The organism is Sporosarcina sp. NCCP-2331 (assembly GCF_023707945.1).
In the GTDB taxonomy this organism is placed as follows: domain Bacteria; phylum Bacillota; class Bacilli; order Bacillales_A; family Planococcaceae; genus Sporosarcina; species Sporosarcina cascadiensis.
The window spans coordinates 115,343-230,685 of the sequence record NZ_BRCD01000002.1 but is presented as its reverse complement, the minus strand read 5'-3'; the positions used below and the strand labels follow the sequence as shown (position 1 = coordinate 230,685).

The 115,343-nt window shown below is 45.7% G+C and carries 111 protein-coding genes and 1 other annotated feature (2 of these 112 running past the window's edge); of the genes, 101 read left to right on the top strand and 10 right to left on the bottom strand.

All coding sequences use genetic code 11. From position 1 onward, the window contains the following. Positions 1 to 2,056, top strand: the 3' portion of a protein-coding gene (pyc, locus tag NCCP2331_RS02305; RefSeq protein WP_251668175.1) for a pyruvate carboxylase. The gene continues 1,388 nt to the left of window position 1, outside the view; only the last 2,056 of its 3,444 coding nucleotides appear in the window; the start codon falls outside the window, past its left edge; its stop codon occupies positions 2,054 to 2,056. Between the two features lie 110 nt (positions 2,057 to 2,166). On the opposite strand, the gene NCCP2331_RS02300 is transcribed toward pyc, so the two are convergent. After that, the gene (locus NCCP2331_RS02300; RefSeq protein ID WP_153720545.1) at positions 2,167 to 3,075 is read right to left on the bottom strand and encodes a COX15/CtaA family protein; all 909 of its coding nucleotides are present in this window, start codon (positions 3,073 to 3,075) and stop codon (positions 2,167 to 2,169) included. Positions 3,076 to 3,477: 402 nt separating this feature from the next. On the opposite strand from NCCP2331_RS02300, the gene cyoE reads away from it, so the two are divergent. The 7 genes from cyoE (at position 3,478) to NCCP2331_RS02265 (ending at position 10,086) form a co-directional block, all read left to right on the top strand. After that, positions 3,478 to 4,395: a heme o synthase gene (cyoE, locus tag NCCP2331_RS02295; RefSeq protein WP_251668174.1), complete on the top strand. Its 918-nt coding sequence runs from the start codon at positions 3,478 to 3,480 to the stop codon at positions 4,393 to 4,395. Between the two features lie 102 nt (positions 4,396 to 4,497). Further along, a complete protein-coding gene (gene coxB, locus NCCP2331_RS02290) occupies positions 4,498 to 5,565 on the top strand; it encodes a cytochrome c oxidase subunit II (protein WP_153720543.1) in 1,068 nt (355 codons plus the stop codon). Positions 5,566 to 5,598: 33 nt separating this feature from the next. Next, positions 5,599 to 7,473 (top strand): cytochrome c oxidase subunit I, encoded by a 1,875-nt coding sequence (locus NCCP2331_RS02285; protein WP_153720542.1) that lies wholly within the window; start codon positions 5,599 to 5,601, stop codon positions 7,471 to 7,473. Continuing rightward, positions 7,473 to 8,099 (top strand): cytochrome c oxidase subunit 3, encoded by a 627-nt coding sequence (locus tag NCCP2331_RS02280; protein ID WP_251668173.1) that lies wholly within the window; start codon positions 7,473 to 7,475, stop codon positions 8,097 to 8,099. Before NCCP2331_RS02285 ends, NCCP2331_RS02280 begins: the two co-directional genes overlap by 1 nt. Before the next feature lies 1 nt (position 8,100). Then, positions 8,101 to 8,448 carry a cytochrome C oxidase subunit IV family protein gene (locus tag NCCP2331_RS02275; RefSeq protein WP_251668171.1) on the top strand — a complete coding sequence of 116 codons (348 nt, stop codon included), beginning with the start codon at positions 8,101 to 8,103 and terminating at the stop codon, positions 8,446 to 8,448. 228 nt (positions 8,449 to 8,676) lie between these two features. Then, positions 8,677 to 9,600: a cytochrome c oxidase assembly factor CtaG gene (gene ctaG / locus NCCP2331_RS02270; RefSeq protein WP_251668169.1), complete on the top strand. Its 924-nt coding sequence runs from the start codon at positions 8,677 to 8,679 to the stop codon at positions 9,598 to 9,600. A 24-nt stretch (positions 9,601 to 9,624) separates the two neighbouring features. Next, on the top strand, positions 9,625 to 10,086 hold the full coding sequence (locus NCCP2331_RS02265; protein ID WP_251668167.1) for a DUF420 domain-containing protein: 462 nt from the start codon (positions 9,625 to 9,627) through the stop codon (positions 10,084 to 10,086). Positions 10,087 to 10,131: 45 nt separating this feature from the next. Here the strand turns inward: NCCP2331_RS02265 and ytvI are convergent, their stop codons facing one another. Continuing rightward, on the bottom strand, positions 10,132 to 11,187 hold the full coding sequence (gene ytvI, locus NCCP2331_RS02260; RefSeq protein WP_251668165.1) for a sporulation integral membrane protein YtvI: 1,056 nt from the start codon (positions 11,185 to 11,187) through the stop codon (positions 10,132 to 10,134). Between the two features lie 106 nt (positions 11,188 to 11,293). Continuing rightward, entirely contained in the window at positions 11,294 to 11,653 is a 360-nt protein-coding gene (locus tag NCCP2331_RS02255) for a YugN family protein (RefSeq protein WP_153720535.1), read from the bottom strand. Between the two features lie 300 nt (positions 11,654 to 11,953). Between NCCP2331_RS02255 and NCCP2331_RS02250 the strand changes: the two genes are divergently transcribed. After that, positions 11,954 to 12,964: a CAP domain-containing protein gene (locus tag NCCP2331_RS02250; RefSeq protein ID WP_251668163.1), complete on the top strand. Its 1,011-nt coding sequence runs from the start codon at positions 11,954 to 11,956 to the stop codon at positions 12,962 to 12,964. Here NCCP2331_RS02250 and NCCP2331_RS02245 read toward each other — a convergent pair. Next, positions 12,961 to 13,692: an amino acid kinase family protein gene (locus tag NCCP2331_RS02245; protein WP_251668161.1), complete on the bottom strand. Its 732-nt coding sequence runs from the start codon at positions 13,690 to 13,692 to the stop codon at positions 12,961 to 12,963. The two genes, NCCP2331_RS02250 and NCCP2331_RS02245, sit on opposite strands and share 4 nt — an antisense overlap. Positions 13,693 to 13,809: 117 nt before the next feature. Here NCCP2331_RS02245 and NCCP2331_RS02240 point away from each other — a divergent pair, with 117 nt between their 5' ends. Together NCCP2331_RS02240 and NCCP2331_RS02235 are read left to right on the top strand one after the other, a co-directional pair. After that, positions 13,810 to 15,237 (top strand): UDP-N-acetylmuramoyl-L-alanyl-D-glutamate--2,6-diaminopimelate ligase, encoded by a 1,428-nt coding sequence (locus tag NCCP2331_RS02240; RefSeq protein ID WP_251668159.1) that lies wholly within the window; start codon positions 13,810 to 13,812, stop codon positions 15,235 to 15,237. Between the two features lie 59 nt (positions 15,238 to 15,296). Further along, positions 15,297 to 15,740 (top strand): YlbF/YmcA family competence regulator, encoded by a 444-nt coding sequence (locus tag NCCP2331_RS02235; RefSeq protein ID WP_153720531.1) that lies wholly within the window; start codon positions 15,297 to 15,299, stop codon positions 15,738 to 15,740. 980 nt (positions 15,741 to 16,720) lie between these two features. Here NCCP2331_RS02235 and NCCP2331_RS02230 read toward each other — a convergent pair. Further along, the gene (locus NCCP2331_RS02230; protein WP_153720530.1) at positions 16,721 to 17,593 is read right to left on the bottom strand and encodes a PI-PLC domain-containing protein; all 873 of its coding nucleotides are present in this window, start codon (positions 17,591 to 17,593) and stop codon (positions 16,721 to 16,723) included. Between the two features lie 208 nt (positions 17,594 to 17,801). Here NCCP2331_RS02230 and NCCP2331_RS02225 point away from each other — a divergent pair, with 208 nt between their 5' ends. Further along, positions 17,802 to 18,074, top strand: a complete 273-nt coding sequence (locus NCCP2331_RS02225) for a YlbG family protein (RefSeq protein WP_153720529.1) — start codon at positions 17,802 to 17,804, stop codon at positions 18,072 to 18,074. Between the two features lie 12 nt (positions 18,075 to 18,086). Here NCCP2331_RS02225 and NCCP2331_RS02220 read toward each other — a convergent pair whose 3' ends face one another. Beyond that, positions 18,087 to 18,482 carry a DUF7147 family protein gene (locus NCCP2331_RS02220; protein WP_309296352.1) on the bottom strand — a complete coding sequence of 132 codons (396 nt, stop codon included), beginning with the start codon at positions 18,480 to 18,482 and terminating at the stop codon, positions 18,087 to 18,089. 102 nt (positions 18,483 to 18,584) lie between these two features. Here NCCP2331_RS02220 and NCCP2331_RS02215 point away from each other — a divergent pair, with 102 nt between their 5' ends. The 3 genes from NCCP2331_RS02215 to coaD are packed head-to-tail and all read left to right on the top strand — an operon-like array spanning position 18,585 to position 21,065. Beyond that, entirely contained in the window at positions 18,585 to 20,027 is a 1,443-nt protein-coding gene (locus tag NCCP2331_RS02215; protein WP_251668157.1) for a hypothetical protein, read from the top strand. Then, the gene (gene rsmD / locus NCCP2331_RS02210; RefSeq protein ID WP_153720527.1) at positions 20,024 to 20,578 is read left to right on the top strand and encodes a 16S rRNA (guanine(966)-N(2))-methyltransferase RsmD; all 555 of its coding nucleotides are present in this window, start codon (positions 20,024 to 20,026) and stop codon (positions 20,576 to 20,578) included. Before NCCP2331_RS02215 ends, rsmD begins: the two co-directional genes overlap by 4 nt. Before the next feature lie 4 nt (positions 20,579 to 20,582). Then, positions 20,583 to 21,065 (top strand): pantetheine-phosphate adenylyltransferase, encoded by a 483-nt coding sequence (coaD, locus tag NCCP2331_RS02205; RefSeq protein ID WP_153720526.1) that lies wholly within the window; start codon positions 20,583 to 20,585, stop codon positions 21,063 to 21,065. Between the two features lie 45 nt (positions 21,066 to 21,110). Here the strand turns inward: coaD and NCCP2331_RS02200 are convergent, their stop codons facing one another. Continuing rightward, positions 21,111 to 21,998 carry a hypothetical protein gene (locus tag NCCP2331_RS02200; protein WP_251668154.1) on the bottom strand — a complete coding sequence of 296 codons (888 nt, stop codon included), beginning with the start codon at positions 21,996 to 21,998 and terminating at the stop codon, positions 21,111 to 21,113. A gap of 128 nt (positions 21,999 to 22,126) precedes the next feature. Between NCCP2331_RS02200 and NCCP2331_RS02195 the strand changes: the two genes are divergently transcribed. After that, positions 22,127 to 23,173, top strand: coding sequence for a SepM family pheromone-processing serine protease (locus tag NCCP2331_RS02195; protein WP_251668152.1), 1,047 nt, complete (start codon positions 22,127 to 22,129; stop codon positions 23,171 to 23,173). 8 nt (positions 23,174 to 23,181) lie between these two features. On the opposite strand, the gene NCCP2331_RS02190 is transcribed toward NCCP2331_RS02195, so the two are convergent. Further along, positions 23,182 to 24,381, bottom strand: a complete 1,200-nt coding sequence (locus NCCP2331_RS02190; RefSeq protein ID WP_153720523.1) for a nucleotidyltransferase — start codon at positions 24,379 to 24,381, stop codon at positions 23,182 to 23,184. A 126-nt stretch (positions 24,382 to 24,507) separates the two neighbouring features. On the opposite strand from NCCP2331_RS02190, the gene NCCP2331_RS02185 reads away from it, so the two are divergent. The 45 genes from NCCP2331_RS02185 to NCCP2331_RS01965 all read left to right on the top strand — a co-directional run bounded on the left by NCCP2331_RS02185 (position 24,508) and on the right by NCCP2331_RS01965 (position 72,209). Next, entirely contained in the window at positions 24,508 to 25,041 is a 534-nt protein-coding gene (locus NCCP2331_RS02185) for a YceD family protein (protein ID WP_153720522.1), read from the top strand. Between the two features lie 24 nt (positions 25,042 to 25,065). After that, positions 25,066 to 25,239 (top strand): 50S ribosomal protein L32, encoded by a 174-nt coding sequence (gene rpmF, locus NCCP2331_RS02180; RefSeq protein ID WP_153720521.1) that lies wholly within the window; start codon positions 25,066 to 25,068, stop codon positions 25,237 to 25,239. 1,101 nt (positions 25,240 to 26,340) lie between these two features. Further along, positions 26,341 to 27,102 (top strand): enoyl-CoA hydratase/isomerase family protein, encoded by a 762-nt coding sequence (locus NCCP2331_RS02175; RefSeq protein ID WP_153720520.1) that lies wholly within the window; start codon positions 26,341 to 26,343, stop codon positions 27,100 to 27,102. Positions 27,103 to 27,228: 126 nt separating this feature from the next. Beyond that, positions 27,229 to 27,444, top strand: coding sequence for an acetyl-CoA carboxylase biotin carboxyl carrier protein subunit (locus NCCP2331_RS02170; protein ID WP_153720519.1), 216 nt, complete (start codon positions 27,229 to 27,231; stop codon positions 27,442 to 27,444). A gap of 18 nt (positions 27,445 to 27,462) precedes the next feature. Beyond that, positions 27,463 to 29,013, top strand: a complete 1,551-nt coding sequence (locus tag NCCP2331_RS02165; RefSeq protein ID WP_153720518.1) for an acyl-CoA carboxylase subunit beta — start codon at positions 27,463 to 27,465, stop codon at positions 29,011 to 29,013. Positions 29,014 to 29,072: 59 nt separating this feature from the next. Next, positions 29,073 to 29,972: a ketopantoate reductase family protein gene (locus tag NCCP2331_RS02160; protein WP_153720517.1), complete on the top strand. Its 900-nt coding sequence runs from the start codon at positions 29,073 to 29,075 to the stop codon at positions 29,970 to 29,972. Next, on the top strand, positions 29,972 to 30,352 hold the full coding sequence (locus NCCP2331_RS02155) for a DUF3397 domain-containing protein (protein ID WP_153720516.1): 381 nt from the start codon (positions 29,972 to 29,974) through the stop codon (positions 30,350 to 30,352). Before NCCP2331_RS02160 ends, NCCP2331_RS02155 begins: the two co-directional genes overlap by 1 nt. Before the next feature lie 86 nt (positions 30,353 to 30,438). Continuing rightward, complete coding sequence (gene bshC, locus NCCP2331_RS02150; protein ID WP_194841012.1) at positions 30,439 to 32,055, top strand: bacillithiol biosynthesis cysteine-adding enzyme BshC; 1,617 nt, start codon at positions 30,439 to 30,441, stop codon at positions 32,053 to 32,055. Between the two features lie 1,000 nt (positions 32,056 to 33,055). Continuing rightward, on the top strand, positions 33,056 to 33,487 hold the full coding sequence (gene mraZ / locus NCCP2331_RS02145) for a division/cell wall cluster transcriptional repressor MraZ (RefSeq protein WP_153720671.1): 432 nt from the start codon (positions 33,056 to 33,058) through the stop codon (positions 33,485 to 33,487). Positions 33,488 to 33,504: 17 nt separating this feature from the next. Continuing rightward, entirely contained in the window at positions 33,505 to 34,437 is a 933-nt protein-coding gene (gene rsmH, locus NCCP2331_RS02140; RefSeq protein ID WP_153720514.1) for a 16S rRNA (cytosine(1402)-N(4))-methyltransferase RsmH, read from the top strand. A 17-nt stretch (positions 34,438 to 34,454) separates the two neighbouring features. Then, positions 34,455 to 34,826 (top strand): cell division protein FtsL, encoded by a 372-nt coding sequence (ftsL, locus tag NCCP2331_RS02135; RefSeq protein ID WP_153720513.1) that lies wholly within the window; start codon positions 34,455 to 34,457, stop codon positions 34,824 to 34,826. 32 nt (positions 34,827 to 34,858) lie between these two features. Beyond that, entirely contained in the window at positions 34,859 to 37,051 is a 2,193-nt protein-coding gene (locus NCCP2331_RS02130; RefSeq protein WP_228550967.1) for a penicillin-binding protein, read from the top strand. Between the two features lie 74 nt (positions 37,052 to 37,125). After that, on the top strand, positions 37,126 to 39,021 hold the full coding sequence (locus tag NCCP2331_RS02125) for a penicillin-binding transpeptidase domain-containing protein (RefSeq protein WP_153720670.1): 1,896 nt from the start codon (positions 37,126 to 37,128) through the stop codon (positions 39,019 to 39,021). 55 nt (positions 39,022 to 39,076) lie between these two features. Further along, positions 39,077 to 40,048 carry a phospho-N-acetylmuramoyl-pentapeptide-transferase gene (gene mraY / locus NCCP2331_RS02120; protein WP_251668150.1) on the top strand — a complete coding sequence of 324 codons (972 nt, stop codon included), beginning with the start codon at positions 39,077 to 39,079 and terminating at the stop codon, positions 40,046 to 40,048. Beyond that, entirely contained in the window at positions 40,049 to 41,398 is a 1,350-nt protein-coding gene (gene murD / locus NCCP2331_RS02115) for a UDP-N-acetylmuramoyl-L-alanine--D-glutamate ligase (RefSeq protein WP_251668148.1), read from the top strand. 57 nt (positions 41,399 to 41,455) lie between these two features. Further along, the gene (gene ftsW / locus NCCP2331_RS02110) at positions 41,456 to 42,544 is read left to right on the top strand and encodes a putative lipid II flippase FtsW (RefSeq protein WP_251668146.1); all 1,089 of its coding nucleotides are present in this window, start codon (positions 41,456 to 41,458) and stop codon (positions 42,542 to 42,544) included. Positions 42,545 to 42,559: 15 nt separating this feature from the next. Then, entirely contained in the window at positions 42,560 to 43,345 is a 786-nt protein-coding gene (locus NCCP2331_RS02105; protein WP_251668144.1) for a cell division protein FtsQ/DivIB, read from the top strand. After that, positions 43,317 to 44,042, top strand: a complete 726-nt coding sequence (locus NCCP2331_RS02100; protein ID WP_251668142.1) for a DUF881 domain-containing protein — start codon at positions 43,317 to 43,319, stop codon at positions 44,040 to 44,042. Before NCCP2331_RS02105 ends, NCCP2331_RS02100 begins: the two co-directional genes overlap by 29 nt. 19 nt (positions 44,043 to 44,061) lie before the next feature. Next, the gene (locus NCCP2331_RS02095) at positions 44,062 to 44,781 is read left to right on the top strand and encodes a DUF881 domain-containing protein (RefSeq protein WP_153720506.1); all 720 of its coding nucleotides are present in this window, start codon (positions 44,062 to 44,064) and stop codon (positions 44,779 to 44,781) included. A gap of 4 nt (positions 44,782 to 44,785) precedes the next feature. Beyond that, complete coding sequence (locus tag NCCP2331_RS02090; RefSeq protein WP_251668140.1) at positions 44,786 to 45,151, top strand: small basic family protein; 366 nt, start codon at positions 44,786 to 44,788, stop codon at positions 45,149 to 45,151. 100 nt (positions 45,152 to 45,251) lie between these two features. After that, the gene (gene ftsA / locus NCCP2331_RS02085) at positions 45,252 to 46,538 is read left to right on the top strand and encodes a cell division protein FtsA (protein ID WP_153720504.1); all 1,287 of its coding nucleotides are present in this window, start codon (positions 45,252 to 45,254) and stop codon (positions 46,536 to 46,538) included. 46 nt (positions 46,539 to 46,584) lie between these two features. After that, positions 46,585 to 47,757, top strand: a complete 1,173-nt coding sequence (gene ftsZ, locus NCCP2331_RS02080) for a cell division protein FtsZ (RefSeq protein WP_251668138.1) — start codon at positions 46,585 to 46,587, stop codon at positions 47,755 to 47,757. Positions 47,758 to 49,036: 1,279 nt separating this feature from the next. Continuing rightward, positions 49,037 to 49,885, top strand: a complete 849-nt coding sequence (locus tag NCCP2331_RS02075) for a sigma-E processing peptidase SpoIIGA (RefSeq protein WP_251668136.1) — start codon at positions 49,037 to 49,039, stop codon at positions 49,883 to 49,885. Further along, entirely contained in the window at positions 49,879 to 50,589 is a 711-nt protein-coding gene (gene sigE, locus NCCP2331_RS02070) for an RNA polymerase sporulation sigma factor SigE (protein ID WP_153720501.1), read from the top strand. Before NCCP2331_RS02075 ends, sigE begins: the two co-directional genes overlap by 7 nt. 104 nt (positions 50,590 to 50,693) lie before the next feature. Continuing rightward, positions 50,694 to 51,482 carry an RNA polymerase sporulation sigma factor SigG gene (gene sigG / locus NCCP2331_RS02065; RefSeq protein WP_153720500.1) on the top strand — a complete coding sequence of 263 codons (789 nt, stop codon included), beginning with the start codon at positions 50,694 to 50,696 and terminating at the stop codon, positions 51,480 to 51,482. 95 nt (positions 51,483 to 51,577) lie between these two features. Next, entirely contained in the window at positions 51,578 to 51,823 is a 246-nt protein-coding gene (locus NCCP2331_RS02060) for a PRC-barrel domain-containing protein (protein WP_153720499.1), read from the top strand. A gap of 66 nt (positions 51,824 to 51,889) precedes the next feature. After that, positions 51,890 to 52,579, top strand: coding sequence for a YggS family pyridoxal phosphate-dependent enzyme (locus NCCP2331_RS02055; RefSeq protein WP_376776791.1), 690 nt, complete (start codon positions 51,890 to 51,892; stop codon positions 52,577 to 52,579). Continuing rightward, positions 52,576 to 53,025, top strand: coding sequence for a cell division protein SepF (locus tag NCCP2331_RS02050; RefSeq protein ID WP_153720497.1), 450 nt, complete (start codon positions 52,576 to 52,578; stop codon positions 53,023 to 53,025). The genes NCCP2331_RS02055 and NCCP2331_RS02050 overlap by 4 nt, the downstream gene beginning before the upstream one ends. 83 nt (positions 53,026 to 53,108) lie before the next feature. Further along, positions 53,109 to 53,396 (top strand): YggT family protein, encoded by a 288-nt coding sequence (locus NCCP2331_RS02045; protein WP_153720496.1) that lies wholly within the window; start codon positions 53,109 to 53,111, stop codon positions 53,394 to 53,396. A gap of 63 nt (positions 53,397 to 53,459) precedes the next feature. Further along, positions 53,460 to 54,236 (top strand): YlmH family RNA-binding protein, encoded by a 777-nt coding sequence (locus NCCP2331_RS02040; RefSeq protein ID WP_153720495.1) that lies wholly within the window; start codon positions 53,460 to 53,462, stop codon positions 54,234 to 54,236. Positions 54,237 to 54,335: 99 nt separating this feature from the next. Beyond that, positions 54,336 to 54,845, top strand: coding sequence for a DivIVA domain-containing protein (locus tag NCCP2331_RS02035; RefSeq protein ID WP_153720494.1), 510 nt, complete (start codon positions 54,336 to 54,338; stop codon positions 54,843 to 54,845). Between the two features lie 50 nt (positions 54,846 to 54,895). Further along, positions 54,896 to 55,108, top strand: a binding site (T-box leader). 69 nt (positions 55,109 to 55,177) lie between these two features. After that, a complete protein-coding gene (ileS, locus tag NCCP2331_RS02030) occupies positions 55,178 to 57,937 on the top strand; it encodes an isoleucine--tRNA ligase (RefSeq protein WP_153720493.1) in 2,760 nt (919 codons plus the stop codon). A 143-nt stretch (positions 57,938 to 58,080) separates the two neighbouring features. Beyond that, entirely contained in the window at positions 58,081 to 58,560 is a 480-nt protein-coding gene (gene lspA, locus NCCP2331_RS02025) for a signal peptidase II (protein ID WP_153720492.1), read from the top strand. Beyond that, positions 58,560 to 59,465, top strand: coding sequence for an RluA family pseudouridine synthase (locus NCCP2331_RS02020; RefSeq protein ID WP_153720491.1), 906 nt, complete (start codon positions 58,560 to 58,562; stop codon positions 59,463 to 59,465). Before lspA ends, NCCP2331_RS02020 begins: the two co-directional genes overlap by 1 nt. Positions 59,466 to 59,694: 229 nt before the next feature. Then, positions 59,695 to 60,243 carry a bifunctional pyr operon transcriptional regulator/uracil phosphoribosyltransferase PyrR gene (pyrR, locus tag NCCP2331_RS02015; RefSeq protein WP_153720669.1) on the top strand — a complete coding sequence of 183 codons (549 nt, stop codon included), beginning with the start codon at positions 59,695 to 59,697 and terminating at the stop codon, positions 60,241 to 60,243. A 21-nt stretch (positions 60,244 to 60,264) separates the two neighbouring features. Continuing rightward, complete coding sequence (locus NCCP2331_RS02010; protein WP_153720490.1) at positions 60,265 to 61,548, top strand: uracil-xanthine permease family protein; 1,284 nt, start codon at positions 60,265 to 60,267, stop codon at positions 61,546 to 61,548. Positions 61,549 to 61,604: 56 nt separating this feature from the next. Continuing rightward, positions 61,605 to 62,483 (top strand): aspartate carbamoyltransferase catalytic subunit, encoded by an 879-nt coding sequence (locus tag NCCP2331_RS02005; RefSeq protein ID WP_153720489.1) that lies wholly within the window; start codon positions 61,605 to 61,607, stop codon positions 62,481 to 62,483. 1 nt (position 62,484) lies between these two features. Beyond that, positions 62,485 to 63,762 carry a dihydroorotase gene (locus NCCP2331_RS02000; RefSeq protein WP_153720488.1) on the top strand — a complete coding sequence of 426 codons (1,278 nt, stop codon included), beginning with the start codon at positions 62,485 to 62,487 and terminating at the stop codon, positions 63,760 to 63,762. Further along, the gene (locus NCCP2331_RS01995; RefSeq protein WP_153720668.1) at positions 63,762 to 64,862 is read left to right on the top strand and encodes a carbamoyl phosphate synthase small subunit; all 1,101 of its coding nucleotides are present in this window, start codon (positions 63,762 to 63,764) and stop codon (positions 64,860 to 64,862) included. The genes NCCP2331_RS02000 and NCCP2331_RS01995 overlap by 1 nt, the downstream gene beginning before the upstream one ends. Beyond that, positions 64,855 to 68,052 carry a carbamoyl-phosphate synthase large subunit gene (gene carB / locus NCCP2331_RS01990; RefSeq protein WP_153720487.1) on the top strand — a complete coding sequence of 1,066 codons (3,198 nt, stop codon included), beginning with the start codon at positions 64,855 to 64,857 and terminating at the stop codon, positions 68,050 to 68,052. Before NCCP2331_RS01995 ends, carB begins: the two co-directional genes overlap by 8 nt. Further along, entirely contained in the window at positions 68,049 to 68,828 is a 780-nt protein-coding gene (locus NCCP2331_RS01985) for a dihydroorotate dehydrogenase electron transfer subunit (protein ID WP_251668134.1), read from the top strand. Before carB ends, NCCP2331_RS01985 begins: the two co-directional genes overlap by 4 nt. Then, the gene (locus NCCP2331_RS01980; RefSeq protein ID WP_251668132.1) at positions 68,825 to 69,739 is read left to right on the top strand and encodes a dihydroorotate dehydrogenase; all 915 of its coding nucleotides are present in this window, start codon (positions 68,825 to 68,827) and stop codon (positions 69,737 to 69,739) included. Before NCCP2331_RS01985 ends, NCCP2331_RS01980 begins: the two co-directional genes overlap by 4 nt. Further along, on the top strand, positions 69,736 to 70,449 hold the full coding sequence (pyrF, locus tag NCCP2331_RS01975; RefSeq protein ID WP_251668131.1) for an orotidine-5'-phosphate decarboxylase: 714 nt from the start codon (positions 69,736 to 69,738) through the stop codon (positions 70,447 to 70,449). Before NCCP2331_RS01980 ends, pyrF begins: the two co-directional genes overlap by 4 nt. After that, positions 70,446 to 71,075, top strand: a complete 630-nt coding sequence (gene pyrE, locus NCCP2331_RS01970; protein ID WP_251668130.1) for an orotate phosphoribosyltransferase — start codon at positions 70,446 to 70,448, stop codon at positions 71,073 to 71,075. Before pyrF ends, pyrE begins: the two co-directional genes overlap by 4 nt. 495 nt (positions 71,076 to 71,570) lie before the next feature. Continuing rightward, positions 71,571 to 72,209, top strand: a complete 639-nt coding sequence (locus NCCP2331_RS01965; protein WP_153720482.1) for a FusB/FusC family EF-G-binding protein — start codon at positions 71,571 to 71,573, stop codon at positions 72,207 to 72,209. Between the two features lie 179 nt (positions 72,210 to 72,388). Here the strand turns inward: NCCP2331_RS01965 and NCCP2331_RS01960 are convergent, their stop codons facing one another. Further along, positions 72,389 to 74,077 carry an Rqc2 family fibronectin-binding protein gene (locus NCCP2331_RS01960; protein WP_153720481.1) on the bottom strand — a complete coding sequence of 563 codons (1,689 nt, stop codon included), beginning with the start codon at positions 74,075 to 74,077 and terminating at the stop codon, positions 72,389 to 72,391. Between the two features lie 121 nt (positions 74,078 to 74,198). On the opposite strand from NCCP2331_RS01960, the gene gmk reads away from it, so the two are divergent. The 13 genes from gmk (at position 74,199) to spoVM (ending at position 86,948) form a co-directional block, all read left to right on the top strand. Next, positions 74,199 to 74,816 (top strand): guanylate kinase, encoded by a 618-nt coding sequence (gene gmk / locus NCCP2331_RS01955; protein WP_251668129.1) that lies wholly within the window; start codon positions 74,199 to 74,201, stop codon positions 74,814 to 74,816. A gap of 3 nt (positions 74,817 to 74,819) precedes the next feature. Then, positions 74,820 to 75,044: a DNA-directed RNA polymerase subunit omega gene (rpoZ, locus tag NCCP2331_RS01950; RefSeq protein WP_153720479.1), complete on the top strand. Its 225-nt coding sequence runs from the start codon at positions 74,820 to 74,822 to the stop codon at positions 75,042 to 75,044. Positions 75,045 to 75,149: 105 nt separating this feature from the next. Beyond that, the gene (coaBC, locus tag NCCP2331_RS01945) at positions 75,150 to 76,367 is read left to right on the top strand and encodes a bifunctional phosphopantothenoylcysteine decarboxylase/phosphopantothenate--cysteine ligase CoaBC (protein ID WP_153720478.1); all 1,218 of its coding nucleotides are present in this window, start codon (positions 75,150 to 75,152) and stop codon (positions 76,365 to 76,367) included. Further along, positions 76,357 to 78,765, top strand: a complete 2,409-nt coding sequence (gene priA / locus NCCP2331_RS01940) for a primosomal protein N' (RefSeq protein ID WP_153720477.1) — start codon at positions 76,357 to 76,359, stop codon at positions 78,763 to 78,765. The genes coaBC and priA overlap by 11 nt, the downstream gene beginning before the upstream one ends. Before the next feature lie 274 nt (positions 78,766 to 79,039). After that, the gene (gene def / locus NCCP2331_RS01935; protein ID WP_153720476.1) at positions 79,040 to 79,525 is read left to right on the top strand and encodes a peptide deformylase; all 486 of its coding nucleotides are present in this window, start codon (positions 79,040 to 79,042) and stop codon (positions 79,523 to 79,525) included. Next, positions 79,522 to 80,460, top strand: a complete 939-nt coding sequence (fmt, locus tag NCCP2331_RS01930) for a methionyl-tRNA formyltransferase (protein WP_153720475.1) — start codon at positions 79,522 to 79,524, stop codon at positions 80,458 to 80,460. Before def ends, fmt begins: the two co-directional genes overlap by 4 nt. Next, positions 80,457 to 81,803: a 16S rRNA (cytosine(967)-C(5))-methyltransferase RsmB gene (rsmB, locus tag NCCP2331_RS01925; RefSeq protein ID WP_153720474.1), complete on the top strand. Its 1,347-nt coding sequence runs from the start codon at positions 80,457 to 80,459 to the stop codon at positions 81,801 to 81,803. Before fmt ends, rsmB begins: the two co-directional genes overlap by 4 nt. A 23-nt stretch (positions 81,804 to 81,826) precedes the next feature. After that, positions 81,827 to 82,585: a Stp1/IreP family PP2C-type Ser/Thr phosphatase gene (locus NCCP2331_RS01920; RefSeq protein WP_194841011.1), complete on the top strand. Its 759-nt coding sequence runs from the start codon at positions 81,827 to 81,829 to the stop codon at positions 82,583 to 82,585. Continuing rightward, positions 82,582 to 84,558 (top strand): Stk1 family PASTA domain-containing Ser/Thr kinase, encoded by a 1,977-nt coding sequence (gene pknB / locus NCCP2331_RS01915; RefSeq protein WP_251668128.1) that lies wholly within the window; start codon positions 82,582 to 82,584, stop codon positions 84,556 to 84,558. The genes NCCP2331_RS01920 and pknB overlap by 4 nt, the downstream gene beginning before the upstream one ends. 12 nt (positions 84,559 to 84,570) lie before the next feature. After that, the gene (rsgA, locus tag NCCP2331_RS01910) at positions 84,571 to 85,452 is read left to right on the top strand and encodes a ribosome small subunit-dependent GTPase A (protein ID WP_153720471.1); all 882 of its coding nucleotides are present in this window, start codon (positions 84,571 to 84,573) and stop codon (positions 85,450 to 85,452) included. A 2-nt stretch (positions 85,453 to 85,454) separates the two neighbouring features. Further along, positions 85,455 to 86,123, top strand: a complete 669-nt coding sequence (gene rpe, locus NCCP2331_RS01905; RefSeq protein ID WP_251668127.1) for a ribulose-phosphate 3-epimerase — start codon at positions 85,455 to 85,457, stop codon at positions 86,121 to 86,123. Beyond that, positions 86,120 to 86,773, top strand: coding sequence for a thiamine diphosphokinase (locus tag NCCP2331_RS01900; RefSeq protein ID WP_251668125.1), 654 nt, complete (start codon positions 86,120 to 86,122; stop codon positions 86,771 to 86,773). The genes rpe and NCCP2331_RS01900 overlap by 4 nt, the downstream gene beginning before the upstream one ends. Positions 86,774 to 86,786: 13 nt before the next feature. Continuing rightward, on the top strand, positions 86,787 to 86,948 hold the full coding sequence (spoVM, locus tag NCCP2331_RS01895) for a stage V sporulation protein SpoVM (protein WP_153720468.1): 162 nt from the start codon (positions 86,787 to 86,789) through the stop codon (positions 86,946 to 86,948). A 36-nt stretch (positions 86,949 to 86,984) separates the two neighbouring features. Here spoVM and rpmB read toward each other — a convergent pair whose 3' ends face one another. Continuing rightward, the gene (rpmB, locus tag NCCP2331_RS01890) at positions 86,985 to 87,173 is read right to left on the bottom strand and encodes a 50S ribosomal protein L28 (RefSeq protein ID WP_009765550.1); all 189 of its coding nucleotides are present in this window, start codon (positions 87,171 to 87,173) and stop codon (positions 86,985 to 86,987) included. 214 nt (positions 87,174 to 87,387) lie between these two features. Here rpmB and NCCP2331_RS01885 point away from each other — a divergent pair, with 214 nt between their 5' ends. From NCCP2331_RS01885 to topA, 27 genes are all read left to right on the top strand, one after another. Next, the gene (locus NCCP2331_RS01885) at positions 87,388 to 87,750 is read left to right on the top strand and encodes an Asp23/Gls24 family envelope stress response protein (RefSeq protein WP_153720467.1); all 363 of its coding nucleotides are present in this window, start codon (positions 87,388 to 87,390) and stop codon (positions 87,748 to 87,750) included. An 18-nt stretch (positions 87,751 to 87,768) separates the two neighbouring features. After that, positions 87,769 to 89,424, top strand: coding sequence for a DAK2 domain-containing protein (locus NCCP2331_RS01880; protein ID WP_251668123.1), 1,656 nt, complete (start codon positions 87,769 to 87,771; stop codon positions 89,422 to 89,424). Positions 89,425 to 89,538: 114 nt separating this feature from the next. Further along, the gene (recG, locus tag NCCP2331_RS01875) at positions 89,539 to 91,578 is read left to right on the top strand and encodes an ATP-dependent DNA helicase RecG (protein WP_251668121.1); all 2,040 of its coding nucleotides are present in this window, start codon (positions 89,539 to 89,541) and stop codon (positions 91,576 to 91,578) included. 109 nt (positions 91,579 to 91,687) lie between these two features. Further along, positions 91,688 to 92,260: a transcription factor FapR gene (gene fapR, locus NCCP2331_RS01870; protein WP_251668119.1), complete on the top strand. Its 573-nt coding sequence runs from the start codon at positions 91,688 to 91,690 to the stop codon at positions 92,258 to 92,260. Positions 92,261 to 92,266: 6 nt separating this feature from the next. Further along, complete coding sequence (gene plsX, locus NCCP2331_RS01865) at positions 92,267 to 93,259, top strand: phosphate acyltransferase PlsX (protein ID WP_251668117.1); 993 nt, start codon at positions 92,267 to 92,269, stop codon at positions 93,257 to 93,259. After that, positions 93,256 to 94,200: an ACP S-malonyltransferase gene (gene fabD, locus NCCP2331_RS01860; protein ID WP_251668115.1), complete on the top strand. Its 945-nt coding sequence runs from the start codon at positions 93,256 to 93,258 to the stop codon at positions 94,198 to 94,200. The genes plsX and fabD overlap by 4 nt, the downstream gene beginning before the upstream one ends. Continuing rightward, a complete protein-coding gene (fabG, locus tag NCCP2331_RS01855) occupies positions 94,200 to 94,946 on the top strand; it encodes a 3-oxoacyl-[acyl-carrier-protein] reductase (RefSeq protein WP_153720461.1) in 747 nt (248 codons plus the stop codon). The genes fabD and fabG overlap by 1 nt, the downstream gene beginning before the upstream one ends. 112 nt (positions 94,947 to 95,058) lie before the next feature. Then, the gene (locus NCCP2331_RS01850) at positions 95,059 to 95,298 is read left to right on the top strand and encodes an acyl carrier protein (protein WP_029052326.1); all 240 of its coding nucleotides are present in this window, start codon (positions 95,059 to 95,061) and stop codon (positions 95,296 to 95,298) included. Between the two features lie 113 nt (positions 95,299 to 95,411). Next, positions 95,412 to 96,179, top strand: a complete 768-nt coding sequence (rnc, locus tag NCCP2331_RS01845; RefSeq protein ID WP_251668112.1) for a ribonuclease III — start codon at positions 95,412 to 95,414, stop codon at positions 96,177 to 96,179. Between the two features lie 2 nt (positions 96,180 to 96,181). Further along, positions 96,182 to 99,742 (top strand): chromosome segregation protein SMC, encoded by a 3,561-nt coding sequence (gene smc / locus NCCP2331_RS01840; protein WP_251668110.1) that lies wholly within the window; start codon positions 96,182 to 96,184, stop codon positions 99,740 to 99,742. Between the two features lie 245 nt (positions 99,743 to 99,987). Next, positions 99,988 to 101,013 carry a signal recognition particle-docking protein FtsY gene (gene ftsY, locus NCCP2331_RS01835; protein WP_251668109.1) on the top strand — a complete coding sequence of 342 codons (1,026 nt, stop codon included), beginning with the start codon at positions 99,988 to 99,990 and terminating at the stop codon, positions 101,011 to 101,013. A 63-nt stretch (positions 101,014 to 101,076) separates the two neighbouring features. Beyond that, on the top strand, positions 101,077 to 101,409 hold the full coding sequence (locus NCCP2331_RS01830) for a putative DNA-binding protein (RefSeq protein WP_376776790.1): 333 nt from the start codon (positions 101,077 to 101,079) through the stop codon (positions 101,407 to 101,409). 12 nt (positions 101,410 to 101,421) lie between these two features. After that, the gene (gene ffh / locus NCCP2331_RS01825) at positions 101,422 to 102,777 is read left to right on the top strand and encodes a signal recognition particle protein (protein WP_153720457.1); all 1,356 of its coding nucleotides are present in this window, start codon (positions 101,422 to 101,424) and stop codon (positions 102,775 to 102,777) included. 92 nt (positions 102,778 to 102,869) lie between these two features. After that, positions 102,870 to 103,142, top strand: a complete 273-nt coding sequence (gene rpsP, locus NCCP2331_RS01820) for a 30S ribosomal protein S16 (RefSeq protein WP_153720456.1) — start codon at positions 102,870 to 102,872, stop codon at positions 103,140 to 103,142. 15 nt (positions 103,143 to 103,157) lie between these two features. Further along, positions 103,158 to 103,391, top strand: coding sequence for a KH domain-containing protein (locus NCCP2331_RS01815; RefSeq protein ID WP_251668107.1), 234 nt, complete (start codon positions 103,158 to 103,160; stop codon positions 103,389 to 103,391). A gap of 640 nt (positions 103,392 to 104,031) precedes the next feature. Beyond that, complete coding sequence (gene rimM, locus NCCP2331_RS01810) at positions 104,032 to 104,547, top strand: ribosome maturation factor RimM (RefSeq protein WP_285835506.1); 516 nt, start codon at positions 104,032 to 104,034, stop codon at positions 104,545 to 104,547. Then, on the top strand, positions 104,547 to 105,284 hold the full coding sequence (gene trmD, locus NCCP2331_RS01805; protein ID WP_251668189.1) for a tRNA (guanosine(37)-N1)-methyltransferase TrmD: 738 nt from the start codon (positions 104,547 to 104,549) through the stop codon (positions 105,282 to 105,284). The genes rimM and trmD overlap by 1 nt, the downstream gene beginning before the upstream one ends. A 126-nt stretch (positions 105,285 to 105,410) precedes the next feature. Continuing rightward, positions 105,411 to 105,755: a 50S ribosomal protein L19 gene (gene rplS / locus NCCP2331_RS01800; protein WP_153720454.1), complete on the top strand. Its 345-nt coding sequence runs from the start codon at positions 105,411 to 105,413 to the stop codon at positions 105,753 to 105,755. A 107-nt stretch (positions 105,756 to 105,862) separates the two neighbouring features. Beyond that, on the top strand, positions 105,863 to 106,426 hold the full coding sequence (gene lepB, locus NCCP2331_RS01795) for a signal peptidase I (RefSeq protein WP_251668105.1): 564 nt from the start codon (positions 105,863 to 105,865) through the stop codon (positions 106,424 to 106,426). A gap of 18 nt (positions 106,427 to 106,444) precedes the next feature. Further along, complete coding sequence (gene ylqF, locus NCCP2331_RS01790; protein WP_153720452.1) at positions 106,445 to 107,302, top strand: ribosome biogenesis GTPase YlqF; 858 nt, start codon at positions 106,445 to 106,447, stop codon at positions 107,300 to 107,302. A 114-nt stretch (positions 107,303 to 107,416) separates the two neighbouring features. Then, positions 107,417 to 108,190, top strand: coding sequence for a ribonuclease HII (locus NCCP2331_RS01785; protein WP_251668103.1), 774 nt, complete (start codon positions 107,417 to 107,419; stop codon positions 108,188 to 108,190). Next, entirely contained in the window at positions 108,187 to 110,262 is a 2,076-nt protein-coding gene (locus tag NCCP2331_RS01780; RefSeq protein ID WP_251668101.1) for a hypothetical protein, read from the top strand. Before NCCP2331_RS01785 ends, NCCP2331_RS01780 begins: the two co-directional genes overlap by 4 nt. Next, complete coding sequence (locus tag NCCP2331_RS01775; RefSeq protein WP_153720450.1) at positions 110,259 to 110,546, top strand: EscU/YscU/HrcU family type III secretion system export apparatus switch protein; 288 nt, start codon at positions 110,259 to 110,261, stop codon at positions 110,544 to 110,546. Before NCCP2331_RS01780 ends, NCCP2331_RS01775 begins: the two co-directional genes overlap by 4 nt. 114 nt (positions 110,547 to 110,660) lie before the next feature. Then, positions 110,661 to 111,821 carry an ADP-forming succinate--CoA ligase subunit beta gene (gene sucC / locus NCCP2331_RS01770; protein WP_153720449.1) on the top strand — a complete coding sequence of 387 codons (1,161 nt, stop codon included), beginning with the start codon at positions 110,661 to 110,663 and terminating at the stop codon, positions 111,819 to 111,821. Positions 111,822 to 111,839: 18 nt separating this feature from the next. Beyond that, positions 111,840 to 112,742 carry a succinate--CoA ligase subunit alpha gene (gene sucD, locus NCCP2331_RS01765; protein ID WP_251668099.1) on the top strand — a complete coding sequence of 301 codons (903 nt, stop codon included), beginning with the start codon at positions 111,840 to 111,842 and terminating at the stop codon, positions 112,740 to 112,742. A 70-nt stretch (positions 112,743 to 112,812) separates the two neighbouring features. Then, the gene (dprA, locus tag NCCP2331_RS01760; protein ID WP_251668097.1) at positions 112,813 to 113,703 is read left to right on the top strand and encodes a DNA-processing protein DprA; all 891 of its coding nucleotides are present in this window, start codon (positions 112,813 to 112,815) and stop codon (positions 113,701 to 113,703) included. Positions 113,704 to 113,817: 114 nt separating this feature from the next. Continuing rightward, positions 113,818 to 115,343: the 5' portion of a type I DNA topoisomerase gene (gene topA / locus NCCP2331_RS01755; RefSeq protein ID WP_251668095.1), read on the top strand. 550 nt of this gene lie beyond the right edge of the window; the window shows 1,526 of its 2,076 coding nt (coding positions 1-1,526); its start codon is at positions 113,818 to 113,820; its stop codon lies beyond the right edge, outside the window.

The window sequence follows — 115,343 nt, the reverse complement described above, 5'->3', positions numbered from 1 at the left end:
AAGACAAGACCGCGGAACGAAGATGCTCTCTTATCTCGGAAACGTTACGATCAATGGATTCCCGGGAATCGATGATCCGACAAGACCTGTTTTACATCCAGTCCGTATTCCAGCAGTCGATCCGAAGACAGCGCTTCCAAAAGGAACAAAGCAAATTTTGGATGAACAGGGCGCGGATGGTCTCGTGGAATGGGTACGCAGGCAGGAAGATGTATTATTGACCGATACGACATTCCGCGATGCGCACCAGTCTTTATTGGCCACGCGAATGAGAACAAAAGAGCTGACGCAGATCGCAACGGAAAGCGCACACCTGCTTCCAGATCTATTTTCATTTGAAATGTGGGGAGGCGCCACATTTGACGTCGCTTATCGTTTCTTGAAAGAAAGTCCATGGGATCGACTGGAGAGATTGCGCGAGCAAATTCCGAATGTTTTGTTCCAGATGCTTTTCAGAGGGGCGAATGCAGTCGGCTATACGAACTATCCCGACAACGTCATCCGTGAGTTTATTAAAGAGTCTGCAGCTTCGGGAATCGATGTATTCCGAATCTTTGATAGTCTGAACTGGATTAAAGGCATGGAAGTGGCAATTGACGAAACCCGCGCATCAGGTAAGATCGCAGAAGCAGCCATCTGTTACACAGGCGATATTCTCGATGACAGCCGCGCGAAATATACAGTCAATTACTATAAAGAAATGGCGAAAGAATTAGAAGCGGTAGGCGCACATATTCTGGCTATTAAAGATATGGCGGGTCTCTTGAAACCAGAAGCGGCATATCGTTTAATTTCAGAATTAAAAGATTCCACTGAACTGCCGATTCACTTACATTCTCATGATACGAGCGGTAACGGAATTTTCATGTATGCAAGAGCGATCGAGGCGGGTGTGGATATTGTCGATACTGCCATCGGTTCAATGGCAGGCATGACCTCTCAGCCTTCTGCCAATTCACTTGCTTATGCAATGCAGGACAGCAAGCGGCAGGTTCGGGCAGAAACCGAATCTCTGGAGAAACTTTCACATTACTGGGAAGATGTCCGCAAGTACTATAAGCCTTTTGAAAGCGGCATGAACAGTCCGCATTCGGAAATTTATGTACATGAAATGCCGGGCGGCCAGTACTCCAATCTGCAGCAGCAGGCGAAAGCGGTCGGTCTGGGCGAGCGCTGGGAAGAAGTGAAGGAAATGTACACCCGTGTCAACTTCTTATTCGGAGATATCGTCAAAGTGACACCTTCTTCAAAAGTAGTAGGGGACATGGCTCTCTTCATGGTTCAAAACGAGTTGAATGAACACTCAGTCATTTCTCGCGGCCATTCAATCGACTTCCCGGAATCGGTTATCGAATTTTTCGAAGGATCGATTGGACAGCCGTACGGAGGATTCCCGAAAGAATTGCAAGAGGTTATTCTAAAGGGCCGTAAAGCCATTACCGTGCGTCCCGGAGAGTTGCTTGAGCCGGTTAATTTTGAAAAAGTGATGGAAGAATTAACAGCGAAGATGGAAAAACCGGCAACTATGCATGATGCCCTTGCACATGTTCTCTATCCGAAAGTTTTTGAAGAATATATTGAAACGAAGAAACAATTCGGTGATGTATCTGTCATCAGTACGCCTCAATTTTTATACGGTCTGCGTTTAGGCGAAGAAATTGAAGTTGAAATTGAAGTGGGTAAGACACTGATCGTGAAACTTGTATCCATTGGAGAACCTCAGCCAAACGGTACACGGGTGCTGTATTTTGAATTGAACGGCCAGTCGCGTGAAGTCGTCATTCAAGACATGCACATCGAGACGAAAGATGTGAAGAAGCAAAAGGCGGATCCGTCAAATGAATCCCACATCGCGGCGACCATGCCGGGAACTGTATTGCAGGTGGCGGTTTCATTGGGAGCTAAAGTAAAACGCGGAGAGCACTTGCTTATAACAGAAGCGATGAAAATGGAAACTACGATTCAGGCTCCGTTTGACGGGGTAGTAAAAGAGATTTACGTAGGGCCCGGGGATTCTATCTCGACCGGTGACCTGCTCATTGAAGTAGAACATTGATAAACAGCTCCTGCAGATCGTTTAACGCTGCAGGAGTTTTTGTGAGGCTGGTAATGAAATAAAAAAAGCTCAGCCTGTAAACAGCAGCTGAGCTCTTTTAACGAAGTCGGTTATTTTGAATGGCTGCGGGAAACGAGCAGCACTAAGTAGGTAAGTAAACCGAAAAGCAATGTAATGAACAATGAATGAAGCAGGGCAACATAGAGATTTAATCTAGTAAGTACGACAATCATGCCGGTTGTTGCCTGTGCCAGAACCAATAAAAAGGCACTGATCCAGCCCCAGTAGATCACACGCTGATCACTGTAGTGTCTGATTGCTTTGATCGCTATGAAGCCGATCCAAACCAGGATAAGAGCAGCAGCGAGGCGATGGCCCATCTGCACCCACTCGTACATGCTCTGCGGTAATTTGAATTCTCCATTGCGGCACATCGGCCAGTCGGAACAGGCAAGTCCTGAACTGGTATGACGCACGAGAGCTCCTGTATAGATTACGAAATATGAATAAATGGTTACTCCGATTGTATGAAACTTGAGAGAAGAACCTATCCTGATCTTATCTGCATCAAATTTCTGATCTACTTCAAAAATCAGCAGTGTCAGTAAAAAGACAGCCGAGAATGAAATGAGCGAAATGCCGAAGTGCAGAGCCAGGATGAAATCGCCTTGTCCCCACAATACTTGAGCTGCTCCAATCAGTGCCTGAAGAATTAAAAAGAACACAGCCATGAAAGCAAGAAACTTTGTTTCGCGTATATGGCCAAGGGCTTTCCAGGACCACACTGCCAGAACAACAATCAATATGCCTACGCTGCCTGTTACAAGACGGTGGGAGAATTCGATGAGAACCTCAGCGGTAATTTCATCAGGAATCAATTGGCCATTACAGCCGGGCCAGTGTCTTCCGCAGCCCATTCCGCTGTCTGTCTTTGTGACGAGCGCTCCTCCGAGCAAGATAGCGAGCATGCCGATGGTGGAAGCAACACCAAACCATTTTAAAAACCGATTATATCGCAAGTATGAGACACCTTCTTCTATGAATTGACCTAGTGGCCGGTCTATTGTTGTGTTGCCCAATTGCATAGAAAAAAACAGCATGCAGCTAAAGCCGCTGTCTGTATTTGCCATGCAGTTGAATTATTCGTTTCATGTTTTATAATATAGAAAATCACATTGAAACACAATGCCATGAGCTGATAAAGCTTCAGTGCGTAAGGCTTTTCACAAATTGTTCATAAAAAAGCCTCTTTAACTTCACAATTCTCTTGTAGAAATGCTTTACTATATAGTAGGTGAAGGACAAAGACGCTCAGGTTGCACGAAACTGCTATAAATTGCGAAATGGTGTAGAAATTACCGACGAATTTCGATATAGTAAGTGTTAGGGTCTTTGCTGAAAACTTTGAAAGGAGGGTTATTATGTCAAACGGTCGAACGCTTTCGACAGTTGCAGATCCCAAAGTGGAGTCGATTACCTTATGGAAAGACTTTTTGGCGCTTATCAAAATAGGTATCGTCAATTCGAATTTGATCACTACGTTCACCGGTCTTTTTTTGGCATTTCAATTCACTGGGAAAAGTTTTCTCCATAATTTCGATTTGTTGGTATTTGCAATCTTGGGTACCGGGTTGATCATTGCAGCTTCTGGAGCACTGAATAATTTGATTGACCGGGATATCGACCCGATTATGTCGAGAACAAAGTCGAGACCGACAGTAACAGGCAGATTTAAAACGCCTGCTGTGCTGACGCTGGCCATTACATTTCTGCTTGCCGGAGAGGTTTTGTTATTCTCTGCTTCCGCAATGGCCGGCTGGCTGGGGATCATTGGAGTACTGGCTTATGTTGTTCTATATTCCATGTGGTCAAAGCGCCGTCATGTCAGCAATACAGTAGTAGGAAGCTTGTCAGGTGCCGTTCCTCCTCTTATCGGATGGGCTGCGGTTGATCCGGCACTGCCGATGGGCGCATGGGCACTGTTCCTGATCATGTTCATATGGCAGCCTCCGCATTTTTATGCGCTGGCTATGCGCAGAACAGAGGAATATCGTTCAGCAAACATCCCGATGCTGCCGGTAGTAAAAGGTTTCGAACGCACGAAGAAGTCTATGCTCATATGGGTATTGTTGCTATTCCCGCTGCCTTTCCTGCTGCAAGAACTTGGTACAGGATTTGTAGTATTTGCAACTTTGTTGAATGTCGGGTGGCTTTATCTTGCACTTAAAGGATTTAAAGCTAAAGAAGATCTGAAATGGGCTACTTCAATGTTTATCTACTCGTTGAATTACATGACAATCTTATTTGTCTCCATGATTATTTTCTCTATATTCATCTAACGTTTCGGAATTCTTTCTTTAAAACAGGAATTCATCATAGAGAGGCTTCTAGTCCTCCATAGTAGAAAAACATTTTTTTAGAAAGAGAGGTATTAGTTAGCGATGATTAAAGGACTCAAAAAGTGGCGTCTCTTTTCATTATTGGCGGTTTTCGCAGTTTTCTTAGCAGGCTGTGGACAAGAGCAGCTTTCAACATTCCATCCGGCAGGGCAAGTCGCTAAAGATCAGTTTAACTTGCTGCTGTTATCATCAGGAATCATGTTACTAGTCATCATCGTAGTAGTAGCAATTTATTTAGTTGCACTAGTACGCTTCAGACGTTCCAAATTGGGTGAAGATTTTGTGCCTGAACAAGTGGAAGGAAGTCATACACTTGAGATGGTCTGGACATTCATTCCAATCGTTTTGATTCTGATCCTTGCTGTTCCTACGGTTTACTACACATATAAATTGGGTGATGTAAAAGCGATGGAAGCAGTTGACGAAGACGGAAACGCTGAAAACCTTGTAATTGATGTAACAGCAAAATTGTATTGGTGGGAATTCGAGTATCCTGATCTAGGAATTGTTACGGCTCAGGAACTGGTAGTACCTACAGATGAAAAAGTGTACTTCAACTTGATTGCTGCAGACGTTAAACACTCATTCTGGATTCCGGCAGTAGGCGGTAAGCTGGATACGAACGTGGAGAACGTCAATAAATTCTACTTAAGTTTCGAAAAAGAATCAGAAGGCTTGAAAGACGGTGTTTTCTACGGAAAATGTGCGGAGCTTTGCGGACCTTCCCATGCTTTGATGGACTTCAAAGTAAAAACTTTACCGAGAGATCAGTTTGATGACTGGGTGGCTGGAATGCAGAAAACGGCTGATGAACCAGTCGTTGCAAATGCTGACGGCGAAGCAGTATTCTCTCAAAGCTGTATCGGATGTCACGCAGTTTCAGGCGTAGGTGAGTCTGGAGCACAGGGACCCAACTTGGCTACATTCGGAGATCGCAACCGTGTTGCAGGTTTCTTGAAGCACGATGAAAAGGAACTGAAAGACTGGATTCGCGATACACAGAAACATAAACCGGGCAATCAAATGCCTTCATTCGGTAAAGACCAGATTTCTGACGAAGATTTAGATGCTTTATCAGAATACTTACTAGGCTTGAAAGTCGAAAAATAATTTTCAAACGGAAATTGAATAGGAGGTAACACAGTGAGTTCAGTTGCTCAAAAAACAGGCTTTGGCGCAACGCTCTGGGATTGGCTGACGACAGTCGACCATAAGAAGATTGGGATACTGTATCTCCTTGGGGGATTATTCTTCTTCGTTCTTGGCGGTATTGAAGCGATGATCATTCGTCTTCAATTGATGACGCCAAACAATGATCTCGTAAGCGCAGGGCTTTTTAACGACTTAATTACAATGCACGGAACAACCATGATATTCTTGGCAGCGATGCCGATTCTATTTGGTTTTATGAACGCCATCATGCCGCTTCAAATCGGAGCACGTGACGTAGCATTCCCATTCATTAACTCATTAGGTTTTTGGATGTTCGTCTTTGGTGGTTTATTCCTTAACATTTCATGGCTTTTTGGTGAAGTTCCAGATGCTGGATGGACATCTTACGCATCTCTGTCACTTCATTCACCGGGTCATGGTATTGACTTCTATGCAATTGGTTTGCAAATCGCCGGTGGTGGTACGTTAATGGCAGGGATTAACTTCCTCGTTACGATCATCAACATGCGTGCACCAGGGATGACTTACATGCGTATGCCATTGTTTACATGGACTACGTTCGTAGCGTCAGCGATGATTCTTTTCGCTTTCCCTCCATTGACTGTTGGATTGTTTTTCTTAACATTTGACCGTATGTTCAGCGGTAACTTCTTCGATCATACGATGGGCGGAAACACGATTATCTGGGAGCATATTTTCTGGATCTTCGGACACCCTGAAGTATATATCCTGATTTTGCCTGCTTTCGGTATTTTCTCAGAGATTTTCTCCGTATTCTCACGGAAGCGTCTCTTCGGTTACACAGCGATGGTATTCGCTACCGTATTAATCGGATTCTTAGGATTCATGGTATGGGCTCACCATATGTTCACAGTTGGTCTTGGACCGACTGCTAACGCGATTTTCGCGGTAGCAACAATGGCGATTGCAGTTCCTACCGGTGTTAAAATCTTTAACTGGCTCCTTACGATCTGGGGCGGAAGTATTAAAGTTACCACACCGATGCTTTATGCACTCGGTTTCATTCCATCATTCGTAATGGGTGGAGTTACCGGTGTTATGCAGGGTGCAGCACCACTTGACTATCAGCTTCACGATACGTACTTTATCGTAGCTCACTTCCACTATGTAATCATCGGTGGGGTAGTATTGGCTATTTTCGCGGCACTTCACTACTGGTGGCCGAAAATGTTCGGTACGATGCTGAATGAATTCCTTGGAAAAATTACGTTTGTATTCTTCTTTATCGGATTCCACATGACATTCCTGATCCAGCACTGGTTAGGTTTCTGGGGAATGCCGCGCCGTGTCTGGACGTATATGGACGGACAGGGATGGAATATGGCGAACATGATCAGTACAATCGGTGCACTTCTGATGGCGATCGGGTTTATCGTAATGGTTATTAATATCCTTATGACAACTATTAAAAATGAGCGCGTTGGAAATGACCCATGGGGAGACGGACGCACACTTGAGTGGGCGATCGGATCACCTCCAGTATTCTACAACTTTGCAGCAACACCATTAGTTCGCGGTCTCGATACACTTTGGATCGAAAAGATGGAAGGCAGCAAGGAAATGATTACACCTGCTGAGCCGATTACGGATATTCACATGCCGAACGGTTCCATTATTCCAATGTTGATGTCTCTGGGTCTGTTTATTGCAGGCTTCGGTGCGATGTTCCACCAGGAAACTTCTTGGGGACTTCCTGTACTGGTATTCGGACTTGCATTTACTTTTGTCAGCATGGCTGCACGTTCGTTGAGAGATGATCTTGGTTTCTATGTGACGAAAGAGCAAATCATGCAAGATTTAAAGAACAAAGGGGGGCGTAACTAATGGATTTGAACAAAAAATTCACCCCTGAAACATGGCCGGCTCATCCAGAAAAGGCTACCTTGGAAGCAAAGAATAAATTCGTTGGTTTCTGGCTTTTCTTAGGCGGAGAAACAATTCTCTTTGCTACGTTGTTTGCAACGTATATGGCATTGAAAAACAAAGGTCCAAGCGGCTTTGGTTTCACGACTCAAGAGCTCTATACGTTACCGTTAGTATTTGTCATGACGATGCTTCTTTTGACATCTTCATTGACTAGTGTATATGCTATGTATCACCTGAAAAGTTTCAATTTTAAAAAGATGCAATTATGGCTCGCCCTTACTGCATTTCTAGGCCTTGGATTCTTGATGTTAGAAGTCTATGAGTTCTCTCACTATGTAAAAGAAGGATTTACGTTCAGTAACAGTGCATTCAGTTCCTCTTTCTTCACACTGGTAGGTACACACGGCTTTCACGTGGCGATTGGTTTAGTTTGGGTTACTTTGTTGATCTTCCGTAACTCCAAGCGTGGACTGAACTTGTATAATGCAACGAAGTATTATACATTTTCATTGTACTGGCACTTCATTGACGTAGTTTGGGTATTCATCTTTACTGTAGTCTACTTGATGGGAGTGGTGGGTTAAGATGGCAGATATTCAAGTGATTAAACGATCTCCGGCTGAGCAGCTGCTTCAGCAGCGACGTGCAAAAGAATCTATGCGAAATCAAGTGGCGATGTTTGCTTTAATGATTTTCTTAACACTCGTTTCATTTTCGATGGTAGTCGCATACCTTTCTGACGTTGCGGGATTCTCTAAATTCTTCGTCATCCCGACGTTGTTCTTGTTTGCGGCAGTACAGGTTGGTCTTCAACTTTACTACTTCATGCATATGAATGAAAAAGGACATGGCGTTCCGCAAATGTTTATGTTTACAGGTGCTCTGTTAGGTTTCTTGATTCCTTTGACATTTGTAACAATCGTTTGGTGGTAATCAGTAAAAGGGGTTTATGGATGCATTCCATAAGCCTCTTTTTTTTTCGCTGTTAAAATTTGCGCAGACGAAATTGTCAAAGTTCGTACATTGAGTTATGGCATAGTTGCTCGTATAATGGATAAAGGATACATTTCTGTTCGCTTGTGCTGTTGTATATTTCATTATTCAGCAACAGACGGACTGGCATGGTGACAGCAGGCTGACTACAAAAGGAGAGTGACTGTTTTGCCTCTAAGTATTTTTGGTTTTCGGGCTTTGTGGAGTCCTTATTTCTTACTCGCTATCGTACTTGGTGTTGTATTATATTATCTGATTACTGTTAAGTGGAGAGATCGCTTTGAAGGATCTGAACCTGTAACTAAACAGCAAATTGCCTATTTCATTTCTTCCATGGTTCTTTTATATATCGTGAAAGGATCACCAATGGATTTAATCGGACATATTTTGTTTTCTGTTCATATGGCTCAAATGGCTATACTGTTATTAATGGTTGCCCCGCTCTTTATCATGGGGATCCCGAATTGGCTTTGGGAGAAGTTGTTGTCTGTAACGGCAATTAGAAAGGTATTTATGCTATTGACGAAACCGGTCATTAGTTTACTGCTCTTCACACTGATGTTCTCCATGTATCATTATCCGATGATTCTGGATCAGGTGAAGTTAAGTTTGCCGCTGCACACTGTGTTTACAGTGACACTTTTCATTTCGGCAATTTTCTTATGGTGGCCGGTAGTGAATACTGTAAAAGGACAGCCGCATCTTCATGGATTGAAAAAGATCGGATATGTCATCCTTAGCGCGCTTCTGATTACTCCTGCTTGTTCATTGATTATCTTCGTGGATGTTCCGGTATATGAGACGTACAGCAGCGGGGAAGCATGGTTAAAAGCAATGGCGCTGTGTGTACCGAGCAGCACGCTTGCCGGATTATCAAATCTTGGCATGTCAGGTCCTGAACTGTTTACGGACATGCCTACACTTTACGATCAGCAATTAGGCGGTATTTTAATGAAAGTTATTCAGGAGATTGTCTATGTTGTGGTGATTGGACGAATTTTCTTAAGTTGGTCTAAATATGAGAGAGAAAATGCAGATGAAATTACTCGCCAGGACTTGCTGAAACGTCAAAAATTAACTATGCACGGCTGAGTAAAAAAGAAGGAGTTTACAGCGATGGAACTTCCAATATTACCGACCATCAGTACATTTTTTATCGTCTTGTCTGCTGTTTTGGTAGCGGTCGGATGGTATTTGATTCTTCAAAAGAAGAAGGCGGCCCACCAAAAAACGATGGTGGCCGCAGCCATATCCGCAGTGTTGTTTTTCATTATTTACATTTCACGGACTGTATTTATTGGAAATACTGCATTTGGAGGTCCTGACCACTTAAAGATTTATTACACGGTGTTTTTAATTTTTCATATCGTACTTGCTACTACAGGAGCTGTTCTGGGAGTGATTACGATGGTCGCCGGATTTAAGAATAATTTGGCCCGTCACCGAAAAATGGGGCCTGTCACAAGCATCATCTGGTTTTTTACCGCAATTACAGGCGTTGCCGTCTTCTTATTGCTTTATGTGTTTTATAAAGGCGGAGAAACCACTTCTGTATTTAAAGCGATTTTAGGTTTTTAATTAATTAGAAAGGGTATATCTCCGGGAGGGAGATATACCCTTTTTTCATATTTTGAAATTCAGTTTAATAATGTCCGCTTCTCTTGCAGTGTTGAAGAGAATGACGAGCATCGGTCCAATAAAAAAGCCCAGCACGCCGAATAATTTTAATCCAATGAACATGGCGATCAATGTAGGCAAAGGCGACAAGCCTATTTGGGAGCCCATCACTTTCGGTTCAACTGTCCGTCTGATGATCAGCAGGATTACGGCCAGGATGGCAAGTTTAGTACCCATGGCTATATCTCCGGATACATATTGATAAATCGACCATGGCGCCAAGATGATGATGGATCCTAAAATTGGGATGATGTCGATGATCCAAATCACAAGAGACATGACCACTGCGTACTTTGGAATAATCAGCAGCAGACCGATAAATGAAACGGCCAGAATGATCAGACTTACTAATAATTGCGCTTTGACAAATCCCAGGATGACGTTATTTAATTTGTTCATCATATAATGTACTTTTTGTGCGGTCGTTTCTGTCAGATGACGATAAAGTGCGCGCTTCAGGTTCGGCAGCTCCAGCATGAACAAGAATAAAGCGATCATGAAGACAATGAAACTCACCAAGAAGTTCGGAATTTCCGAAATCAGTCCGAGAATCTTATCATAGCTCAGAAGTGTAATCAGTGAAACACGGAATGATTCAATAATTTCATTGAATTCTTTCTCGAGCATGGCAATAATGTCTTCCGGCATTCCTATCGTATACTGAAATATTTTACTCTGCGTATTGATCCAAACACTTGAAAGTGAATTCAGGTAGTTCGGAATTTCTTTGGTGAAATGAACGATTTTTCCAATGAGTGTATTCACCGTGTAAAAGAGAAGAAATACACTGACCCCAACAAAGACAATGAAGTTGACAATGACAGAAAGCTTGCGTTTCCATTTAAACCTTCGCTCGACCCATTTTACAAGCGGGTCTAAAAAAATCGCAGTCAGCAGAGCTAAAATAATCGGTATAGAAACAGGCAGGATAAAAAATACAATTAATAGTAAAACAACAATACTTAATGTGATCATCATATTTCGTTTGGTCAGTAATTTCAAGAGTCATCGTCCTCCACATACATTCTGAGTTTATTATAACCAAACAACAGACGTAATAATAGGAAAAAGCCGAAGAACATGATGCTCTTCGGCTTTTTTTATTTTGTTACACCGTATATTGCTTTAATTCGTCATAGACTGCTTTTGCTGTTAATTCACAATCTTTCACTAAGCTGGCCGGGAAATCCTCTTCTTCGCCGTATTCTACGCCGAAAGGATAGTAGTATTTACCAAGAACAGGCTGCTTTAAGCGAACTGTTGCTTTTCTGCCGTCGATATCGCCTTCTACTAATGTGCCGAAGATGCGCATATAATATGTACCTTCGCGAATGATAAATTTCTTGTCGAAAGTTACGCGCTCGTAATCCCATTGACCTTCAAGAACCAGGCCGTTCTTCAGCATAATTTCTTCCATGACCTTTAAGTCTGATACAAGGCCGTCAATGCCTATATTTTCAATATACATTTATAAATCCCCCTTCATGTTCGTCCAAACGAATACTTATACCATTATATCATAGAACAAATTAAAATCACTTGCAATGACAACATTGTGTCAACGCTTCCTTCTGTAATGATAAAGAATGACGGGGGCAAATCTATTCTGTACAATAAAGGAAAAGAACCTCTGTACAAAGTGTGGAAGCCGTATGATAGGTATGGTAAAGACAGAGACAGCAACAAGAAAGGAAAGGGAGATTTCATGTGGAGAGCAGGCTGGAAGATACTTCTGATGCTGGTAGTGGTCATGGGAGTGTTTTATTTTATGAATGACAGAGTGAGTGTCAATGAACCGCTTGAATCGCCTGTGCAGCATGGCTCTCCTGTTGCCGTGCCTGAAAAAGGAGAAACCATGGACGTGCAGGGCAGGCCGAGACCGGAAGAAGGAATATCACTTTACGTCGGTCAAAAAGCGGAAAAGCTGATAAACGACTTTGGAGAGCCTTCGAGAGTCGAACCGTCAAGCTTTCAATACGAATGGTGGATTTATAAAGGGGAACCGAGCTTTATGGCGGGTGTGCTGAAAGATAAGGTCATTCAGCTTTATACAGCAGACATATCAGCAGATACAGCACCGTTTACAATCGGTCAGAATGTTCAGGATATTCATCGCTTTACGCCGATCGAGTCAGAAATCGATGTACACATAAAAGATAATACGTATACTTTTTCCTTAAATAGTGAAGACATTAAAAATAGAATCTTAATACCTTATCAGGACTTATACGTTCAATTATATATTGACCAGGTAGATGAGCAGCTGGAAGGAATTCGTTTTATCAGTCCGAGTACGCTGGTAAAACATCAGCCCTACGATATGACTTATTTAGGAGAGATGATTGAAGCGCCAAAGCCTTCCTCTACTGTGCAGACAGAAGTGGACAGCGCGATGGAACGGCAGATAGTGGAACTGACGAATCAGCTTCGTGATGAACATGGCGTGAGGACTTTAATTGAAGATTCAAAACTGGCTACGCTGTCGTGGGAGCATAGCCAAGAAATGACTTTTCAAAAATACAGTTCACGTGAGGATGAACCGACGGAAAACTTTGCAGAACGCCTGAAAGCGGCAGAGGTTCTTTCGATCAAGTCAGGCGAGAATACGGCATTGAATTATATAGATGCAATTGAAACAGTTCACGGCTGGCTGAACTCGCCTAAGCACCGGGACATCTTGCTGAATCCTGTTTTTACTCATACAGGGGTTGGTGTTTACAATAAATACTACACACAGTCCTTTATTGCGCAGACAAAAAGGGATGATTTGGATAATTAAGGGAGAATCCACGTGCCTTCCTCTTCAGACGCGATGCCTCGGATATGAAGAGGTGTCGCGGTTTTTTTTGCGTATAGCGCCGCTTTTTTCTGGATAATCGGATGCTGACAGTCTAATAAAGGAAGAAACTCTGTAAATGACAATTGATCATAACGGATGTACTGTGAGTTCGTATGAGGATCTGCGGACATGACAGCCGGGACGTCTTTATAAAACTCCACATGGCTTGCCTGCAAAGCTGCGGCGAGTGCGATAGCTGTCAGATCGCTGCCGCCCCTTCCAAGTGTCATGAACTGTCCCTGCTCGTTCATACCCTGGAAGCCGGGGACGATGAGGCATGAGTGTGTTTGCAGCGTATTAAGTATATGAGAGGTATTGATTTTTTCGATCATTGCATTGCAAAATTCCCCATGCGTCCGGATTCCTGTATTTTGTCCGTAGATGATCGTGTTGTCGATTCCTTCTTTTGATAACTCGGCTGACATCACCGCTGATGAAATTAACTCTCCGCAGGCAGCCGCCAAGTCCTTTGCCTCGCCTGAATGATGGAGCGCATCTGTGACATTCAGCAGAGTATCTGTTGAGTATGCATCCCCGCCGCGTCCCATTGCGGACACAACGACAACTACTGAATTATATCTCGATAATCCATCTTTAATGTGCTGAATGCACTTTGCACGCTGTTGCTGATTCTGCATGGCGACCCCGCCGAATTTCTGGATAATCATAGAATCCCAACTTTCTTCGTGACATTCTTCTTGCAAGCTTCATAAGATAAAGTGAAATTATGTTTCGTTTCATTATATTCTGTTGAAGTTAAAATGTTCGGGAAAGGGCGTGACACCTTGCTTTTATCTGAATTGATAAAAGAGTGGCCGTGTACATTGCTGCAAGGGTCAATCCGGCAGACAGTCGGAGGAATTACGGAAAATTCGAAGCGGGTACAGAAGGATTTCGTGTTTGTCGCCAGAAAAGGCGCGTTGTGCGATGGACTGGAATTTATCGAAGAAGCAATTGTGAAAGGCGCGACTACTATAGTTTTGGATCGAGTGAACGCGGATCTGCACATACCTGCGGGCGTCACCGTAGTAGTTGTTCCCGACAGCTCTTTGTTTATTTCGTTCGCAAGCGCGAAATTAGCAGGCAATCCGGCATCTGAATTAACAGTGATCGCAGTAACCGGAACTAATGGCAAAACGACAGTCAGTCATTTTATCGGACAGCTGCTGGCGGCCCAAGGAGTGAAAGCGGCGGTGATCGGGACGACAGGAATCTATATAGACGGCATACTGAACGGGACACCCGACGATTCGCTGACGACGATGCCGGCAGAGCAGCTGCATCCTCTATTGCGCACTTGTATTGAGCAGCAAGTCACACATGTCATCCTCGAAGCCTCCTCAATCGGTCTCTCTTCTAACCGCCTGGCTCACTGCTCCATAACAATCGGTATTCTTTTGAATATAGGCATTGATCACTACGCCGAACATGGCGGTAAACAGGCATATATCGATGCGAAGAAACGCCTGGTTTCATTGGCGGAACGATTAGTGGTCAATGAAAGTGACCCGGTATGTGCGGAGATGAGCAGGGAAGCGGCAGGAACCGTGCTGTATTTCAATGAAACACATATAAACAGTACGCTTACGACAATCAATGGATTTAAAGTGAATGTTCCGGGCCTGCATAACGAGATGAATGCGAGAGCTGCGGTTTGTGCGATGCAGGCAGCAGACTTTTCATATGAAGATGCGGTCTTGAACCTTGCTGTGCTGAAGCTGCCGGAAGGGCGTTTGGAAAAGTACAGTCAGAGAGGGGTGGACGTGTTTGTAGACTATGCGCATACACCGGATGCTTTACGGGCTGTGCTTGAAACCTTATCCGAAGATGGAGCCCGCCGGGTAGTAACGGTATTTGGCTGCGGCGGAGACCGGGATCATGAGAAAAGGCCGCAGATGGGAGCAGTGGCAGCGCAGCATAGTGCACATGTCATCTTGACATCAGATAACCCGCGTTCGGAAGAGCCTTCGTCAATTATTACAGATATCCTGGCCGGGACTACCGGTTTTACCGTACCGGTCGATGTGCTGCTCGACCGGAAGCTTGCAATCCGGTATGCGATCCGGCAGGCCGGACAGGGAGATATCGTGTTGATTGCCGGGAAAGGACATGAAAAAACACAGCAGATCGGTTCGCGAATTGAATCTTTCTGTGATATGAATGAGGTGCAATCGGCATTCGCAGAGGAAGACAAAGTGAATTTAGAATCTTAAAGGATAGTCGAATGGATCGATTTTTGGTATGATGGATGGGATAGGAGGTGCGGCAATCTATGATGATGACGGATGAATGGATGAATGTCATCGATATGGCGGAAGAACTTTCCGATATGCTGCTGCGTTCTGAGGTTGTTAAAACCTATCAAGACGCATACAACCGTGTGTATTCTGATCCTGATCTGCGGAAAGAGATCATTAATTTTAATAGAGTGAAGGAACAATATGAAGAGGTTCAGCGCTTTGGACGATATCATCCCGATTATAAGTCGGTTATGAAGGATATTCGTTTGCAGAAGAGAGCCTTGGATTTACGCGATGAGGTGGCGGCGCTGCGTCTGGCGGAGAATGATGTGCAGTCGCTGCTGGATGAAATCGGCATTATGATCGGCAGTTCGGTATCTGCGGCGGTGAAGGTGCCTGCGGGTGACGGAGCATTCACCAACAGTTCGTGCGGCGGTGGATGCGGCTCAGGCGGCAGCTGTTCGTGCTCGGCCTGAGCGATTTGAGCATTTGTTCATAAGAAAAACCCTGCGAAGTTTGCAGGGTTTTTCTTATGAGAGTTATTAAGTAGAAAAGAGACCGTTTCTGCGTTTCTTGCGGATAAGCAGTGTGACGACTTGATGTTCTGCCGCATGCCAATCAAGTGAAAGAGCGGGGAAGTGGAGAGAGATCGTTTCCCTGCGTTCCAGGCGGACGCGTGTCTTGCGGGCCCGCGGTGAGCCAAGCGAACAGCGAAGGGTTCGCTTGGCCGTATTTTTGCGCTTTTTGCAGAAATTAAGGCAATACAAGGTTCCTTCTGCACACTATTTTCGTTCGCTCCCGCAAGTTGTCTCATCCTATCGGGCTGATCCTCCCCGAGTCGCCTAAAACCAGTGCTCCTAACGCTGCGCTTTTACTCGCAAAAGCTGTTCTTCGTGACGGCTTTCACTACGGTACACTGGCTTGTTTTTCAGGACTTTTTTGTGTGAGCAGGCAGTATGAGCATACTATTTGAGATTATTATAATAAGTATGGTGTTCATGCAATACTTAGCATTCAAAAAGGGCCCAGATACTTGTGATAAACGCGCTAGCAAAGTCGAGTAACGAAAACCATACCAACTAAATGCAAACTTTGCAAAAAAGTAGTATATCATACATTCTTCACACGAGCGAAGGCGCAACTGCGGGGTTAGCCGTTGCTGTGAGACAACTGGCGTGGTCTTTGCCAGCTGGCTCATAGCGTAAGGCAATCCCCCAGCGCCGCAGCGGTTTTAAACTGCAAAATCACATTTCGTTCAAAACCACTCGCAAAGTCGAGCAACGAAAACATACCAAGTAAACTTGCACTCTGCAAAATAGCAGTATGACATATTTTCTTTAAGCCAGCGTAAGGCAATCCCCCAGCGCCGAAGCGGTTTTAAACTTCAAACACACATTTCGTTCAAACACCTGCAAAGTCGAGCAACGAAACAGAAACAGCTCCATGTTGGAAATCTTTAATTCTCGTTGAAATATGCTAAAACATCTTTAGGCTTCTTCGTAATAAAACCGCTGAATTCTAACTTTGACAGCTTCTGTAGGTCAGTCGTGTCGGACATCTCGTAAAATACGTTGATGTTTAATTGCTGCAGAAATTGGACGAATCCGTCTGATGCAAGAGGGAACACTCCGATTTTTTCAGGAAGGCAGAATAAATCAGCATTTGGTCTGTACAAGTGGCCAAACTTGCTTGTGTATGCGACATACGCTTTCTTGATCTCTTCGCTGCCGGCACCGAGCGCGACAGAATTTTGTGCATATAAATTAAAGCGGTCGATCTGTTCATCGTAAGTGCTCGTGACAACAACTCGTTCAGCCGCGTCCATTTCCTTGAGCAGCCGCCACAGCTTCGAAGGGATCAAGCTGCCTTCGTACGTGTCGGGGGAATCTCCCATAGAAATGACGATCAGCAGCTGAGGGAACGTTTTTAATAGATCACGCAGTGGTAAAATTAAGGTCGGATCCTCTTTGGCCGCTGTCTTCGTTTGATCAGAAGAAGATGGATAGTCATTTTTTAATTCCGCCAGCGTATAGTCTGCAATAGCTCCGGTCGGCAACATGTCTGGAGCTATGATAATTTCTTCATCTTTGGTCAGCCGGATATCTACGACAAAACCGTGTACGCCCAAATCGGCTGTCTTAGTATATGCTGTGAGCGAATGGACGGAAGGGTCTTCGGCAATATCCATTTCGGCTAATACTGCAATTTCAGAAAATTGAAGCGCTTTCTTTTCTGCGCGCGGCTCCGGTTTCACAACCACTTTCGAAGCAGCCCAGGCAGCAACACTTGCAGCTCCAACAGTTAAAGCAACTTTGGTTTTCCTCCCCACTCTAAAACCTCCTCAGTAGTCAGTCGGACTTCACTATTTTTCACACTCAGTTTGCACCGAATGGACTTCTATATCTAACATAGTGTAACCTATTCTGCGGATCCAGTGCAATAATAGAATGAAGAGAACATCCAAACCTCCGATATGTAAGGTTGCGGGACTTTTCTCACCTATGGTATTGTATGAAGTAAGAAAGAGGGGGAGAAATATGATTGATCGGCAAGGAATAATTGTCTATCTCCATCATTTAAAACAAGCAAAATCACTGCGCAAGTTTGGGCATGTCCATTATATTTCCAAGAAAATGAAATATGTCGTGCTGTATTGCGACCGGGATGAAGTGGAAGGCACGGTCAGCAAGCTCGAACGCTTATCTGCAGTCAAAAAAGTTTTGACTTCCCAGCGTCCATTTGTCAGCACCGTATATGAAAATGCCAAGCCGGATAAAGCAAAAGAATATGATTACAAAACGGGTCTGTAATCGAACTTATTCTTAACGCAGCGGCGGCAGCAAATGATTTAAACGCAGAACACCGGTGATATATTGATAAAATAAATCTTTTTCCGCAAACTCAGATGAATGTTTTACTTCAACACGCACCGGCTTGCTGTTTATAGATTCAGCTTTTTCTGTGAATAAACTGACGCGTTTGGAAGGTTTATCCGCGGATTGTTTAATACCTTCTCGGCAGACATAGATGGGCATGAACTGGCTGTCACTGAATGCAGGTTCAAATGAAACCGCAAACGACAGATGTTCCGCTGAACCTTTTTTTGAAGAAAAGATATAGGACTTGTACAATCTATTGGAATTTGTCGACATTAATTCAAGCAGTTCATAAATGTCGCCATATCCTTCACCGAGTTCAATAAAGCGCTGTTGAATCATAAATTAGCTCTTCCTTTCAGCAATCAAAAGGCGGATTGCTTATATAATTATTGTCTTGAAAATGGATCTTATCCATCATACCATGTGATGAGGTGTTGTACTTTGAAAACTATCTTGAGGATTTTGTTTCTGCTGGCTGCAGTGAACGGTGGCCTTCTTTATCTGCATTACAGCCAGTCAGCCACTGCGAACGGCGACAAAGATCAACCTGATACGTACCGCCAGGAAATTGAAGTCATTAACCGGGCAGACGGTTTATATGTCAAGCATCATTTTTATGACCTGGCTACGGGTAGATATGAAATTATCTGGCCAGAAGGAAGTGTGGAGCACGACTGTCTGACGAAAGAATCTGCTTCCTGCTCACGCTTTAATGAATCCGGCATCGCTTTCGATGAAGGGGAACAAGATCAGCAGTCGATCACGTATAAAATTCCTAAAACCGAAAAGCTGGCAGGCCGCAAGTTATTTAAAAGACCTTTTGTTCTGCTGCAGGACGCCAAGCCTCTGACAACCGTCTTCCATATGACCGATGAGCAGAATATAGGAGGCATGTGGGTGAACGGTCTCGAGCGTGTCGGTATCGCTGATAAAGAGCGCATCACGTACCGGCTGTACCGCGGTGTCGGGTTCGTCAATGAGCTTTATTGGCAGCCGCAGGAAATACCGATGGCCTACTCTTCCAATAAATTAACATTATACGGTGAAGGTATAGATAAAAAGCAAATTGACAAGATGGAAAAGATGCTGGAGGAAATCGGCGGAGATCATGTCAGTGTTCTCTTATCATCCGGCAACCGTTCGTTATATGCGCAGCGGTTTGTTACGGAAAAGCCGGAGAACATGGACCGGGTGCAGAAGCAAGTCGCGAGAATGAGTGTGCAGTCCCGGTTTATCATCCCGGCGGACGAGCCGTCAATGAACAGTATGCTTGCATCGATTCTCGGAGATCAGGCAGTTGGTACAAAAGCTGAACAAAATGCTTTCATCCGTTTTAAAGAAGCGCTGACGGAAGAACAGTATGATGCTTTCCGCAAGAAAGTGCGCAGTCAGATGGGACAGCCTCTGGCAGCTGAGCAATTGGATGCCGATCTGAAAGATGTGATGAAGTTTGATTCGCAGTATTTCCGAAAGACCATGCACGAACAGGAGTACAGCTATCCATTCTTATTATTAGACTCCCGCAAGCTGCTGCTGGACGGAGGAGAGCTGAAAGAAGCGAAAGTCGTCGTGAAAGACGGAAAGAGCTATTATCCTGCCAATGAGTTGCTAACAGGAATGGGATATAAAATTACTTCGAATGAACAGTCGATTTATATTGAAAGTCCTAAGCGCAATTACCGTTTTTCGAAGATTGAGCCTTTCTACGTCATGAATGAGCGGAAATATGATTACAAAGAAAAACCGTATTTGACGATCAATAATAAATTGTATTTTGATGAAGTGTGGCTCAGAAGGATCTTTCTGGTATTAATTGAGAAATCCGATGACGCCGTTGATGTACAGCAAATTGAAAGTCTGATGAAGGAGATGGAAAAAGAGTGAGAGTCATTTCCGGTTCGAGAAAAGGCACGCCGTTAAAATCACTTCCGGGCACGTCAACGCGCCCGACATCTGACAAAGTAAAAGAGTCGGTATTTAATAAGATCGGACCGTATTATGATGGAGGGATTGTCGTCGAGCTTTTCGGCGGCAGCGGCTCCATTGCCATTGAAGCACTGTCACGGGGGATGGAGCAGGCGTATGTCTTTGAGAAAAACCCGAAAGCCTGTGCTATCATCAAGGCGAATTCGGAAAAATGCCGGATGGAAAACCAATTACATATTGAAAGAAAAGATGCACGTCAGGCTGCCGCCGTTCTGCAGAAAAATCATGTGACGGTAGATTTATTATTTGTAGATCCGCCTTATGCTTCAGTAGATTATTATGAACTGGTAAATGAAATGGCTGAATTGAATATATTGGCGGAAGACGCAACAGTTGTCTGCGAACATGAGAAAGCCACTGAACTGCCCGGGCAGTATGGTGATTTCAGCAAAGTCAGCTCGACTGTCTACGGCAGCACAGCCATTACTATATATGAGAAAAGAGGATAATGGCATGTCAAAAATCGCAATCGTGCCGGGCAGTTTTGATCCGGTGACGAATGGACATTTAGATATAATACAAAGAGCGGCGAAAACATTTCCGCAAGTGCATGTAGCGGTGATGAATAACTCATCGAAGAAACCCCTGTTCACTGTGGAGGAACGGATTGCCCTCATTCATGAAGTGACGTCACAGTACGACAACGTGACAATAGATTCTTCATCGGGTCTTTTGATTGACTATGCGCATAAAATTAATGCGTCTGTCATTGTAAGGGGATTGCGCGCGATTTCGGATTTTGAGTATGAAATGCAGATTACTTCAATGAACCGTGTGCTTGATGAAAGCATCGAAACATTCTTCGTCATGACGAAAAGTAATTATTCATTCCTGAGTTCAAGCATCGTCAAAGAAGTGGTGCAGTATGGCGGAGACGTATCCAGTCTTGTGCCTGCGCATGTCAATGATGCATTGATTCGGAAATTCAGTAAATAATAGAAGAATGGTTATGATGAAAACTCATCATAACCATTTTTCATATCAGTACATCCAAAAGAACAGCAGAGGCACGAGAAGGGTGTTCCAGGCTCTTCCGATAACGTACGGGAGTATTCGTATACCCGCGCTCTTCGCGATCGTCATGACTTGCATGTGGATGCTCATGCCGTTTAAAGAAATTATAGCTGCAATCAGAAGCGGGTAAAAACTGTCACCGCTGAAATGCTCGGTGGCAGACTGGACGCCGGATGTCATTTCAAAAATGGCCAATAATATGGTTTTGGTGCCGCCCATATCAACCGGGAACACAGTGGAAATCAAACTTGACAGCACATTACCCATTGAAGAAAAGAAAATGACCGTCGTCGCGACCAATAAAATGACGGATGAGCTGTCTTTGATTGAACTGAGTAAAGGCGATGAATTTTGCTGCTCATCTTTTACAGCCGGAGGAACAACGTGCTCTATTCGCTGCTTTCGAAGAAGCCACATCATCATCAGGAAAAAAACAATGTTTGCTAAATGAATGGCAAGCAGCAGTTTCCAGCCGTTTACCACACTGCCAAGCAATTCATTTCCTACGAAACCGATGATGAACATAGGGCCGGGCGCATGACAGGAAGCGAGAAGCAGACTGCTTTCGGCAGTAGAAATTTCACCGTTTTTCTTCATTTCACTGACAGTCACGGCACCAACCGGGAAACCCCCGAAAGAACCGAGTACATATGCCTTTATGTATCTTTTCCACTGGCTTGCCGATTGTTGACCGGGCATTTTTAACAGCCATTGCGTCAAAATGATATAAGGCAATAAATACGGCAGCAGCGCATGGACGAACAGCTGTGCACCTGAGACGGCTCCTTCATGCGCGACTTCAGGCTGAATGATAAAGAGAATGATCAAGGCCCAGATGACGGTAACGTTGATCATGGAAGTCGTTGACGGGCCGGCTGAAGACTTTCCATTAGCGTCTCTCCTTCCTATTTTTTGAACTGAAATGGAATCTACCGTAATATATATGTTAAATTCGTACAGGCTATTAATGGAGGGATGCTGTAATGAAAATGCGCAAGTGGGGAATAGTGGCTGTCATCCTTATACTGATAGCGGTTCTCGGACTTTATCCGTTAGATATGTATATTTCAAGACCCGGCGGAGCATATGATCTGGCTCCGCTCGTGGATGTGGACGGCGGCGACCAAAATGAAAGGGGAACATTCAGTCTGATGACGATTGCGATCGGAAAAGCGACGCCTGTAACGTACGCGTTTTCGCATGTGACGGATAAAATGAAGCTGCTGCCTGCTGCAAATGTGAGAAGGCACGGTGAAAGTGACGAGGAATATTCAATTCGTCAGAAAAAGCTGATGGCGGATTCGAAAATGCATGCTATTTCGGTGGCGTTTGATAAGACTGGAAAACCGATTGAAAGAGTATTCAAAGGGGTATACGTAGCCAACGTACTGCCGGAAGGAACAGCTGCGGGGAAACTGTTAACAGGTGACCTGATCCAGTCCATTGACGATGAGAAGCTGTCTTCAGCCAACGAGTTCATTGACTTGATCAGCAGTAAGAAAGAAGGCGACCTGTTAAGTCTTCGTGTCAGCCGGGGGAAACAGATGCTGACGATTCCGTTAGAACTGAAAAAGCTGCCCGGTGAAGAACAGCGCATAGGGCTCGGTATTCATTTTGAGGAGCAGATTGACATTGAAACGAAGCCTGAAGTCGATATCCATACCGAAGACATCGGAGGACCTTCAGCGGGTCTGATGTTTACTTTGGAGCTGATCAACCGGCTGACAGAAGTAGATTTGACGAAAGGATATAATATTGCAGGAACAGGTGAAATGCTGGAGGACGGTTCTGTAGGAAGAATCGGCGGCATTGATTTCAAAGTCATCGCGGCGGACCGCCAGGATATTGAAATATTTTTTGCGCCTGACGATGAACTGCCGGATGAAGTGAAAGCGAAAAATCCACAGCTGGTCTCGAATTATGAAGAAGCCAGAGAGACTGCGGAAAAGATCGGCACTGACATGAAAGTTGTACCGGTGAAAACGGTGGACGACGCGCTTAGTTATCTGGAACAGCTGGAAGAAAAGTGACAGCTGTTCTACAGCAGGATTGGAGGCGTGCGGTAATCCAGTCCCGACATTGATGCATCCGGCCGGACACCGCACATATAAATATCCGTACTTTTAATATCCAGTTCGAGCGAAGGATCGGACAGAGAAGCTGCCCTGCTGACCAGCGGCAGCTCTAGCTTTTTTTTCGCAGTCTGCAAATACTTCCTGCCCTCCCGGGACATCCCGAGAAGCCGAAGATACCCGGGTTCTGTAATGTTATCTCTAGTTGATGCGCGGCAGCCAGTCAGGATGTGGACGAGCATCCGCTGAATCCGTGTCCACGTATAGCGCTTTGATTTGACTGCCTGCATGAAGCTTTGAAACGTCGGCTGCTCTTTCGCGGCTTTGAAAAACGCGAATTCGATACCTTCCGCAATATCCGCAATTTCACTCAGACGCCCGGGTTCTTCCCGCAGAATCGTATACCGCAGGAGCGGATAAAACTTGTCCCAGCTCTGAAATTCGAACTGTTCCTGCCAGTCATTCAATAAAAGAAAAGAAGCAGACGGCATAAACGATTGAATTTCATCATCATGGCAAGAAAAAATAGATTTTCGGATACTGGTCGCGCTCGCGATCGAGTGGTCCGGTAATTCCGTATCATGATAATGCGTTCCGGTCCGCTCAATTGTCACAGGTACCATGGAGGAATGAATGTCCTTTGCCGCCTGCATATATTGAAAACCTAAAATATTATTCGGCTCGGATAAATCCGCTAATTCAGCGGCACTATCGGAGGAAATTGCTTCATAGCCTGTCCGCAATGCGTTCGGATAGCTCAAGCCTTCCTTCATTGCCTCTTTAATCGTTTGTTCATAAATTTGTCGATGCTGTGAAATTACATCTAAGCTGCTGATAAATGGAGCAATGGATCCCTGCTCGCTGCCGAAGCAGAAATAATTGCAGCCGGCCGCATCGAGAAGCTGGATGGCGCCTTTTGCGAATTGTGGAGCATGTGCCGTTGCGAACGCATAGGGCAGCTCAATGACCACATCCGCGCCGCCGGCAAGAGCCATCCTGGTGCGTGTCCATTTATCTGTGATCGCAGGCTCTCCGCGCTGCAGAAACTGTCCGCTCATGACAGCGATAATCACATCCGCTTCAGTTTGTCTTTTCGCTTCCTGTAAATGAAAAAGATGCCCGTTATGAAAGGGATTATATTCAACTGTAATTCCGGTTGCAATCAATGGAATCCTCCTCTATGCTAGTGTATAGTGAATTATAACGTTAAGCTTGTTGGAGTGACAAGAAAATATCTTGACATCCCTTATTTTAAATACTATAATCAACATTGTTGTCTTGAGGTGATAGACATGAAATGGTCCATTCATCAATTACGGAAACATAGGCAAGGCCCGCTATTGCTTGACGAAGCAGTAAATTTGGATTCCGTTAAAAAACGGAATGAAGAAATTAGGGATATTAAGCCTGTTCGAGTAAGCGGAACATGTTCAATTGGTGAGAAAAAGTTAACATGCCGGCTTAGGCTAGAAGGTTCGATGACTCTGCCTTGTGCACGTACGTGGGAAGACGTCGAGTATCCGTTCTCCATAGAATCAGTTGAGCAATTCAGCTGGGATGAAGAGACGCTGCAGCAAGATGATGAAATTCATCCGGCTGAAGGGGATATGATCGATTTTATTCCTGTATTGGAAGAACTTCTTTTATTGGAAATTCCTCTGCAAGTATTCTGCGAATCAGCGGATGATGTGCGGGAGATGGAAGGTAAAGGCTGGTCCTATACAACCGATGAAGAGTTGGAAACGCTGCGTCTGCAGGAAGCAGAAGAAAAAGTGGATCCTCGCTTAGCGGGATTGGCTAATTTTTTTGAAACCGATAAAGAGTAAACCCTTATAAGGAGGTGCCCAAAAATGGCAGTACCAAAGAGAAGAACTTCTAAAACGAAGAAAAATATGCGTCGAACTCATTTCAAAATTGAAGCGCCAGGTATGAATACTTGCGACAACTGTGGCGAAATGAAATTGGCACACCACGTTTGCAAATCATGCGGACACTACAAAGGAAAAGACGTTGTAAACGGATAATTAGATTCGTGAGCAGCAAATAGAAGGCTGTCCTGAGACCATGGCTCAGGACAGTCTTTTTTGTTTTTCGTTAAAATGGTATGCTAGAACCAGCGAAACTTCGCGGATGATCATCGTATCTGCTCAAGTGCTCATAGTCCGGCCCCGGCCGCTCATACACACCGGCCACGTGATCATTCGGTCCGGCCGCGTGATCATACCGCAACCCGCCTTGATCATTGAACCGGCGTCCGCGCTCATAGCTACTCCATAGTGGCGTTTCCGCTGTTATGTGGAATGCAGGACATGCAGCTTTTTGATATGTTGTAGATTTAGTAGATGCGGGTTTCGTTGCTCGACTTTGCAGAGTCTTTTAATGAAGTGTGCGTTTGCATTTTAAAACTGCTTCGGCGCTGGGGGATTGCCTTACGCTATGAGCCTACTGGCGAAGAGCATGCATCATTGCCTTAATTTCTGTAAAGAACACAGAAATACGGCAAAGCGAATCCTTCGCTGTTCGCTTAGCAACGGCCGACCCCGCAGTTGCGCCTACGCTTTTGTTGGAGAATGTATGTCATGCTGCTTTTTGGCAGAGTGCGAGTTTAGTAGGTGTGTTTTCGTTTCTCAACTATACAAATGTATTCACCACGAGAATCTTGGCCATTGCAGATAATTAAGTATTGCATGAAACACTACCTGTCATAAAAGTTCACGCGGTATGCTCATACTGCTACTCACACAAAGAGTATTGAAACACCAGCCAGTGTACCTTCGTTCCAGGCAGCCTAAGTACGCCGCGTCCTGCGGCAACGGTTGCATGACTCACTTCATGTGAGCCCGCGGCTAAAAACACTCGGAGAGGATTAGCCCGATAGGATGAGACAACTAAAGGGAGCGAATGAAAATAGTGTGCAGAAGGAACTCTGTATTGCCTTAATTTCTGCAAAGACCGCAGAAATACGGCAAAGCGAACCCTTCGCTGTTCGCTTGGCTCACCGAGGGCCCTCCCGAAAGCGTCCGCCTGGAACGCAGGGAAACGGTTTCTTTTCACTTTCCCACCTTTAAACCACAATAATTATATTCTGCTATCAAGCTTACATAAATAAAAAAGGAGGAAACGCTTTGTCTTTTTCTATTCTAATCAAGGACTCGATTGCTTACTTTACAATTCAACGCCCTGCCATGCGCAATGCAGTAAACTATGACATCATGCAAGGCCTGGAGGAATTCTTGGACCGCATTGAAGACGATCCAGAAATTGCATTTGCTGTAATAACGGGAGAAGGAGAGCGGGCATTCTGCTCAGGGGGAGACCTCAGCGATTTTCACGGTTTCCAAACAGCAGACGACGCGTGGCCGATGCTGAGCAGAGGAGCGAAAATACTTTACCGAATTGCGACCTTGCCAATGCCTACAGTTGCTCTGGTGAATGGAGCGGCAGTCGGCGGAGGCTGTGAGCTGGCGACAGCGTGTGACTATCGACTGGTTTCAAACCACGCAAAAGCAGGCTTTATTCAAGGAACACTGGCTATCACTTCAGGCTGGGGGGGAGCGACACTTTTATTCGAAAAGAATGGTCCGCATGATCAGCTGCTGATGCTGGTGAGCAGAGCCGGCATTCATTCGGCAGAGGAATTAAAGCGGATGGGCTGGGCGACAGAACTCTATATGGGAGATGCTGATACAGCGCTGGAACAGTTTTTGGCGCCGATGCTGAAAATACACCGCAATGTACACCGCGCCTATAAAGCGATTGCTACAAGAAAGTGGAAGGCGACTGAACTGCAGCAGGCGATGCTGGAAGAAGCGCGGGTCTGCTCGGTGCTGTGGGAAAGTGATGCGCATCATGAAGCTGTCCGGCGGTTTTTGACGAAGAGCAAGTAAAGTTTGCGCCACGCTGCACATACACTTAGAACTTGCTGTCTATTTACTTGTAAACGTTTTCAAAAATAAGCTACACTTAACTAGATAGCAAGACTGTTGGAAAAATAGATACCGAGGAGTGATTGTATGCAAGAAGTCAAAGCAGCAATGGCAGGAACAATTTTTTCAATTGAAGTCAAAGTAGGAGATACTGTGGCCAAAGGGCAGACCGTCATGATCCTAGAATCAATGAAGATGGAAATTCCGCTTGAGGCGGAGACAGACGGGACAATCACGGCAATTAACGGCAAAGAAGGCGACTTTGTCAATGAAGATGATGTGTTAGTGACAATCCAATCTTGACGGAAGGCGGGGAGTTTCTTGACAAATGATTCGGCAAAAACAGCTTATAATGAAAAACTCGAAGAAATTTCTGTGCGAATCTCTGCCGGTGGCGGAGAAAAATACCATCAAAAACTGGAAGAACAAGGCAAACTGTTCGTCCGGGAGCGCCTGCGCTTGCTTTTCGATGAAGGAAAATATGCGGAAGACGGTAAATTCGCAAATTGTGAAGCGGCTGATCTGCCGGCTGACGGTGTAGTGACGGCTACCGGCAAGATGAACGGCCAGACGGTCTGTGTGATGGCGAATGATTCTACTGTCAAAGCTGGTTCCTGGGGAGCACGGACAGTGGAGAAAATCATACGTATTCAGGAAACAGCTGAGAAATTGCGAGTTCCTTTACTTTATTTAGTTGATTCCGCAGGGGCAAGAATTACCGATCAGCTTGAAATGTTCCCGAACCGCAGGGGAGCGGGGCGTATTTTCCATAATCAGGTCCGCTTATCAGGCATGATTCCGCAAGTGTGCATCCTGTTTGGTCCTTCCGCTGCCGGCGGTGCTTATATTCCGGCTTTCTGTGATATTGTCATCATGGTTGAGGGGAATGCTTCGATGTATCTGGGGTCTCCCCGAATGGCCGAAAAAGTCATTGGAGAAAAAGTTTCATTGGAAGAAATGGGCGGCGCGCGGATGCACTGCTCAGTCAGCGGATGCGGCGACTTGCTTGTTGAGAGTGAAGAACAGGCAATTACGGAAGCACGCAGATATCTGGCGTATTTCCCTGCCAATTATCAGGCTGATTCGAGAATCGCCAAGCCCGGCACCATAAAGGAAGGGCGTTCATTGGAAGAAATTATTCCGGAGAATCAAAACGCCCCGTTTAATATGTATGAAGCGATCGATCAACTGGTCGATGAAAACAGCTTATTTGAGATTAAAAAACTATTCGCTCCTGAAATCATTACGACGCTGGCCCGGATTGACGGCCGTCCTGTCGGTATCATTGCAAACCAGCCGAAAGTAAAAGGCGGCGTGCTGTTTGTTGATTCAGCGGATAAAGTAACGAAATTTATTACGTTATGTGATGCGTTTTCTATTCCTCTGCTCTTTTTGGCGGATGTTCCCGGCTTCATGATCGGAACAAAAGTGGAACGGCAGGGCATTATCCGTCACGGAGCCAAACTGATTATGGCAATGAGTTCGGCAACTGTGCCGAAAATTTCCGTCGTTGTCCGTAAAGCCTATGGCGCCGGGCTGTATGCGATGGCAGGACCTGCATTTGAGCCGGACGTCTGCATTGCACTGCCGACTGCACAAATTGCGGTGATGGGTCCCGAAGCAGCTGTCAATGCGGTTTATTCCAATAAAATTGAAGCGATGAAAGATCCGAAAGAGAAAATTGAATTCATCAAAGCGAAACAGCAGGAATATAAAGAGGAAATCGATATTTATAAGATGGCTTCCGAATTAATCATTGATGAAATTGTGGCGCCTTCTGATCTGCGGGCCGTATTGGCGGACAGACTGGCTTATTACGAGACGAAAGAAATCATCCAAGCGCCAAGAAAACATCCGGTTTATCCTGTATAATAGAACCAACCAGGGGAGAGGCGCCGTTGTCGTGTCTCTCTTTTTCAAGGAGGAAACGTATGCGATTTGTAATAGTGGGAGCGGGCTCCATAGGATTATTGATCGGCTCCTATTTAGCACAGCATAAAGCTGACGTGACATTCTGGGTGCGGCGCAAAGAGCAGGCGGACCAGCTGAGAAAAGGTTTGGTCAGGCTCGAAGAAACAGGCGGGGAAACGATCGTATCTGTTCGTACTGCTGAGACCCCGGAGGAACTGCCGACAGATGCTTTATGGATCATCGCAGTGAAATATGATGCACTGCAAAGCGTCTTACATAGAATCAGTGCTTTACCCGGGCAGCCGGATCTTCTGTTCATCCAAAACGGAATGGGTCACTTGGCGCTCATCGAAAAATTAAAGCTTGGGAATACATCATTTGCCACAGTGGAGCACGGAGCAGGACGTATAAATGACCGCACAGTCCGTCATAATGGGATAGGACCGATCACCATTGCGATTTCTAATGAAAAAATGACAGAAACGGTGAAGTGGCTCGAGCAGATCGATCCGCAGCAGTTTCCAATTGCTGTACAGCAGGATGCGGAGGAGTTATTGCTCCGTAAAGCGCTGATCAATTGCGCAATCAATCCGCTGACGGCCATACTGCAGGTGAGAAACGGCCAGCTGATTGAAAATACATCCTTTCATGAATTGTTTCAAAAACTGAGCAGTGAATTACTAAGCAACTTTCCTGAACTATCCGCTATATTAACTTATGAGGATATGGAAGCTGTCTGCAGAAAAACTGCCGGCAATCAATCTTCCATGCTGACAGACAGATTAAAAGGGAATCCGATGGAGATTGAATCGATCATCACTGCCGTCTTGGAAAGAATTCGGCAAAAGGGTGGCCAGGCACCTTTATTGGACACGCTCGAAAAAATGCTGCTCGGTTTAAATAGAGGTGACGGTATCTGATGGCAGAAAATATAATCGGAGCGGTATTGCTCTTTCCGTTCATTATTCTATTCCTCATACTGTGGATTTTAAAAAGGTCCGGAATTACGCCTTCCAAAAGATTCGGCTTGGCAGTCGACGTTACCACGCCGTTTGCAGCAATCGCAGTGACGGTTTTACTTCATGCGATATGGGATCAATGGCTGGGTGTTTATGTCATCGGAACTGTCTGTGTACTTGTGATTATTTTTTCTGTCATAGAGCGAATGGCAGAAAAAGAGTTTCGGACACAGCGGGTGCTCAGGAAAGCGTGGCGGGTCTTTTTTCTGTTGGTGACCGCCGCTTACTTGTTATTAATATTGACAGGAATCATCTTGCAGATCATATATTATGCGAAGTGATCTGAAATGGACAGGCGTATGAATTCAACCTGTCTGATTGAGATGATATACTGATGGTAGCATTCGATATAAAAGGAGTTCATGAGATGGAATTAGACACGATAGAGTTGCCTGGAAAAAATAAATTAATGGAAGCGTATCGTCAGGATTCGCAATTTAACCATAGATTTTTTGATTATGAAATAACAGCAGCAGGATACGAAGAAAGGGCAAAAGAGCTAACGCAGCGGGCTTACCAAAGAGAAGAACTAGCAGCTCTAATTGAAAGTTATATGAAGCCTTACGGGATTTCTGAATTGGCTGCGCAGCATATAAAAGAACTTTCATTAGACGCTTTAGTTGTTATCGGCGGACAGCAGGCGGGAGTGTTGACGGGCCCATTATATTCCGTACATAAGGCAATTTCGGTTATTTTACTGGCTCGCGAACAAAGAGATGTACTCGAAAAACCAGTAGTACCGGTGTTTTGGATTGCAGGGGAAGATCATGATATCAATGAAATCAATCATACATATACCGCGCAGGACGGCAAGGCTGTAAAACGCCAGTTTAAACAGTCTTCCATTTTAAAGTCAATGGCTTCTGACACGGTCTATGATCAAAAAGAAATGCATGCCTATATTAAAAAGATTTTCAAAAGCTATGGCGAATCGGCGTATACGAATAAACTGCTTCAGAACGTATTAAAAACAGCGGAAGAGCAGCAGTCCTATACAGGTTTTTTCACAGCGCTGATGAATCAATTATTTTCCGACCATGGATTATTATTTCTGGATGCCGCATATAAACCGCTGCGTCAGCTGGAATCAGCCTATTTCTCACAAATGATCGAGAATGCAGCCGATATGGCCGCGAGCATTTATTCGACTGAGCAGGATTTGAATTCTTTGGGATACGATAAGCCGATTGAATCTGAAGAACAAGATGCGAACTTGTTTTATGTACATGATACAGGAAGAGTTTTGCTGAAGAGAAACGGCGAGATGTTCGTTAACGAGCAAATAGGCCTTTCCTTCTCGCAGCAAGAGATGCATGAGCTTGCTGAAAAAGAACCTTGGCTATTAAGCAATAACGTAGCGACACGTCCTCTGATGCAGGACCTGGTGTTTCCTGTTCTGGCATTTGTCGGCGGTCCGGGGGAGATTGCGTATTGGTCATTGCTGAAAGAATCCTTTCACAAATTAGGTATTCGTATGCCTGTCATAGTGCCCAGAATTTCGATTACATTGATTTCCAGACAAGTACAGGAAGCGCTGAAAATGTCGGATGTAACGATCCGTCAAGTATTGGATCACCAGCTGCCTCAACTGCAAAAACAATGGCTAGATGAACAAAAAGACGAGACATTCGATGCACTTATTGATGAATCAAGAGAGCAGCTTCATGCTCAATTTGAGAAGATGCAGGCCCATCTGAAAGAGCAGGACCAGGGGCTGTTACAGGTGCTCGACAAAAACCTGCAGTTCCACGAAAAGCAATTCAGCTACTTGAAAAAAATGAAAGAACAGTCACTGCTGCGCAAGCACCAAGTGCAGTACAGACGCTATCAGATACTGAGCGAGCAGCTATATCCAGAAGGCTCATTGCAGGAACGCCTGTACTCGCCATACTTTTTCATCAATCAATTCGGCGAAGGTTTCATAGACGAACTCCTGCGCCAGCCGTACTGTTTCGACGGTAAGCATCAGTTGGTTTATTTGTAATAGGTTGTAAGAAAAAACGGCATTGCAGACGCAATGCCGTTTTTCTGCGTTGTGGGCGTAGTTATTTAAGGTCAAAGGTTTCGTTGGTTTGATTTCATTGCTCGACTTTGCTGAGCGTTTGAATGAAGTGTCGGTTTGCAGTATAAACACGCTTCGGCGCTGGGGGATTGCCTTACGCCATGAGCCAGCTGGCGAAAAACGTGCCCATCTGCCAAAGAAGCTTGGCGGATGATCATAGTACCCGCTCAAGCGCTCATAGCCCAGCCTCAGCCGCTCATACACACCGGCCACGTGATCATTCGGTTCGGCCGCGTGATCATACCGCATCCCGCCGTGATCATTGAACAGGCCTTCGCGCTCATAGCCGCCTTCGCTGGTGTGGAGGAGGTATGACATGCTGCTTTTTTGCAGAGTGCGAATGGAGTTGGTATGGTTTCGTTTCGTTGCTCGACTTTGGAAACGCCATCAATTACAAGAATCTAAGTCTTTGCAGAATGCTAAGTATTGCATGAAACACCTTACCTATCGTAATAGTCCCAGATATTATGCTCATAGTACCTACTCACACAAAAAATATTGAAACACCAGCCAGTGTACCGTAGTGGAAGGCGGCGACTCGGGGAGGATCAGCCCGAAAGGATGAGACAACTAAAGGGAGCGAAGCGACCAGTTGGCTCACCGAGGGCCCTCCCGAAAGCGTCCGCCTGAAACGCAGGGGAACGGTCTCTCTCCACTAACCCATATTTTATAACGCATACTATTCCCTTTTTCAAAACAAAACGCCTTTCATTTTAGAAAGATGTTTTTTTATTTGCAAAGGACCCCGAAAATGATTAGAAAAACTGTCGAAACATATGCATACCAATGTAGAAAATGCGCAAAACTAAAGAGAAAGAAGTACTATTGACACATTTTACTGATTATGCGAAGAAAAGTAGCATACTGGGTGGAGGAAAGTGGGGGGATGTGGTACATTATTTCATATAGTGGGGTGAAGGATATGTTCATGGGGGAATATCAACATTCAATTGATATGAAAGGCCGTCTCATTGTTCCTTCGAAATTTCGGGAACAATTGGCAGAAGGCTTTATTTTAACCCGTGGATTAGACAACTGTCTATTCGGCTACCCGCTGGATGAATGGCAAAAGCTTGAAGAAAAATTGAAAGCGTTGCCGGTTACAAAAAAAGATGCCCGTGCATTCACCCGTTTTTTCTTCTCGGGAGCTGCAGAAGCAAGCATTGACAAGCAAGGCAGAGTGAATATTCCTGCCAACTTGCTGGAATTTGCGAAAATTGAGAAAGACTGCGTGGTCGTCGGTGTTTCGAGCAGGATTGAGATCTGGTCTGCTGAACGATGGGATGCATATTACGAAGAATCTGAGCAATCATTTAATGACATTGCAGAAAACCTTATTGATTTTGATTTTTGAAAGCAGGCGTTGTGAAAATGTTTAACCATACCACAGTCTTACTGCATGAAGCTGTCGAAGGCTTGAATGTAAAGAAAGACGGCATATATGTAGATTGTACACTTGGCGGGGCGGGTCATAGTGAAGAAATCGTCAAGCTCCTTTCACCTGAAGGAAGGCTGATCTGTTTCGACCAGGATATGACAGCTATTCAAGCTGCAGAAACAAAACTGGCGAAATACGCAGCACAAGTGCAGTTTGTCCATGCGAATTTCAGTGAACTGAAAGAAGAGTTAGCCAACATAGGTATTACAGAAGTGGACGGCATCCTGTACGATCTGGGAGTATCTTCTCCACAGCTGGATACAGCGGAACGGGGCTTCAGCTATCATCTTGACGCGCCTCTGGATATGCGCATGGATACGAGCGCGCCGCTGAGTGCCTATGAAGTGGTCAATGAATGGCCATATGAAGATCTCGTACGGATTTTCTTCAGATACGGTGAAGAGAAATTTTCTAAGCCTGTCGCGAGAAGAATTGAAGAAGCGAGAAAGAAAGAACCGATCCGTACGACAGGGGAGTTGGCGGAGCTGATTAAAACGGGAATTCCGGCTGCGGCAAGAAGAACAGGCGGCCATCCTGCAAAGCGGGTGTTCCAAGCGATCCGAATTGCTGTAAATGATGAATTGGGTGCGGCAGAGAAATCTTTGACTGATGCATTGACACTTCTGAAGCAGGGCGGACGGATCAGCGTCATTACTTTTCATTCGCTGGAAGACCGTTTATGTAAAAGTATTTTTAAGGAAGCATCTTCTTTACCAGAACTGCCTCCGAACTTACCGGTTATCCCTGATGGAATGGACCCCGATATACGCCTGGTAAACAGAAAGCCCATTGTTCCGACAGATAAAGAAATCGAACAAAATAAGCGGGCCAGATCGGCGAAATTAAGAATAGCAGAGAAGAAATAGAAAAGGGGAATCGAGCAATGGGACTAGAACAACGGAAACTATACACTCCATATACACCGGAAGTCGAACAACATACAACGAAAGATCAGCAAACTGTTGTCCGCCGTGTCAAAAGACGTTTTTCTAAAGGCGAAAATTTATTGTTCGCTTTATTTGCAGCATTTACGATTTTATTTTCTACTATGCTCTTACAGACGCATTCTGATTTAAACGCTGTGAATAAAGAAGTACAATTGATGAATTCAGAAATCGATGAAACCACAAAACAGAATACTGAATTGTCCAATCAGGTGAGCGATAAGATGACTTATGAGCGCATTTGGAAAAAAGCAAAAGAAAATGGCCTGAACCTCAACGAAAGTAACGTAAAGGTCGTGCCGGGACGATGAAGAAGTTTCGATTTCAATGGGGAGCCTTTCTAATGTTGCTGGTATTCGGAGGGCTCTTTTTCATATTATTCGGCAGATTCCTTTTTATTCAGATGACCGGCCAGGTAGACGGCAAGGAACTGGCGAAAATCGCTGCGAATCAATATGAAAAGCACAATGTATTGCAGGCGGACCGGGGCTCCATCATCGATCGGAATGAAGATCCGATTGCATCAGATACTCTGAGCTATAAAGTAGTGGCTGTGCTGAGTGAGGCCGCCAGCAGTAAAAACAGCTCCCGTAAATATCATGTAGTGGACTATGAAGAAACGGCAAAAGTGCTGGCAAAATATATTGCGCTTGAAGAGCAGGAGATTCTGGCGAAAATGAAAAATGCCAAAGAAGGAACATGGCAGATTGAGTTTGGAAGCGCGGGCAAGGATTTAAACAGGGAAACCGTTCTGAAAATGGATAAAGAATTGTCCAAGAAAGGCTTGACAGGCGTTTTATTTGTTGAAGGCAAGAAGCGTTTCTATCCAAACGGCCGCTTTGCTTCGTACTTAGTCGGATATGCGCAGAAGGAAGAAACGGACGATAAGAAAGCCGTCACGGTAGGCAAGATGGGGCTGGAAAAGACGTATGACAAGCAACTCACCGGTAAAGACGGCAAAGTGAATTATCAGTCAGACAGCTGGGGGTATATTCTGCCCTCCACCAAGAAGAAGGTCGAGCAGCCGGTAGACGGTCATACGATTAAATTGACGATTGATAAAACAATCGAAAATTTCGTAGAAGAAGCGATGGACCAAGTGGAAAAAGAATATGCACCGAAGAAAATGCTGGTACTGGTGTCAAATCCGAAGACAGGGGAAATTCTGTCGATGAGTCAGCGGCCGACTTTCAATCCGATGACCAGAGAAGGATTGACGGAGAACTGGCTGAACGACGCGGTGGAACAGACGATTGAGCCTGGTTCGCCGATGAAAATGTTCACACTCGCTGCGGCGGTGGAAGAAAATAAATGGGATCCCAATGCGTACTTTAAATCGGGATCTTATAAGATTTATGACAAAATCATCCGTGATGTCAACGGTACAGGCTGGGGAACGATTACGTTTCTGGAAGGCCTTCAGCGATCTTCTAACGTAGGGATGGCTTATTTGCTGGAACGGATCGGCGATAAGAAATTCATTGAGTACATTCACGACTTCGGATTTGGCAAACGTGTAGGAATTGATTTGCCGAATGAAGCTAAGGGAATTGTCCTGGATAATTATCCGGCAGAACGGCTGACCACCTCTTATGGTCAGGGTTCTACCGTTACACCGCTTCAAATGATTCAAGCAGCGTCTGCGATCGCTAATAACGGCGTCATGATGAGACCTTATGTTATTGATGAAATCATTGATCCGAACACAAATAAAGTAATTGAGAATCACGAACCTGAACAGAGCGGTTCACCAATATCAGCGGAGACAGCCAAGAAAGTGCGTGAGATCCTGGCGACGACGGTCACTTCCGATAAAGGGACAGCTCAAAAATACAATCTGCCGAATTATGCAGTAGGCGGAAAAACAGGTACTGCTGAAATACCGCGTAAACAAGGACCCGGTTATATGGCAGGTTTCGGCAACTATTTGTATTCATTTCTAGGAATGGCACCAATTGATGATCCACAGCTATTGATTTATGTAACGGTCCAGCAGCCGAAATTAAAGGTTGGTGAATATGGTTCGGATCCGGTATCAAAAGTGTTTAATCCAATCATGGAAAACAGTTTAAAATATTTAAATATCGCTCCTGAAAATGAGGAAGAGATCCCTGTAATTAAAGTGGGCGATTATGTCGGGAAAAATGCAGAAACAATTGCAGGAACAGCACAGCAGGACGGTTTCAAACCGGTTATAATTGGAGAAGGCGGACAGGTAACGGAACAAATACCGGCTCCCGGCACCAAAATAACGGAAAACTCGATTGTCTTACTGAAAACTTCAGGCAAGACTTCGCTGCCAGATTTCAAAGGCTGGTCGAAAAAAAACGTGCTTGCTTTTAAACACCTGTCTCAGTTGGATATCCGAATAAACGGAGAAGGCTACGCAGTCGGGCAGAGCGTGACAAAAGGGACAAAAGTAAGTGATCAAGAGCCGATTGTCATTGAACTGCGCACACCGGAAGAGCAGTATAACGAAAAGAAAACCAAAGAGCAGAAAGAGCAGGCGGAAGAGGAAGAAATCATCGGCGGCTGATGAATAGAGCGTATTTCGCTGACATACCTTAGTAGAAAAACAAAGGTAGTGAGTCATTGCGGTCTTTTATTGATATGCAGTCGAAGAAGCGTTTGAGAGCAGCCTTCCTAATTTTCCTGATCAGTATGCTGATGGTAGTCGGCAAGCTGTTCCATGTACAGATCATCAAGCACGAATGGCTGAAAGAAAAGGCGGAGAAGAACTGGGATCTGCAAATTCCTTTTGGTGCCATGCGCGGTGAAATACTGGACCGCAACGGCAAGTTAGTAGTGGGCAATAAATTAGCACCGACACTTTATTTTATGCCTTCTCAAAATAAGGACATCTCGACTTCTATTCCGGAAATTGCGAAGATCCTTCATTTGCCGGTGGAACTGCTGGAAGAGAAGATGAACAAAAAGGAATATATGGTCAAGCTGGCACCGGAAGCGAAAAACATCACAAAGGAACAGGCGGAAAAAATTACGAAACTGCAGATTCCCGGGCTATACGTAGGAGTGGATTTCGTTCGCCACTATCCTTATGATGACTTGCTGGCAAGACTGATTGGATTTACGGGTTACGACAGTACGGGGCTTGCGGGCATTGAATATGCGTATGATGAGATTTTAAACGGCACAGGTGATAAAATCAGACTGTTTACGGATGCTAAAGGTATTCCGCTGCCCCATGTGGAAGATGATTTTGAACACGGTAAAGAAGGCTCGTCTCTGGAGCTGACCATTGATCTGAAGATGCAGCAAATTGTGGAACGCGAGCTGATTCAGGCAATGGAGAAATATGACGCAACGCAGGCCCTGGCGATCATTATGAATCCAAAAACAGGCGAGCTGCTGTCATTGGCATCGGTGCCGGGTTTTGATCCGCGTGAATATCAGAAAGCAGATTCGAAGATTTATAACCGGAATTTACCGGTATGGATGACGTATGAACCGGGCTCTACTTTTAAAATTGTGACACTCGCTGCGGCCCTCGAAGAAAAAGTCATTAATCTAGAAAATGAAAGTTTTTATGATCCGGGCTATACGATGGTGGCGAATGCCCGTCTTCGGTGCTGGAAACGGGAAGGGCATAAAGATCAGACATTCCTGGAAGTCGTGGAAAACTCCTGTAACCCGGGCTTCATCACAATGGGCCAGCGGCTGGGAAGTGAAAAACTGGATCGCTACATACGTGCATTCGGTTTTGGTGCGTCAACTGAATCCGGCATTGCAGGCGAGTCCAAGGGGATTTTATTCTCTAAAGAAGCTTTTGGGCCGGTGGAGCAGGCCACTACCTCGTTTGGACAGGGAATTTCAGTGACGCCTATTCAGCAGGTGCAGGCAGTGGCGGCCGCGATCAACGGCGGAAACCTTTACCAACCTTATATTGTCAAGGAAGTGAAGGATTCCAATGGAAAGACCCTGCAAAAGTTCGAACCTGAACTGAAGCGGCAGATAATCAGTGAAGAGACTTCTGCCCAAGTGCGTCATGCCCTGGAATCTGTTGTAGCCAATGGATCAGGGCGCAATGCGTTCGCGGACGGTCTACGCATTGGCGGGAAGACAGGGACGGCCCAGAAAGTCGTTGACGGGCGTTATAAGGACGGCGATTATATTGTGTCGTTCATCGGTTTTGCTCCTGCAGATGATCCGGAGCTGCTCGTCTATGTTGCAGTCGACAGTCCAAAGAACTCTATTCAGTTCGGTGGAGTCATTGCCGCGCCGATTGTCGGAAGGATTATCGAAGAAGTTGCACCGATCGCCGGCATAGAGCGCAGGGAAGAGCAGCTGGAAAAGGAATACCGCTGGGGAGATGCAGTGACATTCCGTTCACCTAGTTTACTTGGCATGAGTGAGAAAGAACTGCTCGCGCAAAATTACACATTCAAAATGAAATGGCATGGCAAAGGAAAGAAAGTGATACGTCAATTGCCTGCCCCAAATACACTGATGACCGTAGAAGACACGATTCATCTTTATACAGAATAATAAATATCGCAGGATCCAAGAGCGGATCTGCTGTTAATCAGAAGGAGAACCTATCATGACACTAGGTACGACAGTCACGACAATTGCTGCAGCTTTCTTTGTTTCAGCAATTGTCGGGGTGATCATCATCCCATTACTCAGAAGGCTGAAGTTCGGCCAAAGCATTCGTGAGGAAGGTCCGCAGGCTCATATGAAAAAAGCCGGTACGCCGACAATGGGCGGATTGATCTTCCTCATCTCTATCACAATAACCACACTAGTTTTATCTTACATATACGATACGCTGACCACCCATACGATTGTACTGTTGATTGTACTGCTCGGTTATGGGTTCATCGGCTTTTTAGATGACTTTATTATAATTGTCGCAAAACGAAACTTAGGGTTAACGTCACTTCAGAAGTTGATAGGCCAGATTATTATTGCGATTCTCGCCTTTTTCTTATTGAAACTCGGGCCGTTTGAAACAGTAGTCACCATTCCATTCACGACGATGGGAATAGATTTTGGTGTGTTTTACGTAGCCTTTCTAATTTTTTGGCTGGTAGGCTTCTCAAATGCGGTAAACCTTACGGACGGACTCGACGGCCTGGTTGGCGGAACGTCCACGATCGCATTTACAGCATTTGGCGTGTTCGCTCTGGTCTATGAGCAAAATGATATTGCGTTATTTGCTTTTGTAGTGGCGGGCGCCATGCTCGGATTCTTACTGTTCAACAGTAAGCCGGCTAAAGTGTTCATGGGCGATACAGGATCTCTTGCACTGGGCGGTGCGCTGGCGATGCTGTCCGTGTTGATCAAACAAGAATTATTGCTGCTGGTGATTGGGATTGTTTTCGTAATCGAAACGCTGTCTGTCATCATTCAAGTTGCCAGTTTTAAACTGACAGGAAAACGGGTTTTTAAAATGAGTCCGATCCATCATCACTTTGAATTATCCGGCTGGTCAGAATGGAAAGTGGTTCTCGTGTTTTGGGGAGTGGCGTTATTGGCTGCACTCGTACCTGTCTTTTTGGAGGTTATGTAAATGAAGAATACAGATCAGTTTATAGGGAAAAGAGTGCTTGTTGTAGGGCTGGCAAAAAGCGGAGTAGCTGCTGCCGGCCTGCTGCATCGGATCGGCGCAGCTGTTGTCGTTAATGATGCGAAATCAATAGAAGGCAATGAAGAAGCGGCGGAACTTCAGAAACAGGGGATTGAAGTAATCGGCGGCGGGCATCCAAGTGATTTATTGGACCGGGGTTTCGATTTTATCGTAAAAAATCCGGGAATCCCTTATACAAACCCTTTGATTGCTCAAGCGGTCTCCGCGAATATTCCGGTTTGGACAGAAATTGAATTGGCAGGGCGGATCAGTGAAGCTTCAATTATCGCCATTACAGGATCTAATGGTAAAACAACGACGACGACTTTGCTCTATCATATGCTGAATATAGGCAAGAAAAAGCCGTTGATTGCCGGTAACATTGGAACGGTTGCCTGTACGGTGGCAGAAGAAGCTGAGGCGGACGAAATTATGGTACTGGAAGCTTCTTCTTTCCAATTGGCAGGAACGGAAAGTTTCAAGCCGCATATTGCGATATTCACAAATTTATATGAAGCACATTTAGATTATCACGGTTCACTCGATGAATATCTAGATGCGAAGCTGCAGGTTGCACGCAATCAGACAGATGAGGATTATTTGATTTTCAATCAGGATCAGGAAGCTGTGGACCGTTCAATCTCTCCGATGCGATCCCGGAAGGTTCCCTTTACCACACTCGGTAAAAGGGAAGAGGGGATTTCAGCCGACCGAGAGTGGATTTATTGGCTTGGCGAACCGTACATTGAGACAAAGATCATCAAATTACCCGGACGTCACAACTTAGAAAATATTTTAGCGGCCGTTGCGGCAGCAATTCTTTCCGGCTGTGACAAGCCGTCAATTGAAAATGTCTTAAGTTCATTTACTGGCGTGCGCCACCGTATGCAGTATGTAAGGGAAGTGCAGGGCAGAACCATTTTTAATGATTCCAAAGCAACGAATACACTGGCCACAAAAAGCGCACTGTCGTCATTCAAAAATCCCATCGTACTGCTTGCGGGCGGCTTGGAACGAGGCCATTCATTTGAGGAGCTGCGTCCTTTCATGGTCAATGTCCGTGTCGTTGTAGCCATCGGAGAGACGGCGCAGCGATTCGCAGAGTTTGCGGCTGGCTGCGGTGTGACTGAAACAATTCTGGCTGATGATATGGAAGAAGCAGTAAAAGCTGCGTATGAGGCAAGTGCAGAGAATGATGTCATTCTTCTGTCGCCCAGCTGTGCAAGCTGGGATCAATATCCAAATTTTGAAATTCGGGGCGACCGCTTTATTGAAGAAGTAATGAAATTGTAAATAGACTGTAATAGTCGAAGCGTATAATTGCGAAACGACTGACTAATTTGCGGAAGGATGCGAACGCTGGAAAGAACTTTTCGAGCCGTCTTTTTACTGTCAGCTTTGCTTCTGTCGATTGTCGGACTGGTGTTTGTCCAATCGGCAGGTTCTTACTGGGGAGAAGTGCATTACCAGGATTCCTCTCCATTCATTGTCAAACAAGGTGTCTATATGGCTGTATCTCTTGGAGTCGCCTATGCGTTGTACAGAAGTCCTTTGACATCGAGGCCGACATTTTGGACATATTTTTACATTGGCTCCATTCTTGCGCTCGTGGCAGTCTTAATACCGGGAATCGGCGTAGTGCGCAACGGATCTCAGAGCTGGATTGCTCTCGGCCCGATCAGCTTGCAGCCTGCTGAATTTGTCAAGGTTGCGCTGCTTGGTAAATTAGCGAGCAGTATGAAAAAAGACAGCCGGAAATCTTGGCAATGGCAGCATTTTGCGTTGATATTACTGCCTGCTGCTCTGATTATGATGCAACCTGATCTGGGTTCTGCCGTCATAATGATCGTTTCAGCGTTTGTGATTCTTTTTCTGGCAGGTTATCCGCTGTCTTTCTTTATCTTTTTGTTTGTATCAGGCGCCACAGCTTTTGTCGGTCTCATATTAGCCGCTCCTTATCGATTGGACCGTATCAAATCCTATATTGATCCTTGGAATGATCCGCTGGGCACGGGTTTCCAGAGTATTCAGTCGCTGTTTGCGATTGCGCCCGGCGGTTTATTCGGACATGGCCTCGGGAACAGCCGACAGAAGTTCCTGTATCTGCCTGAGCCGCAGAATGATTTCATCTTCTCAATTATTGCGGAAGAAATCGGTTTCATCGGCGCCGCGTGCATTGTCCTGCTGTTTATTTTACTGTTGGGGTCAGCGTTCGCAATTGCGATCCGGCTGCCCGACTGGGGTTCATTTCTGGTTGTATCCGGGATGGCGTCGATGATTCTGTTTCAAACATTTTTAAATATGGGGGTTGTGTCGGGCTTGCTGCCTGTGACGGGTGTGACATTGCCTTTCATCAGTTATGGCGGTTCGTCACTGTTGACGACCTGGCTGGCTATCGGGACTATTCTGCACTTTGCAAAAGGTAAAAAGACAGACTGAAAGGAGAGCAGTTCTATGGATAAAGTAATTGATATTGAAGAACGGATTCCGTCCATGCGCAAGAAACGCAGAAGGAAGACGAATAAGAAATTCATTCTGCTGATTGTGTTGTTCTTACTCGTTCTTTTTTCATTGCTTTATTTCCAATCTCCTTTGAGTGATGTCAAGGATATCTCCATCAACGACACTGAGCTGGCAAAAGGAACGTTTTATAAGGATCAGAGCGGTTTGTTTACAGGACAGTCATTATGGGGGTTCAAAACAGCGGATGTCGAGAAGAAACTGCTGAAAATTACAGGAGTGAAGGAAGTTTCAGTATCGCGGAAATTTTTAAATCACGTAAAAATCACCATGACGGAATGGAAGCCGATTGCGTATATAGAAAATAAAGCACAATACGATTTATTGTTAGTAAACGGAGATCGTATGGAAGTGGATAATCCGGATGCTTTGCTGCATGCTCCCATTCTGTCAGGTTTTTCCGATGCGGATAGTACTGGGCAGATGATCGGGCAGTTGCAGGAGATGGACCCTTCTGTATTTGAACTGGTTTCAGAAGTTCATTATACGGAGGAAGATAAAATTCGGGTGTTCATGAATGACGGTTATGAAGTGCATGCTGTCATCACAAGTTTTGCTGAAAAAATGTCGTACTATCCGGAAATTATTGCACAGCTGCCGAAAGAAGAAAAAGGTATTTTGGACATAGAAATTGGCGTGTTCTTTAAAACCTATACTGACTACTATGATGAACTGGGACAGGGGGGAGAAGATGAGCAAGCAAATGAAATCAACCCGTAAGAAACAGGGGAAGCAATTCGTTTTTTCAATCGTCTTCCTGGCACTAGGTTTCATCCTGGCTTTTTCGTATCGGACGGTCGGCAGCAATCATAAAGAATTGGATGAGACGCAGACAGATTTATTCGTACAGGAAGAGAAGTACAGAGGAGAATTAATTGAGCAGCAGGAACGCAATAAGGAATTGACTGATGAGTTGTTCGATAAGCAAAAAAACATAGAGGAATTCGAGCAGGAGTTTTCGGATAAAGAAGAGAATCATGCCGTGCTCGTTGAGAAAGCAAAGGATCTCCGTTTACTGCTGGGAGTCATCCCGGCTAAAGGAACCGGCATTAAAGTGACGATGGAGGATGCGGATTATGATCCTTCCGTACAGAATCCCAATGACTATATCGTCCATGAAAGTCATGTACTGCGTGTCATGAATGAATTAAAAATTGCCGGTGCGCAGGGGATGACGATTAATGGCCAGCGGGTTAATTCAAATTCGTACATAAAGTGTACAGGCCCTGTTATTATGATAGATGGAAGAACGTTTCCAGCACCTTTCGTTATAGAGGCAATCGGTGATCCGAAAGTATTGTCGCCTGCATTGCACTTGAAGGGAGGCGTAATTGACGGGCTGTTGCGGGATAACATCGTCGTAACAACGGAAGAAGTAAAAGAAATTAATCTTCCGGCAATCCGTGATAAAGCTTGATAGGCAGAGGAGTGTTACAGTGAGTGGGAAAATAAACTGGAAGTTCACATTGATTCTGGGCCTTGTCGGCTTCATGCTGGCATTGCAATACAACTCCATTAACACGACTTCTCCCCGGGATACTCGGGATATTTGGGCGATCCGCAACGAATTAGCCAAGGAAAAGAAGATTCATTCCGAGTTACTTGGAGAAATACGCGAAGTAGACCAGACTCTCGCATCTTATGCGGAACTAACGAATGAACAGACTACAGAGGCTTTGCAACAGACATTAGATAAGTTATATACGCAAGCGGGTTTTATGCCGACCACGGGTCCAGGATTTGTAATAGAAGTTGCGCCTTCGCCTGAAAGCATCGCATTTGGTTATGAAGTGGAGCCGGTATCTTCGGAGCTGCTGACCAGGTTTATCAATGTGGTGAATCAGCATAAAGGAAACGAGCTGGAGATCGACGAGAAACGGTTTACCACACTGAGCTGGATCCGTGATATTAACGGAAAATTGACGGTCAATGGGGAAAATGTATCTACACCTCCTTTTAAAATAAAAATCGTCTCTCCAACAATTGAGGACAGCAAGAAACTTTATAATCACCTGCTGTCATCGGCAATACAGGACGAGTTTTATTTAGACGACTTAATTCTGGTGATCAGTAAACCGACAGATCAGATTACATTACAAAGCTGGACGGGTGGTTTCGAAAATCAATTTTTAAAAGAACAAACGAAGGAGGAATGACAATATGTGGCTACCATTGCTTGGGCTGCTCCTTGGCGTTTCACTTGGTTTGCTCTCGGATATACAAATTCCGCAAGTCTATAATAACTACTTATCCATCGCTATCCTCGCCGCTTTCGATACGCTGTTCGGCGGGATTAGAGCCTACCTTCAGCAAGTTTACGATGACAGAGTATTTGTATCAGGGTTTTTCTTCAATATCCTTCTTGCGGCCGCACTTGCATTTATCGGTGTGCATTTAGGGGTCGACCTATACTTGGCGGCAGTCTTTGCTTTTGGCGTGCGGCTGTTCCAGAATATCGCAGTCATACGCAGAATTTTGCTGGCAAAATGGACTTCCAGGAAACAAAATTCTGGTATGGATGTCTAGTTCCTTGCAATTAGGGAAGAAGGTGCTGAAAATATTTAGACAAAGCAATCGAAATGCAATAGAATGTAAGGTAATAGTTTCTTTTAGGAGGTGTCAATAATTGAGTCAATCATATAATTATGTATCGCTTGATATAGGATCATCTACAATCAAAGTATTGATCGGAGAAATGGATCATAATTCCCTTCATGTAATTGGCGTAGGGAATGTTCAGTCCGCAGGCATTCGAAAAGGAACAATTATTGATATCGATGCAACGGTACAGTCCATAAAAAAGGCAATTGAGCAGGCAGAAAGAATGACAGGACTGAAGATTGAAGAAGTTGTACTTGGCATTCCGGCTAACGGCGTTCAGCTTCAAGATGTCAAAGGTGTGGTGGCTGTCAACTCTGAAAATCGGGAAATCACAGATGATGATCTGGAACGCGTCATGAAATCTTCTCAAGTGATGAATGTCCCGCCTGAACGGGAGATCGTTAATCTGGTTCCTAAACAATTTATTGTGGACGATTATGATGAAATAACGGATCCTCGTGGTATGATGGGGGTTAGATTGGAAATGGACGCTACGTTAATTACAACGTCCAAAACTCTAGTACATAACATTTTGCGATGTGTGGAACGGGCCGGACTGCAAATACGTGAAATTTATTTGCAGCCGTTAGCAGCAGGTACTTTCGCTCTGTCGGAAGACGAGATGAATCATGGCACAGCGTTTATTGATATCGGCGGAGGATCCACTACGATTTCCGTTTTTGCGGAAAATCGTCTGGTGAAAACATCTGTATTGCCGATTGGCGGCGACCATATTACGAAAGATCTGTCAATCGTATTAAAGACACCGACTGAGCAGGCCCGGATGATCAAGCATCAGCATGGACATGCTTTTTACGACGATGCCTCCGACGATGAACTGTTTGAAGTTCCGGTTATCGGAGCAGATTCCAAAGATCAGTACAGTCAGCGCTATATTTCTGAAATTATCGGTTCACGGTTAGAAGAATTATTTGAACTGATCCTGGAAGATCTGTATGAATCAGGAATCAATGACCTGCCGGGCGGAATTGTCATCACCGGCGGCACTGCTAAATTAGACGGTGTGCTGCAATTGGCACGTCATATTTTCAAAACGAGAGTCCGGCTGTATACACCTGAATATATAGGTGTAAGAGAGCCGATGTATTCCACTGCAGTAGGTTTAATCCGCTATGCGTACATGGAAGATGTATTTTTCGGCCATGAAGGCGGACAAGCTGGTCTTTCACAGACAGATGATGCAGTATATGAAACCGCGGAACAAGCGCCTAAGCCTGCAAGACCGAAGAAAGAAAAGGGCGAAGGCTTTATGAAAAAAGCTAAAAAAATGTTCGATAATTTTTTTGAATGAAACATGTGGGGCAGGGAATCGCAGATAAAGTAGAGGAGGAAAACCAATGCTTGAATTTGATACGAATGTAGATGCGTTAGCAGTGATAAAAGTAATTGGAGTAGGCGGCGGTGGAAACAATGCGGTCAACCGAATGATCGAACACGGAGTACAGGGTGTAGAATTTATTGCAGTCAATACGGATGCGCAGGCTTTAAAACTTTCATCGGCAGAAGTAAAGCTGCAGATCGGAGAGAAATTGACACGCGGTTTAGGTGCGGGTGCTAATCCGGAAGTCGGTAAAAAGGCTGCTGAAGAGAGTAAAGAACAGCTAGAAGAAGCATTGCGCGGGGCAGATATGGTATTTGTAACTGCTGGTATGGGTGGAGGTACCGGAACGGGTGCAGCTCCTGTTATCGCTCAAATTGCTAAAGATTTGGGTGCACTGACAGTAGGTGTTGTCACACGTCCATTCACATTCGAAGGAAGAAAGCGTCAGACACAAGCAATCGGCGGTATAACAGGCATGAAGGAAGCAGTGGATACGCTGATCGTGATTCCAAATGATAAGCTTCTGGAAATTGTGGATAAAAATACTCCGATGCTGGAAGCGTTCCGGGAAGCAGACAATGTATTGCGACAAGGTGTTCAAGGTATTTCCGACTTGATCGCGGTTCCCGGCCTCATCAACCTGGATTTCGCAGACGTCAAAACGATCATGTCCAATAAAGGTTCTGCTTTAATGGGAATCGGTATGTCTACTGGAGAAAACAGAGCGGCAGAAGCAGCGAAAAAAGCAATCTCCAGCCCATTGCTTGAAACATCGATCGACGGGGCAAAAGGTGTTTTGATGAACATCACCGGCGGATCAAACCTGAGCTTGTTTGAAGTACAGGAAGCAGCTGATATCGTAGCTTCCGCATCAGACGAAGATGTAAATATGATCTTCGGTTCTGTGATTAACGATGATCTGAAGGATGAAATCATCGTAACAGTCATTGCGACCGGTTTTAATGAAGAGCATCTGACGGCACCGAGACCAAACAGAAATTCAGGAGCCGGGGTCGGAAGTGGCATGCGTCAGCGCGAAAACAAGCCGCAGCAGCAGGCACCAGTGCAAAGCAGACGCGAAGAGCCGCGCTACGAGCAGCCTGAACAGCCAAGACAGCCGCAGACAAACCAGCACGAAGAGCAACTGGATATCCCAACGTTCTTGCGCAATCGTCAGCGCCGTAAGTAATAATAATTCAAAGCTTTCCGTCAGAGAAATGATTCTCTGATGGGAAGCTTTTTTGTAGTTATGCAGTAGGGTAAGTGGAAAGAGACCGTTTCCCTGCGTTCCGGGCGGACGCGTGTCTTGCGGGCCCGCGGTGAGCCAAGCGAACAGCGAAGGGTTCGCTTTGCCGTATTTTGCAGAAATTAAGGCAATACAAGGTTCCTTCTGCACACTATTTTCGTTCGCTCCCGCAAGTCGTCTCACCTGTCGGACTGATCCTCCTAGAGTGGTTTTGCCGCGGGCTCACACGAAGTGAGTCATGCAGCCGTTGCCAAGCGAACGGCGTAGGGTTCGCTTTGCCGTATTTCTGTGTCCTTTACAGAAATAAAGGCACCTGTCGGCGAACTTAGGCTGCCTTCCACTCCGGTACACTGGCTGGTTTTTCAGAATTTTTATGTGAGTGGCAGTATGAGCATATTATTTGAGACTCTTATAAAAGTATGTTGTTCATGCAATGCTTAGCATTCTACAATTGCTTAGATACTTGTGATTAATACATTTGCAAAGTCGTAAAACGAAAATTCACCAACTAAACTCTTATCCTGCAAAAAATCAGTATGACATATTTTCTGCGACACAAGCGAAGGCGCAACTGCGGGGTCGGCCGTTGCTATAAGACTGCTGGCATGCCCTTCGCCAGTAGGCTTATAGCGTAAGACAATCCCCCAGCGCCGTAGCGAATTTTAACTGCAAACCCATACTTCATTCAAACTACCCGCAAAGTCGAGCAACGAAGCCATATCATACCAACTAAATCCACAACATACCAAAAAGCTGAATGACCTGCCTTCCACATACCAGCGAAGGAGCAACTAACGGGCCGGCTATGAGCGTGGAGGCCGGTTCAATGATCACGACGGGATGCAGTATGATCACGCATCCGATCCGAATGATCACGTGGCCGGTGGGTATGAGCGGCTAAGGCTGGGCTATGAGCGCTTGAGCGGGTACTATGATCATCCGCCAAGCTTCTTTGGCAGATAGGCACGTTTTTCGCCAGTAGGCTTATAGCGTAAGGCAATCCCCCAGCGCCGCAGCGGTTTTGAACTGCAAATTCATACCTCATCCAAACTACCTGCAAAGTCGAGCAACGAAACAAAACAAAATCAGCTCAAGCCAAACTCTTGAAAATACACAACACCAACCAAATTAAAATTTTGTCGAAGGCTTTGCGAAAAACTGTCCGCAGCCTGACATTTTTTTTAGGACGGCCGTGATAATCTATTTCTAAGGAGGCCGGCATATGTATGCGGAACTGATGATAGGAATTAATATGCTCTTTAACTATGCAATCCTGTCATTCACTAATAAAGTCGGAAATCACCAGACGGGCAGAAGGAGGCTGTGGAGCGCCTCGTTTATCGGAGCCTTCTTTATTACTATGTTTCCCCATTCTGTGCCAGCGATCATCTTTACTTTTTTAGGAATGACCTATATTGCCTTTGGACAAACGCTCAGCAGTTGGAAAAATGCTGCACCGGCAGTTCTGATCGCCGCTTTTTTTGCTGGCGGACTGCTGACACTGATCTATTCAAAAATAGCGATTGCACAAAACAATCTTTTTGTGTTATTTGCTGTGGGAATTGCGTACATCGCACTTTATATCTTCAAAATTAAGTGGCTGGATACCCGCAAAGACAGCAGACTGCAGCGTCTCACGGCAGATTCTGAGCTGATGCTGTGGAAACAGGAAATACCGCTGAAAGTATTTATAGATACCGGCAATCACTGTGTGGAGCCGATTTCAGGTGCATCTGTTCATTTTATTGCTTTCGAAGCTGTAAAAGAACAGCTGCCTGCTGATTTTTCAACTGCTTTGCAAAAATGGAACCCTGATACTTCGCCGGACCTGTCACAATTTCCTGCAGTTTACCAAAAAGATCTTCGACTAATTCGTCTGCAAACCGTGCAGGGCGCTTCGTGGACAGTCGGAATCAAGTATGACAGCTGGCTGATAGACGGACAGCCACTGCCTGCCGGCTATGCCGTGCTGACAAAAGAACAGCGGAAATACCCGCAAGGTGCATCCGCTATACTGCAAGTCAGCGCACTGGAAATAATGAAAGAGGAAAGGAGAATAGAGACATGTTAACGGATGTGAAAAAGTGGATTTCCTATCTGGCGGGTTTCTTCAGGAAAAAGAATGGAACATTTTATATCGGAGGACATGAATCCCTCCCGAAACCGCTCGATAAAGAAAAGGAAGCCATTACGATACAAGCTTTGATGAACGGAGACCCGGCAGCTCGTGACACACTGATTGAAAAAAATCTTCGCCTGGTAGTCTATATTGCGAGACGTTTTGATAATACGAATACAAATATTGAAGACCTGATCAGCATCGGTACGATCGGACTTATAAAAGCGATAGAGACATTCAAAGCGGATAAAAATATTAAGCTGGCCACATATGCTTCCCGCTGTATTGAAAATGAAATTCTGATGCATCTGCGTAAAACCAACAGGATGCGTTCGGAAATTTCATTCGATGAACCGCTTAACTCCGATGCAGACGGAAATGAACTTCTGCTGTCCGATATATTGGGAACAGATGAAGACATTATTACAGATGATGTAGAAAAGAAACTGGAACGCCAGTATATGATTGATGCGATTTCTGGGCTTGATGATAGAGAACGATATATTATGGAACAGCGTTTTGGACTGATGGGCACGATGGAAATGACGCAGAAAGAAGTGGCCGATCTACTGGGGATCTCACAGTCCTATATATCGAGACTGGAAAAGAAAATCATCTCTGAACTTCGTGACCGACTGAATCAGCCGATTTCCTAATTGGCTGCATCGGTAGAAATTGGCGAATTTCAAAACCGCATATTCTAAAGACTTGAGGACAAACTACTTTGTACACTCACCTATAGAATGCGGAGGAATAGCCAATGGTACGTACAAGAGTAGAAATTTGTGGAATCAATACGTCCGAACTGCCATTATTGACAAGCGATGTAATGAAAGAGACTTTCATTCGTTTGCAAAGTGGTGATGAATTCGCCAGAGATGAATTGGTGTTTGCGAACTTGCGTCTCGTACTCAGTCTGGTACAGCGTTTTAATTACCGTGGAGAACAGGCTGACGATTTATTCCAAGTAGGCTGTATTGGATTGCTGAAAGCCATTGATAATTTTGATTTGAAACACAATGTTCGATTTTCAACGTATGCGGTACCCATGATCATAGGAGAAATTAAGCGCCATCTCCGTGACCACCATGCCGTCCGGGTATCAAGATCATTGCGTGATATCGCATATAAAGCCATTAAGGCAAAAGAAGAGTATATCAATGAACATCAGCACGAACCGCGCATCTCAGACTTAGAAAAAATGACAGGTATTCCGGAAGAAGATATTTTATTCGCACTGGATGCCATCCAAGATCCCATGTCATTGCATGAGCCGATGAACAGTGATGGCGGGGATCCGATCTATATGATGGATCAACTGCAGGATCAGCGTGTCTCAGAGGAACGCTGGATGACGTATGTGTCGATAAAAGACAGCGTAGATGAGTTGGACGAACGTCAGCAGCTCATCGTCTCCAAACGCTTTTACCTGGGACAGACACAAACAGAAATTGCGAAGGAACTTGGAATATCCCAAGCTCAGATCTCCCGAATTGAAAAGCATGCGATGGAAAAGATCCGATTAGGCATTGAGCAGAAGAATAGTTAAGTGACAGCCGTTACAATGCCCCGATCGGATTGTGACGGCTTTTTGCGTTCTCGATAAAAGACACTAAGCATAGTATGAAATAAGGAGGGGAAACTATGCGTTTTTCCAGCTTGCAGAAAAAAGAAGTGATTGAAATAAAAAAAGGTTCATTTCTTGGCTTCGTCCAAGATGCTACGATTGATATTACCAGCGGCAAAATAGATAAACTGCATATAGGCGAAATTCAACGTTCTTTTTTCTCAGATTCAAAATCAAAAGGCGTGCAAAAGGTTGGCTACGCCGATGTCAAAACCATAGGGAAAGATATTGTGCTTGTCCAGAAGAAACACTCAAATCAATGACTAATCGTTGATATCTAGTGCCTCGCTTGATACAATGTAGCAAAGAAGAAGAAAAGTAGTGATATTGTGGAAGTGAAACAACGGTTAGCAACTATACAGCAGCAAATAAACGAAACTTGTAAAAAAATGGGTCGAAACCCGGAAGAACTCACATTAATAGCGGTTACTAAATCGGTATCTTCCAAAAGGGCACAGTCCCTGGCAGATCTTGGTGTGAAAGATTTTGGAGAAAACCGACTGGAAGGACTTCTGGATAAACAGGAGAATATCCAAGAGGAAGTGAACTGGCATTTTATAGGCAATCTGCAGACACGCAAAGTGAAAGAGCTGATTGATACGATTGACTGCCTTCATTCTGTTGACCGCATGAGTCTTGTGAAAGAAGTGAATAAAAGAGCCTTCAGGCCATTGGATTGCTTTGTTCAAGTCAATGTCTCCGGGGAAGAATCAAAGTCTGGTATTACACCGGCTGAAGCCGATGCATTCTTTGAGCAATTAGCAGAGTATGAGAACGTTCATGTCATTGGATTAATGACGATGGCACCTGACACAGAGGATGAATCTGTCATCCGCAGCGTTTTCCGTTCATTACGGGAAATACGTGACAACATCGCTGCAAAAAAATTGCCGTATGCCCCGTGCACACAATTATCGATGGGAATGTCCAACGACTTTATGATTGCAATCGAAGAAGGTGCAACGCATATACGGGTTGGCACCGCCTTAGTCGGATCAGAAAGCGAGGAAGACAAATGAGCCTCAAAAAACGATTTGAGAAATTGTTTTGGTTGGAAGAAGAGGAAACAGTCACTGAATCTGCGGGCAGACAACCGATTGCAAATCAGCCGCCTGCCCGGAAAGAACCTAAAAAGACCAACACTAGGAAGCAAGTAGCTGAACCGCATCCATCCACGCCGGTCATCAGCCTGCAAAGTGTCCAAAAATCATCGAAAGTGATTTTAGTGGAGCCCCGCGCTTATGCGGAAGCCCAGGATATTGCAGAGCATTTGAAAAACAAGCGCTCCGTCGTAGTGAATTTGCAGCGGATTGACCGGGATCAAGGATTTCGCATCATCGATTTTTTAAGCGGTACTGTCTATGCACTCGGAGGAGATATTCAGCGAGTGGGCACCGATATCTTTCTATGTGCACCTGAGAACGTGGAAGTGGCAGGCTCGATTACAGAATATCTGTCCGAATAAATAGTTGAATTATTTTATTGGACAAGCAGAAGAGCCCGCGAAAGTATGAGTTAAACCATTTTGAATGAGGTGTACATGAAATTATGATCGGTTTATTGAACATTGTGTATTTAGTAGTATCCAGAGCGGTTTTAATCTATTCTTTTATTTTAATCGCCTATATTTTAATGTCCTGGATCCCGTCGACCCGTGAAACTAAAATCGGTCAGCTGATCGGGCGTGTTGCTGAACCTTATCTGGGTTTTTTCCGAAAGTTTATCCCGCCGCTCGGTATGATCGATATATCTCCGATCGTGGCATTATTTGCACTGAATCTGATCGGCAGAGGACTTGGACAGATTTACCTGATGTTATTCCAAGCGTTGATCTAAGCATAAAATAAAACTTAAATCCTCACAGGGTGGGGATTTTTTTGTACAAGGAGAAGGATTTTCATGGAATCGATTTTCCAGCATTTCAGAAAGGAAGAGCAGCCTTTTATTGAAAAGGTGAATAGCTGGGTGAAAGAAGTAGAGGATACGTATGCCCCGAAACTGACAGAATTTCTGGATCCGCGTCAGCGGTTTATAGCGGAATCCATAGTGCGTAATTCTGAGCTGATGCTTGCGGCAGAAGGAGGATTTCCGGATTCTGAGCGAAAACGGATGCTCATCTATCCGGATTACTATTCACCGGAAACGGATGAGTTTCAAATCAGTCTGTATGAAGTGCATTATCCTCAGAAATTCATTGATATGAAGCATTCACAGCTTTTAGGTTCACTGCTGTCGGTGGGAATCGACCGTTCACGATTCGGAGATATACAGATAGCTGAGGAAAAAGTGCAATTTGCAGTAGCAGAGGAAGTATCCGAATATATTCATGTCAATTTTACACAGGTCGGCAAGGTAAAAGTATCCGTTAAACCCATTCTGAATATGGCTGAAGTGATTGATGCAAAAGAAGAATGGGCGGAAGAAATGCATATTATCAGTTCGCTGCGGCTGGATACAGTTGTCGCTTCATTGACAAATTGTTCACGCGCCAAAGCTTCTTCTCTGATAAAAGGAGAAAAAGTAAAAGTAAACTGGGCGATGATCGATCAGCAGGCTTTTGAAGTGGAAGAGCATGATGTTCTGTCTGTCAGAGGCTTTGGCCGCTATAAAATCCTCAGTATTGAAGGCAGGACGAGAAAAGATAAGATTCGGGTCGTGATTGGTGCGTTAGTCTGATAGAGAAAGCCTTGATAAAATCGGTAAAGTAGTGTTTAATCAAGTAGTACAGAACAATTGAGAATTGACATGGATCAGACGGAAAGGAGAAAGCATTTCATGGCTTTAACCCCTACGGATATACATAACAAAGCATTCAGTTCGAAATTTCGCGGTTATGATGAAGACGAAGTGAATGAGTTTCTAGAGCAGGTTATGAAGGATTATGAAAACGTTATAAAGAAAAATGAAGAGCTGCAGCAGACGATTTCTCTTAATGAAGCAAAATTAGCTCATTTCAATACAATTGAAGGCACTTTGCAGAAGTCTATTCTGATTGCTCAGGAAGCGGCAGAGGATGTGCGCAGAAATGCGATACAGGAATCCAAGCTGATCGTCAAGGAATCGGAGAAAAATGCAGACCGCATTGTCAATGATGCATTGGCGCGGGCGAGAAAAGTTGCGTTGGAAGTAGAAGACTTGAAGAAACAGTCCAAGGTGTTTAGAAGCCGTTTCAAGATGATGGTGGAAGCACAGCTGGATTTAATCAAGACAGATGACTGGGATCAGCTGCTGAAGTATGAGCTGGATACGACGAGTGCAGAAAGTGCGGCAGATGAAGAATCGTAAGAACTTGACAATTCTTTGCGGCATTTTTATAATGACAATAATTACGTAAAGTAGAAGCGTCGAAAGAGACAGTACTTTCTGATTTGACCGACAGCGAGCCGGGGGCGGTGGAAGCCCGGCGGGGATGCAGAAACGAAAATCACTCCGGAGCTGGTTCGTGGATATGTACATGGACCCGGTTACACTGCCGTTAACAGTGTCTAAGCGGCAATTGGTTTCAATTGCAAGTAGGGTGGTACCGCGAGAATAACCTCGTCCCTTTTTTGGGATGGGGATTTTTTTATTTTCTTTCATAGTACTTTAGACGTAAACATAAAGAGGAGGAATTATAAATGGAATACAAAGATACATTGCTCATGCCAAAAACAGAATTTCCGATGCGCGGAAATTTACCGAATAATGAGCCGAAGATGCAAGAAAAATGGAATGAAAAAAATATCTATCAGCAGGTGCAAGAACGTACAGCAGGCAGACCCTATTTTATCCTGCATGACGGACCTCCATATGCGAACGGCGATTTGCACATGGGCCATGCGCTCAATAAAGTGCTGAAAGATTTTATCGTCCGCTATAAATCCATGTCAGGCTTCCACGCACCTTACGTCCCGGGCTGGGATACGCACGGTCTGCCGATTGAGCAGGCGCTTGTTAATAAAGGTGTAGACCGCAAGAAAATGAGCATCGCAGAATTCCGTAAAATGTGTGAAGAGTATGCTTTGGAGCAAATTAATAATCAGCGCACTCAATTCAGACGTCTTGGAGTCCGCGGCGACTGGGAAAATCCTTATATTACATTAAAGCCGGCATTTGAGTCCCGTCAGATTCAAGTATTCGGCGAGATGGCCAAAAAAGGTTATATCTATAAAGGATTGAAGCCGGTTTATTGGTCTCCTTCCAGTGAATCAGCTTTGGCAGAAGCCGAAATTGAATATCAGGATAAGAAGTCTCCTTCTATTTATGTCAGCTTCCCTGTGCGCGACGGCAAAGGGGTACTGGCTGAAGATGTAAAATTCCTAATTTGGACGACAACTCCTTGGACGATTCCTGCAAACTTGGGGATTTCTGTACACCCGGCGTTTACGTATGCAATTGTAAATGTCAATGGTGAGAAGTTTGTTGTGGCAAAGGATCTTGTGGAGTTTTTAGCTAAAGAACTAGAGTGGGAAGATTATACAGTTGAACAGGAACTGCCGGGAGCTGATTTGGACCGTATTGTGGCGAAGCATCCATTCTATGACCGCGATTCACTTGTCATGCTGGGCGAGCACGTGACAGCAGATGCTGGTACCGGATGTGTTCATACGGCACCTGGTCACGGTGAGGACGACTTCTACGTCAGTAAAGCATATGGTATTGATGCTTTGTCTCCAATCAACGACCGCGGCGTCATGACAGACGAAGCGCCGTTCTTTGAAGGTATGTTCTACGAAGATGCCAATAAAGCAGTCACAGAAAAGCTTAAAGAAGTCGGCGCACTTCAGAAGCTTTCATTTATCACTCACTCGTACCCGCATGACTGGCGTACGAAAAAGCCGGTTATTTACCGTGCGACAGCTCAGTGGTTTGCATCGATTGAATTATTCAGAGAGGACTTGCTGGAAGCTATCCGTAAAACAGAGTTCACGCCTTCATGGGGTGAAACACGTCTGTTCAATATGGTTCGTGACCGCGGAGACTGGTGTATTTCCCGCCAGCGTGTATGGGGTGTTCCCATTCCGGTATTTTACGCGGAAAACGGCGATGCCATTCTGACTGATGAAACAATTGGCCATGTGGCAAAATTATTCCGCGAAAATGGTTCGAACATCTGGTTTGAACGTTCTGCAAAAGAACTGCTGCCTGAAGGCTTTGCACACGAAGGCAGCCCGAATGGAGAGTTTACAAAAGAAACAGATATCATGGATGTTTGGTTCGATTCCGGAACGACCCACCAAGGCGTCCTGGATGAGCGTGATGACCTCGTGTATCCGGCTGACTTGTACTTGGAAGGATCCGACCAATATCGCGGCTGGTTCAACTCTTCATTGACGACGAGTGTCGCAATCAATGGAATTGCACCGTACAAAGGGATTCTGAGCCACGGCTTTACGCTGGATAAAGATGGCCGTAAAATGAGTAAATCACTTGGAAACGTGATTGTCCCTTCAAAAGTGATCAATCAATTAGGCGCTGATATTGTTCGTCTGTGGGTTGCTTCTGTCGATTATACAGCAGACGTGCGTGTATCTGATTCGAACTTCAAGCAAGTATCAGAAGTATATCGTAAAATCCGTAACACGATCCGTTTCTTGCATGGTAATGTAGCTGATTTCAATCCGTCAGCGGACCGTGTGTCATTTGAGGACATGCGTCCTGTCGATCAGTATGTCTATGTGAAACTTCAAGATTTAATTGAGGAAGTAACAACAGCATATGAAAAATATGAATTTGCAAGTGTTTATCACGCTGTAAATAATTTCTGCACAGGCGTACTGAGCTCGTTCTACCTCGATATTGCGAAAGATGTCGTGTATATCGAAGGGGCGAATCATCCTCACCGCCGTGCGATGCAGTCGGTTATGTACGATACGCTGATCACTTTAGTCAAACTGATCACACCGATCCTGCCGCACACTGCAGATGAAATGTGGAACTATCTGACAGTGAAAGAAGCTGACAGTGTTCAATTAACCGATATGCCGAAAGCTGATCAAAAAGGCGAAACGGCAGATCAACTGCGCGAACGTTTTGACGGCTTGATGGATATTCGTGATGATGTACTGAAAGCTTTGGAAGAAGCGCGAAATGCAAAAGTCATCGGGAAATCACTTGAAGCAAAAGTAACGGTTGTATTGCCCGAAGATCAGCAAGGCCTGCTGCAGGCTGAAGATATTGACTTCGCACAATTTTTCATTGTTTCTGCATTTGAAGAAAGCAAAGAGGCAGATCTGCCAAATGCACTAAAACTGGACCGTGCAACTGTGCTGGTCGAAAAAGCAGACGGTGAGAAATGTGAACGCTGCTGGACGATTTCTACAACAGTCGGGGAAGATGCAGAGCACCCTGCACTATGTACACGATGCGCAACAGTCGTAAAAGAGAACTATGCATAAGTAATCTTGATGCAAAAGCCATCATCATTCACTCGTGGATGATGATGGCTTTGCTTTTTTATTGATTGAATGCAGTAAAAAGTTAAAATGACCTGACATTGTGGTAAAATAAATTAGACATTTGCTGGACGGAGGTAGACGCAGTGATCGCTTATTATGCAATAGCTGTTTTAGTCATAGCGCTGGATCAACTGACAAAATGGCTGGTAGTGAAAAATATGGAGCTCAGAGAATATATTTCTGTACTGGATCCTTATCTCGGCTTGCTCTCGCATCGGAACCGAGGCGCCGCCTGGGGTATGCTTGAAGGGAAAATGTGGTTGTTCTATATTGTAACCGTTGCAGTGGTTGCAGCTATTATATACTTTTTCCATACAGAAGGAAAAAAAGATCGCCTGCTCGGCATCAGCCTAATGCTTTTGCTTGGAGGGGCAGTCGGAAACTTCATTGACCGTTTATTCAGAGGAGAAGTCGTAGATTTTGTTTCTGTTCTGATCCCGGTTATTAATTATGATTTTCCGATATTCAACGTAGCAGACGCGGCATTGACCATCGCAGTCGTACTGATCTTAGTGCATGTACTGCTTGATGAGAAAAAGAAAAAGAAAAAAGGTGTTTCCTAATGGAACGATTTGAATTTGAAATTACAGAGGAACTTGCAGGCAGTCGGATAGATAAAGCGATTGCCACATTACAGCCCGACTGGTCACGTACGCAAATACAGCAATGGCTGAAAGAAGAACATATACAAGTGAATGGCAGCTTTGTAAAATCAAACTATAAAGTAAAAGCAGAAGATACGATTGCTATAGAGCAACCGGATCCTGAAGTGTACGATATCGAAGCAGAAAATCTCGATCTTGAAATTGTTTATGAAGATCGTGATGTACTGGTAGTGAATAAACCTGTAGGTATGGTTGTCCATCCCTCACCCGGTCATCTGTCAGGCACATTGGTCAATGGACTGATGTATCAGTGCACGGATCTCTCCGGTATCAATGGCGTTATGAGACCTGGTATCGTTCACCGGATTGATAAAGATACGTCCGGTTTACTGATGGTCGCAAAAAATGATAAAGCCCATGTTTCATTGGTCAATCAACTTGTGGAGAAGTCTGTTAACCGGGTTTACACGGCGCTCGTGCACGGTCATATACCCCACGACAATGGCACGATTGATGCACCGATTGGCAGGGATCCGCGCGATCGCCAACGGATGGCAGTCGTTGATAATGGAAAGAATGCGGTCACACATTTTAAAGTGCTGGAACGTTTTGGTGAGTACACACTGGTAGAATGCCGTCTGGAAACAGGACGTACACACCAAATTCGCGTCCATATGAAGTATATCGGTTATCCGCTTGTCGGAGATCCAAAGTATGGACAACGAAAGACAATAGATTTCGGCGGGCAGGTTCTGCATGCGGGAACAGTAGGCTTTGTGCATCCGGTAACCGAAGAGTATTTGGAGTTCACTGCGCCTTTGCCTGAAAATTACCAAAATTTACTGAATGATCTTCGTGGATAATAAGCATTGACAAGTGCAAGTTGATGGCTGTATACTCGATGAAGCAATTGAATAGCGATACCTTTAAAGTCAGTCCTGTGAGGCTGGGAAGGTTGCACGGAATTACATGTTGTCTTGCTGCGGCAAGACCTCGATGTATGCTTTTTTCTGCACGTCCGCCCTCCAGTCGAATCTGACTGGAGGGATTTTTTTATTGAAAAACGGAAAACGGAAAGGGGAAACCACTGATATGGCGGAGAAAGCAGCAATTCTCGATGATCAGGCCATCTCACGTGCGATCACAAGGATTGCGCATGAAATCATCGAAAAAAACAGAGGCATTGACGACTGTATACTGGTAGGCATTAAAACACGGGGCGCCATTTTAGCGAAACGCCTGGCAGACCGGATTGAACAGATTGAAGGCAAACCAATCAAAAAGGGTGAACTGGACATCACACTTTATCGTGATGATCTTCAACTGAAGCATGAACAGGCGGAAGCGCTCGTGCAGCAGGTCGATATTGCACATGATGTCGCAGATCAAAAAGTGATCCTGGTAGACGACGTTCTGTACACAGGACGCACTGTCAGAGCAGCTCTAGACGCGGTGATGGATTTGGGAAGACCTGCCTCCATACAACTGGCAGTACTTGTAGACAGGGGTCACCGGGAACTGCCGATTCGTCCGGATTTTGTAGGCAAGAACATCCCTACATCGAGTGATGAACAAGTAGTGGTCAGCATGATTGAAACAGATGGAACGGATGGCGTCACAATCCATACACGTACATTATAAACAGCCGGGGGACTTGAGAAGATGAGTGAAAAAGTATTAGATGTCAATGAAAAACCACAGCCGGTGCGATGGCTTGCGCTGAGCTTACAGCATATGTTCGCGATGTTCGGCGCAACGATTTTAGTGCCGCAGCTGGTTGGATTGAGTCCTGCAATTGCTTTATTGACAAGCGGAATCGCAACGATTGTATTTATTGCCGTGACTAAGTTTCAAGTGCCGGCATACTTAGGTTCTTCATTTGCCTTTATCATACCGATACAGATCGCGACGAAAACCGGTGGGATAGGAAGTGCAATGATCGGGAGTATGTTCGTTGCCTTAGTGTACGCGATCATTTCCCTGCTGATCTGGAAAACAGGCTATCGCTGGATCATGAAAATCCTGCCGCCGATCGTGGTTGGACCGGTCATTATGGTGATCGGACTTGCCATCGCACCGACAGCCATCAATATGGCGAGCACAATCCAGGTAGACGGGGCAGATACCTATAGCGGACTGCACTTTTCAGCTGCACTGGTAACTCTTGCAACCGCCGTATTTTGCCTGATGTTCTTCAAAGGAATCATCAGCCTGATGCCTGTGCTGATCGGAATCGTAGTCGGCTACATCTACTCAGCGGTAATCGGTATCTTGGATTTTACGAAAGTGGCAGAGGCAAAATGGTTTGCAGTGCCTGAGATGCTCATACCCGGAGTCGACTATTCCTTCGTTGTGACACCGACACTGCTCATCGTCATGGTGCCAATCGCCATAGTGACGATTGCAGAACATATTGGTCACCAGCTCGTACTCGGAAAAGTAGTTGAACGCAACTATATCGACAGTCCGGGACTGCACAGATCTTTACTTGGAGATGGTTTAGGAACATTGATCAGCGGCATGGTGGGCGGACCGCCGAAAACTACGTACGGTGAAAACATCGGCGTACTGGCAATCACCCGTGTATACAGTGTTTATGTAATTCTTGGTGCAGCCGTGTTTGCCATCTTCTTCTCTTTCCTTGGAAAAGTGATGGCAATCATTGCGACGATTCCGCAAGCGGTACTCGGAGGCATCTCCATTTTATTGTTCGGTATCATTGCTTCGTCCGGACTGCGCATGCTGATCGATCACCATATTGACTTTGACAATCAGCGAAACTTGGTTATTGCATCTATCATCTTGGTCATCGGCATCGGCGGCGCGACAATAAAATTCAGCCCGACGTTCGAAGTCGGCGGGATGGCTCTCGCAGCGATTGTCGGCGTACTGCTGAACTTATTCCTGCCAGGCAGAAAAGACGATACATTAATGGATGAAGAATAACGAAGATACATAATTACCTGCAGAACATGCCTGCACTTCATGAGGAGGAACATCCGATGGAACATTTAGTTTCAATGAAAGAACTGACAGTGGAAGAAATCATGCTCATTCTGGAGCGGGCAGCCATATTTAAACGGCTGGGCTTCCGGGAACTGCCGGGGACCTATACGGTGTGTAACTTATTTTTTGAGCCCAGCACTCGGACAAAAACAAGTTTTGAAATGGCTGAGCGGAAAGTCGGAGCGCAGATCATCCCGTTTGAAACCAGTTTCTCCAGTACGCTTAAAGGGGAGACACTATATGATACGATCAGAACATTGGAAGCTATCGGATTAGATGCACTCGTCATCCGGCACCCGTCGGACGGTTTTTATGAAGAACTCGTCGAGCGTACAAATGTTGCCATCATTAATGCAGGGGACGGCTCAGGCCAGCATCCGACGCAGTCACTGCTCGATCTGTTTACGATTCAGGAAGAGTTCGGCGGGTTTGAAGGGTTGAAAGTGCTGATTGCCGGAGATATTGCGCACAGCCGTGTTGCCCGCTCCAATGCGGAGGCGCTTCGCAAATTGGGTGCAGAAGTGACTTTCTTATGCCCGCCGGAATGGGCAGGGGAATTCGACAGTGTCGATAACTGGGATGAAGTCATTGAAACAAGTGATGTAGTCATGCTGCTCCGTGTTCAGCATGAGCGGCATAATACGGAGATGGCCTACACGAAAGCTGCTTATCATGAGCAGTACGGACTGACGGAAGAGCGGGCGGCACGCATGAAGGACAAGGCAATTATCATGCATCCGGCGCCAGTGAACCGGGATGTTGAAATAGCGGATTGCTTAATTGAAAGTCCGCAGTCAAGAATTTTTAAACAAGTCGAAAATGGCGTCTATATTCGAGCGGCTGTTCTAGAACTAATTTTGAAGGGGCGGAAGTAATATGACAACTTTAATTCAAAATGTACAGATGGTAAACGAAGAGGGCAAATTAATCCAGACGGATGTTAAAATCTCAGAAGGAAAGATTGCAGAAATCGGCAGCCAGTTAGCAGTTGAAGAATGCGAAGTCATTGAAGGCAACGGACTCTTATTGTCACCGGGACTAATTGATGTACACGTTCACTTGAGAGAGCCGGGCGGAGAGCATAAAGAAACAATTGCAACAGGCACTGCAGCAGCAGCTAAAGGCGGTTATACCACTATCTGCTCGATGCCGAATACCCGTCCAGTTCCGGACACGATTGAGAATATTGAAAAGATCAATAAATTAATTGAAGACAATGCGAAAATTCGCGTGCTGCCCTATGCATCAATCACGATTAGAGAAGCAGGAAAAGAACGGACGAATTTAAAGGAATTGAAAGAACACGGCGCATTCGCATTTACGGATGACGGCGTGGGGATTCAGGAAGCAGGCATGATGTATGAAGCGATGCAGGATGCTGCGGCTATCAACATGCCGATTGTGGCACACTGTGAAGACAATTCATTGATTTATGGCGGTGCTATGCATGAAGGCACGCGCAATAAAGAACTTGGTCTGCCGGGAATTCCTTCCATCGCTGAATCTGTACATATTGCGAGAGATGTTTTATTGGCGGAAGCGGCAGGAGCTCATTACCACGTATGCCACGTCAGTACAAAAGAATCGGTCCGGGTCATTCGCGATGCGAAGAAAGCGGGGATTCACGTAACGGGCGAAGTGAGCCCGCACCATTTACTGCTGGCAGAAAACGATGTGCCGGGAGACGACGCTGACTGGAAAATGAATCCTCCGCTTCGTTCGGAAGAAGACCGCCAGGCTTTGCGGGAAGGGCTGCTAGACGGTACGCTGGATTGCATCGCAACGGATCACGCACCGCATACTGCAGAGGAGAAAGCGGCAGGAATTGCAAAAGCCCCATTCGGTATTACAGGGTTCGAAACAGCATTCCCTCTATTATATACACACTTCGTCAAGCCGGGTCACTGGACACTGAAGCAGCTGGTGGACTGGATGACAGTCAAGCCGGCGGAAGTTTTTGATCTGCCTTACGGTAAAATCGAAGTTGGCGCGGCAGCTGACTTGGTGCTGATTGATTTGGAAAAAGAACAGAAGATCGACCGTACAACATTTGTATCGCAAGGAAAGAACACACCGTTTGATGGCTGGGAATGTGCCGGATGGCCGGTGATGACAATTTTCGGTGGAAACATCGTTTGGAAGGATGGTCAATGATGAAAAAACGTTATTTAGTATTAGAAGACGGTTCGATATTTGAAGGAAAAGCATTTGGAGCGGACAGTGCTTCTATCGGAGAAGCAGTGTTTTCTACCGGAATGACAGGATATCAGGAAACAATTTCCAACCCTTCAGGCTGCGGACAGATTGTTGTCATGACTTATCCATTAATCGGAAATTACGGGATTAACCGCGATGATTATGAATCGATCGATCTGGCAATTAACGGATTGGTTGTCAGAGAATTGACTGAAGAGCCTTCTAATTTCCGCAGCGGCATGTCGCTGGGCGATCTGCTTTCATTGAAAGGAATTCCTGGAATTCAGGAAATTGACACACGCAAGCTGACTCGTTTATTACGCGATAAGGGCTCTTTAAAAGGCAAGCTGACGGCTGCTGGCGACGATATCGATACAGCTGCAGTATTGGCGGAAGTTCAAGGGTATGATCTGCCGAAAGACTTAGTGGCAAAAGTATCAACTAAGCGTCCGTATCCAAGCCCGGGACACGGAAAGCGTGTTGTGGTGATTGATTACGGAATCAAGCACGGCATCTTGCGTGAGCTGAACAAAAAAAACTGTGACGTCATCGTGGTGCCTTATGATACCTCTTCAAAAGAAATCCTGGCTTTGTTCCCGGATGGAATTTTATTATCAAACGGCCCGGGTAATCCGGAAGATGTCGAAGGTGCAGTAGAGACAATTAAAGAATTGCTCGGCAAAAAACCGATCTTCGGCATCGGTCTAGGTCACCAGCTCTTTGCATTAGCTTGCGGAGCCAAGACAGCAAAAATGAAAAATAGCCATAACGGAGGCAATTATCCCGTTAAAGATTTAAATAGAAACCGTACAGACCTGACTTCTCAGAGCCATGGCTATGAAGTGCTGGAAGATTCATTAGCCGGTGCAGGTCTGGAACTGACACATAAAGCACTGAACGACGGCTGTGTGGAAGGCGTGAAAAGTGAAAAATACGAAGCGTTTACCGTGCAGTTCCATCCGGAAGCCTCTCCGGGACCGCATGATGCAAGCTACTTATTTGACGATTTCATCGAATTGATGACTGCAAGCAATCGAAAGGAGAATACCAATGCCTAAACGTACAGATATTAAATCCATCCTTGTCATCGGCTCAGGCCCGATCGTGATCGGCCAGGCTGCAGAGTTCGATTATGCAGGTACACAAGCCTGCCTGTCCCTGAAAGAAGAGGGCTACCGCGTTATTCTCATCAACTCCAATCCCGCAACAATTATGACGGATACGGAAGTTGCCGATAAGGTTTATATCGAGCCGATCACACTGGACTTCGTCAGCCGGATTATCCGCAAAGAGCGTCCGGATGCTTTGCTGCCTACACTTGGCGGCCAGACGGGATTGAACATGGCGATCGAGCTTCAGGAGTCAGGTATTCTTGATGAACTGGAGATTGAGATTCTGGGTACCAAACTGGATGCGATCCATAAAGCAGAAGACCGTGACCTGTTCCGTAACTTGATGAATGAAATGGGAGAACCGGTTCCGGAAAGTGATATTATCCATAATCTTGATGAAGCGTACGCGTTCGTAAAGAGAATCGGCTATCCGGTAATCGTTCGTCCTGCCTTTACGCTCGGCGGAACGGGCGGAGGAATCTGTCATGACGATGAAGACTTGGAAGAAATCGTAGCGAGCGGTTTGAAATACAGCCCGGTTACACAGTGTCTATTGGAGAAATCTATCGCAGGATTTAAAGAGATCGAATATGAAGTCATGCGTGACTCTGCAGACAACGCGATTGTTGTTTGTAATATGGAGAACGTTGATGCAGTCGGTATCCATACAGGAGATTCCATTGTGGCGGCACCGTGCCAGACGTTGACAGACCGTGAAAATCAAATGCTGCGCAACGTTTCATTGGATATCATCCGTGCATTGAAAATCGAGGGCGGCTGTAATGTTCAGCTGGCACTTGATCCGCACAGCTTTGATTACTACATTATCGAAGTGAACCCGCGTGTCAGCCGTTCATCTGCACTGGCATCTAAAGCAACAGGCTATCCGATCGCGAAGCTTGCGGCAAAAATTGCGGTTGGTCTGACGCTGGATGAAATGATGAACCCCGTAACAGGCAATACGTATGCATGCTTCGAGCCGACACTCGACTATGTTGTAACGAAGATTCCGCGCTGGCCTTTCGACAAGTTCGAATCGGCAAAACGTAATCTCGGCACACAAATGAAAGCAACAGGCGAAGTAATGGCGATGGGCCGTACGTTTGAAGAGTCGATCTTGAAAGCAGTGCGTTCACTTGAAACGGGCCAGTTCGATCTATCATTGCCTGGCGGAGATGAAATGTCTGACGAATGGATCGAGAAGCGGATCCGCAAAGCGGGAGATGAGCGTTTATTCTTCTTAGGGGAAGCGCTGCGCCGCGGAGTTACGATCGAAACATTGCACGAGTGGAGTGCAATCGATTTATTCTTCCTGCGCAAATTCGAAAACATCGTGCGCTATGAGCAGATGCTGAAAGATCATCCATTTGATTATGCAACAGCCTATAAAGCGAAGCGTTTAGGTTTTGCAGATGTTGTCATTGCGCAATTCTGGAATACGACAGAGCGTGAAGTGTATGATTGGAGAAAAGAGCAGGAATTAATTCCGGTCTATAAAAAAGTAGATACTTGTGCGGGTGAATATGAATCGGATACACCGTATTTCTACGGGACGTATGAAGAGGAAAATGAATCCGTCAAAACAGACAAGAAAAGTGTTGTGGTGCTCGGTTCCGGCCCGATCCGAATCGGACAAGGTGTGGAGTTCGACTATGCAACCGTTCACTGTGTATGGGCAATCCAGGAAGCCGGCTATGAAGCGATCATCGTCAATAATAACCCGGAAACGGTCTCAACAGACTTCTCGATCTCCGATAAGCTCTACTTTGAGCCGCTGACGATTGAAGATGTCATGCACATTATCGACTTGGAGCAGCCTGAAGGCGTTATCGTACAGTTTGGCGGACAGACTGCAATCAACTTGGCAGCAGACTTAGAAGCACGCGGCGTGAAAATTCTTGGTACATCACTTGAAGATATCGACCGTGCTGAAAACAGAGATAAATTCGAGAGTGCACTTCATGAAATCGGCGTTCCGCAGCCGCTTGGTAAAACTGCACTGTCTGTTCCTGAAGCAGTCGTGATAGCCAATGAAATTGGTTATCCGGTACTAGTCCGACCTTCCTATGTATTAGGCGGCCGTGCAATGGAAATTGTCTATCATGAAGAAGAGTTGCTGCAGTACATGGAAAATGCGGTGAAGGCCAGCCCCGAGCATCCTGTATTGATTGACCGCTATTTGACAGGTACGGAAATCGAAGTGGATGCAATCTGTGACGGCGAGACGGTGTTGATTCCCGGTATCATGGAGCATATCGAACGTGCAGGCGTTCACTCCGGTGACTCCATCGCTGTGTTCCCGCCGCAAAATCTGTCTCAGTCCATGATTGAAACGATTGCGGAATACACAAAGCGCCTGGCTCTAGGCTTAAAAATCAGAGGATTGCTGAATATTCAGTTCGTTATTTCTGAAGGACAGGTATATGTCATTGAGGTAAACCCGCGTTCAAGCCGTACGGTGCCGTTCTTGAGTAAAATCACGAATATCCCGATGGCTAATGTAGCGACGCAAGCGATCTTAGGCAAATCGATCGCAGAGCAAGGCTTCACAGACGGACTCGCGGTTGCACCAGAAGGCGTCTACGTAAAAGTACCGGTCTTCTCATTCGCAAAACTTCGCCGTGTGGATATTACACTCGGACCTGAAATGAAATCGACAGGGGAAGTCATGGGGAAAGACAGCACGCTGGAAAAAGCTCTTTATAAAGGGTTAGTCGCTGCAGGCATGGAAGTGAAAGAATATGGTTCTGTGCTCATGACAGTTTCAGATAAAGATAAAGAAGAAATTATCGAGATCGCGAGACGTTTTGTCCAAATCGGCTATCGCATCCTGGCTACAGAAGGAACAGCGAATGCCCTTGAACAGGCAAATATCGAAGTCCAGACAGTAGGAAAGATTGGAACTGACGGGCCGACATTGATTGACGTCATTCAAAAAGGACAGGCACAGTTAGTGATCAACACACTGACGAAAGGAAAGCAGCCTGCCCGTGACGGCTTCAGAATCCGCCGTGAATCCGTCGAGAATGGAGTTCCTTGCTTCACTTCGATCGATACAGCCGCTGCCATGCTGTCTGTAATCGAGTCGATGACATTTGAAACAGCTGCGATGCCAAAAGCGCAGGTGATCCAATGATCATCCAGGATTTGATGACCGTTGTTTCCCAGCAGCAAATCGCAAAAAACATTTTTGAAATGAAACTGGCAGGAAAGCTGGTCGGAGAAATTACTTCTCCGGGCCAGTTTGTCCATATCAGAGTATCCGATTCATTCGAACCGCTGCTGCGCCGTCCAATTTCTATAGCGGAGATCAATGCAGAGACAAATGAAATGACCATTATCTACCGGGCGGAAGGACGCGGTACAGAGCTGCTGTCTGAAAAGCGTGAAGGGGATATTGTCAATGTGCTGGGACCGCTTGGCAACGGATTCCCTGTTGGAGAAACAGCATCCGGCCAAACAGCTGTCCTGATCGGCGGAGGAATCGGTGTGCCGCCGCTTTATGAATTGTCAAAGCAGTTGACGGTAAAAGGCGTGAAATGCATTCATATTCTTGGCTTCCAGTCTGATGATGTCGTCTTCTATGAAGAAGAATTTAAAGCACTGGGTGAAACATATATTGCAACAGTCGACGGCAGCAACGGTACCGAAGGCTTTGTCACCAATGTCATGAGCGGGCTGGCAGATGAATTCGAAACATTCTACAGCTGCGGTCCTATGCCGATGCTTGATGCCGTGCAAAAAGCCTATGTGCATAAAAAAGGTTTCCTATCATTTGAACAGCGCATGGGCTGCGGAATCGGCGCCTGTTTTGCCTGCGTCTGCCATACAAATGAGAACGCAACGGACAAAGCGTATGTCAAAGTATGCTCTGACGGTCCGGTATTTCCAGCAGGGATGGTGCAAATATGAACAGATTAGCGAGTACATTGCCCGGTCTCGACTTAAAGAATCCGATCATGCCGGCATCCGGATGTTTCGGTTTTGGAAAAGAGTATGGAAATTTATATGATCTTTCACAGCTCGGTGCCATTATGATCAAAGCAACAACACTCGAAACACGCTACGGCAATCCGACACCGCGCGTGGCAGAAACATCATCAGGCATGCTGAATGCAATCGGGCTTCAAAATCCGGGATTGAAGGGTGTTCTCGAAAATGAGCTGCCCTGGCTGGAAAAATACGATGTGCCGATTATCGCAAACGTAGCAGGTTCGGAAACAGAAGATTATGTAGAAGTGGCGAAAGAAATTTCCAAAGCACCAAATGTACACGCATTGGAACTCAATATTTCCTGTCCGAACGTTAAATGCGGCGGTATTACTTTTGGAACAGATCCTGAAATAGCAAAAGAACTGACAGCAGCAGTAAAAGCTGTATCTTCCGTACCTGTCTATGTAAAATTGTCTCCGAACGTAGCTGACATTAAGTCAATGGCAGCTGCCGTAGAAGCAGGCGGAGCGGACGGTATCACGATGATCAATACACTTGTCGGTATGCGTTTGGATGAAAAGACCGGAAGACCGGTCATTGCCAATAAAACTGGCGGGTTATCCGGACCGGCTGTAAAACCTGTTGCGATCCGCATGGTGTATGAAGTGAGCCAAGTCGTCAATATTCCGATCATCGGAATGGGCGGCGTCACTTGCGTGCAGGATGTGGTGGACTTCATGTCAGCAGGAGCAAGCGCCGTGGCGGTCGGTACAGCAAACTTCGTCGATCCGTTTGTCTGTCCGACGATCATAGAACAGCTGCCTGCCAAACTGGATGAACTGCAAGTGGACCACATTTCAGAATTGATCGGAAGGAGCCATCGCGTATGAATCGATCACCCATTATTGCACTAGATTTTAATTCAGCAGAAAAAACATTCGAATTCCTGAAAGCCTTTGATCAGCCGGTCAATGTCAAAGTGGGAATGGAATTGTATTATAAAGAAGGTCCCGCAATGATTGCCCGCCTAAAAGAAGCAGGCTGTTCCATTTTTCTGGATCTGAAACTGCATGATATCCCGAACACGGTCAAGTCTGCCATGAAGGTCCTCGCTTCACTTGAAGTCGATATGGTCAATGTGCATGCAGCTGGCGGGAAGACGATGATGGAAGCAGCTTTGGAAGGTCTTGATACAGGTACGTCAACAGGGAGAAAACGCCCTGCATTGATTGCAGTGACGCAGCTCACTTCTACCGATGACCGTCAAGTGCGGGAGGAGCAGCTGATTGGTGTGCCGCTCCAGGAATCTGTGGAACATTATGCGCAACTTGCTGCCTCCGCTCATTTGGATGGTGTCGTTTGTTCGGTGCAAGAAGCCAAAATAATTGAAGAAGTGTGCGGTAAAGATTTCTTTAAAGTTACACCGGGTATCAGACTTGCCGAAGGAGACGTTCATGACCAGAAGCGTGTGGCGACTCCTGCAAAAGCACAGCAGGAAGGTTCTACGCATATTGTCGTGGGACGTGCTATCACAGGTGCAGAAAATCCGTTGGCAGCTTATGAGTTAGTCAATACATTGTGGAAGGGGACCAATTCATGACCAGAGAAAAAGAAGTAGCGCAGATTTTATTGAATGTCGGAGCAGTTGCCTTGAATCCGAAAGAGCCATTTACCTGGGCATCAGGCATCAAGTCACCGATCTACTGCGATAATCGTTTGACGATGGCAGATCCGGTAGGACGCAAAGAAATCGCAGAAGGTCTGGCAGCGTTAATCCGCGTCCATTATCCAGAAACGACAGTCATTGCCGGAACGGCTACTGCAGGAATTCCTCACGCAGCATGGGTAGCGGACATCTTGAAGCTGCCGATGGTTTATATCCGTTCTTCAGCGAAAGCTCACGGCAAAAGCAAGCAGATTGAGGGCAAGATTGAATCAGGTGCAAAAGCAGTGATCATTGAAGACTTGATTTCAACAGGCGGCAGCAGCTTGAATGCAGCCGATGCGCTGCTCGCTGAAGGGATAGAGGTGTGCGGCATCGTTTCCATCTTTACATACGAGCTTCAGAAGGCGGATGAAAAGTTTGCAGAAGCGAAGCTTTCTTATCACAGCCTGACGAATTTCGCAGCGCTTGCTGAGGCGGCAAAAGAAGAAGGTGCGATCGAAGAAGAGTCCATGGCCGAATTAATGGAATGGCATACGAAGTTGAAGCAAGGTACTTTGTAATAAGTAAGGACTGCCTGGAAGGCCGCGAATTGATTTGCGTTTTCCTGCGGCAGTCCTTTTCTTTTTTTGTCCTATTTCATTGAAGGTTTATGGGATTGGCAGAAAAAAGATGTCATTCACAATGTGTACTGTCACAGTTATATCAAATAAAAAAATGTAACGGATTTCCTCGGACAGATAAATACAAATCCGAACAAAGTGATTGATAGGCTAATCGTGAGTACTGGCCTTTTCATGTGCAAAAAATATTGTCACGAAAGAAGGAAAGTTGTATGATATTTAACGTAGCACCTAAAAGAAAGAAGGTGATGTGAAGATGGCAACTCAAATGGCATTGCCAGCTTCTAAAAACACTCATGCAAAGCCGGATGATCAAAAGGCGATACTTTGCATGGGGCGAATGGTTATTTAATCGCTTATAATGTAGTTTCTCCATCTCTGATTCGAAGGCTTTGCACTTTGTTTAGCATCAGTAAAACAGAGGAGCTGACAGAAATGAAGAGTGAACAATTTATAAGAAACGATCAGTTCAATTTTATAAAACGGCAGGTATTACAACTGGTGAGTGGTCATGCGACAGTGAATGATCAACATGTCATTAACGCAATGGAATCACTGGCAATTGAGAAAACAGAAGATTTGTTTACAGGGTTAACGCCTATACAAAGGAACATTCTCAACCGTATAGTAAAAGTTGCAGATAAGGAAACAGCCGAACAATATCTAGTAGAAATAGAAGCATACATCATTCCGTTCAAGGAACTTTCGGAGCAGAAATTGCAAAAACTTTTTCCAAAAGTGAAAAAAATGAAGCTGCCGAAAGAAAGACTGAACTATAATAGAATGTCCTTTTTGAGTTACGATGATTTTGGAACGAAAAGAAGATATATTGTCGTGCCGGCTCGGAAGGGCATGATCGGGTTAACGGGCACGTACGAAGAAACGAAGACAAAGCAGATTTGTGCAATATGTAACCGGCTGACTCCTGTTTGTATGTTTATAACAAAAACAAAAGGTGATATCGCTGGAAACTATACAAAGAAAGGGAATTACATCTGTCGAGATTCGGAAGACTGTAATCACCATTTGCTTTCTTTGGATAAAGTATATGAATTTGTCGAGAACATAAAATAGAATGATTGTGGGAAAAGGAAAACTTTGTTTCAGGTGAGCTACTCCGCGGGATCGGTTGATTTCATGGTCATCGAAACAATGGAACAAGTTTTTCCTGGCTGTTGAAGGGTGTTTTGCCGATTCGTGTCATCACGGACTCGCCAAAGCACCCTTATTTTTTGCCTACTTTCTTTTATGACTCACTTTCGCAGTGCACGGACCAAATCCTCATTTGGCGTGACAAATAGCGTCTTTTGTTCGAAATAAATAACAAATCCCGGTTTTGCGCCGGAAGGTTTCTTCACATGCTTGATTTCCGTGTAATCGACCGGCACGGAGGAAGACTCACGGGCTTTACTGAAGTAAGCGGACAACCCTGCAGCTTCTTCGATTGTCTGGGCATCTGGTTCAGCGTCATGAATCACTACGTGAGAACCCGGAATATCTTTCGTATGCAGCCAGACATGATCCCGCGCAGCCAGCTTGAACGTCAAATAATCATTCTGTTTATTATTTTTCCCTACCGAAATCGGAACACCGGTTGATGAAACGAATGCTTCCGGTGCAGGTTTTTTCGGTTTTGCTTTCTTTTTACTTCTTCTGGCACGCATAAATCCAAGTTCGACCAATTCTTCACGTATTTCTTCTATGTCAATTGGGGAAGCTTGGTATACCTGCTGCCGCACCATTTCGAAATACTCGATATCTTCTTTAGTTTTCTCCAGCTGCTCTGCAATCCGGATGAGTGCTGTTTTTGCTTTTGAGTAGCGTGAGAAATATTTTTGTGCATTATCAATCGGCGATTTTCTTGGATCAAGCGGAATTGTCACAGTCGTACCCTGCTCATAATAATTTTCCACTGTCACTTCTTTATCGCCTTTATTCAGCATGTAGCTGTTGGCAGTAAGCAGCTCGCCATAAAGCTTTAAAGTATCCAGATTCTGTGCAGTCTGCTCTTCTTTTTGCAGTTTTTTTGATTTGTTTTCAAGCTTTGTGATTTCATTTGAAAGCCAGCGTTCTAAATCGATGGCCTGTGATTTTACCCGTTCCCGCTCTGCTCTTGCAAAATAGACTTTGTCAAGCAGGTCTCCGAGCGTTTCAAATGTTTGGGGAATTCCTTCTATGTGCGTTAATTCTACAGCGGAAAATAGTGTCTTTCCCCCATTTTCTACAACACAAGGCTTCATTGATTCAATATTGAAGCTGTTAAGGAAAGATTTCCAAACAATAAAAGGAACGGCGTCATTCTGCTGTAGACGATATAGAAGCTCTGCGGCCGTCAAAGGGGAGAATCCCGCAAATTGCTGAACTGCATCTCTCGGTTCATTGAGACTCGGCAGGACCGCCATGAACTGCTCTTCAGAAACGCAGAAAGGGTCCAGTTTATCCTGCGGCGGTGCGGGAATAAAAGGCTGTCCCGGTAAAATTGTACGGTAACTGTTCACGGATGGCGGCAGATGCTTCATACTGTCGATGATCAAATCACGTGACGCATCCAGCAAAATTAAATTACTGTGGCGGCCCATGATTTCAATAACAAGCTTTCGCTCAATCTGATCGCCCAGTTCATTTCGTGCCTGCACATTCAAATGAATGATGCGGTCGGTTTCATACTGCTCGATTGATGTAATCATTCCGCCTTCCAGCTGCTTTCTGAGCACCATACAAAATAACGGAGGCTCAGCAGGGTTGGTCAGCACTTCATTCGTCAATTGAATCCTTGAATAAGAAGGATGCAGAGAAACGAGTAATTTATGATTTTTATTATTTGCCCGTATTTGAAAAATAATTTCCTGTGAATTCGGCTGGTGAATTTTAGAAATCCGGCCAGTCTTCAGCTGCTGCAGTTCGCTAACTATTGCTTTCGTAAATAAACCATCAAATGCCATATGGATTCCTCTTTCATTTCGTTTTGTTCCATTTTAGCACTCATCGGTTGATTATGGTATAATATGAACAGATTGCACGCGGTCAAGCCGTGCGAATTAATACATAACAAAGAGGGATTGCATGTACAAACATCGAGGACTCCTAATCGTCCTTTCTGGTCCGTCCGGCGTAGGAAAAGGAACCGTCCGTAAAGAACTGTTCTCAAGCCCGGAGACCAACTATGAATATTCCATATCGATGACGACCAGAAATCCGCGTGAAGGCGAAGTGGACGGCGTGGACTATTTCTTCCGGTCACGCGAAGTATTTGAGCAAATGATCCAGGATGGAAAACTTCTTGAATACGCTGAGTATGTAGGAAACTATTACGGCACGCCCATTGATTACGTCAATGAAACACTGGACGCAGGGCGCGACGTATTCCTTGAGATTGAAGTTGTCGGTGCTGCGCAGGTGCGTGAAAAAGTGCCGAACGGCCTGTTTATCTTTTTGGCACCTCCAAGCTTAAGTGACTTAGAAACCCGTTTAATCGGAAGAGGGACGGAAGCATCGGATATCATTGCCGACCGGGTATTGAAGGCCAGAGATGAACTTGAAATGATGCATCTGTACGACTATGTAGTTGAAAACGACGAGGTCTCCAAAGCATGCGACCGTGTCAATGCGATTGTAACAGCAGAGCATTGCCGCAGAGAGCGTGTGGAAAAGAGATACTTACAAATGTTGGAGGGAGAATAAACTATGTTATATCCATCAGTTGATTCACTAAAAGGGAAAGTTGATTCTAAATACACATTGGTTACACTGGCAGCTAAACGCGCACGCGAACTGCAGGAAAAGAAAAACGAACTGCTTCACTCATACCGTGCTGATAAAAGTGTAGGCCGCGCGCTCGAAGAAGTAGCAGCCGGCGTTTTGATCAACAAACAGGCAGACGCATCGATTATCTATGAGGATGAAATTTGATTTAAGAGCCTGATTTAAATAAAAAAAGACTCCCTTGGAATTCAACAGTTCTCAGGGAGTTTGTTATTTTATCAGATGATCTCAGAAAGAGGGAAGGGGACCCTGGTGATGAATAATAAAAATATACTGCTTTGTGTGACGGGCGGTATTGCAGTCTATAAAGCGGTGGCGCTCGTCAGCAAACTGTCTCAGGCTGGCGCTGACGTGAAAGTGGTAATGACAGACTCCGCTATGGAATTTGTACAGCCCTTATCGTTTCAAGTAATGTCCAGAAATGATGTCTATACGGATACTTTCGATGAAAAAGATTCCCGTGTGATCGCACATATCGACCTGGCAGACTGGGCTGACCTCATTATCGTCGCCCCTGCAACCGCAAATGTGATCGGGAAATTGGCGAACGGAATTGCAGACGATATGGTGACAACCATCTTGCTCGCAACGGAAGCAGATGTCTGGATTGCGCCTGCCATGAACGTTCATATGTACTCGCACCCTGCAGTTGTGAGGAATATTGAACAACTTCACTTAGATGGCTATCATTTTATTGAGCCGTCTGAAGGTTTTTTAGCATGCGGTTATGTAGGTAAAGGACGCTTGGAAGAACCGGAACGCATCACCGAACTGGTAAAACAGCATTTCAATGGCAAGCAGAATTTGCCTCTCAAAGGGAAAAAAGTAGTGATCACGGCAGGTCCTACGCGTGAACGGATAGATCCAGTACGCTATATTACGAATTTCTCAAGCGGGAAAATGGGCTATTCAATGGCGGCTGCGGCTCAAAAGCTCGGCGCAGAAACAGTGCTTATTTCCGGACCGGTCGAATTACCGGTTCCTGCAGGAGTAAAGATTATTCACGTAGAAAGTGCTGCGGATATGTATGAAGCGGTGCTGGGTGAATTTCCGGATGCTTCTATTGTAGTGAAATCGGCTGCAGTGGCAGATTACCGGCCGAAATCTGTTCACGATCAGAAAATGAAGAAACAAGAAGGCGACGATGTCCTTGAACTTGAGCGTACAACAGATATCCTGAAGTCGCTTGGCGAGCGGAAAGAGCATCAGCTGTTAGTGGGCTTTGCAGCGGAAACTAATGATGTAATCGCTTATGGACAGAAGAAGCTGGAATCAAAGAATTTAGATTATATTATCGTCAACGATGTAACCGATCCGGAAGGCGGCTTCGGCAGCGACACGAATGTCGTCACCCTCCTTTCGAGAAAAGGCGGAGTTATTCCGTTTACTGCCATGCCGAAAGAGCAACTGGCACTTCATTTATTCGAAACGATTATTCAGCAGGAAGGCGGCAATTTGGATGATCGCTGAAGTCATTGTCGATGTGGCGGCTTATCCGATTGACCGCCCTTTTGATTATGCGGTACCGGCGGAATGGGAAGCTGTGATGGAGCCCGGACTTCGTGTAAAGGTTCCGTTTGGGCCCCGTAAAGTTGTTGGGTATGTCACGGGAATCAAAATGGACAGTGAGCTGGATTCTGCCAAAATCAAATCAATCATAGAGATCATAGACTTAGAGCCTGTGCTATCTCCCGAACTTTTGCAGCTGTCCCGCTGGATGGCAGATGAAACGATTGCCTATGAAATCGATGCGCTGCAAGTCATGCTGCCGGCAGCGATGCGTGCAAAATACGAAAAAATTATGCGCGTCATCAAACCTGAATTGCTTGATGAACATTTCCTTGAATTTCTTGGCAAACGCCGGCAAGTAACGCTGAAGGCTTTGCAGGATGCTCATTTGCTGAATGAAGCCAAAAAATACAGTGAAGCAGGAGCCGTTCAGATCGATACGGCCGTGCAGCAAAAGACGAAAATAAAAAAAGTCCGGATGATACATATCCCGGATGCAGACCATTTGCAGTCAGCTTTGGCAGATACGCATGCCAATGCAAAAAAACAAATAGAATTAATCAATTGGCTGCTAGAGCATCCGTCTTCTTCATTGGAAGCAAGTGAAATTATGAATAAAACCGGTGTGAAGGCAAATGTTTTGAAGGCGCTGCTCGATAAAAAAGTGGTCGAGGAATCGCAAGTGGAAGTGTATAGGGAACTGGATGCACCGAAAATGCGTGACAGCGGCAAACCGGAACAGCTGACGGATGAGCAGCAAGTATCGCTAACAGCCATTGAACAAGCAAGTGATCAGGAGAAACAAGAAACATTCCTGCTTCATGGAATCACGGGAAGCGGCAAGACGGAAGTGTATTTGCAGGCAATCGATCATGTACTGAAAAAAGGCAAGGAAGCGATTGTGCTCGTTCCTGAAATTTCATTGACTCCTCAAATGACTGCACGTTTCAAAGCGCGCTTTGGCGAGCTCGTTGCGGTGCTGCACAGCGGTTTATCGTCAGGAGAGAAGTATGATGAATGGCGGAGGATTCACCGGGGAGAAGTGAAAGTGGCTATCGGCGCACGCTCGGCAGTTTTTGCTCCGTTTACTAATTTGGGCCTGCTTATATTAGATGAGGAGCATGAATCTACTTATAAGCAGGAAGAATCTCCGAGATATCATGCGCGTGATGTAGCGATTTGGCGGGGGGATTATTATCAGTGTCCGGTCATATTGGGAAGCGCTACACCGTCTTTAGAATCGTATGCCCGGGCAACAAAGGGTGTATATACCTTATTGACCTTAACGAAACGTGCCAAACAGCAGGCGTTGCCGAGTGTACAAGTTGTGGATATGCGGGAAGAACTGAAAGCAGGGAACCGATCGATGTTTTCCCTTGCCTTGGCAGATGCGATCAGAGAGCGGCTGGAGCGCAAGGAACAGATTGTCTTGCTGCTGAATAAAAGGGGCTTTTCGAGCTTCGTATTATGCAGAGACTGCGGTACTGTGGTGGAATGTCCGAATTGTGATATTTCCCTAACCTATCACCGTTCATCCGAAAGTTTAAAATGCCATTATTGCGGTCATGAACAGCCAGTGCCGCTTGAGTGTCCGGAATGCGAAAGTGAGCATATCCGGTTTTTTGGAACAGGCACGCAAAAAGCACAGGAAGAGTTGTATAAACTGGTGCCGGAAGCTCGCGTCATTCGCATGGATGTGGATACAACGGGAACGAAAGGCGCGCATGAGCGGCTTTTGCATGATTTTGGAGAAGGTAAAGCAGATATCCTGCTCGGCACGCAGATGATCGCCAAGGGACTGGATTTCCCAAGAATAACGCTGGTTGGCGTGCTGGCGGCAGATACGTCGCTTCATCTGGCCGATTTCCGCGCTGCAGAGAAAACGTTTCAGCTGCTGACACAGGTAAGCGGCAGAGCGGGGCGTGATCAGCTTCCCGGTGAAGTAGTCATTCAGACATACGATCCCGAACATTATGCAATCGAGCTGTCAAAGTCCCAGCTCTATGTGCCGTTTTATGATATGGAAATGGAACGAAGAAGACAGCTCGGCTATCCGCCCTATTATTATGTGACTGTCGTACAGTTCAGCCACGAAGATGTATTAAAAGCGGCCGATTATGCGCATAAAGGCACAGCCTTCCTCGCGGAGCGTCTGTCTGCAGGCTCCGTCATCATCGGACCGACAGCTGCTGCAATCAGCCGTCTCAACAATAGATATCGTTATCAATGTTTGGTAAAATACAAACAAGAACCAGCTCTCATCCCCGTTTTGCAGGAATTGCTGAAACATTATAAAACGAACTGGGTGAAAGACGGACTGATCATGTCGATAAATCGTGAACCCACTGCAATATTTTAATTGAAGCAGTGCTGCAGCTTAAAAACTGCATTGGAACACCACTGGTATCACACAAAAATGTTAAAAGAAGCAGCCAGTGTACCGAAGTGGAAGGCGGCGACTCCGGGAGGATCAGCCCGACAGGTAAGACAACTTTGGGGAGCTTGCGACCAAGTTGGCTTACCGCGGGCCCTCCGGAACGCGTCCGCCTGGAACGCAGGGAAACGGTCTCATTCTACAAGCCTGCTCTCTATACCGCAAAAAAGATTTTTAACTTTAGAAATGAGGAATTATTTTGGCTATATTGGAAATTGTAAAACATCCCTCTCCGGTTTTGACGGCACCTTGTGAAGAGGTCACCGTATTTGATGAAAAACTGGGAGCATTATTAGACGACATGTATGAAACGATGGTTGAGAATGACGGAGTGGGCATTGCAGCTCCGCAAGTCGGCAAGTCGATTCGTGCGGCCATCGTAGATTTCGATGAAGAACAGGACATTATTGAAATGATCAACCCGGTAGTTACAGCGACTGGCGGCTCTGAAATAGAAGTAGAAGGCTGCCTCAGTTTCCCTGGATTATTCGGAGAAGTAGAGCGACCTTTCCATGTGCGCATCGAAGCGCAAGAGCGTGACGGCAGACTGTATGAACTGGAAGCAGAAGGGTACGAAGCACGTGCGATTCTGCATGAAATTGATCATCTGAACGGAATTCTATTCGATAAGAAAATACAGCGCATTGTAGATCCTTCCGAGTTTGAAGAGGAGGATGACGAATGACGAAAATCATTTTTATGGGAACTCCGCAGTTTTCCGTACCGGTTCTCACCATGCTTCACGAAGAAGGTTATGAAATCTTAGCGGTTGTTACGCAGCCTGACCGTCCTGTCGGGCGCAAGCGTGTGCTCACTCCGCCTCCTGTGAAGGAAGAAGCAGTCCGGCTTGGTTTGCCGGTCATTCAGCCGGAGAAACTAAAAGGTTCAGCTGAACTGCAGGAAATCATTAATCTCCAGCCAGAATTAATCGTAACAGCGGCATTTGGTCAATTGCTTCCCAATGAACTACTGGATGCACCGAAGCTTGGCTGTATTAATGTCCACGCCTCGCTTCTGCCGAAATACCGTGGAGGTGCGCCGATTCATCAATCCGTAATGGACGGTGAAAAGGAAACCGGCGTGACCATCATGTATATGGCTGAAAAGCTGGATGCCGGAGATATCATCTCTCAAGTCTCTCTGCCGATTGAAGAGACCGACGATACAGGAAGTATGTTCGATAAGTTGTCGGAGGCAGGGACCATCTTACTGAAAGAAACACTTCCTTCGATAGTTAATGGCACGAATGAACGGAAAGTACAGGATGAGACACAGGTGACCTTTGCGAGAAATATTTCTAGAGAACAAGAACGAATCAACTGGACAAATTCTGCCCGTTCTATATATAACCAGGTAAGAGGTCTGCATCCGTGGCCGGTAGCTTATACGAAGTTCGCGGATGACCAGGTGAAAATTTGGTGGGGACAGACAGAGGAACAAATATCCGAAGCAGCACCAGGTGAGATTATAGGCCTGGAAAAAGACCGTATCATCGTGCAGACAGGTGACGGAGCGTTTGCGATTACAGACCTGCAGCCTGCAGGAAAAAAACGAATGACAGCCACCGTTTTCCTTAATGGAATCGGCTCTAAGTGGCAAGTGGGAGAAAAATTTGAATGACACATTATAATAAGAAAATTTGGCGCGGGAATGTCCGTGATGCTGCTCTTTCGATTTTGATGGATATTGAAAACGAACAGGCATTCAGCAATTTATTACTTCATAAGACGATTGAATTATATGATCTGCCCCAAAAAGACCGCGCATTATTGACGGAATTAACATACGGGACTTTGCAGCAGCAAATGACGCTGGATTATTATCTGGCTCCTTATATTCGGGGGAAACTGCAGCCGTGGGTTCGTCAGTTATTACGATTGTCTGTTTATCAAATCGTTTACTTATCGAAAATACCTGAACATGCAGTCGTCAATGAAGCGGTTAAAATCGCCAACAAGCGCGGCCACAAAGGCGTTTCATCAATGGTCAACGGGATTTTGCGCTCTATACTGCGTGAAGGTGTTCCTTCATTAGATGAAATAAAAGATCCTGTCACCCGTTTATCCATAGAAACGAGTCACCCGGAGTGGCTGATAAAGAGATGGATTGAACAATATGGAATGGAAGAAGCGACCGCCATTGCAGTCATTAATAATCTGCCGCCTGTCACGACTGCACGGATTAACTCTGTCAAGACCAACAGAGGAGAAGTGATCGGCCTGCTTAAGAAAGAAGGAGTTCTTGCATCTCCCGGTAATTTAACGGAAGGCAGTATTCAAGTGGAATCAGGCAGTTTAGCATCCACCGAAGCCTATAAACAAGGCTTGCTGACAGTTCAGGATGAGAGCTCTATGTTGCCGGCCTTGGCTCTGCAGGCGGAACCCGGAATGAAAGTGCTGGACATGTGCGCAGCCCCCGGCGGGAAAACTACTCATATCGCAGAACGTATGAAAGATGACGGGGAAGTGCAGGCGCATGATCTTCATCCGCATAAATTGCGTTTGATTGAGCAGAACGCGAAGCGCCTTGGTCTGACTTCTATTCAGACACACAGCGGCGACAGCAGAGAGCTGTTATCCACTTATGAGCCGCAGTCTTTCGACAGAGTGCTCGTTGATGCACCTTGCAGCGGTTTAGGAGTTATTCGCAGAAAGCCTGAGATTAAATACAAAAAGACACTTCAAGACATCGAAAATTTGGCGTCCATTCAAAAAGATCTTCTGCAAGTCGCCAGCCAATTGGTGAAAAAAGGCGGCCGTTTAGTTTATAGCACTTGTACGATTGATAAAACAGAAAACCAGGAAATCGCGGAATGGTTTTTAAACGAACAGCCTGATTTTGAATTGGTGCCGCTGGATATACTGGGTGAAAAGAGCAACCGTGAGTTTGTTCAGGTCTTACCGCATCAATATGAAAGCGATGGGTTCTTTGTAGTTGCTTTGCAGAGAAAAACTGACCTGTAAGATAGGGAATGGGGGATTGGCTGATGAAATATGAAATCCGCTCAGATACCGGGCTGAAACGAACGGTAAATGAAGATGAAGCGGCCGTGTTCGTTCATTCAAGAAACAATGCAGTGCTTGCTGTCATTGCAGACGGAATGGGCGGGCATAAAGGAGGAGATTATGCCAGTGCCACTGCCGTGCAGATGATTGGAGAGCAATTCATGTCTGCAAGTGGCGAAGTGGAGACAGAACAGGATTGGTACGATCTGCTTTATGATTCTGTCGTGGATGTTAATCTATATTTGTATAATAAAGCACAGCAGGATGAAAGCTATAAAGGGATGGGCACCACACTTGATTTGGCATTGGTTTTGGGAGATCAATGCCTGGTTTTTCACGTAGGCGACAGCCGGATCTATCAAGTGACCGGCAAAGCGATCCGGCAAATTACAAAAGATCATTCATTTGTCAATGTACTCCTCGAAAGCGGCGAAATTACTGAGCAGGAAGCGGAAGTACATCCACAACGTAATTGGATAATGAAAGCGGTGGGATCTGAGAAATCGATCGTCCCGGATCTATATACAATCGACTTGCCTTCGAAATCTTATTTGCTGCTTTGTACAGATGGTTTAAGCAATAAAATTGAAAAAGAATTGATGCTGGATATTATATTACGTAATGTTCCGTTAGCGGAAAAAGCCGATAATTTTGTAGAATTGGCTAATAATCGCGGCGGCGAAGACAATATCACGGTGATTTTATTGGAAATACCTGAAAACGAGGTGATTCCAACATGATCGGAAGACGAATCGGACAGCGCTATGAAATTATCCGCGTCATTGGAGACGGGGGAATGTCACGGGTTTATCTGGCTCATGATATTATCTTGGATCGTGATGTGGCGATTAAAGTCCTGCACTATGATTTCGCCAATGAAGAAGAACTGAAAAAACGATTCCAGCGGGAAGCATTGTCGGCAACCAGTCTGACACACCCGCATATCGTTAATATTTTTGATGTAGGTCAAGAAGACGAACTCCATTATTTAGTGATGGAATACATACCTGGCCGTACATTGAAGGAATATATTCATACGCACGGCGCGCTGACTGCTGAACATGCGGTGTCCATTATGCTTCAGCTAGTATCTGCTATTTCTCATGCGCATCATAATGGTATCGTGCACCGGGACATCAAGCCGCAGAATGTGCTGATGAACGGTGAAGATGACGTGAAAATAACAGACTTCGGTATTGCGATGGCTTTGAATTCCACTGCTCACACGAAAACCAACTCGGTAATCGGTACGGTTCATTATCTTTCTCCTGAACAGGCAAGAGGGGGGATGGCGACAAAGCGTTCCGATATTTATTCTCTCGGCATCGTTTTTTATGAACTGCTTACAGGGAAATTGCCATTTTCTGCAGAAACAGCTGTGGCGATAGCGTTGAAGCATCTTCAGGAAGAAACACCTTCAGTTCGTGAACAGATGCCTGAAATTCCGCAAAGTGTGGAAAACGTCATCTTGAAAGCTACGGCAAAAGATGCGAACTACCGCTATGATACAGCAGATGATATGTACGATGACTTGCTGACTGTGCTTTCCTCGGAACGTGCAAATGAAGCAAAGTTCACCCTGCCGTTTGATGATGACCGTACTGTAGCGATTCCTATTGTAAAGGATCCGAATAAATTTAATAATGTCGAAGATACAGTCAAAATCGCACCGGTAAAAAAAGAGCCAGAACCGGCTGTTCCTGAAAAGAAGAAAAAGAAAAAGAAAAAGAAAAAGTGGCCGGTCATTCTGGGTGTCAGTGTGCTGATTATTGCGTTGCTCGCGGTATTACTGACGATGCTGCTGAAACCAAAAGAGATTATTGTCCCTAAAGTTGTTGGCGAAGAAGAGTTGGCGGCTACAGAAATTCTTGAAAAAGAAGGCTTTGTGATTGACGAACGATTCGAAGAAACTTCTGATGAATTTATTGCAGGACAGGTGATTAAGACGGTTCCTGAAGCGGGCAAGAAGCGTAAAGAAGGCGACGGAGTGAAATTATTTGTCAGTCTGGGCAAAGACAAAATGACTTTGGAAAACTATACAGGCCGTAATTACGAAGCAACAGTGCGACTGTTGGAGAGCTATGGATTCGAGTTTGGTGATCCTGTTGAAGAATACAATGATGAACCGGAAGGAACCATAATCGGCCAGCAACCCGAGGCCGGCGAAGAAGTCGTGCCGGATGAGGCTGAACTGATCTTTACCGTCAGTAAAGGGAAGGAACTTCAGTCATTGAATGATCTGCGCGGCATGTCTGAAAAAGAACTGAAAAGCTACGCAAAGAGCTCCGGATTCAATATTCATATTGTCAGTGAGGAGCATTCAGAGAGTGTAGAAAAAGGCCGTGTGATTTCTCAAAAGCCTTCTAAAGGCACTAAAATGGATAAAAACGGCCGTGTAGATGTCGTCCTTTCCAAAGGAGCGCCGAGTAAACCGGTGAAGCTGCTGGTCAAGACGATTACGATACCTTATGAATATCAGGAATTTGACGAAGACGGAGACGGCGAGGCGGAAATGCAGCCTCAGAAAATCCAAATTTATATACAGGATCGCAACCGTACGATGAATGATCCTGCGGAAGAATTTGAAATTACGGAAGATATTACACGAAAGATTTCAATTGAGCTGGAGCAGGGGGGGCGCGGAGGTTATAAAATTCTGCGTGACCAGACCGTTATAGAAGAAGATAAATTCGATTATAAAGAGTTGGATTAAAGGAGGAGTTCGATGGCAGAAGGTCAGATTCGAAAAGCAATCAGCGGTTTTTATTATGTAGAACACGAGGGTGAATTGATTCAATGTAAAAGCCGCGGCGTGTTCCGTTTGAAAAAGATTAACCCGCTGGTTGGCGATACAGTCACATATGTTCCGGATGGAGAGAATGATGCGCTGATCACGGATGTTCACCCGCGAAAAAGCGAGCTGGTCAGGCCGCCAATCGCGAATGTGGACCAGGCGCTTCTTGTCTTCTCCGTCGTCGAACCAGACATGAGCCTGCGTTTGCTGGACCGTTTTCTGACGGTCATTGAATCCCATCAGCTTGAGCCGATTATCTATATCTCAAAAGAAGATCTTGCAGATGACCGGACGGTGGAAGCTAATGAAAGTAATTTAACATACTATCAGAACATCGGCTACACTATACTGCGCAACCGCGGCAATGAAGATACGCTGCTGGAAGTGCTGCGCCCCTATTTAACTGACAAGACTACTGTTCTCGCGGGGCAGTCGGGTGTAGGGAAGTCTACCCTGCTGAATACGCTGCTGCCTGAGCTGGATCTAAAAACCGGGGTCATTTCTGATGCTCTCGGGCGCGGAAAACACACGACACGTCATGTGGAACTGATGGAAGTGGCGGGTGGTTTAGTAGCAGATACACCGGGTTTCAGTTCACTCGATTTTGATCATATTGAAAAGGAAGAGCTGCGGAATTATTTCCTTGAAATTGCCGAAGCCGGTGAAAGATGCAAATTCAGAGGGTGCATTCATGTGAAAGAACCTGGCTGCGCAGTGAAATCGCAGGTGGAAGAAGGCGTTATCTCTGATTCACGCTACAAAAATTATTTATTATTCCTACAGGAAATTACAGACCGAAAGCCGAGGTATTGATCATGATAAAAATCGCACCGTCTATTTTAGCAGCAGACTTTGCAAAGCTTGGAGAAGAAGTGAAGGAAGTAGAAAAAGCAGGTGCTGAACTGATTCATATTGACGTCATGGACGGTCATTTCGTACCGAACATTACGATGGGGCCTATTGTAGTGGAAGCATTGCGTCCGCTGACGGATCTGCCGCTTGACGTTCATTTGATGATTGAAAATCCGGACGATTATATCGAAAGCTTCGCAAAAGCAGGCGCGGATTATATTACAGTTCACGTGGAAGCCTGCCGTCATCTGCACAGAACGCTTCAATTGATCAAATCAGCAGGTGCGAAGCCGGGTGTCGTTCTGAATCCACACACACCTGTTGAGCAGATCATGCACGTGCTTGAGGATGTGGAAATGGTCCTGTTTATGACAGTGAATCCTGGATTCGGTGGACAGTCATTTATTCATTCTGTTATACCGAAAGTGAAGCAGCTGTCAGACATTATTACAGAACGCGGCCTGTCAATTGAAATTGAGATTGACGGCGGCATTAATGAAGAAACGATTAAGCCATGTGTAGAAGCCGGAGCGACAATTTTTGTTGCGGGCTCTGCAATTTACAATCAGGAAGACCGGGCAAAAGCATTGCAGGCGATTAAATCTGCCGGCGAGAGTGTGAGTATTCAATGAAATATGCCATCATTTGCGCGGCGGGTCCTATTGAAGAAGTAGTGGATTTAGCGGAATATGATCAGGAAGATACGGTTTATATCGGTGTGGACCGCGGGGCTTTTTATTTATTGGAAAAAGGTATTCAGCCGAATGAAGCGGTGGGAGATTTTGATTCGGTGTCTGAAGAGCAGTTTGCAGCGATAAAATCTTCTGTTGATATTATTCATCAGGCCAATGAAGAAAAAGATGAGACAGATACCGAACTGGCTGTGCAGCGGGCGCTGGCGTATGAACCGGATTATATTGTATTGACAGGTGTCACGGGCGGACGTCTCGATCACTTGCAGTCAGCGCTGCATTTGCTGTACCGCATGCAGTCGGAGCATCGCAAAGTGAAGTTTAAAATTCACAATACGACGAATGATATACGAGTCATGCTGCCCGGAGTACGCCGGGTGAAAAAAGATGAGCGTTATCCTTATACCTCATTTTTCTCGTTCGGCCCTGTCGTGACAGGCTTGACGCTCACTGGTTTCAAGTATGAGACGGTCAATGAACGGCTCGAAATGGGCATGACCCGATTTACGAGTAATGAAACGGCGGCGGATGTTTGTACTATCTCTTTCCGTGACGGCATATGCTTAATGGTAAGGAGTTCAGATTCCTGAAAGGAGTGGGGATTTGCGAGTATATACATTCACGCTGCCGAAGTTCGTCAGCAATATCGTCAGAAAATGCGCAGTCGCGTTCCAGAAGGACGGCCGTGCTAAATCAACTGTTGCTGCGAATAGTAAAGCCAGCAAGTCGAAAAGACGTAAAAAAGAAAAAACACAAGGCGCCTGATATAGGCGCCTTGTGTTTTTTACATATAAGACTCAATTACACACGTTGTACTTTGCCTGATTTTAAAGCTCTAGCAGATACCCAAACACGTTTAGGTTTACCGTCTACTAAGATTCTCACTTTTTGAAGGTTTGCACCCCAAGTGCGTTTGCTTGAGTTCAGAGCGTGTGAACGAGTGTTTCCAGAACGTGCTTTACGTCCAGTGATAACACATTGTTTAGCCATTTTAGTACCTCCTCGTGAATTATTTAGCGATTCACGTTACAATTCGCATACCATAGTACTTTATCATAAGGTCGGGAACGTTGCAACAATTTTTTACGATGCTTTCAAGCTTTTTTCCTTTACAGGTTTTTTTCACAACAAGAATACTTTCTTTCTTGATGAAATCCCGTATAATGTACGTATGATGGTCGAATAGTGTTGGGAGGAGAAAAGGATGTCAATCGAACTGAAAAATGAACATGGAACCATAGATATTACGAATGACGTAATTGCCCAGGTAGTCGGAGAGGCTGCAATCGAGTGTTACGGAATTGTGGGAATGGCTTCACAACACCAAATTCGTGACGGACTTACTGAAATTCTCCGGAAAGAAAATTTTGCCCGCGGCGTAATCGTACGCAATGAAGGCGATGAATTCCACATCGATATGTATGTCATCATGAGCTATGGCACGAAAATTACTGAAGTATCCTATCAAGTACAGTCTAAAGTACAATATACAGTGAAGAAGACGTTGGGTCTTTCAGTCAGCTCAGTTAATATTTTTGTTCAGGGAGTTCGGGTAACGAACGTGTAGAAGGAGGCCTTTTAGTTAATGAGTTCATTAAATGGATTGCAATTTGCGAAGATGGTAGAAATGGGTGCGCATCACCTTCAGCAAAATGCTGATTACGTAGATTCTTTAAATGTATTCCCTGTTCCGGACGGTGATACGGGAACAAATATGAATTTATCCATGACTTCCGGTGCGAAGGAAACGGAATTACATGCACAGGAACATATCGGGCTCACTGCCCAGGCATTCTCCAAAGGTTTGCTGATGGGTGCAAGAGGCAATTCGGGTGTTATCCTGTCCCAGTTATTCCGGGGATTCAGCAAGCAGATTGAGAACGAAGCGGCAGTCACGGTAAAGCAGTTCGCAGAAGCGCTGAAATATGGTGTGGATACTGCCTATAAAGCCGTAATGAAGCCGGTTGAAGGGACCATTCTGACTGTAGCGAAGGACGCTTCCAATGCAGCTGTTTCTGCTATTGAGGAAGCGGCAGATCTGACACAGCTGCTGGAAACAGTTGTTAAAGAGGCCAAGGCTTCATTGAAGAGAACGCCTGATTTGCTGCCTGTCTTGAAAGAAGTAGGAGTTGTCGACAGCGGCGGACAAGGTCTGGTATATGTGTATGAAGGATTTTTGGCGTGCCTGAAAGGTGAAGATCTTCCTGAAAAGACGGTCGTTCATTCAATGGAAGATTTAGTGAATACGGAACATCACCGCAGTGTGCAGGGATTTATGAATGCGGAAGATATCGAATTCGGCTACTGCACGGAGTTTATGGTGAAATTAGATGCCGGTAAACAGCTGGAGCAGCCGTTTGATGAATCAGTTTTCCGTCAGGATTTAAGTGAGATGGGGGATTCTCTGCTCGTCATTTCCGATGATGAAGTAGTTAAAGTACATATTCACACAGAAGAGCCGGGAGATGCATTGTCTTACGGCCAAAAATACGGTTCACTGACGAAAATGAAGATCGAAAATATGCGTGAACAGCACAATGATATTATGGAGCGTGACCGCGTTCCTAAAGTGGTGAAACAACAGCATAAATATGCTATTGTCACGGTTTCAATGGGCTCCGGAATAGCGGAGCTGTTAAAGAGCATCGGTGCATCTGCTGTGATTGAAGGCGGTCAGACGATGAATCCTTCCACGGAAGATATCGTCAAAGCTATTCAGGAAATCGGTGCGGAGAAAGTACTGATTCTGCCGAATAATAAAAACATTGTGATGGCGGCTGAACAGGCCGCTGAAGTGCTCGAAATCGAAGCGGCGGTTGTCCCGACTACATCGGTGCCTGAAGGCTTGGCAGCAATTCTTGCATTCAATCCTGAAGCGACAGTGGAAAAAAATGCACTGGCTATGCGGGAGGCTGCATCTTACGTGAAAACAGGACAAGTCACCTATGCTGTGCGCGATACTTCCATTGATGGTGTGACGATCAGGAAAGATGATTTCATGGGAATTGCCCAAGGGAAAATCACTAGCTCCAATCCTTCATTGGAAGAGGTTACGAAGAAATTAATCGCTTCAATGATCGATGAAGAGGATGAAATCGTTACAGTCATTTACGGTGAAGATGTTTCTTCGGAAGATGCAAAGGAGATCGGTTCCTACATTGAAGAGCAGTTTGATCATGTAGACGTTGAACTGTACGCAGGCAAACAGCCATTGTATCCATATATTTTTTCAGTTGAATAAAATTTTACGTTGTCCTTTTTAGAGGGACAACGTTTTTATTTTCCGGCTTTTTCATGGTAAACTAAAAAGAAGAACATCCGTTTTCTAACTTACCGCGAGAGGAGGTGGCCCGTGATGGGAAATGTTTTGCAGCAAAAGGTGGACACAGTGAAAGGAATCGGTAAAACGACCGCTGAACAGTTTATGAAACTCGGAATTCTGACAGTTGAGGATCTGCTCTATACTTTTCCTTATCGGCATGAAGATTTCAGAATGACGGATCTGATGGAAACTCCTCATAATGAGCGTGTCACAGTAGAAGGCCGGGTCGAATCGGAACCTGCTGTATTTTATTCGGGGAAGAGCCGCTCCCGTCTGCAGCTTCGTCTGCTGGTCGGTCATCATTTGATAAAAGCAGTGTTTTTCAATCAGCATTATTTGAAGGATCGTCTGGCGACGGGAATGAATATTACGGTGACGGGCACATGGGACAGAGGCCGCCAGTCGATTACAGTCAACCGCCTGCACACAGGGGAGCAGATTGATTTTGAGCCTGTCTACAGCTTGAAAGGCGTGATGCATCAGAAAACGTTCAGGCGTTATATGCGCAATGCGCTCGATGCTGCCGCAGACTCTATTATTGAAACATTGCCAGTTTCTATATTAGAAGAGTACCGGCTGCCGACGCTCAGTGAAGCGCTGGATATGATTCATTTCCCTACCAAACTGCAAGACGTCAAACAGGCAAGAAGAAGATTTTCGTACGAGGAACTGCTGCTGTTTCAGCTGAAAATTCAAGGTGTCAAGAAATTGCGCAAAGAGCAGGAGAAGGGACTCATCATCCAATACGATTTGGAATTGCTGAAGAAGTTTATTGATTCGCTGCCTTTTGAATTAACGAATGCGCAGAAGCGTGTAGTAAATGAATTATGCGCAGAATTAAAAGCACCCCTCCGGATGAACCGTCTGCTGCAGGGAGATGTAGGTTCCGGGAAGACTGCAGTGGCAGCAATTGCCTTATATGCAGCGATTACGGCCGGTTTCCAAGGTGCACTCATGGCGCCGACAGAAATTTTAGCGGAGCAGCATGCCGAATTATTAGCTGACTGGTTTGAACCGTTCGGAGTGACCGTAGCATTTTTAGCGGGATCGACGAAAACGAAAGCACGCAGGGAACTTCTTGAGCGGCTGGAAGCGGGAGATATTGATTTGCTGATTGGAACACACGCGCTGATTCAGCCGGAAGTACAGTTTCGCAGCTTGGGCTTTGTCGTGACGGATGAACAGCACCGTTTTGGCGTCGAACAGCGGCGGGTGCTGCGGGATAAAGGGCTGAATCCGGATGTCCTGTTCATGACAGCAACACCGATTCCGCGTACACTTGCCATTACCGTTTTCGGAGAGATGGATGTGTCGATTCTTGATGAACTGCCTGCGGGTCGGAAGGAAATTGAAACACATTGGCTGAAAGAAGAATCTCTGGTACCTGTGCTGCAGAAAATGGAGAAAGAGCTGCGCGCCGGGCGTCAGGCGTATGTGATCTGCCCGCTGATTGAGGAATCCGACAAGCTGGATGTACAAAATGCGGTGGAAGTTCATGCAGAACTGAGTAATTATTTTGCCGGACGCTACCGTGTCGGATTAATGCACGGACGTCTGCCTTCTGCGGAAAAGGAACAGGTCATGCGTTCCTTCAGTGAAGGCGAACTGGATATATTAGTCTCTACGACCGTTGTGGAAGTCGGTGTCAATGTACCGAATGCTACGTTCATGCTGATTTATGATGCAACGCGTTTCGGTCTGGCGCAGCTCCATCAGCTGAGGGGGCGTGTCGGACGGGGATCAGATCAGTCGTACTGCGTATTGCTTGCCAATCCTTCGTCTGAGGAAGGGAAAATGCGGATGCAGTCGATGACAGAGACCAATGACGGTTTTGTACTCGCTGAAAAAGACTTGGAGCTTCGCGGCGCCGGAGATATTTTTGGCAGGAAACAAAGCGGAATGCCTGAATTTAAAGTAGCGGATTTGGTGCATGATTTTAAAGTCCTGGCGACCGCACGCCAAGATGCCGAACGACTGCTGAATTCTGACGATTTTTGGCAAAATACAGAGTACGCGGCGCTTCGGCAGCGGCTGGAAGAGTCTGGCGCTTTGACGGATAAACGAATTGATTAGCCGTCATACACCGTATGTCCGCAAGAAATTAGATCTTCTCTTGCAATCTGTTTTGTCACTTACTATACTTAGTATTAGTACCAAGTGCTAAAATGAAGGGGTGTAGCAATTGAAAGTTCCCAAAAAGGAGCGGCAGAGCTTGCTGCAAAGCCTGCTCGCAGGAGATCCTTTTTTGACGGATGAGGACCTCGCCCGGCATTTTTCAGTGAGTGTTCAGACCATCCGGCTGGATCGGCTGGAATGCGGCATCCCTGAATTAAGGGAGCGGCTGAAGTCTGTCGCTTCGCAGCATATGCAGGAAACAGTGAAATCATTGCAGACAGAAGAAATCTTCGGAGAAATTATTGATGTAGAACTGGATAATAAAGCGCTGTCTATATTTGATGTGACGATTGATCACGTTTTCAAGCGCAATGGCATTGCGAGAGGCCATCATTTATTTGCACAGGCAAATTCATTGGCTGTAGCGGTGCTGGATGATGACCTGGCACTGACTGTGCGGTCTGCTCTGCATTTTGAGAAACCGGTTCGGGCAGGTGACCGTGTGGTTGCCAGGGCAACGGTGAGGCGGGAAACGTTAAAAAATAAAAGTACGGTCGTCGATGTGGTCTCTACAGTTGAAAATATAACCGTTTTTTCTGGAGAGTTTCAAATGTATCGAATGACACGGAAAGGCAGGTAATTGCAGATGATTATCGCAGTTGACGCAATGGGCGGAGATAATGCCCCCGGAGAGATTGTAAAAGGGGCTTTGCAGAGCCTGCATGCATTTGAAGACATAACTATACATATATTTGGTGATGAACAAAAAATGGCTCCTTTCCTGGAATCGCATGAGAGACTGAAAGTGATTCATTGTTCCGAAGTAATTGAACCGGACGATGAACCGGTACGGGCAATCCGTAAAAAGAAAGATGCTTCCATGGTCCGCATGGCGCAGGCAGTGAAAGACGGCGAGGCGCAGGCCTGTGTATCAGCAGGAAATACCGGCGCATTGATGTCTGCCGGACTGTTCATCGTGGGACGTCTCGAAGGTATTCAGCGGCCGGCACTTGCGCCGACTTTGCCGACGATTGACGGCAGCGGATTCGTGCTTCTTGATGTAGGTGCGAATTCAGACAGCAAGCCTGCTCAGCTTGCTCAGTTTGCGGTAATGGGCAGTGTCTACGCAGAAAAAGTCCGCGGAATCAAAAAGCCGCGAGTCGGACTGCTGAATATCGGCACCGAAGAAGGAAAAGGCAATGAATTGACGAAACAGGCATTTGATTATTTGCAAAAAGCCCCTGTTCATTTCATTGGAAATGTCGAGTCGCGTGATTTGCTTAACGGCGCGGCGGACGTTGTCGTGACGGACGGCTTTACAGGCAATATGGTGCTGAAGACGATTGAAGGAACAGCGATGAATGTATTCGCCATGATAAAAGATGTTTTCATGTCTTCCTTCAAGACGAAACTGGCTGCCGGCTTAGTAAAGGACGATCTGAAAGGCCTGAAGCAGAAGATGGATTACTCCGAATATGGCGGAGCAGGTTTATTCGGGCTGAATCATCCGGTGATTAAAGCGCATGGTTCATCAAATGCCAATGCTTTTTTCAATGCGGTCCGTCAGGCGCGGACAATGGTGGAATACCGTGTATGTGAAACGATAAGAGAAACAATCGGAGAGGAAGAGGAATCTTGAGTAAACTGGCATTTGTATTCCCTGGACAAGGCTCACAGGCTGTAGGGATGGTGAAAGAATTTGCAGAACGTGATAAAGCATGCAAGAAGTTTTTACAGCAGGCAGATAAAGCGCTTGGTTTCGAACTGAGCAAACTGATGCTTGAAGGTCCTCAAGATGAACTTACCTTAACTTATAATGCACAGCCCGCTTTATTGACAGCGGGTGCAATGATCGCGGCGAAACTGGAAGCGGCAGGAATCACGCCGGACTACTCGGCAGGGCACAGCCTGGGTGAGTATACCGCGCTTGTTGAATCCAAAGTCCTTTCATTTGAAGATGCAGTCGTTGCTGTGCATAAACGCGGCCTGTATATGAACGAAGCGGTTCCTGCAGGTAAAGGCGCGATGGCGGCAATTTTAGGTATGGACCATGATGTGCTGGAATCCATTACATCCAATATTACAGAATCAGGACATCCAGTTCAGCCGGCAAATCTGAATTGTCCTGGACAGATTGTTATTTCAGGGGCAAAAGAGGGTGTAAATAAGGCCTGTGTTGCGCTGAAAGAAGCAGGAGCGAAACGTGCATTGCTGTTGGACGTCAGCGGGCCGTTTCATTCGGTGCTGATGGAACCGGCTGCAGCTGAACTGGAAAAGACTCTGTCAGAAATCGATATGAAAGACGCAGAGATTCCTGTCATTGCGAACGTAACGGCAGATGTCGTGACGAATCAAGAGGAAATCAGGAAGTTATTAGTGGAGCAGCTATATTCTCCGGTCCGCTGGGAAGAATCTGTAGAAAAACTGTTGGATCTTGGCGTGACGCGTTTTATTGAATGCGGCCCCGGCAAAGTGCTCAGCGGTTTAATTCGGAAAATCGACCGGACAGCAACTGTTTATCCGGTATATGACGAAGAGTCACTGCAAAAAGTGCTGGATGAAGCGAAGGAGTGGTCGTAATGGGGAAATTTGATGGGAAAACAGCAGTCGTCACGGGAGCTTCCCGCGGGATCGGCCGTACGGTTGCACTGCATCTTGCTGCAGAAGGTGCGAAAGTAGTTGTAAACTACAGTGGCAGCCAGGCAAAAGCAGAAGAAGTAGCAGAAGAGATTCGCACAGCCGGCGGAGAAGCGCTTGTGTTTCAGGCGAATGTCTCGGATGCAGATCAAGTAAAAGAAATGATGGATGAAACGATCAAGCAGTTCGGCTCGATCGATTTTCTCGTCAATAACGCTGGAATTACACGAGATAACTTATTGATGCGAATGAAAGAAGACGAGTGGGATGATGTGCTGTCGATTAATCTCAAAGGCGTTTTCCTATGCACGAAAGCAGTTGCGCGCCAAATGATGCGCCAGCGTTCTGGACGAATTGTTAATTTGGCTTCCGTTGTCGGCATTGCCGGAAACGCTGGTCAGGCTAACTACGTAGCGGCTAAAGCAGGAGTCATCGGGTTGACAAAAACCACTGCGAAAGAATTAGCTGCACGTAATATTTTAGTGAATGCGGTTGCGCCGGGATTCATTACGACAGATATGACGGACGAACTGGGCGACGAGATGAAAGAGCAATTGCTGTCGACTATTCCGCTGGGCCGTCTTGGCAGTGCCGATGATGTGGCGGGTACTGTAGCCTTCCTTTTATCAGATGAAGCGAAATATATCACAGGCCAAACGATCAATGTGGACGGCGGCATGGTAATGTAAATGGACGAGTTCTTTGAACGCTGCAATCAATGGTTGCACATTGAGGAGTGAAACCTCTATAATTCAATAGAAGTGTATGGGCTGTGAATAGCCTTGAGAGGAGGTGACTATGTTGTCAACAGTACTTGAGCGTGTAACTAAAGTAGTTGTCGACCGTCTGGGCGTCGACGAAAGCGAAGTAAAACCTGAAGCTTCTTTCCGTGAGGATCTGGGAGCTGATTCACTAGATGTAGTAGAGCTTGTTATGGAATTTGAAGATGAGTTTGAAACAGAAATTTCTGATGACGATGCAGAAAAAATTGCAACTGTCGGAGATGCAGTAACGTACATTACAGAAAAAGTCGGCGAATGACCTTTTGGTGAGACACTTTCTTCCCTTCATCTGAAAAGGGAGAGGGCGTCTCATTTCGCTTTATTATTAAAACGAACCACAACACAGATTACAGACGAAGGGCAGAGTAGTTTATGAAAAATAAAAAACATATAAAAGAATCTTCACCCCATCCAACCTTACCGCAGCCGGTTCGGGAAAAATTCAAAACGCTTCAACAGCAGTTAGGTGTAGAATTTCAAGATGAGAGCTTATTGTTTAACGCATTTACACACTCTTCTTATGTGAATGAACACCGGCGCAAGAAATTTTCCGATAATGAACGGCTGGAGTTTTTGGGAGATGCAGTTCTTGAACTGGGTGTGTCCAAATTTTTATTCCGCACAGAGCCTTCAAAGAGTGAAGGGGAATTAACGAAACTTCGTGCAGCAATCGTTTGTGAACCGTCATTAGTAAAGTTTTCCAATGAGCTTCATTTTGGTGATTATATATTGCTGGGCAAAGGTGAGGAACTGACAGGCGGAAGAATGCGGCCTGCTTTGCTTGCGGATGTATTCGAAGCATATATCGGGGCACTTTATTTGGATCAGGGCATGGAAACAGTAGAAGAATTTTTACAACGAATCGTTTTTCCGAAAATTAGTATCGGAGCTTTTTCGCATGTGACAGATTATAAAAGTCGTCTGCAGGAATTGGTGCAGCAAAAGAATAACGGACCTCTTCAATATGAAGTGGTTGAGGAAAAAGGTCCTGCACATGCGAAAAAGTTTGTTACCGTGGTGAGTCTGAATGACAAGCAGCTAGGTAAAGGAATTGGCAAGTCTAAAAAAGAAGCTGAACAGGAAGCTGCCCGCCGAGCGATTGAACAACTGCAGTCGCAGACGAACGAAGGGGAGAATTAATTGTGTTTTTGAAGAGACTGGAGATTACCGGATTCAAGTCTTTCGCAGAGAAAATCCACATCGATTTCGTACCGGGCGTTACAGCGGTTGTAGGACCCAACGGCAGTGGGAAGAGTAATATTATCGATGCGATCCGATGGGTGCTCGGTGAACAGTCGGCAAAGTCTCTGCGCGGCAGTAAGATGGAAGATGTGATTTTTGCGGGCAGTGATTCGAGAAAAGCGGTTAATTTTGCGGAAGTGAATTTAATACTGGATAATACCCAAAATCTTTTTCCACTCGACTATACAGAAATCAGTGTCAGCAGACGCGTGTTCCGTTCCGGTGAAAGTGCTTACTTGCTCAATGGGCAGAATTGCCGTCTGAAAGATGTGACGTCGATGTTCATGGATTCCGGTCTCGGCAAAGAAGCCTTTTCCATCATTTCACAGGGCCGCGTCGATGGAATCTTGAACAGTAAGGCGGACGAACGCCGAAATGTCTTTGATGAAGCGGCCGGCGTGCTGAAATATAAGACACGGAAGATGCAGGCAGAACATAAACTTTTTGAAACAACCGATAATCTGGATCGTGTGCTGGATATCTTAAAAGAAATCGATGACCGTCGCGTGCCGCTTGAAAAAGAAGCTGCGACAGCGCGCCAGGCCGAGCACTTTTCAAAAGAGCTGCGGGAAGCAGATGTCCGCTTGCTGAACCATGATGCCTGGACACTTCAACAGCAGATTACAGAAAAAGCCGGCACACTTACTGCAAATGAAATCGAACAAGGCAAGTTCGATAAATTGCTTTCCGAACAGGAGCGAGAACTTGAAAGTGATAGAGCCGGCTTGCAGAAGTTGGAAGCGTCGCTTGATCATCTGCAAAGTGAACTTGTCGAGAAGACGTCAGAGGCGGAAAAGTGGGAAGGCAGAAGGCTGCTGTCACTTGAAAAAAGCCGTAATACGAACCAGCAGCTCGAACGGATTCAGAATGAATTGGAGCTGTCCGAAAAGACGCGTCAAGCTTCAGAAGAAAAGCTGACATTGATGCAGGAGAAGCAGCAGTCCGTTAAACAGGAACTGCAGCAAACCGCAAAAGAAATCCAGCAAGTAAGCGGCATGCTCAACAGTTCATTAAAAGAAACCGAGCAGCAGATTGAAGAGCTGAAATCTGTCTATATCGAGAAACTCAATGAAGAAGCGACGCTGCGCAGTGATAGAAAATATGTGGATGAACGTCTGCAGGGAGAAAAATCCTCCACTGAAAAAATTACGATTCAGCATAAGCTGCTGCAAGAGCGCCTGTCGCTGCTGAAAAACGAACAGAGCGAAAAAAGTAAAGAAAAACAAGCAATTCAGCAGCAGGTAAGTAAAGTCGAACAGTCTGCTGAAGAATGCGCCCTTCAATTAAAGGAAGCGGAAGAGCGTCTCGGGGTTCAGCAGCAGTTTCTCCAGCAGGCTTTGCGGAAACAGTCCGAAATGCAGGGAAGAGTACGGGCGCTTGAAGGCTTGGAAAGAGACTTTTCCGGGTTTTATTCAGGTGTCAAAGAAGTGCTGAACGCAAAAAAACAACAGCGTCTTCAAGGAATCGAAGGCGCAGTAGCCGAGTTGATTACTACGGAACCTGCTTACACAAAGGCGATTGAGACAGCCCTTGGCGGTGCCATACAGCATATTGTTACGACAACGGAGGCGGAGGCCAGGAAAGCAATCGGCTTTCTGAAAGCGAAAAACCTGGGCCGGGCAACATTCCTGCCTCTGGATATTCTGAAGCCCCGCGAATTGCCGATGAACAGCCGTCAGCTTCTGAGAGGGCAGCAGGGATTTATCGGCACAGCATTTGAACTTGTTCACACTTCATCAGCCTATGAAACGATTGCGAAGAATTTATTGGGACAGACGATTGTTGCAGGCACGCTGAAGGAAGCTTCCGCCATTGCTAAGGCAATCGGCTACCGTTACCGAATCGTCACGCTGGACGGAGATGTCGTCAATACAGGCGGCTCTCTGACAGGCGGCGGGGCAAAAGGACAGTCCACGGTGTTCTCAAGGAAAGCTGAATTGGAAATCCTGACAGGACAATTGGAGCAAATGGACGAATCAATCCGCCAGGCGAATGAAACCATGTCTTCAACGCGCGAACAGGCAGGTGCAGGTCTGCAGCGCCGGGATCAGCTGCAGAAATCAATGGAAGAACTTCGGCGCCAGGCATCCGCCGCGCATACTTCCATGCAGGAAACCGAAATGGAAATCCGCTCTGTCACAATGGAACTGTCAACTATAGAAACAGGCCGCAGTGATAATGCATCCGCAGAACAGGATTTACTGGTTAAAAAGCAGGCCCTGGATCATCGCCATTCGGAGATCCGCCAAGAACTGCAGGAAATAACGGGGAAGCTGGAAAGTTTGGAGCGTCTCGTCGAGAACCGTCGTGAAGAGCAGGAAACACTGCAGCGGAAATTGGTTCAATTGCAGCAGAAAAATGCAGTCCTGAAAGAGCAAAACACCTATCAGACCAGCTCGATTGCGGAAACTCGGCAGCTGGTCGATGAACTCACACAGACTGTCAAGCGTCTGTGTGAAGAACAGCAATATATACAGGGCCATTTAGTTGGCAGGGAGCTGCCGCCTGAAGAGATTGATCTGCGGATGAAGCAATCAATGTCAGCGAAGCAGCAGCTTGAAGAGATGATACTTCTGGAAAGAGCAAAACGTGTAAAGCAGACAGAAGTCGTTGCGCTCCATGAACAGCAAATGAAGCAGCTTCGACTGCAAGTTCAAGCGGTCAGCGAACAAGTGAATATGGTGAAAATCCAATTGTCGAGGCTTGAAGCGCAATATGAGTACGTTATCAATCGTCTAGACGAAGAATACGGCCTGCGTCCCGATCCATCTTTCGTAGAGGAAGCAACCGATGCAGAAGAGCTGCGGCTCGCGGTCGATCAATTCAAACAGCAGCTTGCCGATCTCGGTCCCGTGAATCCGAATGCCATCCAGGAGTTTGAAGAAGTTTCTGAACGCCATCAGTTTTTAACTGCACAGCGCAATGATTTGGTGGAAGCGAGAGATACGCTGCAGGAAGCGATGTCGGAAATGGATACAGAAATGAAGAGCCGTTTCCAGACAACATTTGAAGCGATCCGCAGCCATTTTCATCATGTCTACAAAGAAATGTTCGGCGGCGGGGAAGCAGATTTAATTCTGACGGATCCTTCTGATTTATTGGCGACCGGCATCGATATTGTCGCACGGCCCCCGGGTAAGAAGCTGCAGAATTTAAGTCTTTTATCCGGCGGAGAACGCGCCCTGACAGTCATTTCGCTGCTGTTTTCGATACTTGAAGTCCGTCCTGTGCCGTTCTGTATTTTAGACGAAGTGGAAGCTGCGCTGGATGAAGCGAATGTAGTGCGATATAGTAATTATTTAAAGAAGGTTTCGGAGCAGACGCAATTTATCGTGATCACCCACCGAAAAGGAACGATGGAAGGCGCAGATGTATTATATGGTGTGACCATGCAGGAATCGGGAGTGTCTAAACTGCTGTCGGTCAAGCTTTCTGAAGTCGCAGAAGAAATCACTATATAGTTAAATTAAAATTTTTACAACATAAGGAAACTATGTTCTATCTGTTCAGTTGATTGGAGTGCAAGGCGGCGACTCTGGGAGGATCAGCCCGACAGGTGATGACAACTTAGGGGAGCAAAGCGACCAAGTTGGCTCACCGCGGGCCCTCCAGAACGCGTCCGCCTGGAACGGAAATCAACGGTACTAGGTAACTTATAGAATGCAGATTTATTAATTCAACTTATATAGCTAAGGAGTGAAGTTCATTGTCATTTTTCAAGAAGCTGAAAGATAAGATTACAGGTACGAATGAAGCTGTTACAGAGAAGTTTAAAGACGGGCTGACGAAGACTCGTGATTCATTTACCTCAAAAGTGAATGATCTGGTGTCCCGTTTCCGCGTCGTCGATGAAGAATTCTTTGAAGAACTGGAAGAAGTTCTTCTGCAGGCTGACGTAGGTTTCGACACCGTGATGGAATTGATTGATTTATTGAAGGACGAAGTGAAACGTAAAAATATTAAAGACACGACGGGCATGCAGTCATTGATTTCCGAAAAGCTGGTGGAAATCTATAATGCAGGAGAAGAAATATCCAATGAACTCAATATCGAAGACGGCCGCTTGAATGTGATCCTGATGGTTGGTGTCAACGGTGTCGGTAAAACGACAACTATCGGAAAAATGGCAGCGCGACTGCAAAAAGAAGGAAAAACCGTCATGCTAGCTGCCGGTGATACCTTCCGCGCCGGCGCGATTGAACAGCTTGTAGTATGGGGCGAGCGGACAGGAGTGGAAGTTGTCCGCCAGGCAGAAGGTTCCGATCCCGCCGCAGTGATTTATGATGCAGTCAAGTCTGCTAAAAAACGCAATGTGGATGTGCTGATCTGTGATACGGCTGGACGCCTGCAGAATAAAGTAAACTTGATGAATGAACTGGAAAAAGTCCACCGGATCATCGGCCGTGAAGTCGAAGGTGCCCCTCATGAAGTGCTGCTTGCCCTTGACGCGACAACCGGCCAAAACGCACTGGTGCAGGCCCAGACATTTAACGAGGCAACAAAGGTGACAGGTATCGTCTTGACGAAATTGGACGGCACGGCAAAAGGCGGTATCGTCCTGGCGATTCGCAGTAAACTGGATATTCCGGTCAAGTTTGTAGGTCTTGGAGAAGGCATAGAAGATTTGCAGCCGTTTGATCCGGAGCGATATGTCTATGGTTTATTCGCAGATGGTCTGGAAATGGAAGAAGCGAAGGAAGAAGAGGAACGTGAAGAAACTGAAGACAAGTAAAATTACTTGACAGACGTTTCGCTAAAAGCTAGTATGAAACAGTGAGCGGGAGGGGTTGGCATCATGCTTGAAAAAACGACAAGAGTGAACTTCCTCTTTGATTTTTATCAATCATTATTAACCGATAAACAGCGTTTATATATGCAGTTATATTATTTGGATGATCTCTCTCTCGGTGAAATAGCAGAGCAGTACAGCGTATCGAGACAGGCAGTGTATGATAATGTAAGAAGAACAGAAGCGATGCTTGAAGACTATGAAGAAAAGCTGAATTTATTCGAAAAGCATGAGAAACGTCTGGAAGCAGTTGGGCAGCTGGAGCAGCTTATGCCGGCTGACGGAACTTCTTCCGCCAGAGTTTTTGAACTGTTACATACCTTGAAGGATTTTGAATAGGGGGGATGGTCCATGGCATTTGAAGGATTAGCCGAACGCCTGCAGGGAACGCTCAATAAAATTACAGGCAAAGGGAAAATCAACGAAGCCGACGTCAAAGAAATGATGCGGGAAGTGCGTTTTGCACTGATCGAGGCAGACGTCAACTTGAAAGTCGTAAAAGAATTCGTTAAAACCGTCAGTGAACGTTCGGTAGGCCAGGACGTCATGAAGAGTCTGACGCCCGGGCAGCAGGTCGTAAAAATCGTAAAAGACGAACTGACGAACTTAATGGGCGGAGAACAAAATCCTATCCAGTTTGCCCGCAAATCACCGACGGTCATCATGATGGTCGGTCTGCAAGGGGCCGGTAAAACAACTTCTACCGGAAAACTGGCGATGGTTCTTCGTAAAAAACACAATAGAAAACCGTTATTAGTGGCGGCCGATATTTATCGTCCTGCCGCGATTCAGCAGCTGGAAACGCTCGGTAAGCAGATTTCTGTGCCGGTATTTTCGATGGGGACGGATATTTCACCTGTAGAAATTGCCCGTAAAGCGATGGAAGAAGCGGAAGCGGAACATCATGATGTTGTCATCATTGATACAGCGGGGCGTCTGCACGTTGATGAGGCGCTTATGCAGGAACTGAAAGACATCCGCGAGTTAACGAAACCGGATGAAGTATTCCTCGTTGTAGATGCCATGACAGGACAGGATGCTGTCAATGTTGCAAAAAACTTTAACGAAGCGATCGATATTACAGGTGTAATTCTGACAAAACTTGACGGTGATACACGAGGCGGTGCGGCATTATCCATCCGTTCCGTCACCGATAAGCCGATCAAATTCGTCGGTATGGGCGAGAAGATGGATGCGCTTGAAGCATTCCATCCAGAGCGCATGGCATCAAGGATTCTCGGTATGGGCGACGTCATGTCGCTGATTGAAAAAGCGCAGGAAAACGTTGATGAAGAAAAGGCCAAAGAGCTCGAGCAGAAACTGCGCACGCAAAGTTTCACACTGGAGGACTTTCTTGATCAGCTGCAGCAGGTAAAGAAGATGGGGCCGCTTGATGAAATTCTGAAAATGATGCCGGGCGCCAATAAGATTAAAGGGCTCGACAATGCAAAAGTTGACGAGAGCCAAATGGGTCGTGTGGAGGCAGTCATTTATTCGATGACAGCAGCTGAACGCGAAAATCCTGATATCATTAATGCGAGCCGGAAGAAACGCATTGCGGTCGGATCGGGCACATCGACTCAGGAAGTCAATCGTCTTCTCAAACAATTTGACGAAATGAAAAAAATGGTCAAGCAAATGACTAATATGCAACAAAAGGGTAAAAAGAAGGGCAAAATGCCTGGTTTGGATTCATTTTTTAAATAAAATACAGGGTGTTAAGAAAAAACACTTTACAAACAAACAAAACCTTGATAATATACTATCTTGTGTGAAACTATTCGGAGGTGTAGATTAAAATGGCAGTTAAAATTCGTCTAAAACGTATGGGAGCTAAGAAATCTCCTTTTTATCGTATTGTAGTAGCTGATGCACGTGCACCACGTGACGGCCGTCAAATCGATCAGGTGGGTACATACAACCCACTTACAAAGCCAGCAACAGTTCAGATCAACGAAGAGTTGGCTTTGAAATGGCTTCAAGATGGAGCAAAACCATCTGATACAGTTCGTAACTTGTTCTCAGAGCAAGGTATCATGGAAAAATTCCATAACGCTAAATACAGCAAGTAATTTGGAGGGGTGGACATGAAGCAGCTGATTGAAACAATTGTAAAGCCGTTAGTCGATTACCCGGACGACGTGAAGGTGATAGCGGATGAACAGTCACAGCGTGTCGTTTATCAGTTATCAGTGAACGCGGAGGATATGGGAAAAGTGATCGGGAAGCAAGGTCGTGTTGCAAAAGCGATCCGTACCATTGTTTACTCAGCAGCAGGCAGCCACCACGGCAAAAAAGTGTATTTGGACATATTGGATTGATCCAAAAGGAAGGAGCCCCGGTTCCTTCCTTTTTTGCACGTATAAATGGATTTTGAGCGGGATAAAGTAGTATTGGTAGACTTTGGGTTGCAGTTGGGGATTTGCGCTCTGGGCGGACGCTTTCCGGAGGGCATTGCCCTAGCGAACAGCAGAGGATTCGCTTGACCTTAATTTCTGCGTTCTTTGCGGAAATTAAGGCAGCTTGTGCTCATAACGCTTCGCTTTTATTCGCAAAAGCCGTTCTTCGTTACGGCTTTCGCTGCGCTCCCCCAAGTTGTCTCACCTGTCAGGCTGATCCTCCCGGAGACGCTGCTCGACGCTCCAATCCCTATGTAGCAAGTAGTAATATTCAGTCTGCTCAATGTATTTATTATTATTTTTACTGCAAACTAATTATAGTTTTCAATACTATAACTAGTACTTGGTATTGAAAAACAAGCCAGTGTACCGGAGTGGAAGGCGGCGACTCCTGCGGGATTTAGCGCGACCGGCGAGACCCCGCAGGTAGCGAAGCGGACGAGGAGGCTTGCCCGCGCCCCGCGGAACGCGTCCGCCTGGAACGCAGGGAAACGGTATCCAACTGCACACTCCTACCTAATTCAAAATTCAATGACAAATATATTCTATCGGAGGCGAAATAATGGAATGGTATAATGTAGGAAAGATTGTCAATACGCATGGGATCAGAGGCGAAGTCCGGGTCATGGCGACAACGGATTTTCCGGACGAACGATTTGCCGTCGGAAGTGAGCTCGCAATCTTCATGCCAAAAAGCAAAACACCTGTCATGGTAAAAGTCGCGAACCACCGAAAACATAAAAACTTCAACCTGCTGACATTCGAAGGCTATCCGAACATCAATGACGTAGAAAAATTCCGTGACGGCATCGTCAAAGTATCGGAAAGAGACCTGACTGAACTCGAAGAAAATGAATTCTACTACCATGAAATCATCGGCTGCCGTGTAGTAACGGAAACAGGCGAAGAAATTGGCACGGTTACAGAAATTATTGAAACAGGGGCTAATGACGTCTGGACGGTTACACCTAAAGAAGGCAAGCCGCATTATATTCCATACATCGAGCAAGTTGTGAAAGAAATCGACGTGGACGAGAAGCTGGTCAAGATTGAACTGATGGACGGGCTGCTTTCATGATGCATGTCGATGTGCTGACGCTGTTCCCTGACATGTTCGAAGGAGTTCTTCATTCTTCGATTATGAAAAAAGCTCAGGATCAGCAGGCTGCTTCATTCCGCGTGACTGATTTCCGTGAGTACTCGACGAATAAACATAAAAAAGTAGATGACTATCCATATGGCGGCGGAGCGGGCATGGTACTGAAACCCGAACCTCTCTTTGCGGCAGTAGAAGCGCTGACGAGTTCGGCGGAAAGCAAGCCGCGAATTATTCTCATGTGTCCACAGGGCGAGCGCTACACCCAGAAGAAGGCCGAGGAACTGGCGAAGGAAGATCATCTGATTTTTATTTGCGGCCATTATGAAGGCTATGACGAACGGATTCGGGAGCATTTGGTGACGGATGAAATCTCCCTGGGTGATTTTGTTTTGACTGGAGGCGAAGTGGCGTCCATGGCGATTATTGACAGCGTAGTGCGTTTGCTGCCTGAAGTGCTTGGAAATGAGCAGTCAGCTGTCCACGATTCGTTTTCAACAGGGATGCTCGAACATCCGCAGTATACGCGCCCTGCTTCCTTCAACGGCTTAGAAGTGCCGCCTGTGCTGTTATCAGGCAATCATGCGGAAATCGATAAGTGGCGGGAAGAGCAGGTATTCCAGCGTACTGCAGAGAGACGTCCTGAACTATTGAAAGATGCTTCATTAACAGAACATCAGCAAAAACTTTATCAGCAGTGGAAGCAAAAAAGAGACTGAATATACTTGAACCGCTGCTATGCTTATGATATGATTTACGAAGTGCTTTTTGAAAAGCACCTATTTACTGTTGTTCCGCTGCAATGCAAGACGTGCAAGAACTCCAGAAAAGAAGGAGAGAAAACGATGCAAAAACTAATTGCAGACATTACAAAAGATCAGCTGCGTACTGAACACCCTGATTTCCGTCCTGGAGATACATTGCGTTTACACGTTAAGATCATTGAGGGTACTCGCGAGCGTATCCAGTTATTCGAAGGTGTTGTAATCAAACGCCGCGGCGGTGGAATCAGCGAAACTTTCACAGTCCGTAAAATTTCAAACGGTGTTGGAGTGGAACGTACATTCCCTGTACACACACCAAAACTTGCTAAGATCGAAGTCACTCGTCGCGGTAAAGTTCGTCGTGCGAAGTTGTACTACTTGCGTAAACTGCGCGGTAAAGCAGCACGTATCAAAGAACTCCGCTAATAAGATAAACACAAAACGAAGGAGGCCGTGCATTTGGCCTCCTTTCTTTTTGCGCCTAAAGCAATTTGGCGGTACAATAATAGCAGACAAGGCAGGAGGCTGGATTGATGGAAGAGAAAAAAACAAAAAGCGAAGGGCTGGAATGGATTAAAGCACTGTTGATTGCGTTTGGGCTGGCTGCAATTATCCGTATATTTTTATTCACTCCGATCGTCGTCGATGGTATTTCCATGATGCCGACGCTTGAACATGGGGATCGTATGATTGTCAATAAAATAGGCTATACCATTGGAGAGCCGCACCGCTTTGATATTGTCGTTTTCCATGCGCCTGAACAAAAAGATTATATTAAACGTGTAATCGGATTGCCGGGAGATACTGTGGAATATAAAGATGATGTCCTGTATGTAAATGATAAACCGTACGAGGAACCGTATCTTGATAAATATAAAGCAGAAATACAGGACGGCACACTGACAGAAGATTTTACACTTCAGGATATACCGCAAATTCAAGCGGCAACAGTGCCGGAAGACCATGTGTTTGTCATGGGAGACAACCGCCGGAAGAGTAAAGACTCCAGACATATCGGCGCTGTTTCAATCGACGAAATAATCGGCAGCACGAGTGTAGTGTTCTGGCCGATTAAAGATTTCGGCATTGTGAAATAACGAAAGGAGACGATTCGAATGACTATTCAATGGTTTCCAGGCCATATGGCGAAAGCAAGAAGAGAAGTGTCCGAAAAACTGAAACTTGTTGATATCGTATTTGAATTGATAGACGCAAGACTGCCGCTATCTTCCCGAAATCCGATGATTGATGAATTAATTCAGCAAAAACCGAGACTGCTGATCCTGAATAAAATGGATTTAGCCGACGAAGTGCAGACGAAGCGATGGATTGCCTATTTTGAAGAGCGGGGCTTCCGCACTGTAGCGATCAATTCATTTGAAGGCAAAGGGCTGCAGACGGTGACAAAGGCCGCAAAAGAAATACTGCAGCCGAAATACGACCGGATGAAACAGCGGGGAATCCGGCCCGGTGCTATCCGTGCAATGATCGTCGGAATTCCGAACGTAGGAAAATCCACACTTATTAACCGTCTCGCAAAGAAGAATATTGCGAAGACAGGTAATAAACCAGGTGTTACGAAAGCACAGCAATGGATCAAATATGAAAAAGAGCTGGAGCTTTTGGATACTCCGGGAGTACTCTGGCCCAAATTCGAAGACCCGGAAGCCGGTTTCAAACTGGCATTAACAGGCGCAATCAAGGATTCGGTTCTCAATATGGAAGAGCTGGCGGTCTATGGACTGAAATTTTTGGAAGAACATTATCCTGAACGCCTGGAAGAACGCTATCAAATGACTTCAGTCGACGAGGATACTTTAGCTATTTTCGATCAGATCGGTGAGCGCAGGAAAGTGTACGCTGCCGGTGCAGAGATTGATTATGACAGAGTGGCGGATTTAATTGTCCAGGATATACGCGATCAGCAAGTCGGCAAACTGACATTTGATTTTACCGAAGATCAAGCACAATAATAAGCAACTGCTTGGAACGCTGTTTCCGGGCCGTTGCTTTTTTTGTCGAAAAACTGAAACTTGAACCGATATAATACATAGAGACGAATTTTGGCGGATGGACAGGTGAATACAATGACAACGATTCAACAAATAAAAGATCAATTACAAAGCTTGCAGGAACCGGATGAATGGCTGAAAGAACTTCAGTCAGATGAACGCAAAGGTGTTCAGAACGCAATCGTCCAGTGGAGAAAACAATATGATAAAAAGCAGCAGCTAATAGAAGAGTTTATGAAAAAGCTGGCTTTCGAAGATTCCTACAGAACCGCAGGCAAAACGCTGATCGCAGGAATTGATGAAGCCGGAAGAGGGCCGCTGGCAGGTCCGGTTGTCACGGCCGCGGTTATTTTACCCGCAGATTGTTCTGCTTTAGTCGGCGTGGACGATTCAAAGAAAATATCCAAGATGCAAAGACAGCAGTTCGCCTTATTGATCAAAGAAAAGGCAATCTCCTATGCAGTTCATATACAGTCTGCAGAAGCTATTGATGAGTTGAATATCTTTCAGGCCACGAAGCAATCGATGGAAGAAGCGGTGAACCAGCTCTCTGTGCCGCCTGACATCGTTTTGGCAGACGCAATGAATCTGTCGGTAGGTCGCCCTGCCTATTCGATTATTAAAGGCGATGAAAAAAGCCTGTGTATCGCGGCAGCCTCGATTTTGGCTAAAACCACGAGGGATCAGCTGATGGAAGAATTACATGAACAGTTTCCTTGGTACGGTTTCAATGAAAACGCCGGCTACGGAACAGCAAAACATCTAGAAGGCCTCAAGACACACGGTTTCTGCATACACCATCGAAAAACCTTTGAACCCATTAAAACGATGTGGAGGGATCGCAGTTGAATTTAAATTCATTATCCATTTCATCGGCAAAAATCACTGCTCCGGAATCGCAGCCGCTGGCACTAAAAGAGGGTCAGATGATTCACGGAAAAGTACAGCAGCTTTTCCCCGGCCAGATGGCGCAGGTGCAAGTCGGCAGCCATCAACTGTTTGCCAAACTTGAAGTGCCGATGCAGGCAGGCGATACGTATTACTTTAAAGTGAACGGCACGGAGCCGGAAGTGAAATTGCAGGTCATTGCGGGACCGATGCGAGGAGCGGAAGGCCAGACTGGTCAGCTGACTCAATTAATGGACTCGCTTAATTTACCGAAAACCCAAGAAATGAAAGAATTGCTGGCAGCCATCATCAAACAGAAAATACCGATGACGAAAGAGAATATACTAGATGCGGCGAATCTGCTCAAATCTGTTCCTGAAAGCATGAAGGCAGAAGCGCTCGCGGCACTCGGAAAAATCGCGGAAGCCAGGCTGCCTTTTACGCCGGCTGTTTTCCAGTCGCTTTTGCAGGCGCAAAACGGTACGATTACCCAAAACTTAACGGCACTGCAGACGGCTGTTCAAAATGAAACCAGTCTGCCGCCTGCTGTTCGGGAAGCTTTATTGAATGCATTGCAGGCAGTATCCAACCCGGCAAGTCAGGCGGTCGGCAAAGAACTGCTCAGCCGGGCGCTGACACTGCTGCTGGACCCGCAGACCGGCAAAGGAGACCGGTTTGCAGCCCTGCAGCTGCTGAAAAGCGCAGAAATCCTGCCTGCACGTACGTCGCTCGCTAATCTTCCGCAAGTTTTGGCACAGTTAGTGTCGCAAACTGGAGACGGCAAGACAGCAGCCCAGCCGCAAATAACTGCTGCACTGCAGCAGAATGCCCTCCAGCAGTCCGCAGGGAGTCCGCTGGAGGCGGATAGACCGGTAAGTGCTATGAATGCCCAAACACAAGCTGCAGCGTCTGCAGCGAGTCAGGGCGCATCTAATCAAGTGCCTGCGGAATCTCAGGCTACTGCGGTGAAAACTCTTCAGACCATGCTCGGCCAATTAGCGCAAATGCCTGCAGGAGAACAACAAAACGCTAAGTCCATTATGCAAAACATCTCTCAACAGATTCAAAACAGTCCTGCACTGCCCGAACAAATGAAAACAGCTTTGCAGACTGTCGTCAGTCAATTCGCTCAGCAGCCATTGACTGACAGTGTGAAAGCAGCTTTTATCGAACAGTTCAGTCAAACACTTCTGCAGCAGACAAGCAGCGGGGCAACTGTTCAAACAGCGAATGCAACTGCACAGCCCGTCGCAGTTAAAGAAGCGCAGCAAGCTTTACTGTCACTCGTTTCGCTGCCTCCGCAACAAGCTGACGAAGCGCTGCGGGCTTTGGTCCAGTCGGCTGAGAAATCAGGCAATGTGCAGATCAAGCAAATGGTGCAGGCAGCCGAAATACAGCTGTCGCAAACGATGAGCGGCCCAGTCATGAAAGAAGCAATGCAGAGTGTCCTGAGTTCTCTCGGCTTCAACTATGAAGCGTTGCTGAACGGCAAGGAGCCTGCCGCGAACTTAGCTAACACATTGAAGCCGCAGCTGCTTACTTTGCTGCAGGATCCTTCCCTGTCCCTGCCGCTTAGAGAGGCAGCGGAAACCATGGTATTGAGAATGAATGGAACCGTTATTCAGACTGCAGACACGAGCGTTCAGCAGCAGATCATCATGCAGGTGCCGCTGGATTTATTCGGCAAGAAAATAGAAGCGACGCTTCAGTGGAATGGCCGGATGAAAGAAAACGGCCAAATTGATCCGGCGTTTGCCAGGATTTTATTTTATTTGGAGCTTGAGACACTTTCGACGACACTTGTCGACATGCATGTGCAGAACAAAGTCGTTAATCTGACAATTTTCAACGAAGAGGAATCGCTGCGGACGACAGGTCTGTCATTCCAAGCGTTGTTGAAAGACGGATTGGAAAATGTCGGTTACAAACTGTCGGGCGTTTCATTCAAACCCTTTACTGAATCACAGCAGACAGTGAAAAAGCCTGCGGCCGCGTCGTATATTGACGAAAGAGGAGTAGATTACCGGATATGAAAGAAGAACGCTATAAACGAAAAGAAGCCGTTGCGCTTTCCTACGATCCTGAAGTATCCGACGCTCCAAAAGTCATAGCGAAAGGTAAAGGAATGATTGCGGAAAATATACTGGAACGGGCCAAAGAACATGACGTGCCTGTGCAGGAAGATCCGAGTTTACTGGAGTTACTCGGCCAGCTGAATGTCAATGAAACCATTCCTGAAGAGCTGTACCAGGCCGTGTCTGAGGTCTTTGCTTACATATACCGTCTCGATAAGGAAAAGGGCAGCAGAAATAGTTGAAAAATAGAGAATTCGGCATCGTAATAGTCATCCATGGACAATATGTGACGGTTTGTTTACAATAATAAAGTAGTTGAATATGCAGCAATTGCAAATCGAATGGAGGCAGTACTTATGAACATCCATGAATACCAAGGGAAGCAGCTATTGAGAGAGTACGGTGTTGCTGTTTCGAATGGTCGTGTTGCATTCTCGCCTAAGGAAGCAGTGGCGGTTGCAAAAGAACTCGGAACAGAGCCTATTGTGGTGAAAGCACAAATCCATGCGGGCGGCCGGGGGAAAGCGGGCGGTGTAAAAATCGTCAAGAACCTTGATGAAGTCCGTGCAGTAGCAGCAGACTTGATCGGAAAACAACTGGTTACACACCAGACAGGTCCTGAAGGCCAGGAAGTGAAACGCCTCCTTGTTGAAGAGGGAATCGACATCGAAAAAGAATTCTACATCGGTCTTGTCGTTGACCGTGCAACAGATCGCGTTACATTAATGGGATCTGCTGAAGGCGGAGTGGAAATCGAAGAAGTCGCAGAAAAAAATCCGGAAAAAATCTTCTACGAGATCATAGATCCGGTTGTTGGGTTAGCTCCTTTCCAGGCGCGCCGTATGGCATTCAATATGGAAATCCCGAGCAAGCTGATCAACAAAGCAGTCAGCCTATTTTTAGGTCTATATAAAGTATTCAGCGAAAAAGATGCATCAATCGTGGAGATTAATCCGCTTGTCGTAACAAAAGACGAGAGAGTACTTGCTTTGGATGCGAAATTCAATTTTGACGATAACGCAACATTCCGTCATAAAGATATTGTCGAACTGCGCGACTTTGATGAAGAGGATCCAAAAGAAATCGAAGCATCCACTTTTGACTTAAGCTATATTTCCCTCGACGGAAATATCGGCTGTATGGTCAACGGAGCGGGGCTTGCGATGGCGACAATGGATACGATTCACTATTACGGCGGCGAACCCGCTAACTTCCTTGACGTTGGGGGCGGCGCGAAAAAAGAAAAAGTTGCCGGCGCTTTCAAGATTATTCTTTCTGATCCGAATGTAAAAGGCATTTTCGTCAATATTTTCGGCGGCATCATGAAGTGTGATGTCATTGCTGAAGGTGTTATTGAAGCTGCAAAAGAAGTGGAGCTTCAGGTGCCGCTTGTTGTTCGTCTTGAAGGTACAAATGTAGAACGCGGGAAAGCTTTGCTTAAAGAATCCGGCATTAATGTTGTAGCTGCGGATTCAATGGCTGAAGGCGCGAAAAAAATCGTTGAGTTGATAGGATAAGAAAGGCAGGTACAAAGCATGAGTATTTATGTAGATAAAGACACCAAAGTAATTGTACAAGGAATTACAGGTTCCACTGCCCTGTTCCATACGCAACAGATGTTGGAATATGGTACAAAGATTGTCGGCGGTGTTACACCAGGCAAAGGCGGCCAGACGGTCGAAGGCGTACCGGTCTTTGATACAGTTGATGAAGCCGTTAAAGCTACAGGCGCAACAGTCTCCATCATTTACGTGCCGGCTCCGTATGCAGCAGATGCGATTATGGAAGCTGTAGACGGGGAGATGGATATGACAATCTGTATTACAGAGCACATTCCTGTCCTCGATATGATTAAAGTGAAGCGTTATATGGAAGGCAAAAAGACTCGTTTAATCGGTCCGAACTGCCCTGGCGTTATCACTGCAGATGAAACAAAAATCGGCATTATGCCCGGCTATATTCATACAAAAGGCCATGTCGGCGTTGTGTCCCGTTCCGGTACACTGACATATGAAGCGGTGCATCAGTTGACACAAGAAGGAATCGGCCAGACGACAGCTGTCGGAATCGGCGGAGACCCTGTCAACGGTACGAACTTTATCGATGTGTTAAAAGCATTCAATGAAGATCCGGAAACTTATGCAGTTGTGATGATCGGTGAAATCGGCGGAACAGCTGAGGAAGAAGCAGCTGAGTGGGTCAAAGAAAATATGACGAAACCAGTTGTCGGCTTCATCGGCGGTCAGACTGCACCTGAAGGTAAACGCATGGGTCACGCGGGTGCCATCATTTCAGGCGGTAAGGGAACTGCTGCTGAAAAGATTAAGGCTTTACAGGCGGCGGATATCCAAGTGGCAGAGACACCTTCTGTTATTGGTGAGACGCTAATTAAAGTTCTGAAAGAAAAAGGTCTGTACGAAAAATGTAAAACGAAGTAATATGAGAGGTGCAGCGTATGCTGCACCTTTTTTCGTTCTTTGCTTGTAGTGTCGAATAAAGGAGAACGCTATGCAATTTACCGAACAGCAGAAACAATTAATTTTCCTTCATTATATTCACCCCGTTCCGTACAGCCGCTATCAGAGTTTGCTGCAGGAAAATCCGCTCATTCAAGATTTATCTTCCTATCCCCCTGTACGCTTGCAGCAATTGCTTGGTTTGTCAGAAGTCAACGCCTGTCGAATTACACAGCAATTCCATGAAGTGTCACAGCTTCCCTTGATTGAATTATTGCAAGAGACTGACATCATCCCCATTCCTTACGGCCATCCCGATTACCCGAAAGAACTGACTGAACTTTGCGATCCGCCGGCTGTCTTATACGTCAAAGGTGAAAGAAATTTATTGAAAAAACCGCTCAAAGTCGGTATAATTGGCTCCCGAAAAGCGACGTCGTATACAAAGAAAGCGCTTGATTTTATTGTGCCGCCGCTCGTTGCGCAAGAAATTCCGGTTGTCTCCGGTCTGGCTGCAGGCGCAGATACGATGGCGCATCAGGCGGCGATGCAATACGGAGGAGAGACCATCGCGGTACTGGGGCATGGGTTTTCCCATATGTATCCAAAGAAAAATGAGAAAATCGCACAGGAAATAGCTGAGAATCATCTGCTGCTGACCGAGTATCCTCCTTATATTCTGCCGGCAAAATGGACATTCCCCATGCGCAATCGGATCATCAGCGGACTGTCGAATGCAATCGTTGTAACAGAATCTGTGGAAAGGAGCGGAACGATGAGTACAGTTGAACATGCACTGGATCACGGAAAAGAAATTTTCGCCGTGCCGGGAGCAATTGACTGCCCGTTATCGGCGGGTCCGAATAAGCTGCTGGATGAAGGCGCCAAGCCATTATGGAGCGGTTTTCAGATCCTGGATTCTTTACAGGGAAACACCATATAATCTGTACGCGAAATGTTTAAAAGGTTGCATTATTTGAGAAACTGTTATACATTTTGCAACAGATATTCTTTTGATGAATAAATATAAAAGAAATCTCTCTGAGGAGGGAAATATATGGCGGATTACTTAGTTATTGTAGAGTCACCAGCTAAAGCAAAAACCATTGAGCGTTACTTAGGCAAGAAATACAAAGTCAGCGCCTCTCTTGGTCATTTACGCGATTTACCCCGAAGTCAAATGGGTGTAGATACTGAGAATAATTATGAACCGAAGTATATTACGATCCGCGGTAAAGGACCGATACTTCAAGACTTGAAAAAAGAAGCAAAAAAAGCGAAGAAAATATTTCTCGCGGCTGACCCGGATCGCGAAGGGGAAGCAATTGCATGGCACTTATCACATCAGCTTGGTGTCGATATCGAATCAGACTGCCGGGTAGTGTTCAACGAGATCACCAAGGATGCTATTAAAGAATCCTTTAAACATCCGCGTCCGATCAATATGAATCTGGTGGATGCACAGCAGGCAAGACGGATTCTAGACAGATTAGTCGGATATAACATCAGCCCGATTCTTTGGAAAAAAGTAAAAAAAGGATTGTCAGCAGGACGTGTTCAGTCGGTTGCATTACGGCTGATCATTGACCGAGAAAATGAAATTAATGCTTTTGAGCCGGAAGAATACTGGAGCATCACTGCACAGTTTGAAAAAGGCGATAAAACATTTGAAGCTGCATTTTACGGAGACGCAAAGGAAAAAGTGAAACTGACGAATCAAGAGCAAGTCGAAAAAGTCGTCAATGCACTGGAATCCGATGAGTTTGAAGTAGCTAAAGTCGTGAAAAAAGAACGGAAACGCAACCCGGCACTGCCGTTTACCACTTCCTCTCTCCAGCAGGAAGCGGCACGCAAACTGAACTTCCGGGCGAAGAAAACGATGATGCTCGCCCAGCAATTATATGAAGGTATTGCAATTGGTAAAGAAGGCACCGTCGGGTTAATTACCTATATGCGTACGGATTCCACGCGGATTTCAGATACAGCAAAAGATGAAGTGAAGTCGTTCATTCAAACGATGTATGGGGAAGAATTTATTTCTACTTCTACCCGGAAAGCGAAAGCCGGCGCGAAAACTCAGGATGCGCACGAAGCGGTACGTCCGACTTCAGCAATGCGGCCGCCTGAAGCGATGAAAGCGTTCTTATCACGTGATCAGCACCGACTGTATAAACTGATTTGGGAACGTTTCGTTGCGAGTCAGATGGCGCCTGCCATTCTGGATACGGTAACAGCAGATTTTCTGAATGGCGATATCCGTTTCAGAGCATCCGGTTCGCAAGTAAAGTTTCCGGGCTTCATGAAAGTGTATATCGAGGGAGACGACGATCAGCAGGAGGAAAAGGAAAATATTCTGCCTCCGCTTGAAGAAGGCGAGAATGTGAAGTATGCGGAAGTCGATCCGAAACAGCATTTTACTCAGCCGCCTCCGCGCTATTCGGAAGCACGTCTGGTCAAAACGCTGGAAGAGCTCGGCATAGGCCGTCCTTCTACATTCGCACCGACGCTGGATACTATTCAAAAGCGCGGCTATGTAACGCTCGATGCCAAACGCTTTATTCCAACGGAGCTTGGCGGTATTGT

Excerpts from the sequence above, each read along its gene's own strand:
- NCCP2331_RS02040 (WP_153720495.1), top strand. The coding sequence starts at position 53,460 with ATGGAATCGATTTTCCAGCATTTCAGAAAGGAAGAGCAGCCTTTTATT.
- mraY (WP_251668150.1), top strand. The coding sequence starts at position 39,077 with ATGACACTAGGTACGACAGTCACGACAATTGCTGCAGCTTTCTTTGTT.
- NCCP2331_RS01980 (WP_251668132.1), top strand. The coding sequence starts at position 68,825 with ATGAACAGATTAGCGAGTACATTGCCCGGTCTCGACTTAAAGAATCCG.
- sigG (WP_153720500.1), top strand. The coding sequence starts at position 50,694 with ATGGTACGTACAAGAGTAGAAATTTGTGGAATCAATACGTCCGAACTG.
- sucC (WP_153720449.1), top strand. The coding sequence starts at position 110,661 with ATGAACATCCATGAATACCAAGGGAAGCAGCTATTGAGAGAGTACGGT.
- NCCP2331_RS01965 (WP_153720482.1), top strand. The coding sequence starts at position 71,571 with ATGAAGAGTGAACAATTTATAAGAAACGATCAGTTCAATTTTATAAAA.
- NCCP2331_RS02200 (WP_251668154.1), bottom strand. The coding sequence starts at position 21,998 with ATGATCAACGTTACCGTCATCTGGGCCTTGATCATTCTCTTTATCATT.
- rsmB (WP_153720474.1), top strand. The coding sequence starts at position 80,457 with ATGACACATTATAATAAGAAAATTTGGCGCGGGAATGTCCGTGATGCT.
- NCCP2331_RS01830 (WP_376776790.1), top strand. The coding sequence starts at position 101,077 with ATGCTTGAAAAAACGACAAGAGTGAACTTCCTCTTTGATTTTTATCAA.
- pyrF (WP_251668131.1), top strand. The coding sequence starts at position 69,736 with ATGAATCGATCACCCATTATTGCACTAGATTTTAATTCAGCAGAAAAA.
- NCCP2331_RS02075 (WP_251668136.1), top strand. The coding sequence starts at position 49,037 with ATGTATGCGGAACTGATGATAGGAATTAATATGCTCTTTAACTATGCA.
- ileS (WP_153720493.1), top strand. The coding sequence starts at position 55,178 with ATGGAATACAAAGATACATTGCTCATGCCAAAAACAGAATTTCCGATG.
- NCCP2331_RS01785 (WP_251668103.1), top strand. The coding sequence starts at position 107,417 with ATGACAACGATTCAACAAATAAAAGATCAATTACAAAGCTTGCAGGAA.
- NCCP2331_RS02090 (WP_251668140.1), top strand. The coding sequence starts at position 44,786 with ATGTGGCTACCATTGCTTGGGCTGCTCCTTGGCGTTTCACTTGGTTTG.
- NCCP2331_RS01900 (WP_251668125.1), top strand. The coding sequence starts at position 86,120 with ATGAAATATGCCATCATTTGCGCGGCGGGTCCTATTGAAGAAGTAGTG.
- sigE (WP_153720501.1), top strand. The coding sequence starts at position 49,879 with ATGTTAACGGATGTGAAAAAGTGGATTTCCTATCTGGCGGGTTTCTTC.
- NCCP2331_RS01815 (WP_251668107.1), top strand. The coding sequence starts at position 103,158 with ATGAAGCAGCTGATTGAAACAATTGTAAAGCCGTTAGTCGATTACCCG.
- ftsL (WP_153720513.1), top strand. The coding sequence starts at position 34,455 with ATGGGACTAGAACAACGGAAACTATACACTCCATATACACCGGAAGTC.
- NCCP2331_RS02045 (WP_153720496.1), top strand. The coding sequence starts at position 53,109 with ATGATCGGTTTATTGAACATTGTGTATTTAGTAGTATCCAGAGCGGTT.
- NCCP2331_RS02105 (WP_251668144.1), top strand. The coding sequence starts at position 42,560 with ATGGATAAAGTAATTGATATTGAAGAACGGATTCCGTCCATGCGCAAG.
- trmD (WP_251668189.1), top strand. The coding sequence starts at position 104,547 with ATGCATGTCGATGTGCTGACGCTGTTCCCTGACATGTTCGAAGGAGTT.
- NCCP2331_RS02265 (WP_251668167.1), top strand. The coding sequence starts at position 9,625 with ATGGAACTTCCAATATTACCGACCATCAGTACATTTTTTATCGTCTTG.
- fmt (WP_153720475.1), top strand. The coding sequence starts at position 79,522 with ATGACGAAAATCATTTTTATGGGAACTCCGCAGTTTTCCGTACCGGTT.
- rpoZ (WP_153720479.1), top strand. The coding sequence starts at position 74,820 with ATGTTATATCCATCAGTTGATTCACTAAAAGGGAAAGTTGATTCTAAA.
- rimM (WP_285835506.1), top strand. The coding sequence starts at position 104,032 with ATGGAATGGTATAATGTAGGAAAGATTGTCAATACGCATGGGATCAGA.
- NCCP2331_RS02000 (WP_153720488.1), top strand. The coding sequence starts at position 62,485 with ATGACAACTTTAATTCAAAATGTACAGATGGTAAACGAAGAGGGCAAA.
- NCCP2331_RS01885 (WP_153720467.1), top strand. The coding sequence starts at position 87,388 with ATGTCAATCGAACTGAAAAATGAACATGGAACCATAGATATTACGAAT.
- NCCP2331_RS02195 (WP_251668152.1), top strand. The coding sequence starts at position 22,127 with ATGAAAATGCGCAAGTGGGGAATAGTGGCTGTCATCCTTATACTGATA.
- NCCP2331_RS02220 (WP_309296352.1), bottom strand. The coding sequence starts at position 18,482 with ATGATTCAACAGCGCTTTATTGAACTCGGTGAAGGATATGGCGACATT.
- rpe (WP_251668127.1), top strand. The coding sequence starts at position 85,455 with ATGATAAAAATCGCACCGTCTATTTTAGCAGCAGACTTTGCAAAGCTT.
- fabG (WP_153720461.1), top strand. The coding sequence starts at position 94,200 with ATGGGGAAATTTGATGGGAAAACAGCAGTCGTCACGGGAGCTTCCCGC.
- rpsP (WP_153720456.1), top strand. The coding sequence starts at position 102,870 with ATGGCAGTTAAAATTCGTCTAAAACGTATGGGAGCTAAGAAATCTCCT.
- NCCP2331_RS02100 (WP_251668142.1), top strand. The coding sequence starts at position 43,317 with ATGAGCAAGCAAATGAAATCAACCCGTAAGAAACAGGGGAAGCAATTC.
- ftsZ (WP_251668138.1), top strand. The coding sequence starts at position 46,585 with ATGCTTGAATTTGATACGAATGTAGATGCGTTAGCAGTGATAAAAGTA.
- pknB (WP_251668128.1), top strand. The coding sequence starts at position 82,582 with ATGATCGGAAGACGAATCGGACAGCGCTATGAAATTATCCGCGTCATT.
- NCCP2331_RS01995 (WP_153720668.1), top strand. The coding sequence starts at position 63,762 with ATGAAAAAACGTTATTTAGTATTAGAAGACGGTTCGATATTTGAAGGA.
- NCCP2331_RS02255 (WP_153720535.1), bottom strand. The coding sequence starts at position 11,653 with ATGTATATTGAAAATATAGGCATTGACGGCCTTGTATCAGACTTAAAG.
- NCCP2331_RS01960 (WP_153720481.1), bottom strand. The coding sequence starts at position 74,077 with ATGGCATTTGATGGTTTATTTACGAAAGCAATAGTTAGCGAACTGCAG.
- pyrR (WP_153720669.1), top strand. The coding sequence starts at position 59,695 with ATGGCGGAGAAAGCAGCAATTCTCGATGATCAGGCCATCTCACGTGCG.
- bshC (WP_194841012.1), top strand. The coding sequence starts at position 30,439 with ATGGAATTAGACACGATAGAGTTGCCTGGAAAAAATAAATTAATGGAA.
- priA (WP_153720477.1), top strand. The coding sequence starts at position 76,357 with ATGATCGCTGAAGTCATTGTCGATGTGGCGGCTTATCCGATTGACCGC.
- NCCP2331_RS02225 (WP_153720529.1), top strand. The coding sequence starts at position 17,802 with ATGATTGATCGGCAAGGAATAATTGTCTATCTCCATCATTTAAAACAA.
- ftsW (WP_251668146.1), top strand. The coding sequence starts at position 41,456 with ATGCGAACGCTGGAAAGAACTTTTCGAGCCGTCTTTTTACTGTCAGCT.
- rsgA (WP_153720471.1), top strand. The coding sequence starts at position 84,571 with ATGGCAGAAGGTCAGATTCGAAAAGCAATCAGCGGTTTTTATTATGTA.
- plsX (WP_251668117.1), top strand. The coding sequence starts at position 92,267 with ATGATTATCGCAGTTGACGCAATGGGCGGAGATAATGCCCCCGGAGAG.
- NCCP2331_RS01985 (WP_251668134.1), top strand. The coding sequence starts at position 68,049 with ATGATCATCCAGGATTTGATGACCGTTGTTTCCCAGCAGCAAATCGCA.
- NCCP2331_RS02185 (WP_153720522.1), top strand. The coding sequence starts at position 24,508 with ATGAAATGGTCCATTCATCAATTACGGAAACATAGGCAAGGCCCGCTA.
- recG (WP_251668121.1), top strand. The coding sequence starts at position 89,539 with ATGGGAAATGTTTTGCAGCAAAAGGTGGACACAGTGAAAGGAATCGGT.
- ylqF (WP_153720452.1), top strand. The coding sequence starts at position 106,445 with ATGACTATTCAATGGTTTCCAGGCCATATGGCGAAAGCAAGAAGAGAA.
- rplS (WP_153720454.1), top strand. The coding sequence starts at position 105,411 with ATGCAAAAACTAATTGCAGACATTACAAAAGATCAGCTGCGTACTGAA.
- coaD (WP_153720526.1), top strand. The coding sequence starts at position 20,583 with ATGTCAAAAATCGCAATCGTGCCGGGCAGTTTTGATCCGGTGACGAAT.
- NCCP2331_RS02010 (WP_153720490.1), top strand. The coding sequence starts at position 60,265 with ATGAGTGAAAAAGTATTAGATGTCAATGAAAAACCACAGCCGGTGCGA.
- carB (WP_153720487.1), top strand. The coding sequence starts at position 64,855 with ATGCCTAAACGTACAGATATTAAATCCATCCTTGTCATCGGCTCAGGC.
- NCCP2331_RS02125 (WP_153720670.1), top strand. The coding sequence starts at position 37,126 with ATGCAGTCGAAGAAGCGTTTGAGAGCAGCCTTCCTAATTTTCCTGATC.
- rpmF (WP_153720521.1), top strand. The coding sequence starts at position 25,066 with ATGGCAGTACCAAAGAGAAGAACTTCTAAAACGAAGAAAAATATGCGT.
- rnc (WP_251668112.1), top strand. The coding sequence starts at position 95,412 with ATGAAAAATAAAAAACATATAAAAGAATCTTCACCCCATCCAACCTTA.
- NCCP2331_RS02170 (WP_153720519.1), top strand. The coding sequence starts at position 27,229 with ATGCAAGAAGTCAAAGCAGCAATGGCAGGAACAATTTTTTCAATTGAA.
- NCCP2331_RS02280 (WP_251668173.1), top strand. The coding sequence starts at position 7,473 with ATGGATTTGAACAAAAAATTCACCCCTGAAACATGGCCGGCTCATCCA.
- murD (WP_251668148.1), top strand. The coding sequence starts at position 40,049 with ATGAAGAATACAGATCAGTTTATAGGGAAAAGAGTGCTTGTTGTAGGG.
- gmk (WP_251668129.1), top strand. The coding sequence starts at position 74,199 with ATGTACAAACATCGAGGACTCCTAATCGTCCTTTCTGGTCCGTCCGGC.
- NCCP2331_RS02250 (WP_251668163.1), top strand. The coding sequence starts at position 11,954 with ATGAATGACAGAGTGAGTGTCAATGAACCGCTTGAATCGCCTGTGCAG.
- coxB (WP_153720543.1), top strand. The coding sequence starts at position 4,498 with ATGATTAAAGGACTCAAAAAGTGGCGTCTCTTTTCATTATTGGCGGTT.
- NCCP2331_RS02160 (WP_153720517.1), top strand. The coding sequence starts at position 29,073 with ATGCGATTTGTAATAGTGGGAGCGGGCTCCATAGGATTATTGATCGGC.
- NCCP2331_RS02050 (WP_153720497.1), top strand. The coding sequence starts at position 52,576 with ATGAGCCTCAAAAAACGATTTGAGAAATTGTTTTGGTTGGAAGAAGAG.
- sucD (WP_251668099.1), top strand. The coding sequence starts at position 111,840 with ATGAGTATTTATGTAGATAAAGACACCAAAGTAATTGTACAAGGAATT.
- lepB (WP_251668105.1), top strand. The coding sequence starts at position 105,863 with ATGGAAGAGAAAAAAACAAAAAGCGAAGGGCTGGAATGGATTAAAGCA.
- rpmB (WP_009765550.1), bottom strand. The coding sequence starts at position 87,173 with ATGGCTAAACAATGTGTTATCACTGGACGTAAAGCACGTTCTGGAAAC.
- NCCP2331_RS02005 (WP_153720489.1), top strand. The coding sequence starts at position 61,605 with ATGGAACATTTAGTTTCAATGAAAGAACTGACAGTGGAAGAAATCATG.
- NCCP2331_RS01920 (WP_194841011.1), top strand. The coding sequence starts at position 81,827 with ATGAAATATGAAATCCGCTCAGATACCGGGCTGAAACGAACGGTAAAT.
- NCCP2331_RS02060 (WP_153720499.1), top strand. The coding sequence starts at position 51,578 with ATGCGTTTTTCCAGCTTGCAGAAAAAAGAAGTGATTGAAATAAAAAAA.
- NCCP2331_RS02020 (WP_153720491.1), top strand. The coding sequence starts at position 58,560 with ATGGAACGATTTGAATTTGAAATTACAGAGGAACTTGCAGGCAGTCGG.
- NCCP2331_RS02235 (WP_153720531.1), top strand. The coding sequence starts at position 15,297 with ATGATGATGACGGATGAATGGATGAATGTCATCGATATGGCGGAAGAA.
- ffh (WP_153720457.1), top strand. The coding sequence starts at position 101,422 with ATGGCATTTGAAGGATTAGCCGAACGCCTGCAGGGAACGCTCAATAAA.
- NCCP2331_RS02155 (WP_153720516.1), top strand. The coding sequence starts at position 29,972 with ATGGCAGAAAATATAATCGGAGCGGTATTGCTCTTTCCGTTCATTATT.
- dprA (WP_251668097.1), top strand. The coding sequence starts at position 112,813 with ATGCAATTTACCGAACAGCAGAAACAATTAATTTTCCTTCATTATATT.
- rsmH (WP_153720514.1), top strand. The coding sequence starts at position 33,505 with ATGTTTAACCATACCACAGTCTTACTGCATGAAGCTGTCGAAGGCTTG.
- NCCP2331_RS01775 (WP_153720450.1), top strand. The coding sequence starts at position 110,259 with ATGAAAGAAGAACGCTATAAACGAAAAGAAGCCGTTGCGCTTTCCTAC.
- NCCP2331_RS02245 (WP_251668161.1), bottom strand. The coding sequence starts at position 13,692 with ATGATTATCCAGAAATTCGGCGGGGTCGCCATGCAGAATCAGCAACAG.
- cyoE (WP_251668174.1), top strand. The coding sequence starts at position 3,478 with ATGTCAAACGGTCGAACGCTTTCGACAGTTGCAGATCCCAAAGTGGAG.
- NCCP2331_RS02035 (WP_153720494.1), top strand. The coding sequence starts at position 54,336 with ATGGCTTTAACCCCTACGGATATACATAACAAAGCATTCAGTTCGAAA.
- NCCP2331_RS02130 (WP_228550967.1), top strand. The coding sequence starts at position 34,859 with ATGTTGCTGGTATTCGGAGGGCTCTTTTTCATATTATTCGGCAGATTC.
- pyrE (WP_251668130.1), top strand. The coding sequence starts at position 70,446 with ATGACCAGAGAAAAAGAAGTAGCGCAGATTTTATTGAATGTCGGAGCA.
- mraZ (WP_153720671.1), top strand. The coding sequence starts at position 33,056 with ATGTTCATGGGGGAATATCAACATTCAATTGATATGAAAGGCCGTCTC.
- NCCP2331_RS01880 (WP_251668123.1), top strand. The coding sequence starts at position 87,769 with ATGAGTTCATTAAATGGATTGCAATTTGCGAAGATGGTAGAAATGGGT.
- NCCP2331_RS02275 (WP_251668171.1), top strand. The coding sequence starts at position 8,101 with ATGGCAGATATTCAAGTGATTAAACGATCTCCGGCTGAGCAGCTGCTT.